This is a genomic window from Sediminicola luteus (assembly GCF_002514735.1).
Taxonomy (GTDB): Bacteria; Bacteroidota; Bacteroidia; order Flavobacteriales; family Flavobacteriaceae; genus HQA918.
In genome coordinates, this window is record NZ_KZ300476.1 from 866,076 (window position 1) to 981,418 (window position 115,343).

The window sequence follows — 115,343 nt, forward strand, 5'->3', positions numbered from 1 at the left end:
AGGGCTGTTTTTTAATGGTGTGCGAAAAGAAAAAGTACTTTTTGTTCGGAATCAAGGCATCGATAGGCACCTCTTTTACCCCGAGCAATACATCGCATTGATCCATGGCGTCTGCCACGGTAACACCGGCAGCACGATAATCTGCATCGGTATATACACGAATATCCGAAGGCTCAACGATAATCTCGGCTTCAGGAAATCGTTCTAATATGGCCTGACAGGCAGCTGGGGACAATACGACCCGACGATCTGGCGGGTTTTTTCTTTCTTTAATAACACCTAGCTTCATAAACTCACTTTTGGTATGAAATTTGTCGTAAAATAACCGGATTTGCGGGGGTGTGCAAACTTTTTAGTAACTTCGCAAGCCTTTTCTCCAAAACCCAGTTTTTGAGAAGGATTTTAACATTTTTCCTAATAGAAGGAAAACGTTCTGAAACATAATGGGGCCGACCGGTTTTGACAGCGAGACCAGTTGGAGTGTAAGCATGTCGAGCGTTGGGATGTTGCTCGTTAATCTGATGTTCCAAACCTTTAAATGGCGAAAATAATTACGCTCTTGCCGCTTAATCTGAATCATAGTAAGATAAGCCTCGTCTCTATAAGATAGAGAAGCGAGATGTTCCTGAACAGCCCTTGTTGACGGCGGTTCGTAAAGGAGCACCATAAAAGTCAACATAGAAACCGTAGGATCCCGATACGGTTTTAAAGCTTAATCGGGAATAAGGTTATGGTGGGCGGTCTTTGGTCAGCCATAGCTCGAAAACCAATCAGAGACTAAACATGTAGAAAGCCCTTTAGCTTCTTGTTTGGACGAGGGTTCGAATCCCTCCGGCTCCACCAAATAAAATCACCTTCGGGTGATTTTTTTGTTTACACCTCCTAGATTTAAGGTCATTGCGCAGGTCTACCAGACCTGTTCCTTTCCCTTAGTCTCCGACCTTACCAAATCTCCCTGAACCCTTGGCAAAGCGAATATCGCAAGGTCTAGGCTCAGCGTAACTTTTTGCTTTTCTTTGTACCTCTAAACCAATTCCTTTCTTGATGTCTAAATTCTTTCAGTTCTTTTTGTTAGGGTTGTTTTTTATGAATACCAATGGTTCTCTGGGTCAACACGAACCCCAAATAAATCTTCTAATCTTCTCTAAAACTGCTGGCTTTAGACACGAATCCATCGAAACTGGGGTAAAGGCCCTTCGTGAGCTTTGTTCTCAAAACGGCATCGAAGTTACACATACAGAAGACGCTAGGTGGTTTACCAAAAAACGATTAAAGAAGTTTGATGCGGTGCTCTTTTTAAGTACCAGTGGTGATGTGTTTAATAAAAAACGACAAAGGGCCTTTAAAAGGTTCATACACGGGGGCGGTGGTTTTATTGGGATACATGCCGCTAGTACCACCGAATACGATTGGCCCTGGTACGGTCAACTATTGGGAGCCTATTTTGATGGGCATCCCGAGGCACAAGATGCTGTGGTTCGGGTAACCGACCCCAGTCATTTGGCCACAACTCACCTACCAAAAAAATGGAAACGTTTTGATGAATGGTATAATTTCAGGTGGATAGACAAGAGTTTCCATACCCTTTTAACCGTAGACGAAAGCACGTATACAGGAGGAAAACATCAGAATAACCACCCCATAGCTTGGTGTAAGGAATTTAACGGAAGTAAAGTGTTTTATACTGCCTTGGGGCATACCAAGGAATCTTATACCGAAAAACAATTTTTAAAACACTTACTAGGCGGAATCAAATGGGTCATGGGTTTAGAAAATTTAAAACCAGACAACTAAATTAGATTTTTAGCGTAAACCATTTGCCCATAACACCTATTCCCCTAACTTTGAGGCCCTATTTACCGAATACGCTTGTGAGGCTTCCAATTATTATATTCATTTCTTTTCTTTCGCTTGTTACCGCGCAACAACCAAAAGACACTACCCTCCTACATTACCTTCGGTCTGCTTCTGCTAATGCCCTGGAAAACGGGAACGATTCCCTTTTCAAACAGCTTAATACTGAATACTATCAATTGGCCCGAATACATAAAGACACCCTCTGTATCGTGCGTTCATTTTTCCACGAAGCTATGTATCGACCCTATCCGGCCAATATGATATTTGCCGACAGCATTATTAACCTAACCAAGAATTTCTACAAGATAGATTTCCCTTCTTATGGTTATTACCTTAAGGGTCAATTATTCGAAGACAATGATGCCTTGGTACCGGCTCTAGACGCTTACAAAACCGCCTTGGATCTGGCCACCAAAAAGAAGGACAGTTTAGGTATTTTAGACGCCTTAGGAGGTATAGGCAGTATCAAACTAACCCTTGGACGCTTTAAAGAGGCTCAAGAATCGTTTCACAGGTCAAGAAATTACATAATCCAAAAAAAAGGCTCTTCGGCCGCATTACGGAGTAATTATAATTTAGCCAGGGCTTTTCTCCATGCCGGGGAATTGGACTCTGCCCGTTATTACGTTGATTTAGGCCTTTCCCATATCGATTTAGATAAAGAATATGCCGTAAAAAGTAAAGCCTATCATAAATTTTCGGCTTTTTACCCTAGTCTGGTCGGCTTAGATGCTTACGTGAAGTTCTATCAAAAGACAGCTATGGATGAGGTTAAAGATTCCTTAACCAAATTCCTTCCCATTTATGAAAACGAACCCATCTATTTGGGTTGGTCCCACTTTGTTTTGGGTGAAATAGCCTTGCTAGAGGGTAAACGAAAGCAGGCCCTGGATCATTTCTTAACCGTTGACCGATTGTTTGGCCCGGAAGATTGGCGTTTTTCAAAGCTTAAGGAAACCTATGCCGGACTCATTGAACTCAAAAAATCGGATAATGCCGCCCAATTGGCTTATATGGAAAAGTACATACGCTACGATTCCATTCGAAATTCCAAAATGCTCCGAATCGCCAATGAAGTTACCACAAACTACGACCTCCCGCATGTTGCCGATTTGAAAAAACGTATTGCCGAAAGCAACAATGACCTAACGCGTAAAAAAAGGCGTCACTTTTATATCGTATCGAGCATCTTGGTGGTAGCATTTGTCATCAGTCTGGTTTTTCACTTTCGGTATAGAAAGACCAAAAAACGCCTCGAACTTTTGCTGAATGAGGAACCGGTTCCGGCACCGATAAAGGTAGCTTCACAACCGAAAAAATCACATGCCCTGGACACCGAGCATTTGACCCACATATTAAACCGACTTAATGACTTTGAGAAAAGCGACCTCTTTCTCGACCCTACCTATAATATGCAAGACCTTTGCCAGTACATTGGTAGAAATGCCAATTGGACCAGTAAGGTAATCTCAGATTATAAAAATCCAGAAGGTTTTAGAGCGTACTTAAAAGACTTACGCATTTCTTATGCCATTGCCGATTTAAAACGGAACACCCCTAAACTGACCATTGCCGGTATGGCGTCTTCCTATGGATTTGGATCGGCCAATACCTTCTCTAAGAGTTTTAAGGAACGTACCCAGGTTACCCTTTCCAGTTTTTTGGCGGCCTTGCCGGAAAAAGCGAGCGCCTAACCTCACTTTCTACTACTGTTTTTAGGGCAGGCTTCCCTTTTTTAGACCACCGACCTAGCCTCGTCGCCTTTAAAAACCACGAAAACAACACTTAACGCAACTAACTGATTACGTAACTGTTGCAGGCTTTTATAAGTCAAAAAAATCCTTCCATTCATGAACCATGGCATGAAAAGGTTTTATAAAATGGGGAACCCCCGTACTTTTATAATGCAAAGAGGTACGTGTTATAATTTTTGCTTTTCCACCTGTCTAAATAATTAAATGATTTTGCTCAAATCTACAGGGAAAGCACATGAATTAGTATTCGCGATAACCAACCTACCAACAACCTTCACCAACGGGCCAAGGATTATCTCCTTGGCTTTTTTGTTTTCTAAACCCGCTATACCAGAAGAAAGAATTACTGCCGATCTAGTATAGCTTCACTTGTTTTGGACTTATGTAGCTCTTTCAAAAAAGTGATCAACCCTTTAATTTGGCATAACTCTTTTTATAATCCATGGGTCGCATGCCCACTATGGTTTTAAACTGTTTATTAAAATTCGACAAGGCATTAAAACCACATTCATAACTGATCTGTACCACATTTAATTCATCTTCCAACAATAATCTCTTGGCATGGCCGATCCTTGTCTCATTAACAAATCGGGTAAAGGTTTTATTGGCCCGAGGCTTAAAATACCTAGAAAAAGTACTGGGCGACATATTCAAGGTATCGGCTATTTCATCGGCACTGATCTTTTTCCTGAAATTCACGGCTACATAATCGTGGATTAACCTCATTTTTTCGGAATCGCCTCCCTTAAAATTGTTGCGATATTCCATTCCGGCCAATAATTCATACTCATTACTTTCAGACATTAATTCCAAAAGTTGCCATAAACGTATCATTCTTTTAAACCCAACCTCCCCCTCGAAACCCAATAATAGGGACTTGATCTTTTCCCGTGTTTGCCCAAAAAAGGAAATTCCACGTTCCGATTTTCCCAAAAGCCGCTCCATTTTAGGGAACTTTTCAGGGAGTCCGATAATCCCATCAACGATATCTTCACTGAAATACAGTACCAAACCCCTTGTATTGTTAGCTTCTTGAGTTTCAAAACAGACTTCCTCACTACGCCATAAATGGGGTAGATTAGGTCCGGTAAACACTAGGTCTCCGGGCTCAAAAACTTGTACATGATCTCCGATATAACGCATTCCCCTCCCCTTTAAAATCATAGAGATTTGATATTCCGGGTGAAAATGCCACCGCGGATTAAAATAAGGTCGGAGCGCATCCTGATAGACGATTACTTCTTTGGAAGTAAGTGCGGTTTCAATATTAGGCCTACCCATATTTTACAACAATTGTTAGATTCAGGGATAATAAAAGCAAAAAAGAGTAGCAATACAAAGAAAAAGTGGAGGAAATCCGTCTTTCCCTACTTTACTTTTATCCTATATATAAAAAATAGTATCCTATGAAAATCGGGATGAACATGCTTTTGTGGACTGACCATGTTACGGAAACCCACTATCCCATAATAGAAAAATTAAAGGAAATTGGATACCACGGTATCGAAATACCCCTAGGCCAAGGCGATTTACGGCATTACCATAAACTGGGTAACGAAATTGCACAATTAGACCTCGAAGTAACTGCGGTTACCTCTATACATGCCAACACCAATATAGCCAGTCCGGATAAGAAAATAAGACAGGCTGGCCTAGACCAATTGCGCTGGGCTATGGATATGGGGGCGGCACTTGGGGTAAAGACCATTTGCGGACCATTCCATTCGGCCTTTGCCCATTTTAGCCAAAAACCCCCAGCGCAGGCCGAACGCCAATGGAGCGCCGAATATCTACATTTAGCGGGCGGTTATGCTTCGGAAAATGGCATTACACTGGCCGTAGAGGCTTTAAACAGGTTTGAGTGCTACCTCTATAACACCATGGGTGATCTTAAGATGTTATTAGATCAAGTGGCCCATCCGAATGTTGGGGCTATTTACGATAGCCACCATGCCCATATCGAAGAAAAAAATCACGAAGGGGCCCTAAACACCATAGCCACCCACCTTAAGCATGTACATATTAGCGAAAGTGACCGGGGCACCCCAGGTAACGGACAAGTGCACTGGCATTCTGTTTTTAACACCTTACAAGATATGGGTTACGACGGTTGGCTTACCATAGAGGCCTTTAGCCGTTCGGCCCCAGAATTTGCGAACGCCATTAACGTTTGGCGCGATTTTTCACCCGCGGAGGAGATTATTACCCAAGGGTTCGATTTTATTAAAAAGAATTGGATAAATAGGAAACCTTAATCTATGGAAGCCTTTGCAGATTCTAACGGTATCAAAATCTTTTACAAAACCATAGGAAATGGCGACCCCTTGGTACTGATTATGGGGTTTGGTGCCGATGGTACAGCCTGGGAAAAGCACCTGGATATGTATGCGAAACACTTCCGTTGTTTGGTTATCGATAACAGAGGGGTAGGCCGTTCAGATCAGCCCGCGGGCCCATATTCTACCCAAAGCATGGCCACAGATGTCATCGCCGTAATGGATCATGCCCAAGTGGCCAAGGCCAAGGTGGTTGGCATATCTATGGGAGGGGCCATTGCCCAAGAATTGGCCTTGAACTATCCCAATCGTGTTAGCGGCATGGTTCTGGTTAGTACATGGCCCTATTTTAATAAGTATACGACAGCTGTGTATAACAACCTTAAAAACTTACGAAAAACCAGCCGACCCGAAGATTTTATGGCTCTTTTACAACTCTGGATTTTCGCCCCGCCGTACTACCAAACCCAACAAGACCAGTTACAAGCCGGCCAACAAATGGCCAAAGACCATCCCAATCCGCAATCACAAGAGGGGTTCAATGGTCAACTCGATGCCTGTAGCTCCCATAATACGGTATCCCGATTAGGCGCTATTAACATCCCAACACTAATTACGGTGGGTGCCCTCGATATCTTCACCCCGCCGGGTTATTCCGAAACTTTACATAAGGCTATACCCAATTCCCAGCTTGACATATATCCGGATGCTGGGCACGTACATCACTGGGAAAGCCTAGACCGATTTAACCAATCAACCACCGAATTTCTACTAAACCATTGATTATGGCATCGATTCAATTAGCATGCGAAACCTATACCTGGCAAATGCCTGGTGAGACTTATAAAGGCAAACTGGATCATATTATGGGCGTCATGAAAAAAGCCGGATTTACCGGAATTGAAGCTGAAACCAGCTTCTTTGGGCCTTTGGCAGACCCCATACTCATGCAAGAAATGTTGGACAAACATCAATTAGAGCTTACCGCGCTTTGCCATGTTGAAGACTGGCGACACACTCAGGAAACCGATGCCGAAAAAGCGAATGCCGATTCTTGGATCGAGTTCTTAGCCCATTTTCCAGATACCATGTACCTATTGGTGCAAATGCCGGGTAAAGACCGAAATCAGCTGGGTGAAAGACAAACGAATCTTTTGAACTGTATAAACCATATTGCCCAACGGGCCACGGACAAGGGTATAAGCTGTTCTTACCACCCCAATTCTCCCCAGGGTTCCATCTTTCGAACCACATCGGATTATAAAATCCTTTTAAATGGACTCAACCCCAGAACCATTGGCTATACCCCCGATGTTGGCCATATTGCCAAAGGGGGTATGGATCCCTTGGAAACCATTAAAAAATATAGGGAAACCATTAATCTCGTACATTATAAAGATATGTTCGCCAATGGCGAATGGGCCCCGACCGGGGAGGGTATAATCGATTTCAAGGGCATTACAAATTACTTGAAAGCCACTGAATACACTGGCTGGATCGTTATGGAAGATGAATGTGATAGGGCCATAACCAATCCCGACGGACTCACACTTACCGATGGAGATTACATTAGAAATCATATCGTAAACCTAATTTCTTAAACCGAACGCTATGGAAACCTTTGTACTTGGCCTTGATTTTGGTTCCGATTCCGCGCGTTGCGCGCTTGTAAATGCTGGGAATGGCCATATTCATAATGAGGCCGTGGCCCTTTATCCGAGATGGAGCCAAGGCCTTTATTGCGATCCGGCCAGCAATCGTTTTAGGCAACATCCGCAAGATTATCTCGATGCCTTGGAAGAAGTGGTTCAAAATACCTTGTCTGGGGTTGCCGAAGATATTGTTTCAAAAATTGTCGGCATGGCAATAGATACCACAGGCTCTACCATTGTTGCGGTTGACCGTTCGGGTACTCCTTTGGGTTTACTTCCGGAGTTTTCAGAAAACCCAAATGCACTATTCGTACTATGGAAAGACCATACCGCCCTCAAGGAGGCCGAAGAAATCACCCATACCAGTAAACAATGGCATACCGATTATACCCAATATGTAGGGGGTACCTATTCAGCGGAATGGTTTTGGGCCAAAATATTGCATATCTGTCGGGTAGATGCCTTGGTAAAAGAAGAAGCCCATAGCTGGGTAGAACATTGCGATTGGTTACCCTTTTTACTTACCGGGGGCACCAATTTACACGAAATGAAACGAAGTCGTTGTGCCGCAGGCCACAAGGCCCTTTGGCACAAGGACTATGGAGGGCTTCCCGATGTTGATTTTTTGAATGCCGTGGACCCCATTTTAGGGCCCTTTCGAAAAAACCTATACGAACACACCTATACGGCCGACCAACCGGCCGGAACCCTTTGTACTTCTTGGGCCCAAAAACTGGGGTTGCCCCAAAACATCACGGTCAACGTAGGCACATTCGATGCCCATGCGGGTGCCGTAGGCGGTGAAATAAAGCCGCATTTTTTAAGCAAAGTCATCGGTACTTCTACGTGCGATATGCTTGTTACACCCTTACCTAGGGGGCAGGAACAAACTATAGCCGGAATCTGTGGGCAGGTGAACGGTTCCATTCTTCCAGACATGTTAGGATTAGAGGCGGGCCAATCGGCCTTTGGCGATGTATTCGCTTGGTTTCAAAGATTACTCAGTTGGCCCATTAACGATGTATTTCCCGATACCGAAGATGCCGATTCAAACGATTTGAGACCTTTTGTCGACCGGATACTGCCCGACTTATCAAAGGCAGCCGCTAAAATTCCAGATACTGATTTCCAACTTACGGCATTAGATTGGTTTAATGGCAGGCGCACTCCCTTTTCAAACCAAAACCTGAAGGCCAGCATTTCCGGACTTTCATTAGGAAGTGATGCCCCCCAGGTTTTTAAGGCCCTGGTCGAGGCCAATTGTTTTGGGGCCAAAAAAATCGTGGACCAGTTCAACGATCAAGGGGTAACCATTGCCGGCATTATCGCCTTAGGCGGGGTCGCCCAAAAATCGCCTTTTGTCATGCAGACCATGGCCAATATACTTGAAAGACCCATTCATGTAGCCAAAGCCAAAGAAACCTGTGCCTTAGGGGCTGCGATGCTAGCGGCTACCGGAGCTGGTGTGTACGCTACTGTTTCAGAGGCCATGCAAGCTATGGGCCACGGCTATGAGGTGACCTATCAGCCAAACATAAAGACCAAAAATCTTTACCATAATCGCTACCAAAAATATTGCAGGTTGGGTGCCTTTATTGAACTTCAAGAGGAAAAAAGCGAAATAAGACCCGTAGACCCCTATGGAGAACTAAGGCAAGAGGCTTACGATTGTAATATGAGATTACCGGAATTAGGGTTAGTGTTATTCACTTTCGGTAATGCCAGTGTTGCGGATCGGGAATTGGGGGTTTTCGCCATTAAACCAAGTGGGGTACCCTATACCAATCTCAAACCATCGGATATGGTTATAGTCGATTTTGATGGTAATATCGTAGATGGTGCCTTAAGACCCTCATCAGACACCAAAACCCACGCCGTACTTTACAAACATTGGAAAGAGGTTGGGGGTATCGTACACACCCACTCTACCTACGCTACGGCTTGGGCCCAGACGGGATTGGACATCCCAATTTATGGCACCACCCATGCCGATCATATGACCGTGAACATTCCGTGCGCCCCAGTAATGGATGCCGAAATGATCAGCGGTGATTATGAATTTGAAACAGGGCACCAAATATTAAAAGCATTCGCCACTAAAAACCTGTCCCCAAAAGAGGTTGAAATGTGTTTAATTGCCAACCATGCCCCTTTTTGTTGGGGACCCACGGGCGATAAAGCCGTATATAATAGTGGGGTATGTGAAGAATTGGCCAAAATGGCCTTTTTAACAAAACAAATCCGTCCGAATGCCCCTATGTTACCGGATGCTTTAAAAAGAAAACACTTTGAAAGAAAACATGGAACCCATGCCTATTACGGACAACAATAATACGCTCACAAACCCAAGGAACAATTATCCGAAACTCCATAACGCTGCTTGGCCCGGAATGGTAGGAAAAGGCCCAGACACCGAAGCCTGTATCCCACTGGAAACCATGGTGCAACTTACGGCAAACGCCCAAGTTAACGGCATTGGTTTCGATGGGATGGACATTACCCTTCACCTCCCCCATTTTGATATCGATGGTGGCCCCGAAGCCTTGAATCGATTGGTAGACTTGTTCCAATCGCACGAATTGGCCATTGGGAGTTTGGTAGCACCTATCTGGAAAGAAACCGGTGGAGGTTCGGCCATGGGTACGACCAAAGAACGGCAACGCTTTTTAGACCAGGTAGAAAAAACCTGTGCCCTTGGCCAAGCCCTACGGGAAAGTGGTTTACGTCCCTATGGGGTAGTACGTATAGATTCGGCCGACAACCCAGCGAATTGGAATACCGATCCCGTAACCCATACACGGCTAATTGCCGACACCTTTAGAAAAGCGGCCCAAATAGGTGCCCAATATGGCGAACGCATTGCCGCCGAAGGCGAAATCTGTTGGGCCGGGATGCACGGTTGGAAGACCATGACCCATTTACTGGAGCTCATTGACCACCCCAACATCGGTTTCCAAGCCGATATGGCCCATACCCTTCTCTATCTCCTGGGATACAACAAAGATGACGAACGCATACTACCCAAAAATTTCGATTGGAACGACCGGGCCACCTTGGAAAAAGGACTTCAATCGGTTTCCGCCGCCCTAAGGCCCTATACCATCGATTTTCATGTGGCCCAAAACGACGGTACTGTATTTGGGGCCGGCTCCCACGACAAGACCGGGAAGCATTGCCTGGCCACAGACCCGAATGGCAAATTAAACATTACCACAGATGCCGGGTACTGGTTACGCGACTCAAATGGTAAACTGACCAAAAATTTTAAACATATCTGTTGGGATGGTTGTATGTTCCCAAACGAGACCCTACTGCAACCACAAACCTGGAACGATATCTTGGCAGCAATGCTACAGGTTCGCGAACAGCATGGATGGGTTGAAACGACCTAAGCAATTCCATCAATTCCCATATTCCTTTTACCCTAAAGCCAAAAAATCAAAATTAGAGATGAAAGACCAATATAATCGCCGCGATTTCATGAACCGATTGGCCGGCTTGAGCCCAATACTGCTCTATGGCACCACCGGATTTTCCCAAAAACCCAAACCAATTTCCTTCGGTAAGGCAGTTGTTGAAAAAATAGAGCTGTATCGGTACGATGTTAATTTGGCCCGACATTTCAGCTTCGGGGTCTGGAAAAACAGACAGGTGGCTTTTATCAGAATAATTTCCTCAGGGAAAAGCGGTTGGGGCGAGATGAATGCGGGAATCAATAAGCCTGGGCTAAATCTTGAAGATTGGGGACAATTCTTACGCCCATTATTAGGAAAGAGCATTGACGATGCTTTTAATATGGTTTCTTCACACCTCCATGCAAAAACTTGGAACTGGGGCAAATGTGAATTTGTAGAAATGGCCTTGTACGATTTGTTGGGTAAACTGGAAAACCGTCCCGCACTAGATCTTCTTGGATTAACCGGAAACCAAGCCGTTCACGGGCTTTTCCCAATATTGGAAGAAGACCCTGACAAGGTGGCCAAGGCCGCTCAAAAAGCACGGGATTCCAACTATAAGTCCCATGTAAAATTAAAGATCTTCGGGAATTCAAAATCCGATGGGGAATTGATCCAAACCGCCCGCGAGGTATTGGGTGATCAAACCTATATTGTTTGTGACCCAAACGAAGGCTATAAAAATTGGGACACCCTGACTGATTTGGCCCAAGACTTAAAATATCTAGGAAGTTGTGGTATGAATGGCTGTGAAGACCCAGCCAAACTGACTCTTGAACAATGGATCGACCTACAGAAGATGGTCGACCCCATTACCATAATCCCAGATGTGATTCTAAGGCCTGCCCATACCGCCTTGGAAATGGCCAAACCCGGAATGGGTAATGCCTATAACCTGCATCCGGCGACCATGGGCAACTTTAAAAGCATGGTACAATTGGCTTCTAAAATAAAATCATGGGGGCACCAACTCATGATCGGCGATGCCAGCTTAATAGGGCCAGGTTGCTCCATATGGCAACAATTGGCCATAGGTATGGGCGCCTCCTGGGTAGAAGCCATAGAAAAACCCATTGAATCGGACCGTTACTTACCCTGTATCGCTTCTAAAGCCACCTTTAAGGATGCTTCCGGAAAGCACCAAATGAAACGCCAGGCCGGTTTTGGTGTGGAATTGGACATTCCAACTTTAAAGGAAGTAGTATCACAACATCATGTCATCTAGGTTAACCTTTACATATTTTACTATTATTGCTCCTAACCTGCTGTTGAAACATAAAAAAGGGCAGCCGAAACATCGACCACCCTTTTAATTTTATATAAAAGTCCTACCTCTTGAACTTATGGTTTTACCACCTCAGTATCCATAGGCACGGCAACCTTGACCAAATTGGTCTCCAAGGATTCCAGAAATAATTCGTCGGCCAAAAACTGCCAGCTAAAATCACGACTTTGATTGGCCAAGTGATGATGCCCATCTTGATCCAAAATATAATCGTCTGGCTTGTTTAGCTTTCGGGTCTGGGCGTAGACTTTTTCGAACTGGGCACGTAGTTCTTTAAACTCTTGTCGTTTATCCAACAAAGATTTTTTAAGTACATTTTTCTTCTCCACCTCCTGCTCTAGGTCATAGGCCTCCATGGTCAACAACAAATCTAAGGTAAAGCCAGTAACTTGGTATACTTGCTCGTACACCTCTAGGTTATACGAATTACGAACTGCCGTTTGCCTTAGGGCTGCCAGCGATACGCCCAACGAATCATGGACTTGTTTCAAGGATTTGGCCCTAGCCAGGCGTTCCGCCTCAGATTCGGCCCAACTACCATCTCCGGTAGGTAGTTCGATCAGTCGTGATTTCGGGTCGTCGGAATGACTGATGTAGTTTCTGGAATTTCCTACCAATAGGGCATTTTTCCAGAATGCTACCGGAGCTTCCAAGGCGTCGATAAAGGCGTATTCATCGGCAGCGGCCACATTTCCGTACTGCCTATGCCTAAAAGCTTTTTTCAAGGCGTCTTTATCCCGTTTTTCGCCAGACCAAGCGTATTCCGAAAAACCAAGGATGCCCCGCATATAGAGCTCAAAATGGGGCGAATCGTCGTCCCAAAGGGTGAGTAAGAGTCCGTCTAAACCACTTTCTATAGACGATACGGCAAAATTGCGTATGTTGTTCCAATTACTTTCTTCTTGTGGCATCATCACCCATCGGGTCTGTCCGGCGGTAGCCCCCATTACCGGCAGGTCTTTGCTTCGGAACCAATCCATGGCCTTTTGGTTGCCCACGGCTTCCGAAGCACTATAGTTCCAGCGCATATAAATGCAATTCTTCGGAAACTTATCTAAAAAGGCCAACAATTTATGCTCGTTTTCGGCCCAAATGGAATCTACCTGGGTCTCGGTGAGTTCTTTATTGAACATGGCATTGTACACCCCAGCTTGTTTTAAGGGCATATCGTCCCAAAAAATGGGGGTACGATTATGGGATTCGGCAAAGGCACTCACCTTGGATAGCCAATCTAATTGCAACTCCAAAGCCGATTTACCACTGTTTCTGCCCGTGGTATGCACCTCATCACCTCCAACATGTAAATACTTCCCATGGGGAAAGGCCTCCATGGCATCGAGATAAAGGTCGAATTGTACTTTATAGGTTTCCGGATTTAATGGATTATAGGCCCAGTCGCTTTCCGGATCGTCGCGCAGAACTTTGTAGGTATCGTGTTTTAATACAAAGGAAGAGTGTCCGAGCCCCTGTACCAACGGACTGATCTCTATAAAACGATCCTTGGCATAATCGCTTATCTTACGCCATTCTTCTATAGACAAGGCATCGGCCGAACCTACACGGGCCTGCCTAACATACTTCAATTTATCTTCAATCTCAATGATAATACCATTGATTTTCTGAGTAGCCAACTTGTCGATTAAATCGTAGTAGTATTCGGTAGTTTCTAGATGATGTTTTACATCGAGTTGGATGGCACGGTAGGCCAAAGCCGGAAAATCGGAAATACTACAAATGGGGAGGTTTACCCCTTGATCTTGGGCGTCTATGACCAATTGCTCCAAACTGCGGAAGGCATAGAACAAACCAGCCGTATCTTTTCCCTTGATGGTTATGCGATCTTCGGTAATATCGAGGGTATAGCCTTGGGCAGGAAGATCCAAACTTTCATCTACCCCGTACTGGATCGGGGCACCGGAACCTGAACCTGCCCTCAGGGCAGTTAGGGATTTCCCCAAAATCGGTAATTCGGCTCCATCGGCGCTATAAGCCTCCGTTAGCGCATCGGATTCCAAATCACTGACCCCGGTTACGGCAAACTGTTGCGGTAAGGGCAAGAGGTTAAAATCGCCCATTTCTTTTGGGGCCTCTGTACAGGAAAATAGTATCAAGGTCAATACAAGACCTAATACGGTAGTTGCTTTTTGCATGGATTCGTTCGGTTTTCCTTAAAAATAACCAATATCGGTTCCAATTCGCTACAACAGAAAATTTAATACCAATTCTTTTCCTAATTGGAATATTTCTGACGGAAAACGAAAAGAAACCCCTTTTTTATTATTGGAAATATAACGCGGGGGAATAGGTTAGTCCAGATTCATTTTCAGGTCTAAAAACAATCAGCGTAACTTTTGAGCTTGTTTTTGTAACCGGATGCTTTCAGCTACAATAGTCCCAAGGATAATGGCCCCACCGATCCATGTGCCCGTTCGCGGGAATTCCTTTAATAATAGCATACCTATCAAAATACCGAACAGGGGTTGGGTACAACTTAAAATACTTACCGTAGTGGTAGAGAAATGCCTAAAACTATACAGAAACAAAGTATGTCCCAAGGCTGTGGTAATCAGCCCTAGTGCCAAAAGCGAGGGTATAAATTCGGTTATACTCTTTAGCTCCAAAGTAAAAAAGAACGGAATGGCCAAGACAGATGCCACCACCAATTGGTATAGCATTATCACAGATCCATTATAAGACCCGATACGCGATTTCACGATAATATTCCGTAGCGCATATACCAAGGCAGAGAACAGCCCCAACAATATGGCTATAAAGTAATCGCTCTCTAAACTAAACTCGGGTACGATAAAGTAAAGCCCCACCAAGACCATGGCCCCTAAAAGCAAGTGAAACTTTGAGAAGGCCGTTTTTAATACCATAGGTTCCAATAAAGCGGTAAGCACCGGATAGGTAAACAAGGTAAGCATACCTATGGCCACATTAGATTTTTGCAAGGCATAGAAATAAGTGATCCAATGCAACCACATAAGAAAGCCACTGAACAACACCATAGCCTTATCTGCTTTGGCCACTTTGAGCTTAAAGCCTTTTATCCAACAAAACAACAAAAGGGCTACGGCGGCAATGCATGCCCGCATACCAATGGTAAGCGGGGTGGGCACATCGATATAACGCCCAAAAAACCCGGAGGTACTTACAAAAATCATGGCCAGATTGACCTGTAGAATATTTTTGAGCATATCAAATTTCCCGTGTTTGAACGGGCAAAACTATAGGTATTGGCCGGATTTGAAGTACAAATACCGAATTAATCCAAAAGATTTACCAGATGCGCAACCAGGGCATCGGCAAATTGCGGATCATTGATATGGGCTTGATACTCGGTTACCTTTACCGTATCGGCAGCCGTGGTCTTAATGGCGGTAAAGAGCGCGGCATCGTATTCCGGAGCGTAAAAAATATCGCCAGCCTTATCTATTTGTGAAATGCCTTCCAAAGGGATTACGATTTCGGCCTTTCCTTTGTAGGCCGCTACTTTCTGTACCAGAATTTCACCTAATTCCGTATTCTCGGCCGCATGGGTTCGCATTAGGGTTACATCGGGTGCCCAACTGTATAACTGCCTATCTTTATAAGGCTCGGGCACGGAATGTAAGTGGGCAAAATTGACCATATCCAAACACCCCGGAACTACTACCTGGGGCAGGCCCATTTCCCCCGCGGCGGTCAACCTATCTGGGCCGGCATCGCAAATGCCCCCACAAAGGTTATCTGCCAGTTCGGTAGTAGTAACATCTAACACGGCATCGAAACAGCCTTCACGGATCAAAGCCTCCATAGTGGCCCCGCCGATACCCGTGGCGTGAAAGGCCATAACCTCATAACCTTTCTCTTGCAGTTTTTCGGTACAACGGTCTACACAGGCCGTGGTATTGCCGAACATACTTATGGCGATACGTTTACGATCGTTGGCCAGCATGTCGCCACTCACCCTTGCCATGGCCGAAATACTGGCTGCGGCTTGTTTGATAAGCACCTTACTTATGCCGTTTAAACCTGCTACATCTACTACCGAGGGCATTAAAACGATATCCTTAACCCCCATTTGCTCGGTAAGATCTTTGGCCGCTAATGTACTCATACAGAGTTTAGGAATGCCAAAAGGAATTTCCTGAAGGGCACGAAGGGTCATATAGGTACCGCCACCACCGCCCATACCAATGGCTCCGGCCACCAGATTTTGAGTTACCAGTTCTTTTAAAAGGGCGGCCGCACCATCGCCCATAACCCCAACGGCCTTACCTCGATCGTTAGATTCCCTTAGAGCTTCTATTGCCATGCCTCCGGCCTGGGCTACAGCTGTATTATCAAAATCTACGGGAAAATCAGGTTGGGATGGCATAACCCCAATATCCATAGTGCTTACCGCTACCCCATTCTCGGTAAGGCAATCGTATAGATAAGAAAACACTTCACCTTTCGTATCAAAGGCGCCCAACATGACCACTTTCTTTTGCATAGCCACGAATTAAATATTAAAATCGAATACCACTACGCGTTCCAATTTCGGAACCACCAAAGCCTTTACTTCTTCATGGATCGGGTGAGGTAAATAGGCCTCACGAGCTTCTGGACTTTCAAAATCCATGATAAAACCGTGGGTATAGCCATCGTTTAATCCCTCGGTACTATCGTAGGGACCATATTCCATATTCAACAATCCGGGAATCTTTCCTACCATGGCTTTCATGGTAACAAAGCAAAGGGTAATCTCCTCTTCAGTCACCCCTTCTTTAAACTGGAACATGCCATAATGTTTTGTCATCTCAATATCTTTTAGTCTGTACTATATTACTTTAAGGTCTTTATATAGGCCAATAAATCGGCTACTTGGGTATCGGAATAATTTTCCAGCAGACCTTTAGGCATAAAGGAACGGCCACCCAAATAGCCTTTTTCCTTAATATCGGCCTCAGGTACGAAAACGGTACTGCCTCCCATAAAGGCAATGGTAACCCCTTTGCCATCGCGTTTAGACAAGTAACCCTCTACCGTACCCCCGTCTTTTTTGGTTACACGATATAAGGCATAACTACCTTCCATGGCCGCATCCGGGTCCAATAAAGCGGTAAGTAAGGCCTCGTTTTCCCTGTGGGCCGAACCATCTAAGGCCGGAGCAATCTGTTGTCCTGCGTTACCCACACTATGACAGGCCAAACATACTTGGAACAACGGCTTACCCGCTTCAGGGTCCCCTCCGCCTTTTTCGGCTATGGCCATAAAGTGATCGAGTTTTTGTTGAAACTGGGCCTTTTCGGCCTCCATGGCCTGTTTTACCCCTTCATAAATCGCCTGTGTCTGGGCATTTTCGGGATCGTTCTTTTGCATACGCTCGGCACTGGAGATATCAAAAGCATCCAAGCCCAATGTTTTAGCGCTATATAGTTCGCGTAAAAGCTGACCACCTTCTTTCGAGCCTGACAATACCCTAACGAACTTTTGCGATTGGGCCAAATCGGCATTGGACAAGAGGGATCTTGCCAAAGTGTTTGATTTGCCCGTATCGGTCTTTACCAAATACGATAGGGCCAACTGGCGCATACCCATACCTAGGTCGGAATCAGAGGCCAGGGCCGTAAATATATCGGCATTGCTTTTGCCTTCCATGGCCAGGGCTGCCATGATAAGCTTTAGGGTAGCCTCGTCGCCACGTTTTTTATCAACCAGGTTTCGAATGGTCTTTTGCACCCCGGGTATCTGCATTTTTGTGGTCGCCGACAAACCTAAATCGGTATCGAAACCACTCTCGCTTGTTATCAGGCTTTTTACCAAGGGCGACAATATACGCGAAAGCTCGGGCGATTGCACCTCTTGTTGCCTGGCCAAGGCCATACTCACATAGGCTTCCGCTTTTTCGGTGTTTCCAATAACCGGTTTCATGGCTTGGTAAACTTTAGGGTCCTGTAACATAGAGGCAATCAAAACAAAGGTCGATTCGTCCAATTCAGCTGGGGTATTGGCCTTCCAAAGGGCTAAAAACTGCCTTTCTTTTTCGGGCGATGTCAAAGCCTGGCCCGCCCATATAAGATTGCCTCCCTTATGCCCCGAAACTTTGTCAGATTCCATATAGGCCAATAATTCTTTAGGGAAAGATTCTAGGGCCTTTCGGGCCAAGAAGCGCTCGAACCTTCTTTCGTAGGCACCTCCCATTTCGTTCCCATCCAAAACCGGCTTGCAGGCATCGATCAAAATGCCCAAAGCCTGTTCGTTAATACTACCCGATTCCGCTAGGGTACGAAGCACTTGGGCACGTACCATAGGGCTCTTATCTTGGGCCAAAGGAGCTATGGTAGCCACTATGGTATCAAAATCCAGCATAAAGGAATTCATGGCCCTAACGGCTTCGCGCCTCAAATTATGATCTTGGGCCTGTAGTAAACTATTTAGGGCAGCTTCCGAGTAGTCCCCTATTCCTTCTATAGACCAAAGGGCGGCAATTTTGGTAGGTGTATCGCTGGAAGTATCTTGAATCAATGCCTCCAATTCCTTCTTCAGCGTCTGTGTTTCGGCCTTGGGTCTATCGGAGATTTGATGCCAGGCTGCCCGTTTTTGCCATAAGGATGGTGATTTTAAATGTTGTACCAGTTCAGCCGTAGGCACTTCATACATATTAGGCACCTCGCGTTTTTTGGCCCCGGTATAGCGTACACGGAAGATACGTCCATGTGCTTTATCCCTATCCGGATGGGTAGTGGGCAATTCGTTATGTGAGATTATCTTATTGTACCAATCGAGTATATACAGGCATCCGTCTGGGCCAAATTCCATATTTACTGGACGGAACCAATCGTCTTGACTGGTTAAAAAATCGGGTAAATGCTCGGTGGTCAGCGAACCATCCTCGTTACGAACGATCTTAACTGCATTTACACTACTGGTAATCGCATTGGCCAAAAATGCCACATTACGGTACGCTTCCGGAAAAGAACCCGAGGTATCGCCCATAAAAGCCAAACCCGAAATACCGGTACCTCCCACCCTAAAATCGTGCAATTTGGGCAACCAAGGTTGGTAGTCGCGAAAACGTTCGTTTCCGATGCCCGGAAATCCGCTCTGCGATTCCATAGGATTAATGGAATACCCCAAATCGTTGGCCTCGGTGCCATACCATTCGCCTGTATTCAGTAGGGAATACCCCCAAATATTGTTAAGCCCCGAATTTACCAATTCTATTTTGGCACCATCTAAAGAGAAACGGGCATTTTTACTAAAATCGATACGTACAGAATCACCACTGATCAAAGAATGCACCGCACCTTTGTTCAAAGCGCCATGACTAAAGTTCACCCAATTGCCCGGGGCACGGATCAATAAATGGGCCATGGTATGGGTATCGGTTATACCAAAACCAGTGAATAAACGGGTTCGTTTATCGGCCTTTCCGTCATTATCGGAATCGTCCAAAAAGAACAACTCGGAACCTTGGGCCACGTAAGCACCACTTTTATAGGGTAGTATACTTTGTGGAATCGCCAAACCGTTGGCCCAAACCTTGGATTTCACCTTGCTATTACCATAAAAATCAGAGAGTACCACGATTTTATCCGTTCCCTTGGTTTTGCCTTCGTACAGGTCAAAATTCTTCCTAAACGAAGGATTCTGCCTTTGGGCTTTGGGGTTGTTCATCAATTTCAACAACTCGTGCCATTTAATATCGGCCACCGGATCCATAGGGTACATTTCGGCCGTTTGGGTCCATAACCTTCCTGCATCGTCAAAGGTCATGTCAATCGGATTGACCACCCCATCTTCTTCACTGGCCACCAGTTCTACCACGAAGCCTTCGGGTACGGAAAAGGTTGCCAACTGCTCCTTGGGACTTAATGCGGCGGTACGAAACGAATGGGTACGTCTTTCTGCCGCAACTTCCTGATTCTTTTCAAAAGCCTCTTTTAGGCCCTTATCCTTGCCACCACAGCCTATAACCAATACTACTAGCGAGGCCATGATGCCCCATTTCATTTTCTTGTTCAACATAAAAATCCCTTCTGGTTTTTTTGGTTTATAATGGGGTAATCTCCACATGTTTGAATTCAATTTTCGCCTTGCCCCCACTGTGTAGTTGCAATCCGAAAACCCCAGCTGCCGGAATGGCGGCATTGGTCTCTTCGTACTCACAGGTCAAGACTCCGTTTATGTACAAGCGATGGCGGTTGCCCTCACATCTGATGATATAGCTGTTCCAGCCCTCTTCCTTCAATAATTTAGAGGCAATTTCAAGGGAGCCACTTACTAACTTGCCCCGGCGATGTTCGTCGTATATATCGCCCCAATAGCCTTTACCTATATCGGCCTGGTACCCTATAATATTACCGTGTTCGATTTGGGAACGGTATTGGATACCGCTATTGATAAGCCCGGTCTTGTGATCCCCACTGATACGGAACAAACAACGGAATTCAAAATCGGCATACTTTTCTTTGGTCACCAAATAGGTGTTCACAGGTATTTTTCGTTCGCCATCGCCTCCGGTGATTACACCATCTACCACCTTCCAAAACTTGATGTTTTCAGTTTTAACGGTTTCCCAACCACTCAAGTCGGTACCATTGAACAATACTTCTTTTTGAGCTTCCTGGGCCCTACTATTTATACTGATGCAGAGCGTTATGAACAAATACACGCTAAATTGGATTCGCTTCCCCATAGATTCTTGTTTTTTTCCATTTAAAAAAGGTATAGCACGCCTTCCCTTTTTTACATTCGCAAATTAGTTTCAATTCTAGGCGGCATCTACCTGCCTTTTGATAATATCCGATACTTTTTTTGCTTGACCGATCAACGATTGGCCCAAAACTGTAAATATTCATTATTTTACGACCATGAAACTACAGTTACTGAACCGCACCAGCCCCGAACATGTTTCTTTTACGGTAAGCGACACCATTTACAATAGCTCTATCGGCATCTGGCACTACCATGCAGAATTTGAGGTAATCGCCTTTTTGAGTAACAGTGGCACCCGTTTTGTGGGCGACAGTATCGGTAAATGGGTGTCTGGCGATGTTTTTCTTTTAGGCAAAAACCTGCCCCATATGTGGCTGGAAGATGAAAGCACCAAAACCTTAGAGCCCCAAGAAGAAGAAAGATCGGAAACCGTGGCCGTACATTTTCTCAAAGAGTTTATGGGACCTGAATTTTTCGAAAAACCTGAACTTAGGCCTATAGACCAGTTAATGAAATTGGCCATGCGAGGCATCCGATTTCCTCAAGTACCGGAACATGTACTAAAAAAAATAAAGGCGATGGTGCATAACGACCCCTTACATCGATTGCTTGGTCTTTTGGAGGCACTGCAAGAGCTTTCGAAACTAAAGGAGTTAGAGGTATTATCGAGTCCGGGTTATGTGAATCCATCCCATACCAATCGAGATAGTAGGTTGCGCAAAATCAATGAGTTCGTATTCGCCAACTTTAAAAATGACATCAGCGCCCAAGATGTGGCCCAACATATAGGTATGAATGCTTCGGCTTTTAGCCGCTACTTTACCCGAATACATAAAAAAACATTTACAAGCTTCTTGAACGAAATCCGGATAGGCTATGCCTGTAAACAGTTGCAGGAAGCGGAAATCAATATCTCGGCCATTGCCTACGGATCAGGGTTTAATAATCTGTCGAATTTCAATAAACAATTCAAGAATATAACCGGTACGGCACCCAGTAAGTATGCTAAATTATATACCGATAACCACATAAGCTATCGAATTGGGCAAAAATAACACCGCATATAGCACGAACTAAGGTAGTATACGGCCGCGGCTTGGTTTAGTTTTGTGAACATGTTATAGAACATTAGCAGGAAGATAAATGACCGACCCTTTTGCATTTAACACCAAGTACCCCTCTATTCCCCATTTGAGGGAAAAAGCGAAAAGCCGCATCCCGAAATTCGCCTTCGATTATTTGGATGGCGGCTGTAACGAAGGGGTCAATCTGAAACGGAATACCGAAATAATAAGGCAAACCCTTTTACACCCTAATTACCTTTCCGAATTCGCTGGAACTTCTTTAAAAACGGAACTTTTCGGCCATGTTTACGACGCCCCTTTTGGCATTGCACCCATTGGTTTACAGGGACTTATATGGCCTAATGCACCACAAATTTTGGCCAAACTGGCCCACAAGGCCAACATTCCCTTTATTCTGAGTACAGTTAGTACCGAAAACATGGAGACCATTGCCCAATTGACCGAGGGACGGGCCTGGTTTCAACTCTACCACCCGGCCAAGGCGGCCCTGCGCAACGATCTTATCGATCGGGCCAAGGCCATAGGTTGCCCGGTATTGGTATTACTTTGTGATGTACCTAGTTTTGGCATTCGCCATATGGAAATAAAAAATGGGCTGGCCCTTCCGCCCAGAATATCGGCCCGTAATATTTGGCAAATACTCCAAAAACCCAAATGGGCCTGGGCCACGCTGAAACAGGGGAGCCCCAGTTTTAAAAACCTAACGCCCTATATGCCCAAAAACCAATCGTTGAAGCAATTAGGCCGCTTTATGGACCAAACCTTCGACGGTCGATTGGATAGGGATAAAATTGCCGCTATACGTGATATGTGGCCTGGAAAGTTGGTTTTAAAGGGGGTGGCTACTAAAAGCGATGCCGAAATGGCAATTGAACTGGGTATAGACGGACTCTTGGTCTCTAACCATGGGGGGCGTCAATTGGATGCCGCAGAGGCTACCGTAGAGTCTTTGGATAGGATCCTGACAGATTTTAAGGGCAAAATTCCCCTTATGATGGATAGCGGTATACGGAGTGGGGCCGACATAGGACGTACCATGGCCCATGGCGCCGATTTTACATTTTTGGGCCGCTCGTTTATGTATGCCGTTGCGGCCTTGGGTCGTAATGGAGGGGATCAAGCTTACGCAATTTTATCACAAGAGTTGAAACAACTTATGACTCAAGTTGGTTGTTCGAAACCTGCCGAGTTACCAAAATTCTGTAATCCAAAACAATAAATAACTACAACAAAATCCGATAACAAATCGAGGCATTACTTTTACTCAGAAAAGTTTGTTAAGGCTATAGAACCTACCCTCTTTAACCTATCAAATCTAACATGGGTAGGTCATAAAATGGAACAACTAACCTAAGTATAACCCGATGTTACCAGCGATTACACCAGTTATAACGACTCATCGAATCTTAGCAATCAGTTTAAGCATAGTATAGGCACCCCCCAAGTAAATATGCCAAACTATATTCACAAAACCACTTGAGAACCTTTTAATAAACCGTTTGGTTGGGCACAGCTTCTATTTTATACGTTCAAAATAGGGTAAGCGTTCTAGAGGCACCTGTACCGTTATGGTACGGCCTCCCCTATAGGTTTTGCCCAAATCCGATTTCCATCTGCCCTTGGGTAACACCACGGTACGGGTGCCTTCGCCTTTTTCGAGAAGGGGGGCCACCAATACCTTGTCCCCCAACATAAATTGATCGTTTACCCTAGCGAACCCCTGATTCGGAAAATCGAACTCCATGGGCCTTACGATGGGTGCCCCGGTTTTGGCTGCTTTTTTGGCCAATGCTAGAATGTAATCGGTAAAGCCTTCCCTTATGTTAACCGCTTCTTTAACGGCGTTAAAGTGCTTTTGCCCCAAAATACGCCAGGGGGCCACGGAAAATTGCATCATGGGCATTAGGGCATGTACTTGGGTAGATCGCACGACTAAGTCTTCATCCATAACCGCACCTTCCAAAAAAGATGTATACTGGCCTCCTCCGATCATATCCGGACAACTAAAAGGGTAGCCCATTAGTCCGGTTAAGGTCATATGCGGTATCAACTTTTGAAGATCGCGCCAATCGTGGTTTTTATCGTGCAGGCGTTGTACCAAGGCTTGTCCGCCCATTTTCCAGGTAGCCCTATATTCATTAAAAGGATAGTTAAGCCCAATCTGGGCAAAACGCTCCGAATGTCCATTGGGCCCTATGTCTTTATCCGATACCAAATCAACATAAAAACGGGCATCACCGGCATCTAATTTAAAACCATCTACCCCATATTCCTTGGTTAAACGGTCTAATTCGCCAGTAAACCAAGCCTCACCCGATGCAGCCGTCAAATCGACCAAAGCGCTATACCCATTCCACCATTTAACCATGGCCGGTTGCCCATTTTTGTCGCGCATAAAACCACCTTTTGGGGCCAGGGCCCTAAATTCGTCGGAGTCGGCACTAACAAACGGACATACCCATAGCATTACCTTAAAACCCATTTGATGCAACTCGGCCATCATGGCCTTGGGGTCGGGGAATTTACCCGGATGGAAGTTCCATTTCCCATAATCTTCCTGCCAGGTGTCATCGATCATTATAATTCCGGGAGGTAAGCCGTTTTCAATAATCCCACGGGCATAGGCCAAAACATCGGCCTGGTTTTGGTTATAGGTCAATTCGATCCACGTATTGTACTGCGGTATAGAGAAAAAAGCTTCCGGTGGCATTTGGCCCGAAGGCGGAAAATAATTGGCACTCGCATATTCAAAAGCCTCTTTAAGGGTAGTACCGGCTTTTTTATGATCAATGGTGGCATAGGCCTTATCTACCTTTACCATGCCTTCGGCATACTCAAATCGGTAGGGCTCTTCCGACCAGATAACATCGCCGGTATTTGAAAGTATCAAGGGCTGTAACTGATTGCGCCAAACCTTTCCGTACAAATCGGCAGAATATCCCGGATTCAATGGCATTTTGTGCCCTTCTCGGATAATACCCGCCCACAATTCGGCCCCATCTTTAAGTGAAACCATCTTTTCCAAGTTTTGTGCCTTAGCCGAAAAAGCCAATATGCACGCCATCCCAAAACAACATAAACTCCTCAATACCATATATATAAATTTAAAATAACTGGTTTTACGGTCCAAACCGAAACCAAAATTTCCGCATGAAAGTAGTGGGTTTTCCTGTTACAACCATACTGGTAGGGTCTGGTAGGTTTTTAAGATTGGATTGTCAAAAGAAACGGTAAAACCGAAATGTTTCACCTTACTAGGCCCTTAGACTATCGCTAACCTTTTTTTCAGAAGAGACCCCTACATTTCGAAAACCCAAATCTAATATGGCTTATTTTATTTTTTTTATAAATTGCAGGCAGCAGATGCATCAAATTGGTAATTGCGTCACCTATAAATGCCCACAAAAATAGAACATATAGCCCCGAAATTGCCCAAGGAAGTTTATGAGAACATCCGAAAAGGCGATACCCGTGCTTTTACCCTATTGGTGGCCGAATACGAACAATGGGCCTACAATTTTATACTGCAATTGGTAAAATTGCCCCATGAGGCCGAAGAGCTATCCCAAGCCTTGTTCATTAAATTATGGGAAAACCGGACGAAATACGACACCGATCGCGCTTTTGAACCCTATATGTTTCGTATTGCCAGAAACCTTGTCGTAGACCATCTTCGTAAAAAAGCCAGAAGAAGCGCCCACAGGCAAGAAATTTGGCTAGGAATGCAAAAATTACACAACCCCACCGAAGACGATCTGAAACTACAGGAATACCGCACCATTCTCTCCGAAATCTTGGATAGCCTACCCGAACAGAAAAAACGCATTTTCTTACTTTCTAGGGAAGAAGGTAAAAGTAACCAAGAAATTGCCTCGCTATTGGGCATTACCCCTAAAACGGTTAAAAACCATCTTTGGAAAACGCTACAAACCATTAAAACGGATTTGGCCCCACATATTTCCGACTTAACCCTGCCCGCCCTACTCCTTTATTTTCTAGGGAGTTAAACCAAACCAACCGGTAAATTTTGTTTTTTTTCAAATTGATTTGGGACTTTGACCCCAATGGCCCGTATACATAATAGATAACGCGAAATACACAAACTTTCATTCCATTTTCATGAAGGCACCAAATGATTTAAAGCAACTTTTCCTAAAGTACTTGGAGAATGACATGACTCAGGAGGAATTCGATGCCTTTATGGATCTCATCAATGAACGCCCCGAAGGATTGGCGCAACTAATCGACTCCCATGGGATAGACCCCACCGAACTGGGAAAAAGAAAAGATTTTCAACAAAGACCATCACCCGAATTTTCGAATCGCTTGCTCGAAACCATTGCTACCCCTAAAAGGAACCCAAAGGCCATGTGGCGCCCTTATTTTGCCATTGCCGCTACCCTAATCGTTTTGGTAGCCATAGGGCTAGGCCTTTTTATGGCCCCGGAAGCCAATACCGTGAATACGCAAGAGGTTGTAGCAGGTAAAAACGAACCAGGTAAAGAAAACATCGTTCTTAAACAGGCCGATTCCCAATTAAAATTGGTAGCGGAAAACGGAACACTTCAAATTTTCGATGCCAATGGCAAGGTGAGTGGTCAACAAACGGGGAATACCCTTAGTTACACCCAAGAAATGGGAGCCCCCGAAGAAAAACTGGCCTTTAATGAACTTACCGTACCTTATGGTAAAACTTTTGACCTTCAACTTTCTGATGGCAGTCATGTAAAACTGAATGCGGGTACTACCCTTAAATATCCCATTCGATTTTTAAAAGACCACCCTAGACAGGTATACCTTGAGGGGGAGGCTTATTTTGAAGTGGCCCACGATCCAAAACATCCGTTTACGGTTCATGTAAACGACAAAGAGGTTCGTGTACTGGGTACGGCCTTCAATGTATCTAATTTTGCCGAAGATGGTACAACCAACACCGTCTTGGTGTCTGGATCGGTAGCCTTGAGCAATACCGATGCCACTGGGCCCGACACTTTATTAAAACCTGGTCAAAAAGGGGCCTGGCACCATGTAGACCAAGCATTAGTCGTAGAAGCCGTTGACATTGATCTGTATACCGCATGGACCAAAAATCAAATGATCTTAAAAAAGACCGCCTTTGGGGCCATTCGTAAAAAATTGGAACGAAAGCATAACGTAACCATAGAAAACCGTTATGGCCTGTTAGACGTACAGGTGTATACCGTGACCTTTGGCGACGAGAGCATAGAAGAGATCTTGGAGGCCTTTATGGAGGATATACCTTTTGACTATCAGCGTAACGAAAACCATATTATAATAACAGCAACAACTCAACAAAACACTTTGCCTATGTAAGACCACCTCAAATGAACACCTAAAGATCAGACATAAAAAATACCGGCAAATGTTGGCGCATTTAACCGGTATGGTCGTGATCTTAACCAATTGAACGTTAAATCACAGAATCACAACAAAAGTATGAAAAAATCAAACTCGCTAGGGGTACCGAGCGGATCGGTTTCCTTGGTATTTAGTTTAAAAATGAAGCTGACCGCCATTCTTTTACTGGTATCTCTACTACAGATCCATGCGAACACCTATTCGCAAGACACCAAGGTAAGCCTAGACCTTAAGGAAGTACCTATTGAAACGGTTTTCAAGAATATGGAAACCCAAACCGGATTTAAGTTCCTGTACAACCACGACAAGGTCAATACCGACCGCACCGTAAGTGTAGTGGCCAAAGATGAAGCCATTGCCCAAGTTTTGGAACGTATTTTTAATGGAACCGATGTTTATTTTAAGTTCAAGCGTAACTTGATTATCTTAAAAAAAGGAAAGGTTAAAAAGGCACCCCTGCCTCAATTGGCCCAAGAAACAATCAATGCCAACGGTACCGTTCTCGACGAAAACGGCTTGCCCATGGCCGGGGCCTCTGTGGTAGAACAAGGCAGCTCTAATGGAACCTCAACCGATTTTGACGGTAAGTTTTCACTTCAAGTTACCCGAGGTGCCACCCTTACGGTTTCTTATATCGGGTACACCCCAAAAACAGTTACGGCTAGCAACGAAAGTCCGCTAAGCATTCAGTTGCAGGTAGATGCAAGCAACCTAGAAGAAGTAGTTTTGGTAGGCTACGGTTCGCAGCGGGCCAAAGATGTAACCGGTGCAGTTAAAGTATTGGACGACTCCGAATTTAACCAAGGAGTAGTGAATTCTCCTGGGCAATTACTACAAGGAAAGGTTTCTGGGGTAAACATCACCTCCGGTACCGGTGAGCCTGGTAGTGCCATAGATATTAACATACGTGGGGTAAACTCTATAGGATCGGGCAGTAACCCACTTTTCGTTATCGATGGGGTTCCTGTAGAAGGTGCCTCTGCCGGGGTTAACGGTCTGGGTGGTATCGGTACCACCAGGGCCAAAAGTCCATTAAATTTCCTAAACCCGGCCGACATTGCCAATATTACCATCTTAAAAGATGCCTCTGCCACGGCCATTTATGGTACCCGTGGTGCGAATGGGGTGGTATTGATCGAAACCAAAAAAGGAAAATCGGGTAAAGGTAGTTTTAGTTACGATACCTATTTAGGGGTATCTAGTGTAGCCCGTAAGATCGATGTATTGGATGCCGAGGCCTACAAAAGGGAAACCGCCCGTTTGGCCCCTATTGTAGGAAGGGATCCTGCCAGTTATATAGACCCAGCCAATGCAAATACCGATTGGCAAGACGAAATATATAGAACCGCCATTACCCAGAACCACAGCATCTCTTTTTCAGGTGGCGGCGAAGTGTCACGATTCAGTGCCTCTATGAGTTATTTGGAGCAGGAAGGATTGATTAAGAACACAGGGCAGGATAAATTTACGGGTAGATTGAATGCCGAAACCCGACTGTTGGACGACCGCTTAAAACTCAGGGGCTCTATAGCCATTGCCAGTATTGAAGACGAAAGCCAGGCCACAGGTGGTGGAGCATCTGCCAACGGTAATTTGCTTACTTCAACCCTGAGGGCCAACCCAACAGCCGCCCCTTACGATAGTGAAGGCAATTTAAACGCCAAAGCTGGTTCTCCCGACAATCCGGTTTCGTATTTCGAGCTGTATCGCGACAGGGCCGAATCAAAAACCCTTTTGGCCAACACCAATGCCACTTATACGATATTGGAAGGTTTGGAATATAAATTGAATTTAGCCTATGAAAATTCCGATGTTGATCGCGTAGTACGTTTGTACCCGAACTCCGATATTGGGGGCGATATAGACGAAGGTGGTGTAAACTCCAACTCCTCGGAAATTTCGAGCTTCTTGGTAGAAAACTATCTTTCGTACCAGCGCATCATCAATGCCTTTGACCTAAACCTGCTCTTGGGGCACTCGTACCAAGAGTTCAATAACAAGGGTACCTTTATCGGCCGTTCTGGTTTCAATACACGCGAAATAGACCCCATTTTTAATATTGGGATAGCCGAACGTACCGATTTTGTCGGCTCGTTTACCAACGAACGTAAACTTCAATCCTTCTTCGGTAGGGTAAATCTTGGTTATAAAGACAAATACCTTTTAACCGCCTCACTGCGTGCCGATGGTTCTTCGGTCTTTGGGGAAAACAATCGTTACGGCTATTTCCCATCGGCCGCATTAGGCTGGCGTATCAGCGAAGAAGAATTTATGGCCAACAATGGCGTATTTAGCAACTTAAAACTTCGTTTGGGTTGGGGACAGACCGGTAACCAGGCCGTACCGGTTAAGGTTACCCAAGGGTCTTTTACCTCTAGTGAAGGTAATGGGTATGCCTTTGAGGGTACTACCGTTGTCAATGGTATTACCGTGGCCCGTACACCCAACCCCGACCTAAAGTGGGAGGTAACCACTCAATCGAACATAGGTTTGGACTGGGCTATTCTCGACGGACGTATAAACGGTACCTTCGATTACTTTAACAAAACCACTACCGATCTCTTTTTAGAAGTAGCCGCGCCGGCACCTACCGTGGTAAGTACTATTTTTGTGAATGCCGATACCGAGATCGTTAACCAAGGTATAGAATTCGCCGTTTCGGCCAATTTGGTCCAGAGCGAAGACTTTAGTTTAGATGTATCTGCCAACGCTTCCTTTATTGATAATGAGGTGAAAAATCTAGATACCGACATTCTGGTAGGTGGTATTTCGGCCCCGGGTGCCTCTGGTGAGACCAGTAGTATTTACCGCAGTGGTTACCCTGCCGCCTCTTTCTATATGAAGCGTTTCGAAGGTTTTGATGCCGATGGTTTCGAGATCTTAAGTGAAGAGAACGAAATCGTGGGCGATCCACTGCCCGAGGCCATCTATGGTTTCGACATCAGTGCCATGTATAAGCAATTCGACTTGGGCCTTAATTTCAATGGTGTAAGCGGAGTAGATATTTTCAATAATACCGCCCGCGCCTATTCCAATGCCTCGTCTTTGGCCCAGAACGGAAACAACATCTTTACCCACTATCTAGATGCTGCCGAAAACCCGACACGGGCCGTGGTAACCTCTTCTAGATATATTGAAAGTGGCGATTTTTTCAGGTTGAACAATGCCACCCTTGGCTATAGGTTCAATACCGATAATTTGAACTGGCTCAGTGGCCTGCGTATGTACGTAACCGGACAAAACCTATTCGTTATCACCGATTATTCGGGATACGATCCAGAGGTAAACACGGCCGGAAACAATGTATATGGAGTCGATTATGCCGCTTACCCCAAGGCTCGCACCTTTTTATTGGGACTAAACGTATCATTCTAAACCTGAAAAAGAAAAACGATGAAAAAATCATATCTAATCGGATTGTTCACCTTTTTGGGAATAGTCTCGTGTAATATTGAAGAAGAAATATTGGATGAAGCCTTGGGTAAGGAACTTATAGACAATGCCCAAGTAGAGAACTTGATCGCTCCGGCCTATAACCAATTACGCGATGTTTACGGTCATAGGGCCTTATTCGCCCTACAAGATTATTCGTCGGATAATGCCATGCTGCCTACCCGCCAAAACGACTGGTTCGATGGGGGCACTTTCCAAGAATTGCATCGCCACGATTGGACCGCTACACACGCCTATGTGCGCGATACCTGGAACCATCTGATGTCAGGTATTGGTAATGCTACCCAGGCCCTTACCTTGGTAGACCCTGACAGCAGGGAGCATGCCGAAATGTTGGGCTTACTCGCATTTTATATGGCAACCACCCTTGATCTTTACGACCAAGTACCGTATAGGGGAATTACCGATATCGACTTCAATGCGCCTTCAACCATATTGAAAGGTGAAGCGGCCTTTACCGAAATCATCAGTATCCTAGATCAGGCCATGCCCAAACTAGGAAGTGGTAAAGACGGGGTTCGTTTCAATCAAGATGCCGCTAAGGCCCTTAAGGCCCGTATGTACCTTAACCGTGGTGTGTACCAGAACCGTTATGGGAGCGCCACTTTTGATAGTGCCGACATGCAAGAGGTTATTACGCTATGTAGCGAACTGATTGGTTCGGGTAACTACGCTTTGGAAAGCGAAGATTACTTTAAACTTTTTGATCCTGACAACGAAGGGAACAGTGAAATTATCTTCGCCGTTAAAAACGAACTTACCTCACCCAGTTTAGGCGGGGCCAGTGTAACCCGTAACTCTACCAACGGTATGTCCAGGGGTTATTTTTTAACTCCTAGCCGTGGTATCCGTGGTTCTGATGCCGGTTGTACCCTACCAGAATTCCTTGATACTTTCGATGCCGAAAACGATCCCAGGTTCGCCAAGCGTTTTTACCCGGCCGAAGAAGGCGCTATTCCGCTAGAGGAATACATAATCAGTCGTGGTTTTCAAGAAGGCCAGCAATACGGGGCCAAAATCGTTGACGGTGCCTTTTCCTATAATGCCGATGGCCTTTTGGAAATTACCGCCCTACGCAGTACCCGTGACCAATCTTTGGCCAACCACACCCGCGATGTAAACTTGATCGCCGTGAACCAATCTACCGGGGTTCGTGTGATCAAGTGGGGCATCGATACCCGTAACGACAACCGAAACGACACTGCGGTAGACATCCCAATTTTCCGACTGGCCGATATTTACTTAATGCGTGCCGAGGCCGAGGCCCGTAACGGGGGTTCTGCCTTAAACGATGTCAATGCCGTTCGTACCGCCCGTGGTGGTGCCGATTTTGCCTTGGCCGCTGCAGACCTTAGCGATGTGTATAACGAAAGGGGCTTTGAGTTCTATTGGGAGTACCACCGTAGAACGGATCAGATCCGTTTTGGCAAATGGGAAGACTCTTGGACCGACAAAACCTCCAGCGATACCAATTACAGGATTTACCCGATACCACCGGCTTCGGTAGCCGTTACCCCAGGTTTGGAACAAAACCCAGGATATTAACTCAAGTGAATTAGTTTTAATAATTATCAAGACCGAGGCCGCCCATTGGGACGGCCTCGCTTTTTTTACCATATTCTGATTCCATTATCTAAAATCAAACACCAGCTCCATTTGTAAACGCCCCCCGAAAAAGTTGGCCGATCGAAATTGGTTCAGTTGTGACTGCGGACCCAATTCTTCCGTTTTATGAAACTTGGTACCTATAGGGGCTATACCTTGCAAAAAGGATAGGTCGGCATCTGGAAAAGCGGCTTGGGCCTGGCGGGCGTCTTCGGGTTGTCCAGGGGTAAACAGGCCCAAGAACACATCGTCGGTCTTCGCATACACGCTAAAATCGGTTTGATTCTTGGTCTGTAAACGCATCCAATACAGATTGGCATGATAGCCTTTAAATTCGGGGTATTCCCAACCGGAATGACCAGTTTGGGTCTGGTTATATGTTTTATCCCAAATACCAAATTGGGTGCCTTGCATACGGTTTTTCCAAACACGTTGCGGACCTTCACCCATATAACGTAACCCCTTAACCTCCTCTTCAGGAAAACGGAATCCAATACCGGCATAGGGGGTATGCTTGGCCGGCTGATAGGCCACCTTAAGGTGTAATCTGCCTTCGGTATCTAAGCGCCATTCAAAACTATCGCCACTCTTTTCCATTAGGGTGGTTAATTTCCAATGCCCCTCAGCATCTATCCCATAGGTAACCGACTCGGGCTTTTGTTCGGTACTTACGAAAATGGGGCCTTCTGCCAAAGGGATGGTTTTCCCGTTTCGTTTTACCCTTTGAAGTCGCCCATTGGTACGATTAAAACCATAAACCATTTCCCCAGTCGTAACCCTGATTAAATTCCCTTCAATATTTTCTTGTATTGGGGTTGTGCCGCCCGGCTTTATAAATTGAGACCAAGTGGCTTCCGCCTTGTTCACGGGAAAGCTATAAGTAACTATCGTTTGCCCTGTTTTATCCATCACATCAATTTTCAAGAGGTGGTTTTCTTCCCAATTTTGGGGCAGGTCGAGCTCTAACCATCCTATATCTCCTGGGGGCAATGCCTTTTGTTGGTGTGCTTCGGTCACTTGTGCCTCCTGACCTTGGGCATCAAAACGTTTCCAGCTGATTTTAAAATCAACGGTACTCAAATCGGTAAAATGGAAGCGGTTCTCTACCCTAAACCGTCCATCGAAACCTGAGGTCAGGTAGCGATGCTGTAGCTGCACAGGACTCCATATTTTTCTGATGGTATAGAAACTGGCTTCTTTTTCTAGGTACGGACCCAAAATACCATCGGGCGCGTGGTTGCCATCGAGATCAATCTCACCGTTTCTATCGGTACGGGCTATACCCTCATCGGCAAATACCCAGAGAAATGCTCCCATACCTAGCGGATGATCGTAAATTCGTTTCCAATAATCTTCCAGACCGGCCCCGTGACCCCCGTCATAAAGACCATGGAGAAGCTCGGTAGGCATGAAGAGTTTGCGTTTGGCGTAATTGTCCAAGGCTAAGTAACCGTAGTCGGTATAGTGTATGGTGTTGGTCTTTCTAAAACTTTCCCACGGGTGCAATACTTCCCTTTTTTGGATATCGAGGGTTGCGAAATCGTCATCGATGATGGGATTCCAACCGCCTTCGTTCCCATTGTCCCAAAACAAAATAGAAGGGTGGTTTACATCGCGTTGCACCACCTCTTTTACCAAGCGTTTGGCCGTAGCATCGTCGTAAGCGGGCCGTTGCCAACCGGTGAGTTCATCGAGTACGAAGAGACCCAAGGAATCACAGACCTCTAAAAAATGCTTATCTGGTGGATAATGGGACATGCGTACCGCGTTCATATTCATTTCTTTCATCAACTTCACGGCCTGAATACTCAAGGCCTTGGAAGAAGTACGCCCAAAATCTGGATGAAAGGTGTGCCTGTTGACCCCCTTCAATTTCACCTTAGCCCCATTTACATAGAGTCCGTCGCTCTCGCGTAAGTCCACCGTTCTAAATCCAAAGCGTTCCGTTTTTTCATGGAGTAATTTGCCTTCATCTTTGAGTTTTACGGTAACCGTATACAAATGCGGTGTTTCGGATGTCCATGATTTAATATGATAGACTCGGGAACTGATACGAACCGAATCGGAAACTATTTTACCTTGATTGGTATGTACTTGGTTGCCTTCGAGGTCGTGGATTATTAGATTATAGCTATCCGCTTTTTTGAATCGATTCAATAGCATATCGGCCTTAAACGCTCCATTTGCTTGTGCATCTATGGCCAAACGGGAAATATGTTCCTTGGGGCTAACCGCTATATACACCGGACGGAAAATACCACCGAAAATCCAGAAGTCGGCTTTACGTTCGGCTATGTTTATGGACTGGTTTTCCGACATCTTTGTAACTGTAACCTCCAATTGATTCGGTTGGCCAATTTTTAGAAAACGCCCAATATCGTAACTGAATTCATAAAATCCGCCTTGGTGTACTTCCCCAACTTGTTTGCCATTTATTTTGACCCGGGTATCGGTCATGGCCCCTTCAAAAACCAAACGCACCGATTTATCTTTCCAATCTTGTGGTGCCTCGAAGGAGGTTTTATACACCCCCGTTTCCTGAACGCGATCTTGCATGGGATAATGTCCGTAGCGGTATTCGCCATACCCTTGCTGCTCCCAACAAGAAGGCACCTCTATCGTAGACCATACGCCACTTTTTCGGCCCGAAGAAATCTTAAAATCCCAGGTTTTGGTATCGTTGGCCCCGGTACCGGAGAGGTATACGATTTGGGTTTGTTGGGCATGGCTTCCTGCTAAACCCAAAAGAGTTAACACAAGTAATAAAGGAATTCGCATGGATATGAAGTTTGGATTCCATGCTAAAATACGTATTTCTGCGTAAATACTACACAGTAATCATCAAAGGAAGTTACTGAAACTTATACTTGCGATCCATGGCATAACGCAGTAATTCACCTTTACCGGAAAAGCCCAATTTACGGGCCATGTTTTTCCTATGGGTATCTACCGTACTTTTACCGATACTGAGTTCTGCCGAAATCCCTTGGGAAGAAAACCCTTGGCCAATAAGTTCCAAAATTTGCTTTTCCCGGGTAGACAAAACCGACTCCTTGCCCTTTTCCACCACATCGGGCACTGCTATCTCTTTATCAAAATACTCTCCGCCTTTGGCCACGGTTCTTATGGCCTCCTTAACGGTTTCCATGGGGGAATTCTTTAGCACATATCCAGTGGCCCCCGCTTCGAACATTCCCCCAACGGCCTCCGATTCGTCGAACATGGTAAAAGCCACCACTTTAATGCGTTTCGATATTCCTTTGATTTTATGCGTGGCATCTATACCATCCATTATGGGCATACGGATATCGGAAAGTACCACATCGGGCCGTAGTTCGTCTACCATAGCCACCAAAGCCTTGCCATCGTTCACGTGGCCTACCACCTCTATGTCGCGTTCGTGCTCCAAATAAGAGACTATTCCATCTATTAGGGCTTGGTGGTCTTCCGCAATTACAAGTCGTATCATAGGGGGATTTCAATAATGATGGTACTTCCTTTACTTACAATACTATCGATAATATACGTGCCGCCCAAAATTTTCCACTAATAATGAGGCCCCATACCGGTATCGGGCAACTTTTACAAATTATTAGACCGGTATATCGATAATTATTGATGTACCTTGTCCGATGATGCTGTCTACCGTAAAGCTCCCATCTAAAAATTCCACCCTTTTTTCAATACTATGTAGTCCCATACCATCATTGGTATTTGATACTTTATGTATATCGAAGCCCTTGCCGTTATCTTCAATGATAATGTTCAACATATCGTCATGTTGGGTAAGGTGGATGCTACTTTTATCTGCCTCTGCATGTTTGATCATATTGGCCAATAGTTCTTGAATGATCCTAAAGACGGTTAATTCCAAGGAGTTTTCCATGCGTTCTTCCATACCAAAAGCATTGACCTCGATCTCCAAGGCATTGGTACCCGAAATCATCTGGGCCAATTTCTCTACCGCTGGCACCAAACCTTGACTGCCGATTACCCCAGAGTTTTTGGCATGGGCAATGCCCCTTATTTTGGTATAGGCCTGATCCAAAAGTTCTTTGGCCTTGAACAGAGCGGGATCGCCTTCGGCCTTAATATTGCCAAAGTAGAGTTTGACCGTAGCCATTAGGCTGCCCAGATCATCGTGTAGTTCATTGGCCACCCGTTGGCGCTCTTTTTCCTGGCCTTCGATCATGGCATCGATACTCACCAATTCCTGTTCACGTAACAGATTCTCTACCCGTTGGGTCTCGATTTGCACCTGTTGTTCGGAGAGTTTTTTCTTTTTGGAGATATTGTTCACCACAAAATAGGCCAAGGTTGATCCCAATACAAAGATGATGGCTCCAATTAGGGCCATGAGACGTTTTTCTTTTTTCTCTTGGGCAATATCTACTTTAAGTTCATCATTCTCTTTTTGCTTTAATTTGTTTTCATATTTCGCCTCTAGATCTTTTAAAAGATTGGTCTTGTTGTGCCGCTCTTTTACATCTTCTATATCTTTAGCAATCATAAGATTTGCAAACCCATTCTTATAATCACCGTTAATGGAATCAATAAGTGACTGATAATAGTATCTGTAGTGTTTATATGCCCTTTCTAATTTGTTTTTTGCAGGGGTATCGAATTCACTAAGCAAACGCTCCGCTTCAACAAAATCCCCGTTGTAGTATAAATGCCTAGTAAGACCAATAACACTAACCTTGGTTGGGGTCGAAGCATACCCTTCCGGAATCTTACGGTATTCGTCTAAGGCTCTGCTCCCAAAAACAATAGCTTTCTCGTTATTATTTTTTACATGATAATAAGCCGCTAACAAATAGAATATCCTACCATTATAAAAATGATACGGGCTATGCTCCGCAAAATCGAGCAAATCGGCTTCGATAGCCTTGTTCCATCTATCTAGATTGGATACTAGGTATTGAAACCCAAAAATTTGCTTGTAGTATTGTAAATGTATCTGTTCCAAGGCATCATACGCATGGGCCTCAAACAAATCCAAATAGGGTTTAACAGCTTGGCCAGTGAGCAAATAAAAATGTCTGCTTTGATTCAATATTCTTTTTAAAGCCTCACATATCATTTGGGAGTCATCTATTGACAAAGCTAACTCCAGGGCTTTACTGTACGATTCCCGTGCTTCTATATTCTTATCATCGAAGGTGTAAAAAAGATAATCGCCTTGATTAAGATAAAACAAAAATTTACTGAAATCCGTATCGGTTTCCTTATAAACGGCCGTGAATTCTAGATTTTGGGTTTCGAACTGTCTTAAAAAATCCAATTGCCAAGACACCATTCGTTTTTCAAAAGGTGTTAAGGCTTCAAAACTCTGGGGGGAAATATTAAATTCGAATTTGCGTAAATGGTCAACGACCACCGTACTTTGTCCGAAGCCCAAGAGACTCCACAGAAAGCATATAAGTACCGTTTTATTTTGCATTAAGGAATATCACATTGAGAAAATACGGGTTGGCATATGGTGGTCCTATTTTTTTGCTCCCCAAAGTTTTCAAAAGATTGCGGACTATCCGGATCTATACCGGCTCCGAAGAGATCTTTACGTTCAACATGCCCGCCATTCAATAAATCGCGCAACAACATTTCGCCCTGTTGGGTAATATAAACCTCATCGCCATCCCTTTTCATAAAAATTGGATCCACGAACAAAGACTTGTTGATATGGTCTCCATCAAAAATGCGGGAAATGGCATTGGTCACCGGTAAAAAGAACGGTTGGGTCATAATAACATCGCCTTGCTGTAATACCACCCGATCCATGGTTCGGTAATTACGGATTACGTTTTCGGTGTTCAAGGCCTGCAAACCAATATTTAATTTATATTTTTTACGATTGGGGTATCGGGGATCTATATCGGGATCGTTCGCCTCTATCTGCATATCGTTGAGTTCGGCAAATTGCGTAAAGCCCAAAGTAACCTCGCCCTCATAATTTTGAATATATAACTGAACGCGATCTACCTCAAAACCTTCCTTCACTTTTTTTCCCAAGAACTTGGCATAAATTAAAAAGAGGGTACCATAATGCTTATGGGCATAAATAGGTTGCCAATCGGCAATTTGGGCCTTGTCTTCCGGATTTTTAGGATCCATCCCTTCAAAGGTGTTAAAGGCTTGGATCTTTTCATCGAGTTTTAGGGTGTACTTTAAATTTTCATGCATAGTGACGGGATTTTAAATGAATAATGGTATGGTTTTAACATCGGCCGCCCCTAGGCAGACCGGCGATTGTTTTCGATTGTTCTTAAATCCTTCATCCAACGCCTGCTGCAACTCGTCTAAGGTACAACCCTTAACGTTATCCAACAAGTGTAACAGGGTATGGGTAAAGGCTCCATAAAGTATGCCCTCATGAATTCGGGTGCTCGATTTCTGTTCTGCGGTACAACTGGCCAATAGTATTTCATTGTTCAGTTCTTGCCCAAGACCGAATGCACCGGCATAACAACAGTCTAAGACCCAAACCAAGGTGGGTCGCTGTTGCCCCCAGTTCTCAAGGATCAGTGCGTCCAATTCCGATTTGAACACCACCCCATCGCTACAACGAACCCCCATTTTAACAGGTTCACCTGATTGTTGAAACAGCCCACCATGACCCGAAAATACTATATAGGCCGTTTCCATTTTTTCCCATTCGGACATCCATAGGGTAAAAGCCTTTAGAAAATCTTCTTTTTCCAAACCCGTAGTTGGCGTTAAACAGTTAATACGGGAAGGATTGATCTCTAATCGTGATTCAAAATAACCCTTCCAGCGCTGGGCATCGTTAATGGCCGAATGTAATGCACCTGCATTTTTATAGCGATCTATACCTACGACGAACACATTTTTCCTTGGCCCTCTCTTCATACTGCAATTTTGAAAAAAATACCATGCCAGAACATCCCCATTAATGGGTATTTTTAATGGTTTTTATGCTATACGTAGTCACTTTTATACAAAACTTGGGGTCAGACCAAACGTAAATTGGGTAAGCGATAGGGTTCCAATTTCGGGTCAAACGGATCTAATTCGGTAACCAAGATATCCAAGGTATGTATATCACAGACCTTGTAGCGGTTAAAGGTGCCCAATTTCTCCGAAATACTCAACGAGACTACCTTATGGGCCGCTTGGATCATGGCCCTTTTCATTTGGGCCACTTCCCAATCTACCTCGGTAATACCCTTGGCATGATCCACATAACCCGTACCTAAAAAACAAATATCGACCCGTATATCGGAGAGCATATTTATAGAGCTACCCCCCGTGGCCAATTGGGCATCCGGTGACATCTTTCCCCCGATAAAATAAACTTCATAATTATAGGCCTCATTACCTAACAACTCTACCGCCATAGGCAGGCTGGGCGTAAAAAACTTTAAATCAAGATCCGAAGGCAGATGCCGAGCCAGTTCTAAATTGGTAGATCCACCACTAATAAGTACCACATCGCCAGGAGTAAGCAATTCGATGCCCTTTTTCGCTATAATTGATTTTTGATCATGGCCATAGATCTCCCGGCTACGGTCTGCATAAATGGTAAAGCCTTTAGAAACCGCACCACCATGTACTTTGACCAATTTATCTTGGGCGTGTAGCTCTTTTACATCGCGTCTTACGGTATCTATGGAAACCTCGAGCATCACGGCCAAATCGGTAAGTAATACCCGATTGTGCACATGTACCTCATTTAAAATTATCTCTTGTCTCTTTCGCTTATTCACCTCTATTTCTTTTTCCCTTCGCCACCCTCGAAGATATATTCCATTTTATTGAACCCTTTTAGACATTTTCAATTTAAGCGAAAATGTCAAAATGAGTTCATAAACTAATTACAAAAAATAAATGGGATTATCAAGGATATCCGACCGGATTACTAGGAATTGATGCCTTTACCCCAAACGTTGGCCTTTCTTGTGGGTATTATGCCTCCATTTGGGCGAACCTATACGCTGGGAACCATAAATACCGCTATGCCCAGAGCTTAAGTAAGCCATAACACAGGCCAAACCGGTATACACTATACTCTCTGCCCCAAACAACTCTACCCCCATAATCAAACAGGCCAAAGGGGTATTGGTAGCCCCAGCAAAAACAGCCACAAATCCCATACCGGCCAAGAGTCCCACCGGAAGCGGCACCAACCAAACCATAGCACTACCCAAGGTGGCCCCGATAAAGAACAACGGGGTTACCTCGCCACCTTTAAAACCGGCACCTAATGTAAATGAGGTTAATAGGATTTTTATAAGAAAATCGGCTTGACCCATGGGCTGTTCAAAAGATGCTACAATGGTAGGAATACCCAAACCAATGAACTTGGTAGTACCCATCAGATATACTATCAACGCGATTATGGCTCCTCCTATAAAAGGTCGCATGGGCGGATAACCCACGTATTTTTTAAACAAGTTTCCCCAAAAATGCGTGGCTTTGGAAAACAAACGGGCCGTAAGACCAAATACCACTCCTAAGACCAATGTCCAGAAAACACCTTGTAAATCTATATGCGGAACTTCCGATATATGATAATGGGTATGGGCAATAGGCCAAAGATCGGCCACATAATTGGCTACTATCGAGGCCATAAAAGCAGGAAGCAATGCTTCGTAACGCATGCGCCCTATGATTAACACCTCTAACGCAAAAACGGCACCAGTAACAGGGGTACCGAACAATGAAGCAAAACCGGCCCCTACCCCCATGGCCAAAAGTATCTTTCGATCAAGTGATCTTAACCCAAACCAACTACTGAACTGATCAGCAATGGCACCACCCATTTGTACCGCGGTACCTTCCCGACCGGCCGACCCACCAAATAAATGGGTAGCAACCGTTCCTATGAACACCAATGGGGCCATTTTGAGGGGAATAATCTTTTGTGGTTCCAAGGCTTCTTCAATAATCTGATTATTCCCCTTAACCACATCGGCGCCATAATAATGGTACAGTAAACCTACCACTATTCCCGCCACCGGTAGTGCCCAAATGATTACGGTATGGGCTTCCCTATAATCGGTAGCCCATTCGAGAGCCAATAAAAGCCAAGCCGATGCCGAGCCGGCCAACGCCCCAACGACCAACGACAAAAGCACCCATTGCAGTAGTAAGAGGCCTCTATGTTTAATCAAGTCTAAAAATACTTGTGGTTTTTCCATACGCCTAGTCCATACTTAAAGTCTGTTCCCTAGACGTCATCATCCCAATGTTGGGCGGTTCAAGGCAGACATCATTGCCAAAATTCAATGTGCCGCCAAATATACGTATTTCAAAGTAGCTTACAACCCAAGGGTTATATTACCCATGGCTCCGGAAGATGTTATTTTTTTGTTTTTTCGGCAGCCAAGAACCTACAAACAGCCCCTGCCAAAACAGCCCCTGCTATTGGGGCAACCCAAAACAACCACAACTGGGATAGTGCCCAATCGCCAACGAACAAAGCCTGACTTGTACTACGGGCCGGATTTACCGAGGTATTAGTGATTGGGATACTTATTAAATGGATTAAAGTCAGTGCCAATCCGATTACAAGCCCGCTCATTACTTTGGGGGCTTTCTCATGGGTGGCCCCTAGGATGATCAAAACAAAGCCGAACGTGAGCACGATTTCGGCAACTAAGGCGGCAGTAAGATCATAGCCCCCGGGAGAATGGGCACCATAGCCATTCGCGGCAAAACTGCCCATTTCGAAATTCCCATGACCCGAGGCGATAATATAAATTAGTGTTGCCCCTAAAATGGCCCCAAGTAATTGGGATATGATATAGGGTACCACCTCTTTCAGGGGAAACCTTCGGCCTACCCATAGCCCTATGGTTACCGCAGGATTCAGATGGCAGCCCGATATATGGCCTATCGCGTAGGCCATGGTCAATACCGTTAAACCAAAGGCCAATGATACGCCTAAAAAACCTATTCCTAATTCTGGGAAGGCTGCAGCGAAAACCGCACTACCGCAACCACCAAATACCAGCCAAAAAGTACCAATAAATTCTGCAAGAAATTTTTTCATAACCTGGGTATAGTTTCATTTAAATGATTAGCCCGATAGAGCTACATTGACCCAATGTACTAAAAACTAACATACAGGCCCAAGCGCAATCAAAAAAACACGTCATTTATATGACACTTCAGGCAGAAAAAGGACACATAAATATCAAAAACCGGTTATACCGATCTCGGATTCTTGAAAAGTATAAAGTAGTCGTTCTATAGGATCAAGGAGTATGTCGTATCCTTTATTAGGTAGTACCTTCAAGATGGTTTCTTCCCCAGTATCTTTATGTATTTGAATAAGATGAAGGGTCTCTTTATCCTTTGGGGTAAGCATCTGTATATAATCGCGATGGCCTTGACTTTTCTTATACCTTAGAAACACATTCTCAAGATAGGAGCCCACCTCAATGCTATTGATATCGGTCAATTCATCTAAACTGGCCTGATAAGAACGGTAAGATCCGTAGACACTTGAAATACCCGTAGTTAAAAACCCCAAGTCGTTTGATAGAAAGACCTCTCGGACCCCGCTACCCACTTGGTCCATAACAAAACCCAAAGTAGCCTTATAACTATCGTACCCCCTTTTGGCCCAATAGAAAGACTGCGACCAAAAAGAAGGGTTTCCATAAGCTTTATATACTTTATGGAACCTTGGCTCGCCCGTATGTGACATACCCATATATTGGCCATTGGCCTGAAGGAAATATCCCTTATCACGAATCTCAAGCTCAGGTATTGCTTTGCCTAGGTTCAACGAATCTACCGCAATGGGGGTTTGTCCCATTTTTTCTGAAATAAGAAAAAAAGCTCCATTCGAATATACCGGATACTGCTTACGAGCCTTATCGTCCCAAAACCTGAAATACTGTAACTCCAATTTTAGGTTACGTGAAATAAAATCGGTTTTATTAAGCACTAAATCTTCCTTCCATACTTTTTCGCCGGTTTTTAAAGACACCCGATTCGAAAATGAAGGAGTAAGATATAAAACGGCCTCTCCCTCAACAATGAATCGCAAGGGATTTTCACGGGCCGAATACGCAATCTTCACCGGGTCTTTCCAAACCTTTTCCCCTTGGGCGTCAATTAGCAGCATTAGGTTTTCCTGTACTACCAAATACTGGTCTTGAATGGGAATAATCTTTCGGATCATAGGCAAAGGGATTTGGGTTTCCCAAGCCGTTTCCCCTGTTTTGGAATCTAACACCGTAAAACTCCGTTTGGTTATGGCTACCAAACCTTCTTTTTGTAAAGTGAGTTCGGTTATATTTCCTTTTACCTTGACCGTATCTTGCCAAATGGGCTTCATGCTATTTGATGCATACCCCATGACCCTGGTTTCCTCATCCAGCTTTTTTAACTTAAAGTCTTTGCCATACACATAAAGTATCTTCATACTTGGATCTAACCGACAATCGTAAACTTCGTTTTGTTCGGCAAGTATCGTCCCATCTGTAGCTGCAAACTGTATGAGCTTCTTTTGTTTTAGCCAAAACACGTTACCGTAATGGTCTACCAACAATTCCTCTTTCTGTAGTAAAGAACCTTTCAGGTTTTTATAAAACCCGGTATCGTCTAAAAAGGTTTCCCAAATTTTTTCTCCAGTAAATTTATATATGCCGATTGCCGGTTTTCCGTTTTTAATACCATCGACCAAAATGGCTTTTCTTTTGGCCAAAATCTTGGTTTGGAACACGGCCTTATAACCCAACAACTTGGAGTTGAACAATACCTCCCCCCGGGTAATATCTACGATCAAACGCTCTTTACCCTTAGCCTTAACGGTCTGACTTAATATTTGGCTATCGAAGAAAGGTTTTTTGTCGAAAATAACAAATGGGGTCAGCGGAATTTCGCGCATACCCTTAAAGTCGGCTTTGGCTAAACTACTATCTGTCCACGCCAAAGCTTGGGTATGCGGCGATATGGCCCCAACGTAATGATTGGTGCGGAATAAAAGCATTCCGGTTGAACGGTGCAGTGATTTCTGTTTCACCTTAGAAGAAACAGACACATCTTCTTGACCCAAAACGAGTGTTTGGGCCACAAGAAAAACCATCAAAAGGAAAAATCGAATACGCATAGGACTCCATTCAAACCAGCGGTACAGGAAAACGTATTTCAACCTCATAAGCCATCCTACAAGTCATAGGATGTCTAACCATTCAACCTAAAAAGAAATATTATTCCTCTTTTTTACCGCTATTCATCAAAATAAGCAAGGCGGCTACCAAAGCCACACAAACGGCAGCAAATACCCCAATCATAATCACGCCATTGCCCCAGTTTACCAAAGGAACTAATTCTTGAAACATAACACAATATTTAATAGGGCTAAATTAGACCTAGCCCTGAGTTTAAAACATGATAATTATCAGACGGATTTCCCAAAATACACCAGTATAGACCAAAGCACTTCCGCTTTACTAGCTAAACCTTACGACACCTGTCAAGTATCAACGTTTGCCCCGATTTTGAAAAGCCACTTTTTTGGCCATGACCGAACGTTCGGTACTGCCTTCGTAATAGGTTACCGCATCTAACAATCGGGCGAACAAATGGTCGCTTCCCAATTGGTCGATCAAACCACTACTGAACAACACATCACGTGTAGGGCCTATAGCTCCTGAGATATACAGTGTAATCTCTTTTTCCGAAAGTTGCTCTATAAGTTTCCCTAAGGCCTTGGCTCCCGTCGCATCTATATAGTTAATCGCCTCTGCATTTAAAATAAGGGTCTCCGTTTGCGGGTTCGTCTCTAGTTTCTCTTGAACGGCTTTTTTAAAATAACCCACATTGGCATAGTATAATTGGGCATCCAGCCTCAGAATCAAAAGACCTTCTCGTGGGGCCACGGCATCTTTAAAACGATCTACGTTCCTAAAGTAATCGGTGCCCCGAATCTGCGCCAATTGGGCAATATGGGGCCGCGAACTGCGATATACCATCAATATCAAGGAAACCACTACCCCGGCCAAAATACCTTCCGGAATACCTACGAACAAGGTAAAGCCACAAGTTAATAACCAAACCAAACTTTCGTCTTTATGTTGTTTCCAGAGGGTGAAGGCATAATCGATATCCAATAAACCATACACAGAGACCATGATAATAGCCGCCAACACGGCATTGGGCAAATTATAAAACAGTGGCGTAAGGAATAGCAGCGTCAATGCCACCAAGACCACGGCCACCACCGAAGCCAAAGGCGTACGTGCCCCCGCATCGTAACTAATGGCAGAACGCGAAAAACTTCCGGTAACCGGATAAGCTTGAAAAAACGAACCCAACATATTGGCTGATCCCAATGCGATAAATTCTTGGTTCGGACGTACGGTCTCTTCCCCTGATTTCTCTTCCAAGGCCTTGCCTATGGAAATGGCTTCCAAACACCCCACAAAAGCCAAGGTTAGGGCAATAGGCAATAGATCACTTATTACCGCCCATTCGAAATTGGGCATATTAAAGCCAGGAAGCCCTTTTGGCACCTCACCCACCACATGCACCCCATAGGCCTCCAAACCTCCTAAAGTTACGGCCAAAATACCCATAACCACCACTATTAAATGGGCCGGGACCTTGGGTAACCATTTCTTAAAAGCCAAGAGTATTAAAATGGCCCCAATACCCAAAACGAGATCCCAGAGGGTGAGTTGGGACAACTTCGGAAATATATGCCCCCAAATGGTATGCAATTGGTTGCCCCCGAGTACGGGCAAACCCAACAAATGTTTTACCTGACTGCTAATTATAATGAGTCCGGCCGCGGTTGTAAAGCCACTGATTACTGGTCTCGACAAAAAATTTACCAAAAACCCGAGGCGGAAGACCCCTAATATCATTTGAATGGCCCCAACCAAAAAACAGAGTAGGACCACCAGGCTTAAATAGGCTTCAATCGAACTGATGGACATAACACCCAAACCAGCGGCTACCAAAAGAGAGTCCATGGCCACGGGGCCAACACCTAACTGCCTTGACGTACCCAAAAAAGCATAGATAAGCACCGGTAAAAGGGCCGCATATAAACCATATACTGGGGGGAGGCCTGCCACCATGGCATAGGCCATACCTTGTGGTACCAAAAGCACGCCAACGGTTAGCCCACCCAAGGCATCTTGACCTAACCATTTTTTAGGATAGGTAGGCAACCATTCGGTTATGGGGAAAAATCGCTTCACGCTAATACACTGATTTTTACTTCAAAACTTTCTTCGCTGGGCCCGAGCTCCTGAAACCCTTTATGCAGTTCGTTATTTTCAACGGCATAGGGGTAAAAGCTAATAGGTTCTATACAGATCATATTGGGTACTTCGGTCCATAGCATAAACGCGCCGAAACCGTGGGTCTCGATCTTTACCGATTTTTGGTCGTGCAGTACCAAAGTATCACAATCTAGAATCGGGAGGGCCTTGGCCCCGGCTTCCATGACTTCCTGTAGGGAAACACGTGTAGTACCTGCCTCAATATAGGCATTCGCATTTTGTAGTTTAAACGCCGGATGGTACCCCAGCATATAGGGCATATCGTTTTCCCCCGATACGGTAAAGGTTACGCTTAAACCGTTATCCGTAAGGTCAAATGCCTTGGAAAAGGTAAAGTCATAAGGCCATGAGACTTTTTCCAAGGTCGATTTTTCTGGATACTTGCTATTTGGAATCGAGGTATTGGCCAGGTATTCTTTTTGAAATATCGCTTGGCGCTCTGTTTGTTCCTTTAGGGTATAATCCATTTCTCGAAGTAGTCCATGTTGGTCTTGCGGAGCCTTCCCTTTTGGAGTAGTTACCGAAAACCCGGCTGCGGCGGTCGGGCCTATAATAGGGAACATTTCGGTATCGGAATTTCGCCAACCCGGACTGCCTTTTTGATGGATCAATTCGTGACCTTGGACCTGAAAGGAAACCAATTCCCCTGAGTCGATAACGGCCGAAGTTTGGCCTTGCTGTAATCGAACCATATTATTTATGGATTAGTCGGTATAGCATAACGGCCGTACGCTGGGTAAGTGCCTCTATGGTATTCAGATTTACGGTCTCTTCTGGTGTATGTGCCCCTGTGCCCATGGTACCTAAGCCATCGAGACAATCTACATATTCGGCTACGAAAGAGGTATCGGCCGCTCCTCGTTTACCGGGATCATAAGCCAAAACCTCACCCTGCCCTAAATCTAAACTAACTTGGTTCAATAGATCCAATAGGGCATGGTTGCCCTCGGTTGGGCCCATGGCCGGATAACTATCAGTAAAGCTTATCTCTGCCGTGGTCCCGGGCAGATTCTCGGCCACTATAGCACGCATTTTTTCACGTGCCTTTTCTTTTTGTTCTTCCGAGATAAAACGTAGTCCCCCTTTTACCAGGGCCGTTTGGGCTACTACATTGGTTTTACCAAAAGCGGTTCCCCCACTTTTCAAGGGGTCGTATTCGGTAAAGGTTCCGCCCAGTAAAACCCCAGGGTTAAAAGTTAGGAACTCTTCACCACGGACCTCATCATAGAAACGGTGCAAGATGCGCGACATTTCAAAAACGGCACCGGCACCTACCCTTTCGTTAAAAATGGCCGAAGAATGGGCACGGGTCCCCTTGGTCTCTACCGCCCAACCCGAAGAACCTCGGCGGGCTACGGTGGCATAGTTAAAGCCTGTAGAGGTTTCGTACCCCAAAGCGATATCGGAACGTTTGGCCGCCTCAATCAGATGTTTCCGGCTAATATCCAATGGTTTCCCGGCACTCTCTTCGTCGCCAGTAAAGGCTACTATGACCTTAGCATCTTTAAGCAAACCATTATCGTGCAGGGCTTTAAGCGCATATAGAATAATCACATTGCCCCCTTTCATATCGTTCCCGCCCGGCGCATGGGCGATACTATCGTTGACCATGGTAAACTCCTGAAACGGACTGTTTTCCTCAAAAACGGTATCGAGATGCCCAATCAACAATAGTTTCTTACCTTTTTTTCCTCTGGTTTCAGCGAATAAATGTCCGGCCCGGTTCATTTCGGCCGGCATATCGTACCATGAGGTTTCCATGCCCAAAGCCTCGAACTCTTTGGAAAAGACCTCCCCAACGGTTTTCACCCCCCTAAGGTTCAGGGTACCGCTATTTATGTTCACCACCTTCTTCAGAAAGTCGATGGCCTCCCCTTTTTGGGTAGTTACGGTCTTGATGATTTTCTTTTCGGTACGGGAAAGTTTTTGGGCGCTTAGGATATTTAACACACCTAATGCCAGCCCCAAAAGCAAGAGTTTTTGCATTTTGATCGGTTTTACTGCCCTAAAATACAGTTTTACGAACGAAACTCTGTTCCCTAGGTTACATTAGACCTTTCCGTGGGTTGGATTGTTTATGGTTTGAAGGGTTACGAATTTGCCATGAGATCAAAAGTCACATATAGGCTTAGTACTACTTACTTTGTACTTCTTACTTGGTAAGGATTTGAAGGGTTTATAGTTTATCGTTCATGGTTATTCGGTGAGTTGCCACTCCAACAATGAACTCTGAACAATGAACATTTTTAAACAGACACGAATTACACGAATATTCACGAATTTTTTCTCCGTACCTGGTACCTCCCACTTCATACTTGGAAAGGTTTTAAGAGTTTATGCTTTATTCAGCGGGCTGGATTAAATCCCATTGGTTGCCATAGAGATCCTTAAAAACGGCCACGGTACCGTAGGGTTGTACCTCAGGATGCCTAACGATTGTTACCTTATGGGTCAATAGGTTTTGGTAATCGCGCTGAAAATCGTCGGTATAGAGAAATAAAAATACGCGTCCTCCGGTCTGATTCCCAATCCTGCTTTCTTGCTCAGAAGAAGAAGCTTGTGCCAACAACAATGATGCCCCATGGGTGCCTTTGGGCCGTACCACCACCCAACGCTTATCTTCTTGGGGTAAATCTTCCAAAAGTTCAAAGCCTAGCTTATTGACATAAAAATCGATGGCCTCGTCATAATCGGCCACCACCAAACTGATCAGTCCAATATTCCTTTCCATATGGTTTTTTGGTTTGCTATTTATAGTTCATGGTATTTTCGGTGAGTTCCCATTCCAACAATGAACAATTTTTAACGGACACGAATTTCACGAACATTCACGAATTTTTACTTTGTACCTCGTACTTCCAACCTCGTATTTAGAAAGTTTTGAAGGGTTTATGGTTTATTCGGTGAGTTCCCATACCAACAATGAACTCTGAACAATGAACAATTTTTAACGGACACGAATTTCACGAATGTTCACGAATTTTCACTTTGTACTTCGTACCACCTACATCGTACTTGGAATGGTTTGAAGGGTTCATAGTTTATTCGGTGATTTCCTTTACCAACAATGAACAACGAACACTGAACAATAAACAATCAAACAGCCATCGGGATTAATCGATATACCCCATTTTACGCATCCAGTCGTCGTTGAACATCTTGCCCACGTAGCGGCTGCCATGATCATGGAACAAGACCACTACCACATCGTCTTTGGTAAACTGTTCCTTTAACTGTAACAGCCCTTTTACCGCCGCACCGGCCGAGTTACCCAAGAACATACCCTCTTCCTTGGCCAAACGTTGGGTGTATACCGCCGCATCTTTATCGGTGACCTTGGTAAAGCCGTCAATTAGACTGAAATCCACATTTTTGGGTAAAATATCTTCCCCAATACCTTCAGTGACATATGGATAGATCTCATTGTCATCGAAAATTCCGGTTTCGTGGTATTTTTTAAATACGGAACCATAAGTATCTATGCCCCAAACCTTAATATCGGGGTTTTGCTCTTTCAAATATTTGGCGACGCCAGAAACGGTACCGCCGGTGCCCACGCCCACCACGAAATGGGTAATCTTACCATCGGTCTGTTCCCAAATCTCTGGGCCTGTACTCAAATAATGCGCCTTGGCGTTAGACGGATTATCGTACTGGTTTACATACCAACCACCTTCGGTCTCCTCGGCCAAACGGCGGGCGGTGGAATAGTAGCTTCTGGGGTCGTCGGGAGCCACATCGGTTGGGCATACGTACACTTCGCTACCCATGGCTTTTAATACATCTACTTTTTCCTTTGACTGTTTGTCACTGATCACGCAGATCATCTTATACCCCTTGATTACCGCGGCCAGGGCCAGTCCCATACCCGTATTGCCCGAGGTACCTTCGATAATGGTACCTCCGGGTTTTAATAGTCCCGCTGCCTCGGCATCTTCTACCATTTGTAAAGCCATCCGGTCTTTTACCGAGTTCCCCGGATTAAAGGTTTCGTATTTGGCCAAGACCAAACAGGGTAAATCGGCCACCAAACGGTTCATCTTTACCATGGGAGTATTCCCAATGGTCCCTAAAATATTATCAACATAATCCATGTTACTCAAATTTAATGGCCTTTACAGGCTTGATCTTGGTAATAATGAAGGAGGGAATCAACATCATGGCGGTACATAAAACCAAAACCCCCACATTGAGCAATACCCAAGTGGTTGGATCGATGGCCACCGGAATATAGGTCATATAGTAATCCTTGGCATTGGGAAACTTTACCCAGCGGAACCAATGCTGGCCCAAAATAGCCAACAGACCGATAAGGTTGCCCCAAAACAATCCCACTCCGATCAAATAGGCCGCATTATACAAGAAAACCTTACGGATGCTCCAATCGGGAGACCCCATGGCCTTTAGAATACCGATCATGGGCGTACGTTCCAAAATCAACACCAATAGGGCCGTTATCATATTGATTCCGGCCACGATGATCATGATTCCGATAATGATGGCAACATTAAAATCAAAGAGTCCGATCCATTCGAAAAGTTTGGCATACCGGTCTTTTATGGTCCTGCTATCCAAAGTGGATACGGTGGCCCCGTACACTTCATTACCTTTCTGATGCAATTGATCAAAATCTTCTATGAATACCTCAAAACTGCCCACCTCATCCTTTTTCCATTTGTTCATGCGCTGTATATGACGGATATCGCAAAAGAGGTATTGCGCATCGAACTCCTCGAATCCGGAATCGTAGATACCCACGACCTCAAAATTCCGTTGGTTCGGGGTTTTCGATGGGTCTCCTTCCTTTAAAAAGAATGAAAAGAATTTATCGCCCACTTTCAATTCTAATTTATTGGCCAGAATACGCGATATAATTACCTCATCGTTAAGATTGGCATCGAGTTTGGGCAAACGCCCTGCTACCATAAACTCCGAAAAGGCAGACCAATCGTAATCAGTACCCACGCCCTTGGCCAAGATTGCCTCGAAAGTCTCCTCGGTACGAATAATTCCACTCTTGGTGGCCACGGCCTGTATGTGGGTTATGCCCGAAACCTCATTGAATTCAGGATAAAAAAACTGATCTGTGGAAACCGGCACCAACGATTCGTTACTGACATTGGTATCGTAGTTAAAAATCTGGATATGGCCATTGAACACGGCTACTTTTTCCCGTATCTTTTGTTTAAGCCCCAAGGTAGTTGCCAAAGCCACCAACATCATGATCAAACCCAGGGCCACGGCCGTAATGGCGATTTTTATAATAGGGGCCGAAATACTACTTTTATACTCCTTACCCCGAATAAGCCGTTTGGCAATAAATAATTCTAAGTTCAAACCATGACCAATTTGTACATCGTCAAAAATACGTTATTAATATGGGTTATGCTCCTAGTCGGATGCGGAAACACCCCAAAGAAGGACGGTCCGAAACCTCTGGCAGAACAAATTCGTGAAGCGCAAGGCCTTCCCATACGCACCGGTGCCGACCAAACCGATAGTTATTTGTGGTTGTTGAAAGACAAAAAAGTGGCCTTAGTGGGCAACCCTACATCGGTGATACAGAATAAACAGGGCGGGTATACGCATTTGGTAGACTCGCTGCTATCACATGGGGTGGCCCTACAAAAGGTATTTGCCCCGGAACACGGATTTAGGGGCGAGGCGGATGCAGGTGAAAGTGTGGCCGACAGCAAGGACACCAAAACCGGTTTACCCATAATCTCGCTTCATGGCAAAAACAGAAAACCGCCCCAAGCCGCTTTGGAAGGTATAGAGCTCGTGGTTTTCGACATCCAAGATGTGGGGGTGCGCTTCTATACCTATATCGCCACCTTACAACTGACCATGGAGGCCTGTGCCGAAAAAGGCATCCCCATTCTGGTCTTGGATCGGCCCAACCCCAACGCTTCGTATGTAGATGGGCCCACAATGGAGGATGAGCATCAAGGTTTTTTGGGGATGACCCCCATTCCTTTGGTGTATGGAATGACCATTGGGGAATATGCCCAAATGATAAATGGGGAAGGCTGGTTAGAAAACGGCCGGGAAGCCGAACTCACCGTGGTTCCCCTAAAACATTACGACCACTCTAGAAACTATTCGCTACCCATAAAACCCTCACCCAACCTACCGAACGACCAAGCCGTAGGGCTTTACCCTAGTTTAGGCCTTTTTGAGGGTACTACCGCCAATGCCGGGCGGGGTACGGCATTTCAGTTTCAACGCTATGGTGCCTCCTTTTTAGATAGTACCCAATATGATTTGCGATATACCCCAAAACCCATGCCCGGGGCCAAATACCCTAAAGAGGAAGGCAAGACTTGTTTTGGTAAAGATCTAGCTCAGGTCGAGATTCCGCAGCAGGTAGACTTACAATGGTTGATCGACGCCTATACCCATAGTTCCGATAAGGAAAAATTCTTTTTAACCAGCGGGTTTACCAAACACGCGGGTAATGAGACTTTGCAACAACAAATAATCGACGGGATGTCTGCCCAAGAAATCAGAGCCACTTGGCAAGACGATATAGTTACTTTTCGGAAGGTTAGGGCTAAGTATTTACTATACGAATAGCCTCTTTTAAATTGATTATTTGGGTATTAACTATCCCCCTATCACCATTATATTTCAGACCCAGGCCCTTTATATTTTTCAAAAGGAATTTTAAGCATCCGGCCCAAACCGTAGTGGTTTTCGCGTTCCATATGAGTATCTACGCCGTATTTTAGATCGGCGTTGGGCAGACTCATATAGGTACCGAATAGGCGGTCCCAAATCGAAAAGATATTCCCGTAATTACTATCGGTATAGGGCAATTGGTAGTGGTGGTGCACCTTGTGCATATCGGGCGATACGATCACATAGCTCAAAGCGGTATCCAAGCCCTTGGGCAAGGCAAAATTGGCATGGTTAAACTGCGATAATACCACCGATAGTGATTGGTACAACATAATCAAGGCCACAGGGGCACCCACAATAAAAGTAGCCAGGGCCGTAAAAGCAAAACGTATGATACTCTCACCCGGATGGTGGCGATTGGCCGTGGTGGTATCGATCTCTTGATCGGTATGGTGTACCAAATGAAATCCCCACAATACTTTGGTCTTATGCTCTACCAAATGGGCGGTATAGGCCCCGATAAGATCCATAAGCATAAGCCCCACCAATAGATCGGCCCAAAGGGGCATATCTAACCACTGCAAGACCCCGAAATGGTTGACTTGGGTCCAGTCGGAAGTTTTCAACAACAAAAACGCCAAGGGAAAATTCACCAAAATGGTGGTCAACGTAAAGAAAAAATTGATCCCCGCATGCCGCCATTTTTTATACCCAAAACGAAACATGGGGATTATGGATTCCACAATCCAGAAAAAGGCGATACCGCCCACCAAAATCAAACTGCGGTGCAGGGTGGGAATGGTCTCAAAATAGTTGTAAATAGCTTCCATGCCACCAATATAACCGATCGGTAACACTTTATCAAATAATGGTTTTCACTCACCTTCGAACACCCAAGCCCAAACGATGCTTCATGGCCTCAACGATATTAAAGGCGGCCGGACAAATAGCGACGTTCTTTTGGGTAAGGTTCGCGATTTGATGGAATTTTTTACGATCGGTATGCGGGTATTCGCGACAGGCCTTGGGACGTACCTCATAAATCATACAATAGTTCTGCGCATCTAAAAAGGTACAGGGCACCGATTGCAATACATAATCGTTTTCATCATCCAAACGCAGATAGGTGTCGATAAAGGGCTGGGGCTTCATCTTAAAATGCTTCGCGATACGGGTAATATCGGCTTGGGTAAACAGCGGACCGGTGGTCTTACAGCAATTGGCACACTCCAGACAATCGGTACGTTCAAACTCGGCCTCGTGTAGTTCCTGCATCACATAATCGAGGTTTTTTGGGGGCCTTTTCTTCAGCTTCTTAAAAAATTGCTGGTTTTCTTTTTTCTTCTCCCGCGCCCGTTGGGGCAAATCGTCCAAAGCCTTCATGGGGCAAAGATATTCAATAAAGCAATGTAGCAATGTACCGATAAATCAATGTACCAATTTGAAAATTTGATGATTTGATGATTTGAAAATGGGTCGGAAAGTACAGTTAGAAGGTTGAAGTACGAGGTTGGAGGTACGAAGTAATTGAATTATGGATATTATCAAACCACAAACCCTACAACTACTGCGCCATTCGTGCCATTCGTGAAATTCGTGTCATTCTGTATTGTTCGTTGTTCAGTGTTCATTGTTGGAATAGGGAGTCACCGAATAACCATGAACCCTTCAATTCTTTTCAAGTACGAAGAGGAAAGTACGAGGTACGAAGTGAATCGTGTGACTTCAAAGAAACCCTATACCATAAACTATGAACCCTTGAAACCATAAACCCTTCAAACCATGAACTGCGACATGGCAAGCATATCAATTTAATGATGGGATATAAAAATACCTTAGCTTCGCAGCTATGGAACATGCCGATGTTTTGGGCTTAGCCCTTATGGATTATTTGGAGAATGGGTTTTCGGAAGATATACGGACCACCTCTTCCTTGGAAGAAACAGATGTACTCCCCCTGGCCCACCTTTTTAGAGGGTATGCCGCTATGCCCGAACTCGAGCAAAAGGCCCTCCAACAATGTACGGGATCTGTATTGGATATAGGCTGCGGGGCGGGAAGCCATAGTCTATGGTTACAAGAGCAAGGGTTAAAGGTTACGGCCATCGATATTTCGCCGGGAGCCATACACTGTGCCAAACAAAGAGGTGTCAACAACGTCATCGTTTCCGATTTTCTAGACCATCAGGGTAGCTATGACACCCTTTTATTACTCATGAACGGTATCGGGCTTGCGGGCGCTTTAGCAGGTTTGGGCCCTATGTTGCATAAACTAAAGTCACTGCTGGCCCCGGGCGGACAGATTCTTGTAGACTCAAGCGATATTATTTATATGTTCGAAGACGAAAAGGGCGAATATTGGGTAGACCCGAACGGATATTATGGTGAAGTGCAATTTCAAATGCATTATAAAAAGTTCTCAAGCCCACGATTCCCATGGCTGTATGTTGATTACAACACCCTAACCAGGGCTTGTTTGGCACATGGTTTGCAATGTGAGATGATAGCTGAAGGCGCACATTACGACTATTTGGCCAGAATACACACGATTAACCCCTAATAAACGTTAGTCTAAAAACCGTTCCTATGAAATTTTCCCCGAAGATTTTCTTGTACGCTGCAATCGCCTTGGGATTTATGGCAGCCTGTTCTAGTGACGATGGTGGTAACGAAACTCCAACCGTTAGTAAAACCGCAAATTTACAGGGAACCGGGGATTCGGCCCGCGACATTCTATCCAATGAAGATTTTGACCGTTTGCTCATACAAATTGCCCATTCGGCCAATACCAAGCCTACGGCAACGACCATTAACAACTTTTCGGCCTTTTTACGCAAGCATACGTTTAAATCGAATATCGATATCGAGTATTTGCAAATAACACCGCCCAGCTCAAATGCCCTGGCCCTATCTGATATTACGGATCTTGAAAAAGAACATAGAACGGCTTATAACAACGGAAAGACCTTGGCCATCTATATCTATTTTGCCAATGCCCCTTCGGAAGATGACGACGAAGACGAAGGCACCTTTACCTTAGGCGCCGTTTATAGAAACACCTCTATGGTCATCTACCAAAATACCTTACAGAAATTTGATGCCGCCTCGGCCAGCTTGTCGATAACCGATTTAGAGACCGCCACCCTAAACCATGAATTTGGCCATTTGTTGGGCTTGGTCGACCTCGGCACGCCAGAGGTAGAGCCCCATGAAGACAATGAGGCCGATAACCACTGCAATGTGGAAGGTTGCCTAATGCGGGCCGAATTGCGTTTCGGTAACGCCATGGCCAAGATGCTTACTTCTCGTATGGGTAAAGGTAAACCGGTTATCCCGGAATTGGATGCCGCCTGCCAAGCCGATTTACGCGCCAATGGAGGCAGATAAGCACCTAAACAAAGGGACTTATTGTAAATTGGCCTCTATACTGGCCCGCAGCTCTTTTTCCCTCATACCGATTGAAGTAAACAATATCTTCCCGTCAGAATCGATTAAAAAATAAGTAGGGGCCGCTTGTACCCCATACGCTTTGGAAACTTCTTTACCTTGCACCAAGGTCTTTACCTCTACCCCCTTTTCTGCCTCATATTTTTTGAGCATCTCATTGGGTTTATCCGTCATTTCTATACCAAATACCGTTAAACCCCTGTTGGCATAGTCTTTCTGAATGGCATTCAGTACCGGAATGGCCAAAACACAGCCCTGACAATAGGGAAACCAAAACTCAAGTAAGGTCAATGGGGCTTTTGGATTCGGAAAAACCACCGTATTCCCCTCAAGATCTTGTAACTCCCACGGTGTTGCCATGGCCCCAACCTTTGATTTCATTTTGTTTCGCATACGTTGACTGTATTCCTTACCGGACAAGCGCATAAAATCTTTTGGCATATAATCCATTTGCCAATACTTGGGATCAAAAGTGGGGTTCAGGTCATAATCCGAAAAAAAGGCTCCATCTATATCTTGTCCGTCATTGCGAATATTCCCAAAAAAGTGTGGCAAATTGGAATCGGGCTCAATAAGCAAAGTATACTTGAACTTGATTTGATTGGGTTCGCTTACCGGACTGACCTTAATTCCCATATCTATGTATTTATCGATTAACACCATCGAGATTTGGGGATACTTTTTTCCGTGAAGGAGGATATCTTGTTCTTGAGTGATTTTCACCTCGGCATCGGCCATAAGTCTGGGTACTAATTTGCGTATCGAATAAAAAGAGGGGTTAAAGAAAATGGAACTGCTTACCCGCCTAGCATCAGGTGTATTGTCATAAATGACCAAGCTTTGTTCATTGGCCGCCATAAACTCTATTTTTCCATTAAAAACCTGATCACCATGTTCTTGATTGACAAACCTATATTTTGCCCCAATTAGGGTATCGGTGCTGGTAAAATCGAAATATGCGGCGGCCGTATAGTTTAAATCTTGCCCGTTGGCCCTATTGATTATTATTCGCTCCGTATTATAGGATACCTGGGCTACGCCTTCCATTTTATCTAGAAGTTTTTTCAATTTCTCCTGTCGGTTTTGGGCCGTTACACTCAAAGAAAAAAACAATAACAGACAGGCACTAGATCGTAAGAATCGCATAGGAATTGGTGTTGGATTAGGTTGATTTTCAATGAAATTATACGGTTTTTACAAACCCTAAATCATTAGCTGTCGAATTTATATAAAATTTAACAAGCTAAAGCCTTAGAAATACATTACAACCTGAAAAAAGGAACGGATTATTTCGAATCCGTTTTTAAGGAATATTCAAATACTTATGGGTCTGGAGCGATACCTTCCATTTGGGGTGGGCCATAACATAGTCTACGATCATAGGCACCACCTTGTCACGTACACTCCACTCGGGTTGCAGGTATAAGATACAGTCTTTTCCCACCAAGGCGGCCTGTTCTTCGGCAAACTTAAGATCGTGTTTGTTATAGACGATGATCTTTAACTCTTGGGCCGCGGTATGGGCCGCCGGAACAGGTAGTTTATTCTTTTTGGGCGATAGGCAGAACCAATCCCACTGACCGGAAACGGTATAGGCTCCCGAGGTCTCTATATGGGTTTTCATACCCTTGGCCTTTAGGGCTTGGGTCAAGGGGCCCATATCCCAGGTTAGGGGCTCGCCCCCGGTAATCACAATGGTATCGGAATATTTAGCAGCATTTTCCACAATCACATCAATGGCCGTTGGCGGATGCTTTTCGGCATCCCAGCTTTCTTTTACATCGCACCAATGGCAACCCACATCGCAGCCCCCTACCCGTATAAAATAGGCTGCGGTTCCTTTATAGTATCCCTCGCCCTGTATGGTATAGAACTCTTCCATCAAAGGCAACATTAGGCCTTTGTCCACTAAATCCATGGTCTGCTTTTCCAACATGCGACAAAGATAGGGGTTTGGGAGGTCAAATGTCGAAACTCGAAAATATATAGTTAGTGGTCGGTGCTCGAGATCAAAGTCACCTAGGGTAGTGAGTTCAACCTTTAATCGTTAACTACACTACCGGTATTCGTAAACTTAAATCTGTCCTATAATACTCTCATCCGACAAAAATTCTAGATGCAATCCGTAACTTTAGGGGCCGTTAAGCGAAACACTATGTACGCCATTGTCGATATTGAAACTACCGGGTTCGGAGGAGTGGATAATAAAATCACCGAAATCTCCATCTTTGTGCACAACGGTCAAACCATAGTGGATGAGTTTACCACCTTGGTTGACCCCGAAGTACGCATTAACCCCAGGGTGGCGGCTCTCACCGGTATTTCGGACGATATGGTTCGTACGGCGCCTAAATTCTACGAAATCGCCAAAAAAGTGGTCGAACTTACCCAAGACCGCATCTTCGTGGCCCATAACGTAAATTTCGATTACAACATTATCAAGGCCGAACTCGAGGCCTTGGGGGGCGATTTTTCCCGTAAAAAACTTTGTACGGTGCGCCTGTCTCGAAAACTGATTCCCGGTATGCGTTCCTATAGCCTGGGTAACCTATGCAGTACCTTGGGCATTCCCATTCACGCCCGACACCGCGCCAAAGGCGATGCCGAAGCCACGGTGATCTTACTCGAAAAATTATTGCACTTAGATGAAACTGGGGTTTTCGAATCTTTTTTAAACCCGCGTTCGCGCGAGGCTACCTTACCGCCACTTCTGCCCAAATCGGTCATCGATGGCCTGCCCGAAGTACCCGGGGTATATTATTTTAAAGATGCCAGCGGCGATACTATTTATGTGGGCAAGGCCAAAGACATTAAACAGCGGGTGCTGAGCCATTTGTACAGTAAATTCAAAAAAGAGGTGAACCTGTGCCAAGCCACCGCTAATATCACTTTTACCAGAACCGGGAACGAACTCACCGCCCTATTGTTGGAATCGGACGAGATCAAACGGATCTACCCCAAATTCAATCGGGCCCAAAAACGGCAAACCGCCAATTACGGACTCGACACCTACCAAGACCGGCAGGGTATTACCCATATCGTATACGGTAAAATGTCGGGACTAAAACAACCCTTTATGCGGTTTTACAGTCCCACTGAATGCCGTAATTTTTTAGAAAAATTCTGCGACGAATACGAACTTTGCCCACGCTATTGCAGCCTTCAGGCCATTTCGGGCGGCTGTTTCCATTACCAACTCAAAAAATGCCGTGGCGTTTGCCGCGATAAAGAATCGGTAACGACATACAACCAAAGGGTTACCGAGGCCATAGCCAGTTTTAGGCACCAAGATTCGTACCTGATCACCGAAACCGGCCGAACCCCTGACGAGCAGGCCCTGATTCTAGTACGCCAAGGTATTTATCAGGGTTTTGGCTTTGCCCCTATCCACAGCAAATCCTTGGATTACGACGCCATAATCGAACCCAAGGCCGACAACCCCGACATTCAACGTATTCTAAGGGCATATCTTAAAAAACAACCCGAAAAGGCCCAAATCGTTGCCCTACCGCCCAAGGTAAGTAAGACCATTTCATTGTTTCCCGATTTGTTTTAGGGCGTGTCCCCTGCCAGGCAGGGTACCAGGCTCTCCGCGCTACATGGTAGCCAGCTGCCCCCGATAACCATCGGGGCCCTCACGCAAAATCAAGACTAGCGATCGCCTTTATAAGCGACCACCTCGATCTCTATACGGGCATTGCGGGCCAGACCTTTGGCCGCAAAAGTGGTACGGGCCGGTTTTTTGGTAAAATGCTGGGTATAAACCCCATTAAAAGTCGAGAAATCGTCCATATCGGCCAAAACCACCATACATTTCACTACATCGTCCAAACCTAGGCCATGTTGCTTCAAAACAGCCTTTATATTGGCTATGGTCTGCTCGGTTTCGGCAACAATACCGCCCTTTATTAAAGTACGGGTACCGTGATCCATTCCGATTTGTCCGGCCAAAAAAAGAAACCCACCCGCCTCTACCGCATCGGAAAACGGGGCATTCTGTTTTTTGGCTTCGTGCGAAGGGTGAAAAACGATATCGGACTGGGCCCGACCCATGGGCGCCATTAGGAGTATAAAAAAGAAAAGAATTATCGAATTTTTCATTTCAAGGCTATTGTTCATCCCGAGCTCGATCGGTCTGTAGGTTTTCCCTAAAATTAGCCTATTTTTATCCCAAATACAACCACATGGGAAATACCGAACAATTCTTTGACCATATCACCGAAGGCTACCAGACCAAAGGCGACCATATTGTTATGGGGGCCGCTATGTTAGATGGTGAGGCCTTGACCGATGCCTTTGTAAAAGTGCCCTTAAAAACCTTAAACCGCCACGGACTCATTGCCGGGGCCACCGGTACCGGTAAAACCAAAACCTTACAAGTTTTGGCCGAAAACCTATCGGAGCAAGGTATACCGGTTATGCTTATGGACCTTAAAGGCGATTTAAGTGGTTTGGCCCAACCCAGTCCGGGCCACCCCAAGATCGATGAGCGCCATGCCAAAATCGGCCTGCCGTTTACGGCCAAAGGTTTTCCGGTGGAGATACTGAGCCTATCGGAACAAGATGGGGTTCGTCTTAGGGCGACCGTATCGGAATTTGGCCCGGTACTGTTGTCCCGTATTTTGGATCTTACCGAAACCCAATCGGGTATTGTGGCAGTCGTATTCAAATATTGTGATGACAACAAATTGCCGCTATTAGACCTCAAGGACTTTAAAAAGGTATTGCAATATGCCACCGGGGCCGGAAAAAAGGAGTTTACCGAAGCCTATGGGCGTATCTCTACCAGTTCTACCGGGGCCATTCTGCGTAAGATCGTAGAATTGGAACAGCAAGGGGCCGAAGAATATTTCGGCGAAAAGTCTTTTGATGTGGAAGATTTGGTGCGTTTAGATGAGAATGGAAGGGGCTTTATCAACATCCTTCGCTTGACCGATATACAAGACCGCCCCAAATTGTTCTCTACCTTTATGCTCAGCCTCTTGGCCGAAATATATAGTACGTTTCCCGAGCAAGGCGATAGCGATAGGCCTGAACTGATCTTGTTTATAGACGAGGCCCATTTGATCTTTAAAAATGCCTCGAAAGCCCTGTTAGAACAAATTGAAAGTATCGTAAAACTGATACGATCTAAAGGTATCGGACTCTATTTCGTAACCCAAAACCCTACCGATGTGCCCGATGCCGTTTTAGGCCAATTGGGACTCAAGGTACAACACGCCCTAAGGGCCTTTACGGCCAAAGACCGAAAGGCCATTAAGTTAACGGCCGAAAACTATCCAGAATCCGATTTTTACGATACGGCCGAGGTACTTACCTCCTTAGGTATAGGAGAAGCCTTGGTTTCCGCCCTAGATGAAAAAGGACGGCCGACACCATTGGCGGCAACTTTGCTTCGTGCCCCCATGAGCCGCATGGATGTGCTTACAAAAAAAGAGCTGGATCAACTTATCGATGCTTCCGATTTGGTACCACGTTATAGCAAGGTGGAAGACCGTGAAAGTGCCTACGAGATCTTAAACGATAAAATAGCCAAAGCAGAGGCCGAAGCCGAAAAGGAAAAAGCCAAACCCCGAAGCACACGATCGAGTTCTCGAAGTCGTAGTACCCGACAAGACCCCATAATCAAAGTGTTGACCTCGGCCACCTTTATCAGAGGGGTATTCGGTATTCTTAAAAAGGTGATGCGCTAAGTTATCCTTAAACTAAAAACAAAAGTTAATTCAGGCCCTAATCTGCCCGAGTTCTGTATATTTGGGCCTTTATTTGAAACCATATTTCATCTCCATGAAATCAAAGTATTTGTGTTTGGGGCTTTTTGTAGCCTTGCTTTCTTACCAGTGTGAAACCGTAGACGAACGCTTTTTGGTGGGTGCCGACCATGTGGGGCCCTTGGCCAAAAACAGTGCTATGGAGCAGTTAGAGACCTTGTTTTCACAAGATTCCGTCGTGCGCGATTCGGTACAGAGCATTTTAGGCGGTGCCCTAACCAAGGTTTCCGTTTTTGAAAAAGGAGGTAGTCCTCTTTTAAAATTCAGACCCTCTGCAGATAGTGTACAGACTGTGGCCCATGTACAAATATTAGACCCCCGCTACCTTACCGATAAAGGGGTGGGCCTTCACAGTACCTTTAAACAGATCCGCGATAACTACGAGATTAAAAAAGTGGTGACCAGTTTAGGTAATGTTGTGGTGTTTTTAAAAGATAGTCCGGTTTATTTTACCATAGACAAGAACGAATTACCAGACAACCTACGGTATACCAACAAACCAGTTGAAGCCGTACAGATTCCGGACGATGCCCAGCTGAAATTTATGATGGTAGGCTGGGAATAAACAAATTCCATGGCGAAATTCCAGTTACAAAGAACGCCTTTTCTCGTGCCGACTACCGACGGTAAAACCATTGCCGAACATTTCGGTCTGGCTTCCAATGGACAAGCCCAATTGAGCTTAGCCCATATGAAAGCCCCGGCAGGGTGGAGCGAACCAGCCCAATGCCCCGAATTCGACGAGTACACCTTTATCATATCGGGTAAAAAACAATTCGAAATCGAAGGCGAGGTCGTGGTACTTTCTGCCGGAGAATCGATTAAAATTGATAAAGGCACCCGAGTACGTTATTCCAACCCATTTTCTGAAAACTGCGAATATCTCTCTATTTGTACCCCGGCATTCAGCCCAGACCAGGTACACCGAGAAACGGAATGAACCGCATGAAAAAACTGTACGCAAAATACCTGCCCAAAATCATAGGCAACTATTTTAACACCTTGGCCCTTATATCGCCAAGAAAAGCCGCCATGGCCGCCGTTAAGGTCTTTAGCACACCCAGAAAGGGAAGGGTGCAAGAGGCACAGGCCGATTATTTGGAAAAAGCCAAATATCAAGTTTTCGAAACCCAAGGCCACCAGCTACAAGCCTATGAATGGCAAGGTAAGGGCCCTAAAGTGTTGTTGCTGCACGGCTGGGAAAGCAATAGCTTTAGGTGGCGAAACCTTATAGCCGAGTTACAGCAGAAAAACTACCATATTTTAGCCATAGATGCCCCGGCACACGGGCATTCTTCAGGGGCTACCCTTAATGTACCCCTCTATGCCGCCTGTGCCCATGACATTATTGATCAGGAAAAACCGGACTTTGTAATTGGGCACTCCATGGGAGGTATGTCTACCCTCTATTACCAGTACAAATACCAAAACCAGGGGTTAAAAAAGATCGTATCGTTGGGTTCGCCTTCCGAATTAAAGGAGATTATGGCCCATTACCAGGGTATGTTGGGCTTTAACCAAAGGGTATTACGGGCCCAAGACGATTATTTTTTGGAACGCTTCGGCTTTCGGATTAATGACTTCTCTACTACCGAATTTTCCAAGGATATCACATTACCCTGTTTATTGGTACATGATGAAGATGATCAAATTGCGCCCTTTCACAGCGCCGAACGTATGATGGCGAACTTACCCAATGGCCAATTGATCCGAACCAAGGGCTTGGGCCATTCGTTACATCAAAAGGAAGTGAACCAACAAATCGTGGCCTATTTGAACAGTTAGCCGTATTTTTGCTGCGGAACCACCCGGATGCGAATCCTATTTTATGTTATTAGAATATGCTCCTAAAAGGCTGCGGTGGTATGCCTTGCTTACGATTTTTATCCCCAGTATCGGCCTCATCTTACTTGGCAGTTGTAAATCCGAGAAAAAACCGGAATACGAACCCTTGAAAAACCCTTGGGAAATTGCCGTACCCCATCAAGAAATTCCGAAAGGCCTGGGGTCTTTAAGTGCTCAACAATGTGGTAGCTGTCATCAAGAACACTATGCCGAATGGCAACAATCTACCCATGCCAACGCCTGGACCGACCTGCAGTTCCAAGCCGAACTGAAAAAAGATTCGAGTCCGTTTATGTGCATCAATTGCCATATACCGCTTCAAAACCAGCAAGAGTATATAATCAAAGGGCTGGTAGATGGCGACATTTACCAACCGGTAAAGGAAAAGAACCCGCATTTCGATAAGGCCTTGCAACAAGAGGGCATTAACTGCGCCAGTTGCCATGTGCGCAATAACGTGGTCGTAGGCCCAACGGGCACAGCCATGGCTCCCCATAAAACCGTAAAAGACACCCAACACCTTTCTGAAAAACTATGTATCGGATGCCATAACGCTACGGCCGTGGTAACCCCTACCCTGGCCTGCTCTTTTGAAACCGGCGACGAATGGAAGGCCGGCCCATTCCATGGTAAAAAGAACTGTATCGATTGCCATATGGAAGAAAAACATCGTCCCGTTGTACCGGGTTATGCAGCCCGTAAAAGTAGGTTCCATGGTTTTCCGGGTTCGGGCATCCCGAAATTGGACACCCTTAAAACCACAGGGCTGGAAGGGTTGGACCTATATCCCGGAAGTCTTCCCCAAATACTATCGAAATCAGATAGTCTAAAGTATAATTTTGCCGTGCGTAATGCCCATGCCGGACATAAAGTACCTACGGGCGATCCAGAAAGGTTTTTCTTGTTCGAACTTCATATCCACGACAAAAAAGACAGTGTGGTCTATTCCCAAACCGAACGTATCGGGGAGCATTGGCAGTGGTACCCTACGGTTAAAAAACTATCGGACAACAACCTATTGCCCGGCGAAAAAAGGGAGTTTAGTTTCGGTACCCAAATCAAAGAAGTTGGAAAGTACCAACTCCGTTTTAAGGTAACCAAACATCGCTTAAACCAAAAAAACGCCGATTATAATAAGTTGCCTGCTAGTTATCCTTTGTTTAAAACCCTATTGGATACGGTGTACCGCTTTCGGGTGGGCCATTGATTCCCATTGGTAAAAGGTTTACATTGTAATGCTAAAAACCTTTACCATGTCGACCACCCTATCCCCTTTCCATTTGGCCATTCCGGTGCATAATTTGGCCGAGTGCCGTACGTTTTATGGGAATATCTTAGGTCTTGAAGAAGGACGGAGTTCGGAACATTGGGTGGACTTTGATTTTTATGGCCATCAATTGGTGATCCATTATAAACCAAAAACCGATGCCAAACTGCACACCAATGCCGTAGATGGAAAAAATGTTCCGGTGCCCCATTTTGGTATCGTACTACCCTGGGACGATTTCCATAATCTGGCAAAAACATTGGAAGTAAAACAACTTGAATTCGTGATTGCCCCATATATACGATTTTCCGGACAAGTAGGCGAACAGGCTACCATGTTCTTTTTAGACCCGGCCGGAAATGCGTTAGAATTCAAGGCCTTTAAGGATCCCGACCAACTTTTTGCCCACTAAACTGCCCGAGGGCATTCACACTAGGCATCTGAAGGAAACAAGAATACTATCTCGAGCTAAACCTGTCTCCTTTTTGGCAGGCAGACCCCGAGCCCTATTAAACCTTTTTGGCGGTCCCAAATAGAAACGGAAACCTAGCGGTAGGCTTTGTAAAGCACCAAAAGGTTATCGGCCCGGTTGGTAACGTTTAGGGTAAAACCATCGGCATTAAAGCTGGTTAGACTGGCCGCAGTTAACCCTAGGTTATCGCCATTCTGATTACTATATCGTACACCAATACAACGTGAAGTAGAAGAGTATCGCGAGATATCGTTAATGGAGTTGCCGCTACCCCCGATATACATGGCCAATTGGGTTATTCCACCACCATTATTACGGGCAAAACCCTCCATGGTGCCAAAGGCATTGGCAATACCCCGGTCATTATTTGCTACTTGGTTATCGGCATTGATTCCCGTGGTCTCTACATTGGCATGGGCCGTAAAACTTACCTGTGACGGGCGGAACGGAATTCCCGTAATAGTTCTGTTTCCTGTGGCATTGATAATAAAATACCCCATATACACTGTAGAAACCGCTGAATTGGGCAAGTATACCCCGCCATCGGCCCCGGCGGTTACGGCATTATTGGCGTCGGTACTGATTAACTCAATTTGTTGTTGCACCCCGTCGCTATCACTAAAATTGAGTGCGCCGGTAGTATTGTCTTGGGCCAATTGGGTAATCCCTCCCAACTTTCTCAGATTTCCGTTGGTACGACCAATATATAGTTCATTAGTATCAGTGGTAAGATATAGATCCCCTTCAGTAGCCGCTATAGTCGCCACCTGGGCAGAACTGATCATGTTTTGACCAAACACCATCGAAACACTACAGCTTAGGACCAATACGACTAGCCATAGGTTTTTTCTTCTACAAAACCTTCTCATAAAGCAATACACATAGGATGTTATTAAAACCTTTGTAAAACAACTTTATTGCATAAAAACAATGAATTAGTGCAGTTAAGACAATTCCCATACAAGAAGCAGCTGTGTTTTAACGTTATAGGTTTACCCAAATCCCCAAAAAAGATGACTACACTTTACAAGACATCGCTAGCACTGCTGTTTTTAGGCCTTTTGGCCTGCACCAATGATGAAGGTGAAGAACGCGATCTGGATGTGGTGAAACCCAACGACCCGGATTCCGCCTTATTGGAACAAACCCCAGATACGACACGGACTTGGTATAGCGAGTAAGTTTTATTCTATTCAGCGCAACAGCGTATAGTATGATTCCGATATAACCGGGAAACCTACACCTCTTTAAATTCTACGGGACAGGCCGACACGATTCCTAAAAAAGGAATTGGATCCAATCAGATTTTAACCGTCGCCTAAATTGCGGAACAGGGTTCTCTTTCTTTGCCCTAGTCAGGTTAGGGATAGCAGCGGCATACTTTTTCAGGGAAAAAGATATAGCGTATAGCCCGGCACTACGCCATAGCGTAGGGCAACCCCCAAAAACTTGTTAGGGATAGTAGTTTATCCCAAAGCCGCTTAATTACCAGCGAAACGGTGACGCTCGCGGGCCAAGAGGGTGTTCTTTAACAACATGGCAATAGTCATAGGCCCTACACCACCTGGCACCGGGGTAATGAAAGAAGCTTTTTTGCTTACGTCTTCAAAATCTACGTCGCCACAGATCCTATAACCGCGTTCGCGACTCTCGTCGGGTACCCGGGTAATACCCACATCGATAATGACCACACCGTCTTTGACCATATCGGCCTTTACGAAATTGGGAACCCCAAGGGCGGAAATGATGATATCGGCCTCCGCCGTAATCTCGGCCAGGTTCTTGGTATGGCTATGGGTAAGGGTTACGGTAGAATTGCCGGGCCAGCCTTTGCGACCCATTAATATACTCATGGGCCTACCAACGATATGGCTACGACCGATCACGACCGTATGCTTGCCTTGGGTGTCTACCTTATAACGTTCCAACAGCTCCAAGATACCGAATGGTGTGGCGGGAATAAAAGTACTCATATCCAAGGCCATTTTACCAAAGTTGGTGGGATGGAAACCGTCTACATCTTTATCAGGGTGCACGGCCATAAGCACTTTTTGCGAATTGATCTGCGGGGGTAAGGGCAATTGGATAATAAACCCGTCGATGGCATCGTCTTCGTTGAGCTCGTGAATCTTTTTCAACAACTCGGTCTCAGAAGTAGTACCGGGAAGCCGTACCATGGTCGATTCGAAGCCTACGCGTTCACAGGCTTTTACCTTACTGCCCACATAGGTAAGGCTGGCCCCATCGTTACCCACGATTACCGCGGCTAAATGTGGCACTTTTTCACCATTGGCCTTCATCTTGGCCACCGCGACCGCTATCTCGTCCTTGATCTGGTTCGATACTTTTCTCCCGTCTAATAATTCCATTTTCGGTAGGTTTATTTGGTTGTATTCTATTTGGTTTAGCGCATGCCTTTCATGCCGCCCATCATCTGCATCATTTTTCGGCCTCCGCCACCTTGCATCATCTTCATCATCTTGCTCATTTGGTCGAACTGTTTCAATAACTGGTTCACCTCTTGTACCGAACGACCGCTACCTTTGGCGATACGTTTCTTTCTACTGGCATTGAGCATAGATGGGGTACTGCGTTCGTCTGGGGTCATGGAGTGTATAATAGCCTCTACATGTTTAAAGGCATCGTCGTCGATATCGAGGCCTTTTAAGGCTTTGCCCGCCCCAGGGATCATACCCATAAGGTCTTTTAAGTTCCCCATTTTTTTGATCTGTTGGATTTGGTTGAGGAAATCGTCGAAACCGAATTTATTCTTGGCAATCTTACGTTGTAGCTTACGGGCCTCTTCTTCATCGAACTGTTCTTGGGCCCTTTCTACCAAAGACACCACATCTCCCATACCTAGGATACGGTCGGCCATACGCGCCGGGTGGAAAACATCGATGGCTTCCATTTTTTCGCCCGTACCAATGAATTTGATGGGTTTGTTTACCACCGACTTGATCGAAATGGCGGCACCACCACGGGTATCACCATCGAGTTTGGTAAGGATAACCCCGTCAAAGTTCAAGATATCGTTAAAGGCCTTGGCGGTATTCACGGCATCTTGTCCGGTCATGGAATCGACCACGAAGAGGGTTTCTTCCGGCTTGATGGCCTTATGGATGTTAGCAATCTCGTCCATCATCTGTTCGTCTACCGCCAAACGACCCGCGGTATCGATAATGACCACATTGTTGCCCTCTGCCTTGGCTTGGGCAATACCAGCTTTGGCGATGGCTACGGGATCGTTATTACCCCGGTCGCTATATACGGGTACTTGGATCTGGTCGCCGACCACATGCAACTGATCGATCGCCGCCGGACGGTATACGTCACAGGCTACCAACAGGGGTTTCTTGCCTTTTTTGTTCTTTAAAAAATTGGCCAGTTTACCCGAGAAGGTGGTTTTACCGGAACCTTGCAGACCCGACATTAAAATCACCGAAGGGCTACCGCCTAGGTTTATGCCTTCGGCCTCACCGCCCATAAGTTCGGTAAGCTCGTCTTTAACGATCTTTACCATGAGCTGACCGGGCTGTAAGGTGGTCAATACATTCTGCCCGATAGCCTTTTCCCTTACCCTTTTGGTAAAATCTTTGGCAATCTTAAAGTTGACATCGGCATCGAGTAGGGCGCGCCTGACCTCTTTCATGGTCTCGGCCACGTTCACCTCGTTTATTTTCCCATGGCCCTTGAGTACGTGTAAGGCCTTGTCGAGCTTGTCACTTAAATTATCGAACATCTGCTATCTATTTTAAAGATTGCAAAGGTAATAATCTCTAGTTAGAATATAGGTAACTAATCAGAGCCCCAAATTTTGGCTACGAAATGGTTTTTTACGCTCTGTTTTTGTTATTTTTTTCTTACGTAGCGGTGCTATGCTTTGAAAAAAATTACTTCAACAGAACCCAAAATCCTAATTTCTCGCTTCAAAACCTGCGACACTGATTAGTTACGAATATAGCTCATGGATAATAGAGGATAGAAAATAGAGGATAGACTTTGGATCGTGGAATCGGGAATTTTAATTGTTTTTCATATTTGCCCCCTTTTGGGGGTTAGGGGGCTGAAAAAGAAAAGGTGGCCCTGAACCGGCCACCTTTTCACCCAAAACTTGAACCTAAATTAATATTTGATTCGACTTAATTATTCTTGTGTTTTATTGTATCTGCTCAAAAGTGAGGTAGTCTTTACCTTGGTCACCGTTGTAGTGCTTTAGCTTAAGAGTCCCATCTTTTACCTCGTATACTTGGTAATCGTTGGCCAACGGATACATATTGCTGGTATTGGCAAAAGAAATGATCATCTCAAGTCCGCCTTCGGCATTGCGATAGAATACCCAACGACCGGTATCGATCGGATCTTCGTTCTGTGTTACCGCCAATTCCCCACCATACTTAAACTGAAAGGTAAGATCGGCATACATTTCGGTACCCGGGTCTTCATTTTCCTCGAACAGGGTAATTTTCCATAGTGAATCGTCTAAAAGGGCCTTGATCTCGGCAACGTCTTCGTCGTTGGCATCGTCGTCACAATTACGTTCCAACTTAAGTTCGTAGGCATATTCCTCGATTTGGAATTTCATACGCTCTTCTTCCATATGCGACAGCAACCACTCAAAGTTCAATTCGGGCTCATCTTCGAAGCTAATGGCCAACACACGTTGGTCTTTATCGTTGCTTGTCAACTCCCACTCACCTTCTTTCTCGAAGTCCAGCCTATCGGTAAGGATCGCTACATTATCGGCCTGGAACTCTATGTGCAGCCCTAACAAACGGTTTACTTCCATGTTGTTGTGCTTCACATCTTTGATGATCCAGTGGCACTCGGCCATAATTTCCCGAAGGGTCTCTGGGGAAGGTATAATGGGGGCACAGTGCTTTTTCATAACAATTCGATTCCCATCGTCTCCGTATAGCTTGATTTTCCCTTCTTCAAGCTCATATACCTTCCAATCCAGAGTAAAATCGACCAAAGTATCGAACTCTAAATTGATCATAGCTCCCGCATCGGTCATACGGGTAGACCAAGTTCCATTCAATACATTCCCTTCTCGGTCATGCACGACAACTTCCCCTTCAGGTTTAAACTTCATTCTATATGCCTCATATTGTGGCGTATTATCTTGATTGTTCCGCTTTACCTCCAACACTTTCCAGGAGCAGGTCATCAACAACTCATCTAAATCGACATCTTCGAAATCGTCGTCGTTGTGATCGTTATCATCATCTTCATCACAAGCTTCCTTGGCTGCCTCTAAGGCATGGGCCAATTCGGCGTTCGAATTCACCACTACCTCACTACCATCGTAAAGGGTTAGGTTAATGGGAAACTCGAAGCCCACAAGATTACCAACCTCCAAGCCTGCAAAGAACCGGCGCAACTCCTTATCGTGGTTCACGGTAACCGTACCGGTCTGAACCTCATTGATATCAAAAGTATACAGCTTAATCGGGTATACGAAATCTATACATTCTACATCGTCGTCATCCCCGCCTTCAACACAGGCTTTGGCATGCTCATACAATTCTTCTTTGTTGTTGATTACGACCTCTGTATAATCGGAAAGGGTAATGGTAAGTGGAAAAATCAACTCCATCAATTCCTTTTTCCCATCCAATTTATCTAAAAGCTCTTCGATCAACTCAAGATCTTCCATATCATCGACCGTAACATCCAATCCGTTTACATTTACGGTGTACGGAAATTTAAGGGCGATACAACTGGCCTCGTCAATAATATTGTCATACGACCCATCTTTGGCCGTGGTTCCCATGATGAGATTGGCCGTTGGCGAGGTGGCTGCGAAGCTATCGGCTTCTTGTTGGGCCAACTCTACCTCTTCGAACTCATCTTGACATGAGGTAAACAATAGTGCCACACCCAGTAGGAAGGCCGGTACTATTTTGGTTATTGAATTTTTCATAACGATTTGGTTTTTTTCTTTTTCGATTATGGAACAACCCACTTTTATTTTACCCTACCCAAAATTTCGATTTTTTTAGAATATCTTTGGGAAAGCCCCTAAACACAAGGTCTTAATGGATAATGTTTGTGAAGAAAAAGTCTACAGCCAACTGTTTGAACAGCACGCTAAGACGGTTTTCAATTTTATCTTTTATAAATATGGTAACGAAGAAAAAGCAAATGATGCCGTACAGGAAGCATTCGTAAAACTCTGGGAAAACTGTGCCAAGGTACCACCAACCAAAGCGAAGTCGTATGTATATACCATAGCCAATAATCTATACCTTAATGTAATCAAAGCAGAAAAGATCCGCCTGAAATACAAGGAGAACGCCGAACAAAAGGTTTCTCATGAGTCGCCCGAGTATTTGATGGAGGAAGATCAGTTCCGGCAAAAATTGCAACAGGCCCTCGACGGACTATCAGAAGCCCACCGAACCACCTTTTTATTAAATAGGATAGACGGAAAAAAATATGCCGAGATCGCCGAGATGGAAGGGGTAAGCGTTAAGGCGATTGAAAAACGTATGAGCCAGGCCTTAAAGTTCCTAAGGGAGCGCATCGATGGGATTTAGGATTGACTATTGTTTGTTGTTTGTTGTTTGTTGTTTGTTGTTTATTGTTTATTGAATAACAGAAATTTATGAATAGGTCTCTCCATACATCGTACTTCGTACTTTGTACTTTGGACTTTGTACTTTGGACTTTCGACTTTCGACATGGGACAAAAATAAAAAGTAGGGTTTTTTAAAACCCGATTGTTATATACACGTAAAGACGCCTAAAATGAATGAGGATCTGTTACATAAATGGCTCAATAACGAGTTGAACGATACCGAAAGGCAGGCTTTTGTAAAGTCGGACGCCTTTGCGGCCTATGGTAAGATCGCCAAGGAAGCCTCCGCCTTACGGGGAGCCGAATTCGACGCCGATACCGCCTTTGCAGCTATCAAGGCTAAAAGGCATGCCACTAACCCAGGTAAGGTAGTGCGTATGCCCGCCTTGGGCACCCTACTTAAGATTGCCGCCGTATTGGTGGTGGCCCTGGGCACCTTTTTCTATTTGAACAACGGAGACGACACCTATAGTACCGACTTGGCCGAAACCCTCGAAGTACGCCTGCCCGATACTTCGGAAGTGCGCTTAAACGCCGGTTCGGAATTGGCCTATGATGCTAAAAATTGGGCTAATGTCCGTGAGTTGAAACTTTCTGGCGAGGCCTATTTTAAGGTTGCAAAAGGAAAAAAATTCACCGTTCATACCCAAGCGGGTGCAGTTAGCGTTTTGGGTACCCAATTCAACGTAAGGGAACGTAACGGCCATTTTGAAGTGGTCTGCTACGAAGGCTTGGTACAGGTAGACCATAAAGGCGAACAGATCAAACTATCGGCCGGTCAAGGTTTTAGAGCCCTGGTTGGTGATGCCAGTGTTGCGCTGACACAAACGGAAAGCGGTCCGTCTTGGATCCAAAAAGAGAGTAGTTTCGAAAGTTGGCCGTTGGCCCAGGTCTTGGCCGAGCTAGAACGCCAATATGATATTAGCGTAGCAACGGAAAATGTAGATCCCCAGGCCCGTTTTAGCGGTAGCTTTACCCATACCGACCTCGATCTGGCCCTAAAGAGTATTGCTGCCCCATTCAATTTAACATATACCCAATCGCAAGGAAAAGTTCGCTTGTATGCCCAAAGCAACCCCTAAGGCCCGCATCCTACTCGGATGTTTATTACTGCTTTTAGGGATACAGAGTTTTGGACAGGCCACCGATAACGTAACCCTACGCGCTTTGCTGGAACAACTAGAATCCCGGCACGATATCCGCTTTTCCTATGCTAACCAAGATGTAGACCAGATCTTTCTTCCCCCAATCAGTGAAAACAGTCCATTGACCGGCGCACTAAACCACATCAATTTGTATACTGGTTTAAAGGTGCAAAAAATAAACAGCCGTTATTACAGCCTTGTACTCCCCACTGCCTTAAACATTTGTGGTTTTGTACTCGATAACTTTGGAAAAAACACGGTTTCTGGGGCCACGATAGAAGTTCTGGGAACCGAAACCAAACTGATTACCGATGCCCAGGGCAAGTTCGAATTGCAAAATGTGGCCCGGGGCACCCAACTGCTCATTCGATTTTTAGGGTTTAAAAGACAAGTGGTGACAGCGGAGGAGCTCGACGCCCAAAAGGGATGTCAACGTATTATGCTTGCCAAAAAATACCATAAACTAGACGAGGTTATACTATATGAGTTCCTAACTACGGGTTTACGTAAGAAAACCGATGGTAGTATTGAAATGGATACCGAGGAATTCGGTTTGCTCCCCGGACTTATAGAACCCGATATTTTACAAACGGCCCAGGCCCTACCCGGAATTCGCAGTATTGACGAAAGTGTATCGAATTTAAATGTCCGCGGGGGTACAAATGACCAAAACCTTATCCTTTGGGAGGGCATAAAAATGTATCAATCGGGGCATTTTTTCGGACTCATTTCGGCCTTTAACCCCTATTTGACGGACCATGTGGTACTTACCAAAAATGGTACCTCGGCACGTTATGGCGATGGGGTAAGCAGTCTGATCTCTTTAAAGACCCGCAACCATTTGGTGGATCGGTTTACAGGTGGCGCCGGTATAAACCTGATCAATGGGGATGTTTTTGGTCAAGTGCCTTTGCGACAAAACATGGACCTTCAGTTTTCGGCCCGTCGTTCTTTTAACGATTTCGTAAACAGCCCCACTTATAACAGCTTTGTGGAAAAAACCTTTCAGGATACCGATGTGCGTATCGCCGGATTGCCCCGGGAAATTGAACGCAGATCGAACGAAGATTTCCACTTTTACGATTTTAGCCTAAAATATCTGTGGGACTTAAACGACAGTCATAAATTCAGGCTCAGTTTTATCAATATGCAAAACGAATTGTCGTATGAAGAAACAGACGCCAGCGATGTACTGACCAATGAAAGCTCCCTGAAGCAAGGCAACATTTCTGTTGGAGGCCAATGGAGCAGTACTTGGTTTAATGGGTTACAGACCCGTTTGGAAGGCTATTACACCCGATATGAAATGCTATCGAACAGTGATAAGGTTCAAGACAATCAATTACTGGCACAGAAAAACACGGTTGAAGAAGCGGCCCTAACCTTTAGTACCGAATATGCCTTTACCGAGCAGCTGCGGTGGGTTAACGGGTATCAGTTCGTAGAATCGGGGGTGGGTAATTTTACCAATGTTAGCCTTCCTCCATTTAAAAGTGATATTAAGGAAGTGGTTCGTAGCCATTCGGTATTTTCTGAAATGGCCTATAGCTCACCGAACGAAAAACTTCATGCTCGATTGGGCGCCCGCTTGAACTATATCCAAAGTCCAGATAATTTGGTTAGCGCCAATGGTTTTGACACCTTTATCCCCGAGCCCCGGTTAAACCTCAGCTACAAACTGAACGACTATTGGGCCGTACAGCTTTTGGGGGAATTCAAAAGCCAGACCACCAATCAGGTAATTGATTTAAAACAAAACTTTTTGGGTATAGAAAAACGGCGTTGGGTTCTCTCAGATAACGATTCGCTGCCCATTTCCAAAAGCAGACAGCTCTCATCTGGCATAAGCTATGATTCTAAAAGCCTGTATATGGGCCTTACCGGTTTTTGGAAAAAGGTTAAAGGGATCAGCACCAACACCCAAGGCTTTCAAAACCCGGGGCAATTTAACGGGGAGGTGGGCGAATATACCGTAAAGGGTGCCGAATTTTTGATCAACAAAAAAGGGGCGCGCTATTCTACCTGGTTGAGTTACACCTTTAACCAAAATGATTATTACTTCGAGGATTTGGACCCATCAACCTTTCCGAACAACCAAGATATACGGCATAGCGTGAACCTGGCCGCCACCTATAACCTAAATGGATGGCAAATAGGTGCCGGACTTAACTACCATTCGGGCCGACCTTATACCCAACCCGATTCCGACGACCCCATAAACAGTACTATATTCCCCTCCCAAATTAATTACAACAGTCCTAACAGTAGTCGTTTGGACGATTATATAAGGGCTGATGCTTCGGTGGTGTACAAGTTAAACCTCAGTGCTCGTGTCAAAGCATCGGCCGGTGCCTCGGTACTGAACCTGTTCAACAAAACCAATATTCTGAACACCTACTACCGCCTAAACCAAGACAACCAAACCGTTGAGACCATTAGACAAGGCTCACTAGGCTTTACCCCTAACTTTAGTTTTCGGGTATACTTCTAAGTACGTAATGCGAATCAAGGGTCAATGTAATCTATTGAAAACCAAATGCAATATCTCAGTGTAACTCTGCGTATTCTCGGCGTTCCTCTGTGTAACTTGAACCTTATGTGTTGTTACACAGAGTTTCACAGAGTAGCCCAGAGGACCACAGAGAGTTCAACTCTTGATTTACGTTCGTAACAAAAAGTAATGATTTAAGGCTCAATTTCAAGGGCTTCAAGGATTTTATCAAACACTTGATTATTCCTGCACACCCCTTTAAAATGTTCGGCCCCGGGCCCATAGGCAAAAATAGGCACCATAATACCGGTATGGTCGTGGGTGGTAAAATCGCCTTGAATATACCCCTGTTCCATGTGCCCTTGGGGTAGACTAAATCCACCGGTCTCATGATCGGCCGTAACTATTACCAAAGTTTCATTATTCCCATCTGCAAATCGAAGTGCCTGGGCTATACAAGCATCGAAATCGAGTACTTCAGTAACAATTCCTTGGGTGTGGTTGGCATGCCCAAAAGAATCGACCATACCGTTTTCCATGAGCATGAAGAAAGGTTTCTTTTTGGACTTCAGATATCTGAGCGCCCCTTCCATTAGTTCTGGCATTAGATTTCCACGCCCGTCCATTTTCGCGGGCAATGCACCCTCGGCCAAAAACAGACCCAATCGACCTGCCTGACCCTTTTGGGATACCTCCGATACCGATGCGGCCCATTCAAAACCATTTTCTTCCAGACGTTCCAATTGTTTTGCAGAGAAATTGGCTTTGCCCGCCCCTGCAAATAGGGTAAACGGATTTTCAACAAACTGTTTGGCCATAGTTTCTTCTTCCCCACGATCAACCACATGGGCATAAAAGGCCCCCGGCGTGGCTCCGGTAAGGGCATCGGTGGTAATCAAAGCGGTATGCCATCCTTTTTGCGATAACAATTGGGGCAGATTTCCCAGTGGTTTACCGTTTGGCCCAACCCCAATGGCCCTATTATTGGTACGCACCCCTGTGGCGTAGGCCGTGGCACCGGCGGCGCTATCGGTAGTAAAATCGTCTGTGGCTTGGGTCTGTACAAATCCAATGTCAGTCAGTTGGGTAAGGCTTAATTGACCTCCATTCGACAAGGTGGCCGCACTAATTTGGGCCAGTCCCATACCATCGCCTATCATTAAAATGACATTTTTAGGTCGCTTCCCTGTCTGTATATAATCATACGAAGGTCGGTACACTTCCTTCTTTTTGGTTAGTTGTGATTCGCAATCTTCCAGACCATCGAAAAACATACGCACTCGCTGCGGATGGTCGGTATTAATATAATCGACCCCGAGGTCATACAGTTTTTTCCAAGCCGTTTTACTATCTGGGGTAGCCCACAAGCGCACAGGCTTTTCAAAAGATTTAGCCTTGGCTATAAAGGCGGTAACCCGTTCCAAATCTTTGTGGGTAAAACGACCTTTTCCATTCCATCGCGACAACCGATAAAAGCCCGTACTGATCATGGCTATTTTTTGCCAAGCCGCAGAGGGTACATTATCCATATTTTGGCAATCGAATTGGATGTAGTCTGGGTATTGGCCATAATCGGCCGGTTTGGGTCTTTTACCAGAAATAACAACCCGCACCCCATCCGGGTTGTTAGGCCATAAAAAAACCAAGTAAGGTTGTAAGGCGGCATCAATGGCCTTCAAAGTGGTATAGGCCTCGGTTTTCGAATCGATCATTAATTGAAACCCTAAACGCTCGGTACCATAGCGCGCCGCAATGGTTTCTAAAGGCGCTAAATAATCTGTAGCCAAAGTACGGGCCGTGCTGATCGTTTCTTCTTCGTGCGCCACATACAATTGCCTATTCTTTAAAAACACATCTACTTCAATAGAGGCCGCTTTGGCCGAAAAGGCGTTCCAGAATGGGGTTTCTTGCTGATAATCGTTATGGGAATGGATCTTTACCTCGGGCGATTGGGCCATCAATCCCTTAGAAAGGAATAAAAAACTACAAAGAATCAGGTTTCGGAACATGGGTTTGGATTTTGGCGCAACCTATAAAAAATAAAAGCCCTATACATTACCCTAGGGTTAACATAGTTCGATAAACTCGTGTTTTAGCATGGTTTTTAAAATGGCGTACATTTTCGGGAATTCCTTGTTAAAGAAACCCGGGGTTTCCACATAATTCTCAACCGATACGGCAAAAAACTCATGGATATTAGACTCGCCATAGGCCCTAAAATATTCGGTACGTCTCATTTTCTCTCGAAAATCAGGGTTTGCAAAACGCAATTGGATGGCCCTTAGTCCTACGGTAAACCGCCTACTTTCATAAGAACGGCCCCGCAACATGGAAAAAACCAAAGCATGGGCCAACTCGTGATAGGCCAGGTTTTTGTTATCAAAGCCATCAGCAAAACCTTCCAACAGTTTTTTACGGGAAAGCACCAAGGTCTTCAGTTTTGGGTTGAATTCGCCATAATGCCGCTTTTGGTTCGACTTGGAAAAATAACTGTCCGGATAGACCACAATACGTTTCACCGAAGGGTACCAGTACCGATCTAACCCCCAACTCAGCGAAACGGCCGTGGCGCCGATCAACAACTCAATAACCTCGGTATTGGCCATCTTTCCTTGAAACCGGATACGTTTCCGGTTTAAAAAACGCACCAAACGCTCCTGAAATCGTTTTTGATCTTTCTCGTTAAGGCTCTGGTAAAACGGGAACGAACCCTTTAAAAAATCGATATGGGCGGCACGTAAGGGGTACTTTCGCTTCCTAAATCCTATAAAACCTTCGCTTAGGCGGATAAAAAAACTAAGCAATAACACCCCAAATAAAACGAGTCCGGTTATAATCACGGTTTCCATATCCATCCCATAGCGATTTACAAAACGGCATTAGGCCAAGGCACTGGTTTCCCCGTAGCCTTAACTACAGGCATTTGCGCCTTAACGGACTTAAGATATTCAGTAAGTTGATCAGCTAATTCTAAGGATTTATGCGGTTTTTCTAGCGCTAGATTACGAGTCTCGCCTATATCATCTTTAAGATTGAAAAGTTCCAAGTGTTGGTCTTCGTGAAAATAAATCAACTTCCAATCGCCTTTTCGGATCGCACTATAGGCTCCTATACCCGGGCCTGTTCCGCCCCATTTATTGGGGAAATGCCAATACAACTTACGTTCATAGTCCATTCGCTGCCCCCTAAACAAGGGCGTAAAACTTTTCCCATCGAGGGTTTGGGGTGTTGCCGCAATTGATACACCGGCCACTGCCAAAAGGGTCGGATAAAAATCTTCTATGATCAAGGGTTGATCCGTTGTCGTGCCCGCCTTGATTACGGCAGGCCAGTGGGCCAACATGGGTTCGCGAATACCACCTTCATAAATAGAACCTTTACCACTGGCCAACGGTTTGTTATGGGTATGCTTTTCACCACCCCTGGCAACGGCACTTAAACCACCATTGTCGGACATAAAAAGAACTAGGGTGTTTTCATCAATCTGTTTTTCTTCCAAGAAGTCGAGCAGATCGCCCAAGCTTTTATCCATAGCTTCTACCATAGAGGCATATTTGGCCTCAATGGTATCGAGACCCTTTTCCAAATACTTTTGATAGAACCTTCGATCTTGCATTATAGGCGTATGCACCCCGTAATGGGCCATATGTAAGTAAAAGGGACTGTCTTTTTTTAAGGCATCCTCCAGGGCTATTTTGGCCTCTAGGGTCAACGCCTCCGTAAGATTGGTCTCGGTACCATGGTATGTATCCAGACCTGGTACGGCCCAAACCTTTCGTTTAGGATTGCCGTTTCCATAATTATCCTCACCCAAATAACTTCCAGGTGCCCCGGCGGCATGCCCGGCTATATTAACCTGAAAACCCAATTTTAGTGGATCTTCGCCCGGTGTACCTATGGCACCGAAATGGGCCTTACCACAATGAATGGTGGTATAACCGGCCTCGGCCAAGCGTTTGGGCAAAGGCTCCGCTTTTACGGAATTAGGTACACCTTCCACGGAAACCCCGTTCACGTTCCAAAACGGGATATCCAAGGTTTTATGGTTAGTTTCCATAGGTTTTATCTCATTGGCATGTAAGGTCCAGTTGGTAACCCGGTGCCTAGCGGCGTTCATTCCCGTTAGATAACTGACCCGGCTCGGGCTGCATACGGCCGTGGCATAGGCTTGGGTAAACTTGAGTCCCGATTGGGCCATACGCTCCATATTCGGGGTATGATATCTTTTGTTCAAGGAGGTCTTGCTAGTAAAAAAGGGTACGGAAGTATCTTGCCAGCCCAAATCATCGACCAAAAAAACAATAATATTAGGGCGTTCTGGTTGCTGCTGTGCCTGTGAAGATAATGGCATGGCCAAAGCACTACATACTAAAAGAAGTAATAATCGCATGGTTTGTTGTGGTTTGCCCTAAAGATAGTTTAAAAGGGAATGGCCCTTATAGGTTTTAGATAAAATAGGGCCCATAGCCATAGTATCTTAGTTTGGTTCATCCCCTTTTATCCCCCCGGGGGGATGGTCATATCCAACACCGAAAACCTAAACCATTTATTTATAAATTCCCCCTCTGGGGGTTAGGGGGCTCCTACATACGCTCTGGCACCTCAATCCCTAGAAGGGCAAAGGCATCTTTGATGACCAAACCTACTTTTTCGGCCAATTGCACCCGGAAAACCTTTACTTTCTCCTGGGTCTCACCCAAGATGGAGACATTCTGATAGAAAGAGTTGAATTCCTTAACCAAATCGTAGGTATAATTGGCGATCAAGGCCGGACTGTATTGCTCGGCGGCCATTTGTAATACCTCAGGAAACTGCTCGATCTGTTTGATCAACTCTTTTTCCTTGGCATGGAAACCTTCGGGTAAATCGGTCAAGGCAATGGTTTGGGTATAATCGAAATCGGCTTTTCGCAAAATAGACTGGATCCGTGCGTAGGTATACTGTATAAACGGCCCGGTATTGCCTTGAAAATCGACGGATTCCTCCGGATTGAACAGAATGCGTTTTTTGGGATCAACCTTTAATATGTAATATTTTAAGGCCCCTAATCCAATGGTTTTGTAGAGTTCCTTTTTCTCGGCTTCGGAATAGGCATCCAATTTGCCCAGTTCTTCGGAGATCTTTTCGGCCGTTTCGGCCATTTGCACCACTAGGTCGTCAGCATCTACCACGGTACCCTCCCTACTCTTCATTTTTCCGGAAGGCAGGTCTACCATACCATAACTTAAATGGTACAATCGTTGGGCCCAATCGAAGCCTAATTTTTTTAGGATTAAAAACAACACCTTAAAGTGGTAATCTTGTTCGTTACCAACAGTATAGACCATTCCGGTAATATCGGGATAATCGGTTACCCGTTGAATGGCCGTACCGATATCTTGTGTCATATACACAGCGGTACCATCGGCACGTAATACGATTTTTTCATCGAGGCCTTCGTCGGTCAGGTCGCACCAAACCGAACCATCTTCTTTTTTAAAGAATACGCCTTTTTCCAGACCTGTGTTCACAAAATCCTTACCCAACAAATAGGTATTACTCTCATAATACAGGCAATCAAAATCTACCCCTAGGTTTTTATAGGTAATATCGAATCCGTCATAAACCCACTTGTTCATGGTTTCCCAAAGCTGGACTACCCCGGAATCGCCCGCTTCCCATTTTCTAAGCATTTCTTGGGCTTCCAACAGTATGGGGGCTTCTTTTTTAGCCTTTTCGATTTCCATACCCCCGGCTACCAAAGTCTCTATCTCCGCTTTATAGGCCTTATCAAAGGCTACATAGTAGTTCCCTACCAACTTATCGCCTTTAAGCCCTGTGGATTCAGGGGTTTCGCCCTTGCCAAAACGTTGCCAGGCCAACATGGATTTACAGATATGTATGCCCCGATCGTTTATGATCTGGGTTTTATAGACTTTGTTACCGGCCGCTTTTAAAATCTCGGCTACCGAATACCCCAAGAGGTTGTTCCGGATATGGCCTAAATGTAAAGGCTTATTGGTATTTGGGGAGGAATACTCCACCATTAAAGTTTGATCTGTTGGTTCTTTTTCGTAGCCAAACTGGGCCTGGCTACGGGCCCCATTGAAAAAAGAAAGGTAGTAGGCCTCAGAGACCACCAAGTTTAAAAATCCTTTGACGACATTATAACCGGAAACCTCATCGACATTTTCGGTCAAATACGCCCCGATCTGCTCCCCAATCTGTACCGGATTTCCCTTAATATGGCGCAACATTGGAAATACGACAACCGTTATATCGCCTTCGAAATCTTTACGTGTGGCCTGAAATTCTACCGAAGGCAAGGCTACTTCGAAAAGGGTATTTACCGCTTGTTTTACTTGTGCTTCCAAAAGTTGTTGCAAATCCATCATTTCCCTATTTACGGCAGCAAAACTAAGCATTTTCCTATGTTAAATTTTCACTTACTCCCGGTATTTTATGATTTTATAAAAATTAATTTCGTTGTTTTGTTATAACCATTAACACGACCAACATGCTGTACAATACTTCTTTTTCAGAAGCGTACGGTACACAACGGATAGATCGGGAGATTGGCCCAGCTATCCCCTTGGACCAACGCTTTACACTCGGCGAATCGATTTCGTCTCCCTTAAAAATAGTGAGTTGCTGTGTCCGGTTTCAAAACCTGATGCTCTTCAATACTTCTAAAAAATGCCATCTAGAAATGCGGCCCCAAGGTATCTTGGTCCATTTTCAAAGTATGCAGATGTGCATGGTTTGGTGTATTCCCTTTTACAAACTCAAAATTACCCGGGCCCAATATGGTGTCTATACCCTTAGGGCCAATGGCAGGTATATTTCCATCCATGTAGAAAAAGAAGATGCCGAGGCCTACCTAAAACGACTTTTGGAACGCAAGGCCGACAGTACTACTTCTTTTTGGGGATAGATTTTCGAAAAACGGATTGTGTAACTTTGGGGGCATCCTAAAAAGTTAGACCTATCAAAAAAAGGAACTACAACCCTTTACTTTGGGGAGCGACCTTAACGCTAATTGTTTTTGTGGTTACAGCCTTCGCAGCTCCCGAAACCACTTATGCGACCATTGAACATATCTCGCTGGGGGTTCGCAATTATTTTGGCCATGCCTATCTATACTTAGGCCTGGGCTCTGTGCTTTTCCTTTTGGTTTTGGCGCTATCCCCTCTTGGTAAAAAGCGTTTGGGCAGCACCAACGATAGGCCCGAACATTCGTTTTGGTCTTGGATTGCCATGCTTTATAGTGCCGGAATGGGCGCGGGAATCTTGCTCAGGGCCGTTCAAGAGCCCGTGTATATGTACCAAAACCCACCTTTTGAAGCCCGAACGGATGCCCAAACCCTCGCACTCGAATTCACCTTTTATCAATGGGGCATTACAGCTTGGGCCTTTTACGGCCTTTTCGCTTTGGTAATCGGCTATGTACTTTTCATAGATAAGGCCCCGGTTAGGTTGAGTGAAAGCCTTGCTTTGGGTACCCGCAATCCTTGGTTTAAAAATGGCATCGACATTCTAACTATACTCACAACCATTTTTGGTCTTATTGCTGCCGTGGGTTTGGGTGCGGCCCAAATTTCGGGCGGGCTCGAGCACCTTTACCAAACCGAATTACCTTCAGGGTTTATGATGGGCAGTACCACCGTATTGGTCGTATTGGCCTTTATTTCGGCCTGGCAGGGCCTGGAAAAGGGGATAAAACTTATTTCTAAAATCAATATCATATTGACACTTGGCATTTGGGTCTATGTGTTTTTCAACACCGCTATGTCCCAAACCCTTTCCCATTTTCTTACTGCCACGCTGCATTATCTAATCGATTTTATCCCCATGAGCCTGGCTTGGGACAGTTTTAATCCCGGAATCGATTTTCTAACCGACTGGACCTTTTATTATTGGGCATTTTGGTTGGCATGGGCCCCATTTACCGGCATCTTTATTGCTCGCATATCTAGGGGCCGTACCCTAAGGCAATTGCTTCTAGGTGTGCTTTTGGTGCCCTCGATCGGTACTTTTGTTTGGTTTAGCACCTTTGGCGGCCATGCTTTTGAACTTATCGAATCTTGGGGCACCTATTCTGGGGAGTTCGATAATGTATTCAATTCCATTTTCGTTTTCTTCGAGCATTTACCCGCCTCAAGTTTTCTCAATATAATCACCCTTATCGTTTTGGTTGGTTTTTTGGTAACCTCACTCGATTCTGCCATTTTCGTCTTGAGTATGTTTAGTGACGGCGGAAAATTAGTACCTCAAAAAAAACATCGCTTGTTTTGGGCCATGATCATTTGGGTGGCCACTTTGGCGCTTTTAGGCTTAAGCGAGGTACGGCCGGAAGGCAATGTATTGGTGTCTGTTCAAAAAATATTGATCATTACTTCATTGCCCTTTGCCTTTTTGATGATTCCTATGGGTTATATTTTTGTAAAACGCCTCCGAAAAAAGTAAGTTCGCGACCATGTCATCATCCCAAGACATTAATCAATTGCTATTGTTTGCCATAAGCCTAATCGGGCCGGTATTGGCCATTTTTCTGGGGATTTATCTACTGGCCAACCCTAAAAACCGTTCGAAACGGATCATAGCCCTAGCTGGTTTCAGTTTATCCTTAGCGGCAACCCTATTGAGCTGGATTTTTTGGACCCCCTGGTTGTTTTGTATCACCATCTTTTTAGCGGCCCTATTTTGGATGGCCTTTCTATATGGCGAAACCCTACCTAAAAAAATGAACCGCTCGTTTTGGGCCATAGCATTCAGTATGTTCACCTTAACGTTGCTAGCCTTTAAAAAAACGCCCACGGCAGCTACATTGGGCGCCAGTATTTTCTATTTGGCGGTCATGCTTTTAACCACTATTTATAAAACGAACTGGCAAAAAGCCTTAAAAAAGAACCTGGCAGACTGGATGTTTCAATTAGGGATCGCCCAAATTTTACTCGTCTTGTACCTTATACTGTCTTTACTGGGTATCCTCACTTTTTCGGACGGGGCCGCTTTGTTATTCTCTGCCTTGGTCTTCTTTTTTGGTGGATGGGGAATTATTCACGCCAACATCATTAACGAGTTAAAACCCAAATACCAAAACAGGGCCATTTCCATTTCCAAAATCGATAAGGGCTGGCATAACCTGGAGGATGCCATGCAACAACAAAAACTATATACCGATACCGAACTTAATGTAGAAAAAGTAGGGAAACATATCGGCATTAGTGCAAAAGAAGTCTCGCAAATCATCAACCAAAAAACGACCCAAAACTATACGCACTATATTAACGGTTATAGGGTAGATCTGGCCAAACGATTACTTACCGACCCGGCCTACCAACAGCTTAAAATCGCGGCTATCGCCTATGACTGTGGTTTTAACAGTACCTCGGCCTTTAATGCGGCCTTTAAAAAGGCAACCGGTACCAGCCCTTCGGCCTATAGGAACAAAATGAGGCACGATATGCCCTGAATCAGACTAAAATTTGCCAAACCAATACGAACTATTAAGGTTGGGTGTCTTGTTCTCCCCTAGGAAGGTTAACGATATTAATCGGCACGAATCCCTATTCATATTTTCGTTTTAAAATGCGCTTCGACTGCCTGCCTGTCGGCAGACACGGCGCTCAGCGTGACAATGTTACACCACTATTTGAACAACTAACAGATATTAATACGCTATCCATTACCTTCAGGTTTCTTCATTTTAGTAGCGGAGCGTTCTCAAGGTTAACCATCGGACACTTATCATCTATTACAAACCGTCATCAATCCATCTTGGAAATCCATCAAAAATGGACTCCTATTATAGGTGCAAATCATACGAATGTCTTCAAACTAACCAACCTTTTCTTTCTCCAGTCCGTTCCGCATAAAACATTTTCAAATTTCCCAATCACCAAATTGACACCTTGAATATTTGTTTGCCCGATTCCGGAATCTGGACAGTTTCCTATAGATTTCCTTTCATTTTTGACGGCAAAACATCGTTATGCTTATAGGGTTCCTACTCCTTTTCCAACTATTTTACTTTTTATCCACTTGGAAACTTTACACCCTGTCCGGAAGGAAAATTTGGGAAGCGGCTATTCCCGTATATTCCCTTTTGGTTTTGCTGCGCCTTATCCGAAGACCTTGGTGGTGGCTCATCCTTTTGGTATTACCCGTAGTAAACCTACTGATGATTCCGGCCGTATGGATCGAAACCCTGCGTAGTTTTGGCAAAACTTCACGGACCGATGCCCTGATCTGCCTTTTAAGTCTCGGAGGCTATATCGCTTATCTAAATTATTTCGGAAAAGACCTGACCCATAGGCCCGAGCGAGACCCAAACCCCAAAAGTGCCTTGGGCGATTGGGTCAGCTCTTTGGTATTTGCCATCGTATTGGCCAGTTTGGTACACACCTATTTTATGCAGCCTTATGTAATACCCACTTCTTCTTTGGAAAAAACCTTATTGGTGGGTGATTTCGTTTTGGTGAGTAAATTCCATTTTGGTGCACGGGCCCCAATGACCCCCTTGGCCCTGCCCATGATGCACGATACCATACCACTACTAAAAATACGTTCTTATTTAAACCAACCCCAACTCCCCTATTTTCGCTTACCCGGTCTTCAACAGATAAAAAAGAACGATATCATCGTGTACAATTGGCCTGCGGATACGGTGCAACAATTCTTTACCCATACCGACCGTATCATTAAAAAACCGGTCGACAAAAAATCAAATTACGTAAAACGTTGTGTGGCAACCCCTGGCGACACTTTAGAGATCAAGAACGGTTATGTATACATTAATGGTCGCCCATTACAACTCTCGGACAGGGCCAAACCCCAATATGCTTATTTGGCCAAAACCCGTAGAAGCTTTGGTCCAAAGGAACTGTATCGTAAATATGGCATTACAGACCGTTACTATCCGTTACGGAACAACGGTATTTACTTTCCGGGCCTCACCGAAGTCATGGTCGCAAAAATGAAAAAAGACCCAGACATCCTTTCCCTGGAAAAGAAACTAGAACCAGCGGGGGAATTTGATCCGGGTACTTTTCCCCATCACGAAAACTTTGCCTGGAATGGTGATAATTTTGGCCCTTTGGTCATACCTAAAAAAGGGACGACCATTCGGCTAACAAAATCCAACTTGCCCCTCTATAAACGACTGATTACCGTTTACGAAGGCAAGACCCTTGCACAAAAAGAAGGGGAAATCTTGATCAACGACCAACCCGCCGACAGCTACACCTTTTCCCAAAATTATTATTGGGGTATGGGAGACAACCGTCATAATTCGGAAGACTCGCGAAGTTGGGGGTTTATTCCCCACGACCATATCGTTGGTAAACCCGTGTTCATTTGGTTCAGTTTCGATACCCACGCTCAAAACTTGTTCGAAAAAATACGCTGGAAACGCCTGTTTACCACCGTAGGCGGATCAGGAAAGCCCGTCTCTTATTTGTGGTGGTTTATAGGGTTATTGGCCGCAATCCGGCTAGGTCAACACCTCTGGAAAGGTCGAAAAACCACTATGCCTTAGGCAAAAACACCTCCGCCATCATGCAACGGGCCGAACCACCACCACAGGTTTCAATAGTATCTAGAGGACTATGGAGTAAAGGATTGTGTTTTTCCAAGGTTTTGATCTGATCGGGACGTAAACTGGTATAGGCGGCCGTACTCATGACCAAATACCGGCGGTCTCCCATGCCTCTCACTTGTAGCATATTGCCGGCAAAAGCATGCATCTGGGCTTCGGATATGGCTATTACCTCCTTACCCGTCTCTTTCAATTGTTTTAAAACCACTTTGCGTTCCTTTTTATCGTCTATACTCTCCAGACAGATTACCGCAAAGGTTTCGGCTACACATAGCATAACATTGCTATGGTAAATTGGTAAGCGTTGATTCCCTACGGTCTGATTGGCCGTAAACAAAATAGGGTCGTACTCGAAATCTTCACAGAATTCGATAAACAAATCTTCATGGGCACGATCCGAAAGGGCGCAATAGGCCTTTCGATGTACCCGGTCCAATACCATGCTTCCGGTACCTTCTAAAAACAACCCTTCTTCTTCGGCCTCGGTATAATCTACAATATCGGAAATAACGAAACCTTTGGCTTCTAGCATTTCGAGTATATCTTCCCTTCGTTCTGCCCTTCTGTTCTGGGCGAACATAGGGTACACCCCTACCGTACCGTCTGCATGGAACGAAATCCAATTGTTCGGAAAAATACTATCCGGGGTATCGGGTACTTGTGTGTCTTCAACTACCAACACTTGAACTCCGTGCTCGCGAAGCCGTTTTACCAAGGCATCGAATTCGGTCTGGGCCATGGCATTTATATCGCCATGTGGACCATCTTGCTGAAAATAATTGTTTACAGCCGTCTGGGTATTCTTTTTAAAGGCCACCGGCCTTACCATGAGTATGGTATTCGTGGTTTGGGACGCCATGGGTTATAGGTTTTTCTTTAAGGTATCGGTAACGGCATCCAACACCTCAAAAGCGGTTTCAGCCATTTTATTCCCTTTTAAATCCAAAAGAGGGTTTACTTCTACCAATTCTAGGCAGGCTACCTTACCCGTATTTAAAAATCCATTAATGATTTGAATGACCTCATACTGATCGAAACCTTTGGGAACGGGGGTACCGGTTCCATAGGAAATCATATCGCAATCCATACTATCTACATCAAAGGAGATATAGATCATATCGCAAGCCGAAAGTTTTTCGATAGCTTCGGCCAAACAAGTCTCCAGGCCACGGTAACGCATTTCTGCTACCGTATAATTCTTGATGCCTTGCTTCTCCATTTGCCTATCTTCAGGCTCTTCTGTATCTCGTACCCCAAAATACACCAAATGATTATGGGCTACTTTTTGACCGTCTACCCCGATATTTTTCATCTGCTCCCAGAGGTCTACAGTCGTCGCGCTTACTTCATTGATCTGAAAGTCGAGATTATCGTCTGCCAAGGCAGCCGCCAAGGGCATACCATGAATATTGCCAGAAGGCGAGGTATAGGGGGAGTGTATATCGGCATGGGCGTCGATCCATACCACACCCAAGGTTTTATCGGGATGGGCCGCCTTTATACCACTAATGGTACCTAATGCAGAGGAATGATCTCCAGAAATAACCAGTGGGAAATTAGCATCGGCTATATTCGATTTTACATGCGTAGCCACTCGGGTACACTGTTGCAATACAAAGTCGATACGCTTTGCGAAGGAGTTCTTAACCTTATCGTATATACTCTCGTTCGCGGTTTCAACATCTTCGAAAGGATACTGATCAAAATAGGAATTGTTTTGGTTAATGGCCGCTATTTCAATAGCATCTATACCCATATCAGACCCACGGGTACCGGCTCCGATATCCGACCTGTTTTTTATGATTTTGATGGTTTTCATATTCAAATCTGCTTCTTGATCAAGAATGTTTTAATAATGCTGCCGCAAATTTAAGAAAGTGCCGATAGAGTGACTAGCAATTCCGGGATTTGTGGTTGGTTTTTCTAGTACAGCAAACTGTTCTTTTAGGATAAGTGGAGTACTAAGCCCCCTCTACTGAGGGAGAGGGGGTTGGGGATGAGGGGTTTTTCATGAACCGAACTAAATGCTATTAACTACGGGCTATTAATAAAAAAAAACCGCCCCTGTTTGCACAAGGACGGTTTGTTATGCTTTTAAAAGCTTCTTTTATCTTTTATCCAAGTCTACAAAGGCGCGGTGGTTTTCACCAACATATACCTGTCTTGGCCTTCCGATAGGCTCTCCGTTTACACGCATTTCCTTCCATTGGGCAATCCAACCGGGTAAACGGCCCAAGGCGAACATTACCGTGAACATCTCTACCGGAATACCCATGGCCCTATAGATGATTCCAGAATAGAAATCAACGTTAGGATATAACTTACGATCTACAAAATACTGATCTTCTAATGCCTCTTTCTCCAATCCTTTGGCAATATCGAGAATAGGATCGTCAACCCCTAGGTCTCCCAACACTTCGTCAGCTGCCTTTTTAATGATACGGGCGCGTGGATCGAAGTTCTTATACACACGGTGTCCGAAGCCCATTAAACGGAATGGATCGCTCTTATCTTTGGCCTTGGCCATATATTTTTTGGTATCGCCACCATCGGCAGCAATAGCCTCTAACATTTCCAATACCGCCTGGTTGGCACCACCATGCAATGGCCCCCAAAGGGCAGAGATACCAGCAGATAAAGAAGCGAACAGACCTGCGTGCGACGATCCTACGATACGTACCGTAGAGGTAGAACAGTTTTGCTCGTGATCGGCGTGTAGGATCAATAACTTATCCAACGCATCGATGATAATCTGGTTCTTCTGATATTCTTTGTTCGGCTTTTTGAACATCATTTTATAGATATTCTCTACATAGCCTAAATTATCATCGCCATAATCTAAAGGCAGTCCTTTCTTCTTACGCATGGTCCAGGCCACCAAAACGGGGAACTTGGCCAAAATACGTACAATGGCATGGTACATTTCGTCTTCAGAGGAAACATTTACCGAAGAGGGGTTAAAAGCGATCAAAGCGGAAGTCAATGAAGACAATACCCCCATTGGGTGTGCCGACTTTGGAAAACCATCCAAAATCTTTTTCATTTCCTCATCTACATGCGACTCGGCCTTAATATCGTTATGGAATTTTTCTAATTGATCGGTATTAGGCAATTCGCCAAAAATCAACAAATAGGCCACTTCCAAAAAATCGGCTTTTTCGGCCAAATCTTCAATAGAATACCCTCTATAACGCAACACGCCTTTTTCACCATCTAAAAAGGTAATGGCACTTTTACACGACCCTGTATTTTTATATCCGGGATCAATGGTAATGATACCACTTTGACCACGAAGGGCTTTGATATCAACGGCCAATTCCTTTTCGGTGCCCTCAATTACGGGCAACTCATACTTTTCTCCTTTATATTCTAAAAACGCGCTGTCTGACATTATATCGTTTTACTGTTAATTTTTGCACGGTAAATTTACGAAAATGGTTAATTCTTAACAATTGGGAAGTCGCCAATTATAGGTTTCTTAACAGAAGTAGGCCGTGTTGTGTCCACCCATTAACATATTCTCCGTTTTCGGCACCTAATTTATGAATATGACAACGGCCATCCCATGACATCGATCAGGTTCAAGAAAAAAGGGATGCCCTTTTACGGACACCCCTTTTTCTCAGTACAACAATTAAGCATCTTACTTAGTTTCTAAAAAGTAATCATACGACTAATTCTGCCACAGTATCAATAGTATTAAACTACTTAGTCCTTAATTGACTTCGACTGCCTGCCTGTCGGCAGACACGGCGCTCAGCCTGACATCTCAACAAAGCCATTACTTTTAAAGAAACTTCAATATTATTTTACCTTAAAGGCATTTTCTTTCGGGTAATACGCTACTTGGCCCAATTCTTCCTCTATACGAAGCAATTGGTTGTATTTGGCCATACGATCGGATCTTGAAGCCGAACCGGTCTTGATCTGCCCAGTATTCAAAGCCACGGCCAAATCGGCTATGGTGTTGTCTTCGGTCTCCCCGGAACGGTGCGACATTACGGAAGTATAACCAGCATTCTTGGCCATGTTTACGGCCGCGATCGTTTCGGTCAAGGTACCGATCTGGTTTACTTTGATCAAAATGGAATTGGCTATACCGTTCTCGATACCACGTGACAAACGCTCTACATTGGTTACGAATAAATCGTCGCCTACCAGCTGAACTTTGTCTCCCACTTTATCGGTCAAGGCTTTCCAGCCGTCCCAATCGTTTTCATCCATACCATCTTCGATAGAGATAATCGGGTATTTACCGCAAAGCTCGGCCAAATACTGGGCCTGCTCCTCTGAGGTACGAACGGCTCCTTTTTCCCCTTCGAACTTGGTATAGTCATATTTCCCGTCTACATAGAATTCGGCAGCGGCACAATCTAAAGCGATCATTACCTCTTCACCAAATTTATAACCGGCGTTACCTACGGCTTTTGCAATGGTATCCAAGGCATCTTCGGTACCATCCAAGGTGGGGGCAAAACCACCTTCATCGCCCACAGCGGTACTTAAACCACGGCTATGCAATACTTTTTTCAAGTGATGGAAAATCTCAGTTCCCATTTGCATGGCATGGGTAAAACTTTCGGCCTTAACCGGCATAACCATAAACTCTTGGAAAGCGATCGGCGCATCGGAATGCGAGCCCCCGTTAATAATGTTCATCATAGGAACCGGAAGGGTGTTGGCACTAACCCCGCCCACATAACGGTATAAAGGCATGCCCAACTCATTGGCTGCTGCCTTGGCTACGGCCAAAGAAACCCCCAAAATGGCATTGGCACCCAAGTTTCCTTTATTGGAAGTACCGTCTAATTCGATCATTAATTGATCGATAGCATTCTGCTCAAAAACCGAAACACCTACCACCGCCTCGGCAATGGTCGTATTTACATTCTCAACGGCCTTTAATACGGCCTTACCCATATAGGTATCGCTACCGTCGCGTAATTCTACGGCCTCGTGTTCGCCGGTTGAAGCGCCGGATGGAACGGCCGCCCTACCCAATACACCGCTATCGGTAACAACATCTACTTCTACGGTCGGGTTACCCCTGGAGTCCAAAATCTGTCGTGCATGCACGCTGAGGATTATACTCATGTCTTCGGTTTTTTAGAATTCTTAAAGTTCTTCACAAAGATAAAAAGAAAAGGGGGCTAGACCCTTGGATCTGCCCCCAATATGACAACCTTTTACAGGTTTTTTTCAACTATAACGATATAGCACTTGAATAGAAATTCAACTCCTCTTTAAGCACTAGCTGTTCCCCTCCTTTAGGCGTTCGAAATATTCGTCGAACAAGTAACGGGAATCGTGTGGTCCCGGACTTGCCTCGGGATGGTATTGGACCGAGAAAACGGGTTTGTCTTTCATCTTAAGTCCGGCAACTGTATTGTCATTCAAATGCAAGTGGGTAATCTCTAGGGCTTCGTTGGCTTCGGCAGCCTCCCTATTCACGGCAAACCCATGGTTCTGCGAGGTTATCTCACCCTTGCCCGTTGCCAGGTTTTTAACCGGATGGTTGATACCTCTGTGACCGTTGTGCATTTTATAGGTAGTAACCCCATTAGCCAAGGCCAATACCTGATGGCCCAAGCAAATTCCGAATACCGGTTTGTTAGATCCTATCATTTTTTGGGCAGCGGCGATAGCATCGGTCAACGGTTCTGGATCCCCAGGTCCGTTCGAAATAAAATATCCATGGGGCTCCCAGGCAGCCATATCTGCAAAATCGGCATTGTAAGGAAACACCTTGATATAGGCACCACGATCGGCCAAGTTCTTTAAGATATTGCGTTTAATCCCAATATCAAGGGCCGCTACTTTAAATGTGGCGTTTTCATCCCCAAAGAAATAAGGCTCGGTGGTAGACACTTTAGAGGCCAGCTCCAAGCCTTCCATACTCGGTACTTGGGCCAATTCGGCCTTAAGACCGTCTACATCGCCTACGCGGGTCGAGATTACCGCATTCATGGCCCCATGCTCCCTAATATAGGCCACCAAGGCCCGTGTATCTACATCGGAAATAGCAAATAATTTGTGGGCCTTTAAAAAATCCTCTAAACTTTCGGCATTGGGCCTTGAGAACTCATAACTGAAGTTACGACAGATCAAGCCCGAGATTTTTATTCCTTCGGATTCTACCTCTTCGGCCATAGCGCCATAGTTACCAATATGGGCATTGGTGGTAACCATAAGCTGACCAAAATAAGACGGATCGGTAAAGATCTCTTGGTAACCGGTCATTCCGGTATTGAAACATACTTCGCCAAAGGCGGTCCCTTCTTGATTTCCTACTGCCTTACCATGGAAGATGGTTCCGTCTTCCAACAAGATCAAGGCGTCTTTTTTCGTTTGATATTTCACAGATATTTAGTTTTGTGACAGGCCTATCACCCAACCCACCTAAAAATGGATCTCTTTCCGCCTATCAAGTCCCCTAAAAAAGGGTTTATATAAATTCGATTCCCTTTCGTTTACAAAATTAGTATATAAAAAAAAGGATAGACTTAAAAGCCTATCCTTTTTATTTACATCTTATCAAAACATCTTATTCTTCTGAATCATCGTTTTGAACAGGCGCTGCAGCCACTGGGGCCTCAGCGTTAGATTTCTTTCTTCTTCCCCTACGGGTCGTCTTCTTGGCAGGCTTATCGGCATTGTAGGTTTCATTGAAATCTACCAATTCGATCAAGGCCATATCGGCGTTATCTCCCAATCGGTTACCCAATTTAATGATTCGGGTATACCCTCCTGGGCGATCTCCTACCTTATCGGCTACCTCACCGAACAATTCGGTTACGGCATACTTGTTACGCAAGTATTTGAAGGCGATGCGTCGGTTGTGACTACCTTTTTCGGTAGTTTCGTTATTGGCGGCTTTAGATCGTGTGATCAAAGGCTCTACAAACTGCTTTAAGGCTTTGGCCTTGGCTACAGTAGTATTGATCCTTTTGTGTTCGATCAGGGAGCATGCCATATTGGCCAACATTGCTTTTCTGTGGGCCGTTTTTCTTCCTAAATGGTTTACTTTTTTACCGTGTCTCATTTTTCTTTCCTAGTAATTATTATGGAATGATGTGAAGGACATGCTCAATTAGTCCTTGTCCAATTTATATTTAGATAGATCCATACCAAAGTTCAAACCTTTGTTGATCACTAGCTCTTCCAACTCGGTCAACGACTTCTTACCGAAGTTCCTGAACTTCATCAAATCGTTTTTATTGAAAGAAACCAAATCTCCAAGGGTCTCTACCTCGGCAGCCTTTAAACAGTTAAGGGCACGTACCGAAAGATCCATATCTACCAACTTGGTCTTAAGCAATTGCCTCATGTGCAACGACTCTTCATCGTAGGTCTCGGTCTGGGCGATCTCATCGGCCTCTAGGGTGATGCGCTCATCGGAGAACAACATAAAGTGGTGGATCAAAACTTTGGCCGCTTCGGTCAAAGCTTCTTTCGGATGGATGGAACCGTCGGATTGGATCTCAAAAACCAATTTTTCGTAATCGGTCTTTTGTTCTACCCTAAAGTTCTCAATGCTGTACTTAACGTTCTTAATAGGCGTAAAGATGGAATCGATAGCGATGGTACCGATCGGGGCTCCTGATTTTTTGTTTTCCTCAGCGGAAACATAACCACGGCCTTTTTCGATAACCAACTCCATATTTATGGCCACCTTTGGATCCATATTACAGATAACCATGTCAGGGTTCAATACCTGATAGCTAGAGATGAATTTTTGGAAATCGCCAGCAGTAAGCTGTTCTTTTCCAGAGATGGAAATGGAAACGGTCTCGGTATCCACATCCTCGATCTGCTGCTTAAAGCGCACTTGCTTCAAGTTTAGGATCATCTCGGTTACATCTTCCACTACCCCAGGTATTACGGAGAACTCATGCTCTACCTTATCGATCCTGACAGAAGTTATGGCAAAACCTTCCAAAGATGAAAGCAAGACTCTTCTTAATGCGTTACCAACGGTCAATCCGTATCCGGGTTCCAAAGGACGAAATTCGAATTTCCCCTCGAAATCGGTAGAATCGATCATTATAACTTTATCGGGTTTCTGAAAATTTAATAATGCCATAATGGAATCTGTATTGTTATTATTTAGAGTAAAGCTCGACGATCAACTGCTCCTTGATATTCTCAGGAATCTGTAGCCTTTCGGGAACGGCAACGAAAGTACCTTCCTTTTTCTCACTATTCCAGGTCAACCATTCGTAAACATTGCTATTGTTAGCCAATGAATCGTCGATTACCTGAAGTGATTTGGATTTTTCCCTAACTCCTACTACATCGCCGGCCTTAAGGCTGTAAGATGGAATGTTTACCAACTCACCGTTCACCGTAATGTGACGGTGACCTACCAATTGCCTGGCTCCCCTACGTGTTGGGGATATGCCCATACGGAAAACAACGTTATCCAAACGGGACTCACAAAGTTGTAACAACACCTCACCGGTAACACCTTTGCTACGGTTGGCCTTGTCGAAAAGATTGCGGAATTGACGCTCAAGGATACCGTAGGTATACTTGGCCTTTTGCTTCTCCATTAACTGGATAGCGTATTCGGATTTTTTACCACGACGACGGTTGTTACCGTGCTGCCCTGGAGGATAATTTCTTTTCTCGAAAGATTTGTCATCCCCGAAAATAGCCTCTCCGAACTTACGGGCTATCTTCGTTTTTGGTCCTCTGTATCTTGCCATTTTATAAAACTTAAGGGATATCGATTATGAATTAAGGCTTGTCCTTCGATAATCTTACAATATCCCAGATTGAAAATAATTTTAAACGTAATTATACCCTTCTGCGCTTAGGTGGGCGACAACCATTGTGCGGTAGTGGGGTAACATCGATGATCTCGGTTACCTCGATACCAGAGTTGTGAATGGTACGGATAGCAGACTCGCGCCCGTTACCTGGTCCTTTAACATACACCTTTACTTTGCGCAAACCGGCCTCGTGGGCTACTTTGGCACAATCTTCGGCAGCTACCTGGGCAGCATAGGGGGTGTTCTTTTTAGAACCCCTAAATCCTTGCTTACCGGCAGATGACCAAGAGATTACATCTCCCTTTTTATTGGTAAGGGAAATGATGATGTTGTTAAAGGAAGCGGTTACGTGGGCCTCACCCACTGACTCCACAACAACTTTGCGTTTTTTGGTCGTCTTTGTATTTGACTTCGCCATAATCCTCCTTAGTTATTATTTAGTAGCCTTCTTCTTGTTGGCAACTGTTTTACGCTTTCCTTTACGGGTCCTAGAGTTGTTCTTGGTACGCTGACCCCTTAACGGAAGTCCAGAACGGTGACGGATGCCACGGTAACAACCGATATCCATCAAACGCTTAATGTTCAATTGGTTCTCTGAACGCAATTCACCTTCGATGGTATAACTGGATACCGCATCACGGATACGACCGATCTCATCGTCGTTCCAATCAGACACTTTAGTATCTTCATTTACTTGGGCAGTTGCCAAAATCTCTTGGGCCCTGCTCTTTCCGATACCAAAAATATAGGTAAGGGCAATAACGCCTCTTTTTTGTTTTGGTATATCAACACCTGCAATTCTTGCCATAATTACCCTTGTCTTTGTTTAAATCTAGGATTCTTTTTATTGATTACGTACAATCGGCCTTTGCGTCGTACTATCTTGCAATCGGCACTTCTTTTCTTTAATGATGCTCTTACTTTCATCTTAAACCTTAATATCTGTATGTGATTCTAGCTTTGGTAAGATCGTACGGACTCATTTCCAGCTTTACCTTATCACCAGGTAATAACTTAATGTAGTGCATACGCATTTTACCAGAAATATGGGCGGTTACCACGTGACCGTTCTCCAACTCTACCCTGAACATGGCGTTGGAAAGGGCCTCTATGATGCTCCCATCTTGTTCTATTGCAGCTTGCTTAGCCATAATTATGCTACTTTTCTGTTTTTACCGGTCTTCATAAGTCCGTCGTAATGTCTATTCAACAAGTAACTGTTTACCTGCTGTACCGTATCTATCGCCACACCAACCATAATCAAAAGGGAGGTTCCCCCATAGAAAATAGCCCAGTTTGGCTGCACATCCATCAGTTTTACTACCACTGCGGGCAACACGGCCAACAGGGCTAGGAAAATTGAGCCCGGCAAGGTAATCAAAGACATGATCTTATCCAAGTAATCAGCCGTTTCCTTTCCTGGACGAATACCCGGAATAAAACCACCACTACGTTTTAAGTCGTCTGACATCTTGCTGGTAGGTACCGTAATGGCCGTATAGAAGTAGGTAAAGATGATGATCAACAAGGCGAACAAGATGTTGTAGGCCAAACCGAAAATATCTTGAAACTGAACTTCCATCCACTGCCCTACGGCGGTATCGTTAAAGGTTCGTCCCAATAAACCTGGGGCAAACATAATAGCCTGGGCAAAGATAATTGGCATTACCCCAGAGGCATTTAACTTTAACGGAATGTACTGACGGGTTCCCATGATGCTCTTTTCGTAATCCCCGGTAGCGGTCCTACGGGCATATTGCACCGGAATCTGACGTGTAGCCATTACCAACAACACACTCGCCAAGATTACCAAGAACCAAACGATTACTTCGATCAACATGAACATGACACCACCGGTATTGTTGGCGGTACGTGAGATCCATTCTTGAACAAAAGATTGTGGCATGGTAGCGATAATACCTACCATAATCAACAAAGAGATACCGTTACCGATACCCTTGTCGGTGATTTTCTCACCCAACCACATGGCAAAAATGGTTCCGGTTACCAAAATGATTACGGATGGAATGATAAAATCAAGTCCTTTCCCCAATACAAAAGCGGAATCCGGCACCCCAAGTGCTCCCAAACCATAAAGATAGGCTGGCGCCTGTACGATACAGATAGCAATGGTCAACCAACGGGTTATTTGATTAATGGTCTTACGCCCACTCTCGCCTTCCTTTTGCAACTTCTGCAAATACGGAATAGCAATTCCCATAAGTTGCACCACAATGGAAGCAGAGATATAAGGCATGATTCCCAAAGCAAAAACCGAAGCGTTGGCAAAAGCCCCTCCGGTAAATGCATTCAAAATCCCTAAGATACCGTTACCGGTATTGTCGGCGAGTTGGGCCAATTGGGCCGTATCTATACCAGGTAGCACGATTTGCGTACCGAAGCGGTATACCAACAATAGGCCAAGGGTAACCAAAATTCTACCCTTGAGCTCTTCTATCTTCCAAATATTGGCTAACGTATCTAAAAATTTCTTCATAGTTTGTTTGGCTTATAAAAATATCGCCTTACCTCCGGCAGCCTCAATGGCAGCTTTGGCAGAAGCGGTAAATTTATGTACGGTTATTTCTAAGCTGGCTTTAAGCTCTCCATCGCCCAAAATTTTGACCAAGTCGTTCTTCCCGGCCAAACGGTTGGCGATCAAAGTTTCCAAAGTTACGGAATCTTTGATTTTTCCGCTATCTACCAACTCTTGTAATTTACCTAGGTTGATCCCGGTATATTCTTTACGGTTGATATTCTTAAAACCAAACTTGGGTACACGACGCTGTAAAGGCATTTGACCTCCCTCGAAACCAAGTTTCTTAGAGTAACCAGAACGCGATTTGGCACCTTTGTGACCACGGGTAGCCGTACCACCTTTTCCAGAGCCTTGCCCCCTACCAACAACTTTTCCGCTATTCTTAACGGATCCTTCGGCGGGTTTTAGATTATTTAATTCCATTACACTATAGTGTTTAAGCTTCCTCAGTGGAAACCAAGTGTTTAACTTTATCTATCATTCCAAGGATATTGGCAGTATCTTCATGCTCTACTACCTGACCAATCCTTTTTAAGCCCAAAGCCTCCAAAGTACGTTTTTGACGCTCCGTACGCTTAATGGCGCTTTTAACTTGAGTAACTTTAATCTTAGCCATCGTCTGTTGTTTATCCGTTAAATACTTTATCCAAGGAAACACCTCTTTCTACAGCTACACTCTTAGCATCCCTTAATTGCAAAAGGGCATCGAAAGTAGCTTTTACCACATTGTGTGGGTTGGATGACCCTTGAGACTTAGAAAGTACATCGTGTACCCCTACAGCCTCCAATACCGCCCTAACGGCACCACCGGCGATAACCCCGGTACCGTGTGAAGCAGGCTGGATGTATACGCGGGCACCACCAAACTTACCTTTTTGCTCGTGTGGCAAAGTACCTTTGTTCAATGGAATCCTTACCAAGTTTTTCTTGGCATCTTCAACAGCCTTGGCGATGGCAGTGGCAACTTCTTTAGATTTACCCAAACCGTGACCTACAACACCGTTCTCGTCCCCTACTACAACAATAGCAGAGAATCCGAAGGCACGACCACCTTTGGTTACCTTGGTTACCCTTTGTACACCGACCAAACGATCTTTAAGTTCCAAGCCTCCAGGCTTGACCGTCTCAACATTTTTATAATTCTGGTACATAATCTTTTAGAATTTAAGTCCGGCCTCCCTAGCGCCTTCAGCTAATGATTTGATTCTTCCGTGGTATAGATACCCACCCCTATCGAAAGCAACAGCCTCGATACCGGCAGCCTTAGCCTTTTCGGCTACGGCCTTACCTACTTGGGCAGCAATCTCACTCTTGGTTCCTTTAGCCTCTATATCGCGAGACGAAGCAGCAGCCAAGGTCTTACCTTCATTATCATCTATAATCTGCGCATAGATCTCCTTGTTACTTCTGAATACAGACAACCTAGGACGTGCACTGGTACCGAAAGAGACCTTTCTAATCCTCCTTCTGATACGATTTCTTCTTTCACTTCTGGATAATGCCATAATACTATCTTATTATGCGGATTTACCGGCTTTTCTTCTAATTTCCTCTCCAACGAACTTGATACCTTTTCCTTTGTAAGGCTCAGGCTTACGGAACCCACGGATCTTAGCGGCTACCTGCCCAACCAATTGCTTGTCGTGCGAAGTAAGCTTTACCAAAGGATTCTTACCTTTTTCGGATACGGTCTCGATCTTCACCTCTGGCGCTATGTCCATTACGATGTTGTGCGAGAACCCAAGGGCTAGATCCAGTTTCTGACCTTGGTTGCTGGCACGGTAACCTACACCTACCAACTCCAATTCCTTGGTAAATCCTTGTGATACACCAGTAATCATATTGTTCAACAAAGCGCGATAAAGACCGTGCTTGGCCTTATGCTCTTTTGAGTCGGAAGGACGAGATACGGCAACTTGCCCGTCTTCAACCTTAATATCTACCCCAGCGAACTCCTGGGTTAGCTCTCCCAATTTACCTTTTACGGTAACCGTATTGTCGGCAACGGAAACCGTTACCCCATCCGGTACGCTAATTGGATTGTTACCTATTCTAGACATTTCTTCGTTTTCTTTATATTAATAAACGTAACACAACACCTCACCGCCTACGTTCTCTTTGCGGGCTTGCTTATCGGTCATTACCCCGTGCGAGGTACTAACGATAGCGATACCCAAACCGTTCAATACACGTGGCATTTCACCAGAAGAGGCATATTTCCTCAAACCTGGCTTACTCACACGCTGTATCTTTTTGATAACGGGCTCTTTGGTGGCTGGGTTATACTTAAGGGCGATCTTGATCTTACCTTGTACATCTTCGTCCATGAATTTGTAGCTAAGGATGTATCCTTGATCGAACAAAATTTTGGTCATTTCCTTCTTCACGTTAGAAGCCGGAATCTCTACTACCTTATGTCCAGCACGGCTGGCATTTCGGATTCTTGTCAAATAATCTGCTATAACATCTGTTACCATCTCTCTTATCCCTTAAATTACCAACTTGCCTTTTTAACACCAGGAATCAAACCTTTATTGGCCATCTCACGGAACATAACCCTAGAGATACCGAAGGTTCTCATATAACCTTTTGGCCTTCCGGTAAGTTTGCAACGGTTGTGCATACGTACTGGCGAAGCGTTTTTAGGCAATTTCTGTAAAGCTTCGTAGTCACCAGCTTCTTTCAAAGCTTTTCTTTTGGCGGCATACTTGGCCACTGTTTTAGCCCTTTTAACCTCACGGGCCTTCATAGATTCTTTAGCCATCCTTAGTTCTTTTTAAAGGGAAGTCCCATTTCAGTTAATAATGATTTTGCTTCCTTATCGGTACCGGCAGAGGTTACGAAAGTAATATCCATACCGCTGATACGATTGATCTTATCGATATTGATCTCTGGGAAAATGATCTGTTCGGTTACCCCTAGATTGTAGTTTCCGCGACCATCGAAACCAGTGGCTTTGATACCTTGGAAATCACGCACCCTTGGTAGGGCCGAAGTGATCAAACGATCTAGGAATTCGTACATACGCTCTCCCCTTAGGGTTACCATGGCACCGATAGGCATACCTTTACGTAATTTAAAGGAAGCCACGTCTTTTTTAGACAATCTGGCAATGGCCTTTTGACCTGTAATGGTAGTAAGCTCTTCTACGGCATGGTCGATCAATTTCTTGTCGGCCACGGCAGCACCTACACCTTTACTTACCACGATCTTCTCTAATTTAGGTACCTGCATGACGTTCTTATACCCGAACTCATCTTGAAGCGCTTTCATTACGCGCTCCTTATACTCTTGTTTTAATCTTGGAACGTAACCCATAATTAAATAACTTCTTTAGATTTTTTGGCTACCCTTACTTTCTTCCCGTCTTGGATCTCGTACCCAACACGGGTAGTCTCACCTTTACCGGTCAATAAAGAAAGGTTAGAGATATGGATCGGGGCCTCTTTCTTTACAATACCACCTTGTGGATTGCTGGCACTCGGCTTCTCGTGTTTAGACACCATATTGGCACCTTCTACGATAGCTTTGTTCTTCTCCTTATCTACCTTAAGGACTTTACCTTCGGTTCCTTTGTGGTCGCCTGCGATGATCCTTACAGTATCTCCGGTCTTGATTTTCAACTTTACCATCTCTTCAATATATTAAAGCACCTCAGGGGCCAATGAAACGATTTTCATAAACTGTTTGTCCCTAAGCTCACGGGCAACGGGTCCGAATACACGGGTTCCCCTCATCTCGCCAGTTGGGTTCAACAACACACAAGCGTTATCATCGAAACGGATGTATGAACCATCGGGTCTTCTTACCTCTTTCTTGGTACGTACTACCACGGCAGTGGAAACAGATCCCTTTTTAACGGTACCGTTAGGGGTAGCGTCTTTTACGGTTACTACGATCTTGTCGCCTACAGAGGCATATCTTCTCTTGGTACCCCCTAGGACACGGATGGTCAAAACCTCCTTGGCCCCAGTGTTATCGGCAACTTTTAGTCTAGATTCCTGCTGTAACATAATTATTTAGCTCTTTCAATGATTTCTACTAACCTCCAACACTTGGTCTTACTCAACGGACGGGTCTCCATGATCTTTACCGTATCGCCAATGTTGCAATCGTTCTTTTCGTCGTGCGCCACATATTTCTTGGTCTTTAACACGAACTTTCCGTACATAGGGTGCTTTACACGCTTCACTTCGGAAACAACAATGGATTTCTCCATTTTGTTACTGGTAACTACACCTATTCTCTCTTTGCGTAAGTTTCTTTTTTCCATAAAGCAGAACCGATTATTGTAATTCCCTTTTAGTTAGTTCCGTGGCCAAACGGGCAACGGTCTTTTTGATTTTTACGATCTGCATCGGATTTTCGAGCGGGGTCACGGTATGTGCCATTTTCAAATCCGAATGTTGCTTCTTATATTCAGCTAATTTGTCTTTGAGCTCCTCAACGGACAAATCTTTTACTTCTGATTGTTTCATTGTTCTTGCTATCTCTTAATTAAGCTGAATAATCCCTTGCTACTATAAACTTGGTCTTAACCGGCAATTTCTGCGCGGCTAGCCTTAAGGCTTCTTTGGCCACATCATAAGGTACACCGGAGATCTCGAACATGATCCTTCCTGGTTTAACGGCGGCTACCCAATATTCAGGGGCACCCTTACCTTTACCCATACGTACCTCAAGAGGCTTCTTGGTAATAGGCTTGTCCGGGAAGATCTTGATCCACATCTGCCCTTCCCTTTTCATGTAACGGGTCGCGGCGATACGCGCGGCCTCGATCTGGCGGGAAGTGATAAAGTGGCTATCCAATGACTTTATACCAAACATACCGTTGGAGAGTTGGTGACCCCTTCCGGAGTTTCCTTTCATTCTCCCCTTCTGTGCCTTACGGAATTTGGTTCTTTTCGGTTGTAACATTTTCTTTTCTCTTTACTAATTACTTCCTACGGCGTCCTTTTCTGTCGTCGTTCTTACCTCCTTTAGACTGCCCTTTGGACATACCTACCAATGGAGAAAGCTCGCGCTTACCGTAAACTTCACCTTTCATGATCCAAACCTTGATTCCCAACCTACCGTAAGTAGTGTGGGCCTCATGTAGGGCATAGTCGATATCGGCCCTAAAGGTCGATAACGGGATCCTTCCGTCTTTATATGCTTCGGAACGTGCCATTTCAGCCCCGTTCAAACGGCCACTGATTTGGATTTTGATTCCTTCGGCATTCATTCTCATTGCCGCAGCGATGGCCATTTTAATAGCCCTACGGTACGAAATCCTTCCTTCAATCTGGCGGGCTACACTGGCAGCTACCAAATTGGCATCCAATTCAGGACGCTTGATTTCGTAAATATTGATCTGCACCTCTTTGTTGGTGATCTTCTTAAGCTCTTCCTTAAGTTTATCAACCTCCTGGCCACCTTTACCGATAATAATACCCGGACGGGCCGTAGTAATGGTAATGGTGATCAATTTTAAGGTACGCTCAATGATCACACGCGAAACACTGGCCTTGGCCAAACGGGCGTGAACGTACTTTCTGATCTTGTCGTCTTCGGCCAATTTATCGCCGTAGTCGTTTCCACCATACCAGTTGGATTCCCATCCTCTGATGATTCCTAACCTATTTCCTATAGGGTTTGTCTTCTGTCCCATACTGTTATGATCTAGCTTTGTACTTTAGTTTTTGCAGCGACTACCATGGTAACATGATTGGAACGCTTACGGATCCTGTGGGCCCTTCCTTGAGGAGCCGGACGCAAACGCTTTAACATGGTACCACCATCTACGCGAATCTCACTTACTACCAATTCAGCCTCTTCGATATCGGCATCTTCGTTCTTGGCTTGCCAGTTTGCGATGGCAGACAATAACAATTTCTCCAACCTACGAGCGGCCTCCTTTTGACTAAAACGTAAGATTGCCAAGGCTTTCTCTACCTCTACGCCACGAACCAAATCGGCCACCAAACGCATCTTACGAGGCGAAGTAGGACAATTGTTCAACTTAGCGAAGGCTTTGGTCTTTCTCTCGGCCTTTAATCTATCGGCCATTTGTTTTTTGCGAACTCCCATAGCTTAACTTACCTTTTTTTGTTTTTAGCCCCAGCATGACCCCTAAAAGAACGGGTCGGTGAGAACTCTCCCAATTTATGACCCACCATGTTCTCGGTAACATATACCGGTACGAACTGGCGCCCATTGTGTACGGCTATGGTCTGACCTACGAAATCTGGAGTGATCATAGAGGCGCGAGACCAGGTCTTGATAACCGTCTTCTTATTGGATTCTATATTCTGTTGTACCTTCTTCTCCAAGCTGAAGTGAACGTACGGTCCTTTTTTTAACGAACGTGCCATTTAACTACGTTTTATTTCTTTCTACGTTCTATGATATACCTATTACTATCCTTGGTCTTGGAACGAGTCCTATAACCTTTGGCAGGAATACCTTTTCTAGATCTTGGGTGACCTCCGGAAGCTCTTCCTTCACCACCACCCATTGGGTGATCTACAGGGTTCATAACCACAGGACGGGTTCTTGGCCTACGGCCCAACCAACGACTTCTACCAGCCTTACCAGACACCAACAACTGGTGATCTGAGTTAGACACGGCACCAATGGTAGCCACACAGTTGGCCAAAACCAAACGGGTTTCACCAGAAGGCAACTTAATAGTCACGAACTTTCCATCTTTCGCCATCAATTGGGCAAAAGTACCGGCACTACGAGCCATAACGGCTCCTTGACCGGGACGCAGCTCTATACAAGAGATTACGGTACCCAACGGAATATTGGCCAATGGCATAGCGTTCCCAATCTCTGGGGCCACATTGTCACCGGACATTACTTCTTGACCTACGGTCAAACCGTTTTGGGCAATAATGTATCTCTTTTCGTTATCGGTATACTTTACCAAAGCGATAAAGGCCGAACGGTTCGGATCGTACTGAATCGACTCAACAGTACCAGCAACACCTTGCTTGTCACGTTTGAAATCGATTACACGATACCTTCTCTTATGACCACCACCTTTATAGCGCATGGTCATTTTTCCTTGACTGTTTCTACCTCCGGACTTTTTTAACGGAGCAAGCAAGCTTTTCTCCGGCTTATCGGTAGTAATCGCGTCAAATCCGTTTACTACCCTAAAACGCTGACCGGGGGTGATGGGTTTTAATTTCCTAACTGACATCCCTAATCTTATAAATTACTGTACAAATCAATAATATCTCCCTCTACGACGTCTACTATGGCTTTTTTATAAGCACTGGTCTTACCATGCTGTACCCCGGTTTTGGTATAACGGGTCTTACGCTTGGGACCATAGTTCATAGTACGCACTTTCTTAACAGCAACACCATACGCGGCTTCTACAGCTTCTTTGATCTGGATTTTATTGGCACCCATATCAACCACAAAACCATAACGGTTGTACAACTCGCTCTCAGCGGTCATTTTTTCTGTTATAATCGGTTTAATCAACACACCCATGGTACTGTTACTTGTTTAAGTTCGACTCAATTCCTTCTACCGCAGCTTCAGTAAGTACGATAGTGTTGGCGTTAACGATCTTATAGGTACTCAATTCAGAATTGGTAACCACTTCTGAACCTCTATAATTACGTGACGACAAATACACATTTTTATTCAAGCCACCCAATACAACCAGAGACTTCTTATCTGCCAAACCTAAAGATTTAAGCACATCGGCGTAAGCCTTGGTTTTTGGGGTTTCGAATGAAAAATCTTCAACAACCACGATAGCGTTATCTTTCCCTTTTTGGCTTAAAGCCGATTTACGGGCCAAACGCTTTTGGCTCTTGTTCAATTTCTGATTGTAATCCCTAGGGGTTGGACCGAAAATACGACCACCTCCACGGAAAACAGGAGACTTGATACTACCAGCCCTTGCGGTACCGGTTCCTTTTTGCTTTTTGATCTTACGGGTACTACCTACGATCTCAGCTCTTTCTTTAGACTTGTGGGTTCCTTGACGCTGATGGGCCAAGTACTGTTTCACGTCCAAATAGATAGCATGGTTGCTAGGCTCTATACCGAACACACCATCTGAAAGCTCAACAGTCCTTCCAGTCTCTTTTCCCTGAATATCTAAAACAGCTACTTTCATTACTTCAAAATGGTTACGTAAGCATTCTTGTGACCAGGAATAGCTCCTTTAACAACGATAAGGTTCTTTTCAGGAACCACTTTATACACCCTTAGGTTTTGAACGGTAACTTGCTCACCACCCATTCTTCCGGCCATTTTCATTCCTTTGAACACACGTGCAGGATAAGATGCCGCACCAATGGAACCGGGAGCCCTTAACCTGTTATGCTGACCGTGGGTAGCCTGACCTACACCACCGAAACCATGGCGCTTAACCACACCCTGGAAACCTTTACCCTTAGATACACCTTGCACGTCGACGAACTCGCCTTCCATGAAAAGATCTACCCCAATGGTATCACCTAATTTATACTCGCCTCCAAAATCACGGAATTCAACGACTTGCTTCTTAGGCGCGGTCCCAGCTTTTTTGTAGTGACCTGCTTCGGCCTTACTGGTGCGCTTTTCTGCCTTGTCATCGAAACCTAACTGAAGGGCACTATACCCGTCAACCTCTTCGGTTCTGACTTGGGTAACGACACATGGACCTGCCTCAATGACGGTACAAGGGATATTTTTCCCGTTCTCGTCAAAAATGCTGGTCATGCCGATTTTTCTTCCAATTAACCCAGACATAATTATATAATAGTTTTAAAAAATTCTTTCGGTTTATAAAAAAGGGGCCAAAAGCAGATTTGACCCCGTTTTTGTTCTTTCCGTTTTTCCCTTGCACACGGCTCGGGACATGTTAAATCGACCTAATTAGGCCGAAATCGGCTGCAAATATACAACCAAAAGTTTAATTACGAAACTTAAACTTTGATCTCTACCTCTACACCAGAAGGCAACTCCAATTTCATCAAGGCATCGATGGTCTTGGAAGAAGAGCTATAGATATCCAAAAGACGCTTGTACGAGCTCAATTGGAACTGCTCCCTAGACTTCTTGTTTACGTGCGGTGAACGCAAAACCGTAAAGATCTTCTTGTGTGTTGGTAACGGGATAGGCCCAGTAATAACAGCACCTGTGGTCTTAACGGTCTTTACGATTTTCTCAGCAGACTTATCCACCAAGTTATGATCGTAAGACTTAAGTTTTATTCTGATTTTCTGACTCATTTTTCTACAATTTTAAGCTTCGACACCTTTAGCAGCTTTGATCACCTCTTCGGAAATATTCGAAGGCGTCTCGGCATAATGTGAGAATTCCATGGTAGAGGTAGCTCTACCGGAAGAAAGGGTACGCAACGAAGTAACGTATCCGAACATCTCAGATAGCGGCACATTGGCCTTAACTACCTTAGAACCGGAACGGTCACCCATATCGTTCACCTGACCGCGACGACGGTTAAGATCACCTACGATATCACCCATGTTTTCTTCTGGGGTCAACACTTCCAACTTCATGATTGGCTCCATGATCACAGCCTTGGCAGCTTTGGCAGCAGCTTTAAAACCAAGCTTGGCAGCCAATTCGAAAGACAACTGATCCGAATCCACATCGTGATAAGAACCATCACTCAAGGTAACCTTCATAGAATCTACCTCGTAACCGGCCAAAGGTCCATTAGCCATAGCCATTTTGAATCCTTTTTCAACAGACGGCACAAATTCTTTAGGAATATTACCACCTTTGATCACAGACTCAAACTGCAAGCCTTGAACACCTTCATCGGCAGGCTCAAGGGTAAATACGATATCGGCAAATTTACCACGACCACCTGACTGCTTCTTGTACACCTCCCTGTGATCGGCTTTTTGCGTAATAGCTTCTTTGTACTCTACCTGAGGCTGACCCTGGTTTACATCTACCTTGAACTCACGCTTCAAACGATCCACGATAATATCCAAGTGAAGCTCACCCATACCAGAAATAATGGTTTGACCAGAAGCCTCATCGGTCTTCACCTGGAAGGTTGGATCCTCTTCGGCCAACTTACCAAGGGCAATACCCAATTTATCTACATCAGCCTTGGTCTTTGGCTCTACCGCGATACCGATAACGGGATCAGGGAAGTCCATAGATTCCAAAACGATCGGATGCTTCTCATCACAAAGGGTATCCCCTGTTTTGATCTGCTTAAACCCAACCGCAGCACCAATATCACCTGCCTCAATATAATCTAAGGCATTTTGCTTATTGGAGTGCATCTGATAGATACGTGAGATACGTTCTTTTTTACCGGAACGCGCGTTCAACACATACGAACCAGCATCCAATCGACCTGAGTAGGCACGGAAGAAAGCCAAACGACCAACGAAAGGATCGGTAGCGATCTTAAAAGCCAAGGCAGCAAAAGGCTCCTTAACATCCGGCTTACGGGAAGTCTCTTCTTCAGTATTAGGATCAGTTCCTATGATAGCATCCTTATCTAAAGGAGAAGGCAAATACCTACAAACGGCATCTAACAAGAACTGAACCCCTTTATTCTTAAAAGAAGAACCACATACCATAGGAATGATACTCATATCCATAACGGCAGCACGAAGTGCAGCATGGATCTCATCCTCGGTAATAGAGTTCTCATCTTCAAAGAACTTCTCCATTAGGTTTTCGTCATATTCAGCAACAGCCTCGATAAGCATGGCGCGGTATTCACTTACCTCGTCTTGCATCTCGGCCGGAATATCGATAACATCGAAAGTAGCACCGAAATTCTCATCGTGCCATACAATAGCACGATTCTTTACCAAATCTACAATACCCCTAAAATCGGCCTCATCACCGATAGGCAAAACAATTGGCACGGCATTGGAACCCAACATCTCTTTAACCTGCTTACACACGTTCAAGAAGTTAGAACCCTGACGGTCCATTTTGTTTACAAAGCCCATACGAGGCACTTTGTAGTTATCGGCCAAACGCCAGTTGGTCTCAGACTGTGGCTCAACACCATCTACGGCACTGAACAAGAAAACCAACCCGTCCAATACACGTAATGAACGGTTTACCTCAACAGTAAAATCTACGTGACCGGGAGTATCGATAATATTAAAATGGTATCCTTTTGCATCGGCAGTAGGCTGACCATTCTCAGAAGGGAACTGCCAAGTACAGGTAGTAGCGGCCGAAGTAATGGTAATACCACGCTCCTGCTCTTGCTCCATCCAGTCCATGGTAGCGGCACCATCGTGCACCTCCCCAATTTTGTGACTTACACCGGTATAGAAAAGAATCCTTTCAGTGGTAGTGGTCTTTCCGGCATCGATATGCGCGGCGATCCCAATATTTCTCGTGTATTTTAAATCTCTTGCCATTTTGTATGTTAGAATCTAAAGTGTGAGAATGCTTTATTGGCCTCGGCCATTTTATGGGTATCGACCCGCTTCTTAACCGCGGCACCTTCTTCTTTGGCAGCCGCTAGAATCTCTGAAGCTAATTTTTGGGCCATAGATTTCTCATTACGTTTTCGGGCGTAAGAGATAAGCCACTTCATAGCGGTAGATATTTTACGGTCGGGACGAATCTGCATAGGAATCTGGAAGGTAGCCCCTCCAACCCTTCTACTTCGCACCTCTACATGCGGCATTACATTGGAAAGCGCGTCTTTCCATAACTCTAATGCTGACTTTTCTTCGTCGTTCTTTTTTTCTTCAACGATATCGATCGCATCGTAGAACACTTTAAAGGCAACGGATTTCTTTCCGTCCCACATCATCATGTTTACGAATCTGGTTACCAATTGGTCGTTAAACCTTGGATCTGGCAACAATGGCCTTTTCTTTGCCTGTCTTTTCCTCATTGCTTTACTTTAAAAAGTTAATGATTACTTCTTGGGTCTTTTGGCACCGTACTTCGAGCGACGCTGCGTACGCCCGGCAACACCGGCCGTATCTAACGCACCCCTTACAATGTGATACCTGACACCAGGCAAATCTTTCACTCTTCCGCCTCGTACCAATACTATCGAGTGCTCTTGGAGATTGTGCCCCTCTCCTGGGATGTAGGCGTTAACTTCCTTACCGTTTGTTAACCTAACCCTAGCCACTTTACGCATGGCAGAGTTTGGTTTCTTAGGCGTGGTCGTATACACCCTTGTACACACCCCTCTTCGTTGAGGACAAGAATCCAAAGCAGCCGATTTACTCTTCTTGGTAATTTTGGCCCTTCCTTTTCTTACTAATTGTGAAATAGTTGGCATATATAATATATATAAGGTATAATTTTAATGAATACCCCCGTTTTTGGGCTGGCAAATGTAGTGATAATTCACAATAAATCAAATAGCTGCGTATTTATTTTAAACAGTACACCTATATTCCACAACAACTACCACAAATATCCCAAACCTGGCGGCAAAACCCAGCCCTTCAAAAGAAATTATTCACAAGCAGTCATTGTGCATTTATTAACGAAACAGCTATCGTATGTTACCAAACCCTAAAGTCTGTCTTAAAATTTTATTAAATATATTTTGGTGTTTTAGGATGAAATTAAGATTTTAGCGCCTAGCTAATTCAAATAATTTAAACATGAGAACAAAACTAAGAGGAATCTTAACGCTCCTCGTAGCGTTGGTTGTGCATATTTCTTTTGCACAAGAAAAGACGATTTCCGGTACGGTTACGGACCAAGATGGTCTCCCTCTCCCAGGTGTAAACATCGTGGTAGAAGGAACTACTTCGGGTACCCAGACGGATTTCGATGGAAACTACTCCATCTCTGCCAGTTCTGGACAATCACTTCTTTTTACCTATATAGGTCAAAAAGATGTACGCCAAACTGTTGGAGCTTCGAGCACAATTAATGTACAAATGGAAACCGATGCCCAGAACCTGGAAGAGGTGGTTGTTACCGCCCAAGGTATTAAAAGGGAGAAAAAGGCATTAGGTTATGCAGTATCTTCAGTTGGTTCTGAAGATTTGGAGCAAAAAGCCGATGCAGATGTTGCAAGGGTACTTTCTGGTAAAGCTGCCGGTGTTAACATTACTGCCGCTGGTGGTATGTCCGGTTCTGCTACCAACGTAGTTATCCGTGGACTTAGTTCCTTTAGTGGTAGCAACCAGGCCCTTTTTGTGGTTGATGGTGTACCCTTTAGTAGCGACACAAACGATGGTGGAACGAATGGTGATGGCGGTAACTTTATTACTGGTAACACTGGTTCTTCGCGTTTCTTGGATTTAGACCCTAACAACATTGAGAAAATTGAGGTATTGAAAGGTTTGGCCGCTGCCACTCTTTATGGTTCACAAGGTCGTAACGGTGTTATCTTGGTAACTACCAAGGCCGGTTCCGGAAAAAGCGGAACCAAGAAAACCGAAATTACCGTAAGCCAGTCTTATTTCGTAAACGAGTTTGCCTCTTTACCTGATTACCAAGACAAGTACGGTAACGGTTTTGACCAATCTTTCGGATGGTTCTTCTCTAACTGGGGACCTAGCTTCGAAGAAGGTGGTGTTGCCGGATGGGGACGTCAGCCTGCTATCGATGAGAACGGTACCTTAGCCCACCCTTACTCTACTACAAGAATCCAAAAAACCAAAGACGGTTTCCCTGAGCTACAAGATGCTCGCTACGACTGGAAGCCTTATGAGTCTTTGGAAGAATACTTTAAGCCAGGTGGTGTTTCTAGCACCAACATTAACATTAACGGTGGCACCTCAGACGGTAACACCAACTACAATGTTAACTTCGGTTATTTAGACGATGACAGTTTCGTTCCTGGAAACTCGGTAAACCGTACCAACCTTTCTGTTGGTGGTCGTTCAAAATTGAGCAATAAATTTACCGTACAGGCCGCTATGAACTTTAGCCGCACCGACTATAAGACACCTCCTGTTGCCCTATCTCGTGGTAACGGTACACAAGGTCTTTCTTTATTCGGTAACGTATTCTTTACCCCTCGTAGTGTTGACTTAATGGGGCTACCTTTCGAAAACCCAATCGACGGATCTTCTGTTTATTATCGTAATGGTAACGACATCATCAACCCACGTTGGACCGAGAAAAATGTTACTTACCGTCAGTTGACCAACCGTGTTTACTGGAATGCTTCCTTAAACTACGAGATCAACGAAAACCTTAGTGCCACTTACCGTGCAGGTATGGATTTCTATAACGAAAGAAACGAAAACGGCTCTAACAAAGGTGGTGTAGAATTTGATCAGGCTATCTTCGGTTTCTACGAAACTTACGACAACAATAACACGATTTGGGATCACTACATTGCCATTAACGGTAACTACGATCTTAGTGAAAAAATTGGTATGACCTTTAACGCTGGTGGTACAAGTCGTTCTGACTTCTTTGACCAACAAGGTGTTCGTTCTGATGGACAGATTGTATTCGGCGTAAAACGTCACTTTAACTATGAGAATCAAAATGCAATCCAGTTCTCAAGAAGAAGGAATATCGTAGGTCTTTTGGGCCAAGTTACCTTTGACTACGACAATATGTTGTTCTTAACCGCTTCTACCCGTACTGACTGGGTATCTAACCTTACAAGCGAGAACAACAGTTTGACTTACCCAAGTGCCAGTTTGTCTTTTATCCCTACTGCCGCTTTCGAAGGTCTTCGTAGCCAAAATGGTATCAACTTCTTAAAACTTCGTGCCGGTATCGGTACTTCGGCCAACTTCCCTACCGGTTATCCTACTGTAGGTTTCGTTGAGCAAAACACACGTGTTGGACAAGTAGCCAACCCTGTTACCACGCACCAGATTGCTAGTTTTAAAGCAAACGAAGATTTAAAGCCTGAGCTTCTTACTGAATACGAAGTTGGTTTCGAATCTAAATTGCTGGACAATAGGGTTTCTTTAGACTTCACTTACTTTAACAGAACTACTACCGATTTGATCGTTACCCAGCCATTGGCTCCTTCTACAGGATTCACCTCTACGCAAAGTAACGTTGGTGAGATTCAAGGAGATGGTATTGAAATCGACTTGGGCGTGGACTGGTTCCGTAACCCAGAAGGATTTAGCTGGAATACCCGTGCTAACTTCTCTACCTACAACCCAGAGGTTACCAAACAAGATGAAGATATAATCATCTATGCCGGTTCTACCGCCTTGTTTATCGGCGCTAACGCCGCCATCGAAGGCCAGCCTCTTGGAGCTATCGTTGGTACCGCCTTCGAAAGAGATGAAAATGGAGTGCCATACGTTAACGAATCTGGTAACTACATTTCCGTTGAAGTTGACCGTGACGGTAACACGCCTGTTGTTGGTGATCCTAACCCAGATTTCGTATCTAACTTTATCAACTCTATGTCTTACAAGAACTGGAACCTTGGTTTCCAAATCAACTGGACCAAAGGAGGTGATATGGTATCTAACACAACTGCAGCTCTTTTAGGTAGGGGTCTTATCAAGGAAACTGAAGATCGTGAAAACACTTTCATCCTTCCTGGTACCCGTAAAGCAACAGGACAGCCTAACGATATTCAGATCAACAACTCTACGTACTACTTCAGTAACTTGTTGTTCGGTCCGCTTGAAGCCAAGGTATATGACGCTTCTGTAGTTCGTTTGAACGAGATTTCATTAGGCTATACTTTCCCAGCCAAGATGTTGGAAAACACACCATTTGGTTCTTTGAGCATTACTGCCCAAGGTTTCAATATGTGGTACGATGCTTATAACACTCCTGACGGTGCCAACTTCGATCCTAACGTACAGGGTGCCGGTGTAGGTAACTCGCAAGGTTTCGACAACTTGAACGGACCTAGTGGTAGAAGATATGGTCTAAGTGTAAAGGCAACTTTTTAATTAGCAGAACGTAAAATCTATAAGATATTATGAAAAAGATTTTTAATTATATCATAGCAGTTGTCTTACTAGGAGGGGTTTACACTTCCTGTGAAACAACCGACTTGGATCTACGTGTCAGCCCAAACGAGCTGTCCTTAGATCAATCTGACCCTAACCTTTTGTTGAACAGCATTCAGTTGGCCTATGTATCCAACATGAACCGTTTCAACGATTTGGGCGCGGGTGCTACACGTGTT

At 44.8% G+C, this 115,343-nt stretch carries 109 protein-coding genes, 1 other RNA gene, 1 pseudogene and 1 riboswitch (2 of these 112 cut by a window edge); of the genes and pseudogenes, 36 read left to right on the forward strand and 75 right to left on the reverse strand.

Annotation, left to right across the window (positions count from 1 at the left end; genetic code table 11):
• On the reverse strand, positions 1–289 hold the start of the coding sequence (locus tag B7P33_RS03550) for an NAD(P)-dependent oxidoreductase (protein ID WP_097440559.1). It extends 917 nt beyond the left edge of the window; 289 of the gene's 1,206 nt are visible here — the first part of the coding sequence; it begins with the start codon at positions 287–289; its stop codon lies beyond the left edge, outside the window.
• A 156-nt stretch (positions 290–445) separates the two neighbouring features.
• On the opposite strand from B7P33_RS03550, the gene ssrA reads away from it, so the two are divergent.
• From ssrA to B7P33_RS03565, 3 genes are all read left to right on the forward strand, one after another.
• Positions 446–843, forward strand: a transfer-messenger RNA (tmRNA) gene (gene ssrA / locus B7P33_RS03555).
• 201 nt (positions 844–1,044) lie between these two features.
• The gene (locus B7P33_RS03560) at positions 1,045–1,794 is read left to right on the forward strand and encodes a ThuA domain-containing protein (protein WP_097440560.1); all 750 of its coding nucleotides are present in this window, start codon (positions 1,045–1,047) and stop codon (positions 1,792–1,794) included.
• A 77-nt stretch (positions 1,795–1,871) separates the two neighbouring features.
• Positions 1,872–3,551 carry an AraC family transcriptional regulator gene (locus B7P33_RS03565; RefSeq protein ID WP_097440561.1) on the forward strand — a complete coding sequence of 560 codons (1,680 nt, stop codon included), beginning with the start codon at positions 1,872–1,874 and terminating at the stop codon, positions 3,549–3,551.
• 465 nt (positions 3,552–4,016) lie between these two features.
• Here the strand turns inward: B7P33_RS03565 and B7P33_RS03570 are convergent, their stop codons facing one another.
• Entirely contained in the window at positions 4,017–4,892 is an 876-nt protein-coding gene (locus B7P33_RS03570; protein WP_097440562.1) for an AraC family transcriptional regulator, read from the reverse strand.
• 143 nt (positions 4,893–5,035) lie between these two features.
• On the opposite strand from B7P33_RS03570, the gene B7P33_RS03575 reads away from it, so the two are divergent.
• The 7 genes and pseudogenes from B7P33_RS03575 to B7P33_RS03600 all read left to right on the forward strand — a co-directional run bounded on the left by B7P33_RS03575 (position 5,036) and on the right by B7P33_RS03600 (position 12,219).
• Positions 5,036–5,866, forward strand: coding sequence for a sugar phosphate isomerase/epimerase family protein (locus tag B7P33_RS03575; RefSeq protein ID WP_245871627.1), 831 nt, complete (start codon positions 5,036–5,038; stop codon positions 5,864–5,866).
• A gap of 3 nt (positions 5,867–5,869) precedes the next feature.
• Positions 5,870–6,670, forward strand: a complete 801-nt coding sequence (locus B7P33_RS03580) for an alpha/beta fold hydrolase (protein WP_097440564.1) — start codon at positions 5,870–5,872, stop codon at positions 6,668–6,670.
• 2 nt (positions 6,671–6,672) lie between these two features.
• Positions 6,673–7,488, forward strand: coding sequence for a sugar phosphate isomerase/epimerase family protein (locus tag B7P33_RS03585; protein ID WP_097440565.1), 816 nt, complete (start codon positions 6,673–6,675; stop codon positions 7,486–7,488).
• 10 nt (positions 7,489–7,498) lie between these two features.
• Positions 7,499–9,142 (forward strand): annotated as a pseudogene (locus B7P33_RS03590) (ribulokinase); the annotation flags it as partial.
• Positions 9,143–9,160: 18 nt separating this feature from the next.
• A complete protein-coding gene (gene araD / locus B7P33_RS19310; RefSeq protein ID WP_394341518.1) occupies positions 9,161–9,871 on the forward strand; it encodes an L-ribulose-5-phosphate 4-epimerase AraD in 711 nt (236 codons plus the stop codon).
• Complete coding sequence (locus B7P33_RS03595; RefSeq protein ID WP_097440567.1) at positions 9,849–10,931, forward strand: sugar phosphate isomerase/epimerase family protein; 1,083 nt, start codon at positions 9,849–9,851, stop codon at positions 10,929–10,931. Before araD ends, B7P33_RS03595 begins: the two co-directional genes overlap by 23 nt.
• Before the next feature lie 58 nt (positions 10,932–10,989).
• Positions 10,990–12,219, forward strand: coding sequence for a mandelate racemase/muconate lactonizing enzyme family protein (locus B7P33_RS03600; protein ID WP_172435842.1), 1,230 nt, complete (start codon positions 10,990–10,992; stop codon positions 12,217–12,219).
• 116 nt (positions 12,220–12,335) lie between these two features.
• Here the strand turns inward: B7P33_RS03600 and B7P33_RS03605 are convergent, their stop codons facing one another.
• The 6 genes from B7P33_RS03605 to B7P33_RS03630 form a co-directional block, all read right to left on the reverse strand.
• Positions 12,336–14,429, reverse strand: coding sequence for a family 20 glycosylhydrolase (locus B7P33_RS03605; protein ID WP_097440569.1), 2,094 nt, complete (start codon positions 14,427–14,429; stop codon positions 12,336–12,338).
• A 189-nt stretch (positions 14,430–14,618) separates the two neighbouring features.
• Positions 14,619–15,479, reverse strand: coding sequence for a DMT family transporter (locus B7P33_RS03610; RefSeq protein WP_245871629.1), 861 nt, complete (start codon positions 15,477–15,479; stop codon positions 14,619–14,621).
• 68 nt (positions 15,480–15,547) lie between these two features.
• Positions 15,548–16,759, reverse strand: coding sequence for a Tm-1-like ATP-binding domain-containing protein (locus tag B7P33_RS03615; RefSeq protein ID WP_097440570.1), 1,212 nt, complete (start codon positions 16,757–16,759; stop codon positions 15,548–15,550).
• Positions 16,760–16,768: 9 nt separating this feature from the next.
• On the reverse strand, positions 16,769–17,065 hold the full coding sequence (locus B7P33_RS03620) for a Dabb family protein (protein WP_097440571.1): 297 nt from the start codon (positions 17,063–17,065) through the stop codon (positions 16,769–16,771).
• 26 nt (positions 17,066–17,091) lie between these two features.
• Positions 17,092–20,247 carry a PVC-type heme-binding CxxCH protein gene (locus tag B7P33_RS03625; protein WP_216359348.1) on the reverse strand — a complete coding sequence of 1,052 codons (3,156 nt, stop codon included), beginning with the start codon at positions 20,245–20,247 and terminating at the stop codon, positions 17,092–17,094.
• Between the two features lie 55 nt (positions 20,248–20,302).
• Complete coding sequence (locus tag B7P33_RS03630) at positions 20,303–20,947, reverse strand: 3-keto-disaccharide hydrolase (RefSeq protein ID WP_097440573.1); 645 nt, start codon at positions 20,945–20,947, stop codon at positions 20,303–20,305.
• A gap of 175 nt (positions 20,948–21,122) precedes the next feature.
• Here B7P33_RS03630 and B7P33_RS03635 point away from each other — a divergent pair, with 175 nt between their 5' ends.
• Both B7P33_RS03635 and B7P33_RS03640 read left to right on the forward strand, forming a co-directional pair.
• Complete coding sequence (locus B7P33_RS03635) at positions 21,123–22,022, forward strand: AraC family transcriptional regulator (protein WP_097440574.1); 900 nt, start codon at positions 21,123–21,125, stop codon at positions 22,020–22,022.
• A gap of 88 nt (positions 22,023–22,110) precedes the next feature.
• The gene (locus B7P33_RS03640) at positions 22,111–23,271 is read left to right on the forward strand and encodes an alpha-hydroxy acid oxidase (protein ID WP_097440575.1); all 1,161 of its coding nucleotides are present in this window, start codon (positions 22,111–22,113) and stop codon (positions 23,269–23,271) included.
• A gap of 297 nt (positions 23,272–23,568) precedes the next feature.
• Here B7P33_RS03640 and B7P33_RS03645 read toward each other — a convergent pair whose 3' ends face one another.
• On the reverse strand, positions 23,569–25,068 hold the full coding sequence (locus B7P33_RS03645; protein WP_216359349.1) for a glycoside hydrolase family 31 protein: 1,500 nt from the start codon (positions 25,066–25,068) through the stop codon (positions 23,569–23,571).
• 379 nt (positions 25,069–25,447) lie between these two features.
• Here B7P33_RS03645 and B7P33_RS03650 point away from each other — a divergent pair, with 379 nt between their 5' ends.
• From B7P33_RS03650 to B7P33_RS03665, 4 genes are all read left to right on the forward strand, one after another.
• Complete coding sequence (locus B7P33_RS03650) at positions 25,448–26,059, forward strand: RNA polymerase sigma factor (protein ID WP_097440576.1); 612 nt, start codon at positions 25,448–25,450, stop codon at positions 26,057–26,059.
• A 112-nt stretch (positions 26,060–26,171) separates the two neighbouring features.
• Positions 26,172–27,386 carry a FecR family protein gene (locus B7P33_RS03655; protein ID WP_097440577.1) on the forward strand — a complete coding sequence of 405 codons (1,215 nt, stop codon included), beginning with the start codon at positions 26,172–26,174 and terminating at the stop codon, positions 27,384–27,386.
• Between the two features lie 123 nt (positions 27,387–27,509).
• Complete coding sequence (locus B7P33_RS03660) at positions 27,510–30,806, forward strand: TonB-dependent receptor (protein WP_097440578.1); 3,297 nt, start codon at positions 27,510–27,512, stop codon at positions 30,804–30,806.
• Positions 30,807–30,824: 18 nt separating this feature from the next.
• Positions 30,825–32,429 (forward strand): RagB/SusD family nutrient uptake outer membrane protein, encoded by a 1,605-nt coding sequence (locus B7P33_RS03665; protein ID WP_097440579.1) that lies wholly within the window; start codon positions 30,825–30,827, stop codon positions 32,427–32,429.
• An 84-nt stretch (positions 32,430–32,513) separates the two neighbouring features.
• Here the strand turns inward: B7P33_RS03665 and B7P33_RS03670 are convergent, their stop codons facing one another.
• From B7P33_RS03670 to B7P33_RS03740, 16 genes are all read right to left on the reverse strand, one after another.
• Positions 32,514–35,267, reverse strand: a complete 2,754-nt coding sequence (locus tag B7P33_RS03670) for a glycoside hydrolase family 2 protein (protein WP_097440580.1) — start codon at positions 35,265–35,267, stop codon at positions 32,514–32,516.
• Between the two features lie 73 nt (positions 35,268–35,340).
• Positions 35,341–35,958 (reverse strand): response regulator, encoded by a 618-nt coding sequence (locus B7P33_RS03675; RefSeq protein WP_097440581.1) that lies wholly within the window; start codon positions 35,956–35,958, stop codon positions 35,341–35,343.
• Positions 35,959–36,081: 123 nt separating this feature from the next.
• Entirely contained in the window at positions 36,082–37,932 is a 1,851-nt protein-coding gene (locus B7P33_RS03680) for a sensor histidine kinase (RefSeq protein ID WP_097440582.1), read from the reverse strand.
• Positions 37,932–38,672: a hypothetical protein gene (locus B7P33_RS03685; protein ID WP_097440583.1), complete on the reverse strand. Its 741-nt coding sequence runs from the start codon at positions 38,670–38,672 to the stop codon at positions 37,932–37,934. Before B7P33_RS03685 ends, B7P33_RS03680 begins: the two co-directional genes overlap by 1 nt.
• Positions 38,673–38,684: 12 nt before the next feature.
• On the reverse strand, positions 38,685–39,359 hold the full coding sequence (locus B7P33_RS03690; protein WP_097440584.1) for a caspase family protein: 675 nt from the start codon (positions 39,357–39,359) through the stop codon (positions 38,685–38,687).
• Between the two features lie 101 nt (positions 39,360–39,460).
• A complete protein-coding gene (locus B7P33_RS03695; protein ID WP_097440585.1) occupies positions 39,461–40,216 on the reverse strand; it encodes a DeoR/GlpR family DNA-binding transcription regulator in 756 nt (251 codons plus the stop codon).
• Positions 40,217–40,384: 168 nt separating this feature from the next.
• A complete protein-coding gene (locus tag B7P33_RS03700) occupies positions 40,385–41,650 on the reverse strand; it encodes a voltage-gated chloride channel family protein (protein WP_097440586.1) in 1,266 nt (421 codons plus the stop codon).
• 23 nt (positions 41,651–41,673) lie between these two features.
• Positions 41,674–41,738, reverse strand: a riboswitch (Fluoride riboswitch).
• Between the two features lie 73 nt (positions 41,739–41,811).
• The gene (gene aqpZ, locus B7P33_RS03705; RefSeq protein ID WP_097440587.1) at positions 41,812–42,504 is read right to left on the reverse strand and encodes an aquaporin Z; all 693 of its coding nucleotides are present in this window, start codon (positions 42,502–42,504) and stop codon (positions 41,812–41,814) included.
• Positions 42,505–42,648: 144 nt separating this feature from the next.
• Positions 42,649–44,574, reverse strand: coding sequence for an outer membrane protein assembly factor BamB family protein (locus tag B7P33_RS03710; protein WP_172435844.1), 1,926 nt, complete (start codon positions 44,572–44,574; stop codon positions 42,649–42,651).
• A gap of 100 nt (positions 44,575–44,674) precedes the next feature.
• Positions 44,675–44,806: a hypothetical protein gene (locus B7P33_RS19725; RefSeq protein ID WP_262508016.1), complete on the reverse strand. Its 132-nt coding sequence runs from the start codon at positions 44,804–44,806 to the stop codon at positions 44,675–44,677.
• Positions 44,807–44,947: 141 nt separating this feature from the next.
• On the reverse strand, positions 44,948–46,672 hold the full coding sequence (locus tag B7P33_RS03715) for a SulP family inorganic anion transporter (RefSeq protein ID WP_097440589.1): 1,725 nt from the start codon (positions 46,670–46,672) through the stop codon (positions 44,948–44,950).
• Complete coding sequence (locus tag B7P33_RS03720) at positions 46,669–47,448, reverse strand: aldose 1-epimerase (RefSeq protein WP_097440590.1); 780 nt, start codon at positions 47,446–47,448, stop codon at positions 46,669–46,671. The genes B7P33_RS03715 and B7P33_RS03720 overlap by 4 nt, the downstream gene beginning before the upstream one ends.
• Before the next feature lies 1 nt (position 47,449).
• Positions 47,450–48,742 (reverse strand): M20/M25/M40 family metallo-hydrolase, encoded by a 1,293-nt coding sequence (locus B7P33_RS03725; RefSeq protein WP_097440591.1) that lies wholly within the window; start codon positions 48,740–48,742, stop codon positions 47,450–47,452.
• 355 nt (positions 48,743–49,097) lie between these two features.
• Entirely contained in the window at positions 49,098–49,487 is a 390-nt protein-coding gene (locus B7P33_RS03730) for a VOC family protein (RefSeq protein WP_097440592.1), read from the reverse strand.
• A 382-nt stretch (positions 49,488–49,869) separates the two neighbouring features.
• The gene (locus B7P33_RS03735; protein WP_097440593.1) at positions 49,870–50,850 is read right to left on the reverse strand and encodes a PLP-dependent cysteine synthase family protein; all 981 of its coding nucleotides are present in this window, start codon (positions 50,848–50,850) and stop codon (positions 49,870–49,872) included.
• 1 nt (position 50,851) lies between these two features.
• Complete coding sequence (locus B7P33_RS03740) at positions 50,852–52,093, reverse strand: ABC transporter permease (protein WP_097440594.1); 1,242 nt, start codon at positions 52,091–52,093, stop codon at positions 50,852–50,854.
• Positions 52,094–52,141: 48 nt separating this feature from the next.
• Between B7P33_RS03740 and B7P33_RS03745 the strand changes: the two genes are divergently transcribed.
• Entirely contained in the window at positions 52,142–53,332 is a 1,191-nt protein-coding gene (locus B7P33_RS03745; protein WP_245871630.1) for an exo-beta-N-acetylmuramidase NamZ family protein, read from the forward strand.
• Positions 53,333–53,379: 47 nt separating this feature from the next.
• Here the strand turns inward: B7P33_RS03745 and B7P33_RS03750 are convergent, their stop codons facing one another.
• Together B7P33_RS03750 and B7P33_RS03755 are read right to left on the reverse strand one after the other, a co-directional pair.
• A complete protein-coding gene (locus tag B7P33_RS03750) occupies positions 53,380–54,207 on the reverse strand; it encodes a sterol desaturase family protein (RefSeq protein ID WP_097440596.1) in 828 nt (275 codons plus the stop codon).
• A gap of 49 nt (positions 54,208–54,256) precedes the next feature.
• On the reverse strand, positions 54,257–54,760 hold the full coding sequence (locus B7P33_RS03755; protein WP_097440597.1) for a YkgJ family cysteine cluster protein: 504 nt from the start codon (positions 54,758–54,760) through the stop codon (positions 54,257–54,259).
• Between the two features lie 466 nt (positions 54,761–55,226).
• Between B7P33_RS03755 and B7P33_RS03760 the strand changes: the two genes are divergently transcribed.
• Together B7P33_RS03760 and B7P33_RS03765 are read left to right on the forward strand one after the other, a co-directional pair.
• Positions 55,227–55,937 carry a class I SAM-dependent methyltransferase gene (locus B7P33_RS03760; RefSeq protein ID WP_097440598.1) on the forward strand — a complete coding sequence of 237 codons (711 nt, stop codon included), beginning with the start codon at positions 55,227–55,229 and terminating at the stop codon, positions 55,935–55,937.
• Positions 55,938–55,963: 26 nt separating this feature from the next.
• A complete protein-coding gene (locus B7P33_RS03765; RefSeq protein WP_097440599.1) occupies positions 55,964–56,764 on the forward strand; it encodes a hypothetical protein in 801 nt (266 codons plus the stop codon).
• Positions 56,765–56,782: 18 nt separating this feature from the next.
• On the opposite strand, the gene B7P33_RS03770 is transcribed toward B7P33_RS03765, so the two are convergent.
• Positions 56,783–57,970 carry a TlpA family protein disulfide reductase gene (locus B7P33_RS03770; RefSeq protein ID WP_097440600.1) on the reverse strand — a complete coding sequence of 396 codons (1,188 nt, stop codon included), beginning with the start codon at positions 57,968–57,970 and terminating at the stop codon, positions 56,783–56,785.
• Positions 57,971–58,127: 157 nt separating this feature from the next.
• Entirely contained in the window at positions 58,128–58,760 is a 633-nt protein-coding gene (locus tag B7P33_RS03775; RefSeq protein WP_097440601.1) for a 7-carboxy-7-deazaguanine synthase QueE, read from the reverse strand.
• Between the two features lie 180 nt (positions 58,761–58,940).
• On the opposite strand from B7P33_RS03775, the gene B7P33_RS03780 reads away from it, so the two are divergent.
• Positions 58,941–60,380, forward strand: a complete 1,440-nt coding sequence (locus tag B7P33_RS03780; protein ID WP_245871632.1) for a 3'-5' exonuclease family protein — start codon at positions 58,941–58,943, stop codon at positions 60,378–60,380.
• A gap of 95 nt (positions 60,381–60,475) precedes the next feature.
• On the opposite strand, the gene B7P33_RS03785 is transcribed toward B7P33_RS03780, so the two are convergent.
• Positions 60,476–60,925, reverse strand: coding sequence for a Rid family detoxifying hydrolase (locus tag B7P33_RS03785; RefSeq protein ID WP_097440787.1), 450 nt, complete (start codon positions 60,923–60,925; stop codon positions 60,476–60,478).
• A gap of 83 nt (positions 60,926–61,008) precedes the next feature.
• Here B7P33_RS03785 and B7P33_RS03790 point away from each other — a divergent pair, with 83 nt between their 5' ends.
• The 6 genes from B7P33_RS03790 (at position 61,009) to B7P33_RS03815 (ending at position 66,119) form a co-directional block, all read left to right on the forward strand.
• Positions 61,009–62,517, forward strand: coding sequence for a helicase HerA-like domain-containing protein (locus tag B7P33_RS03790; protein ID WP_097440603.1), 1,509 nt, complete (start codon positions 61,009–61,011; stop codon positions 62,515–62,517).
• Positions 62,518–62,611: 94 nt separating this feature from the next.
• Positions 62,612–63,160, forward strand: a complete 549-nt coding sequence (locus B7P33_RS03795; protein WP_097440604.1) for a hypothetical protein — start codon at positions 62,612–62,614, stop codon at positions 63,158–63,160.
• Positions 63,161–63,169: 9 nt separating this feature from the next.
• Positions 63,170–63,535 carry a cupin domain-containing protein gene (locus B7P33_RS03800; protein WP_097440605.1) on the forward strand — a complete coding sequence of 122 codons (366 nt, stop codon included), beginning with the start codon at positions 63,170–63,172 and terminating at the stop codon, positions 63,533–63,535.
• A 5-nt stretch (positions 63,536–63,540) separates the two neighbouring features.
• A complete protein-coding gene (locus B7P33_RS03805; RefSeq protein WP_097440788.1) occupies positions 63,541–64,380 on the forward strand; it encodes an alpha/beta fold hydrolase in 840 nt (279 codons plus the stop codon).
• A gap of 43 nt (positions 64,381–64,423) precedes the next feature.
• Entirely contained in the window at positions 64,424–65,647 is a 1,224-nt protein-coding gene (locus tag B7P33_RS03810; protein WP_097440606.1) for a multiheme c-type cytochrome, read from the forward strand.
• Positions 65,648–65,693: 46 nt separating this feature from the next.
• Positions 65,694–66,119 (forward strand): VOC family protein, encoded by a 426-nt coding sequence (locus B7P33_RS03815; RefSeq protein WP_097440789.1) that lies wholly within the window; start codon positions 65,694–65,696, stop codon positions 66,117–66,119.
• 134 nt (positions 66,120–66,253) lie between these two features.
• Here B7P33_RS03815 and B7P33_RS03820 read toward each other — a convergent pair whose 3' ends face one another.
• On the reverse strand, positions 66,254–66,964 hold the full coding sequence (locus tag B7P33_RS03820) for a hypothetical protein (RefSeq protein ID WP_141402383.1): 711 nt from the start codon (positions 66,962–66,964) through the stop codon (positions 66,254–66,256).
• A gap of 228 nt (positions 66,965–67,192) precedes the next feature.
• On the opposite strand from B7P33_RS03820, the gene B7P33_RS19315 reads away from it, so the two are divergent.
• A complete protein-coding gene (locus B7P33_RS19315) occupies positions 67,193–67,360 on the forward strand; it encodes a hypothetical protein (RefSeq protein WP_172435845.1) in 168 nt (55 codons plus the stop codon).
• Between the two features lie 300 nt (positions 67,361–67,660).
• Here B7P33_RS19315 and B7P33_RS03825 read toward each other — a convergent pair whose 3' ends face one another.
• From B7P33_RS03825 to B7P33_RS03835, 3 genes are all read right to left on the reverse strand, one after another.
• A complete protein-coding gene (locus B7P33_RS03825) occupies positions 67,661–68,548 on the reverse strand; it encodes a bifunctional 5,10-methylenetetrahydrofolate dehydrogenase/5,10-methenyltetrahydrofolate cyclohydrolase (protein ID WP_097440608.1) in 888 nt (295 codons plus the stop codon).
• Positions 68,549–68,583: 35 nt separating this feature from the next.
• Positions 68,584–69,921 carry a signal recognition particle protein gene (ffh, locus tag B7P33_RS03830; RefSeq protein ID WP_097440609.1) on the reverse strand — a complete coding sequence of 446 codons (1,338 nt, stop codon included), beginning with the start codon at positions 69,919–69,921 and terminating at the stop codon, positions 68,584–68,586.
• A 417-nt stretch (positions 69,922–70,338) separates the two neighbouring features.
• Entirely contained in the window at positions 70,339–72,105 is a 1,767-nt protein-coding gene (locus B7P33_RS03835) for a hypothetical protein (RefSeq protein ID WP_245871634.1), read from the reverse strand.
• Between the two features lie 115 nt (positions 72,106–72,220).
• Here B7P33_RS03835 and B7P33_RS03840 point away from each other — a divergent pair, with 115 nt between their 5' ends.
• The 3 genes from B7P33_RS03840 to B7P33_RS03850 all read left to right on the forward strand — a co-directional run bounded on the left by B7P33_RS03840 (position 72,221) and on the right by B7P33_RS03850 (position 76,398).
• A complete protein-coding gene (locus tag B7P33_RS03840) occupies positions 72,221–72,721 on the forward strand; it encodes an RNA polymerase sigma factor (RefSeq protein WP_097440610.1) in 501 nt (166 codons plus the stop codon).
• 211 nt (positions 72,722–72,932) lie between these two features.
• Positions 72,933–73,844 carry a FecR family protein gene (locus B7P33_RS03845; RefSeq protein WP_097440611.1) on the forward strand — a complete coding sequence of 304 codons (912 nt, stop codon included), beginning with the start codon at positions 72,933–72,935 and terminating at the stop codon, positions 73,842–73,844.
• The gene (locus B7P33_RS03850) at positions 73,825–76,398 is read left to right on the forward strand and encodes a TonB-dependent receptor (RefSeq protein ID WP_097440612.1); all 2,574 of its coding nucleotides are present in this window, start codon (positions 73,825–73,827) and stop codon (positions 76,396–76,398) included. Before B7P33_RS03845 ends, B7P33_RS03850 begins: the two co-directional genes overlap by 20 nt.
• Positions 76,399–76,592: 194 nt before the next feature.
• Here B7P33_RS03850 and B7P33_RS03855 read toward each other — a convergent pair whose 3' ends face one another.
• From B7P33_RS03855 to argS, 4 genes are all read right to left on the reverse strand, one after another.
• Positions 76,593–78,407 (reverse strand): alkaline phosphatase, encoded by a 1,815-nt coding sequence (locus B7P33_RS03855; RefSeq protein ID WP_097440613.1) that lies wholly within the window; start codon positions 78,405–78,407, stop codon positions 76,593–76,595.
• Between the two features lie 57 nt (positions 78,408–78,464).
• Positions 78,465–79,247: a zinc-dependent peptidase gene (locus tag B7P33_RS03860; protein ID WP_172435846.1), complete on the reverse strand. Its 783-nt coding sequence runs from the start codon at positions 79,245–79,247 to the stop codon at positions 78,465–78,467.
• A 17-nt stretch (positions 79,248–79,264) separates the two neighbouring features.
• Positions 79,265–80,788 (reverse strand): sulfatase, encoded by a 1,524-nt coding sequence (locus B7P33_RS03865; RefSeq protein ID WP_097440615.1) that lies wholly within the window; start codon positions 80,786–80,788, stop codon positions 79,265–79,267.
• A gap of 193 nt (positions 80,789–80,981) precedes the next feature.
• A complete protein-coding gene (gene argS, locus B7P33_RS03870; protein ID WP_097440791.1) occupies positions 80,982–82,769 on the reverse strand; it encodes an arginine--tRNA ligase in 1,788 nt (595 codons plus the stop codon).
• A gap of 125 nt (positions 82,770–82,894) precedes the next feature.
• On the opposite strand from argS, the gene B7P33_RS19220 reads away from it, so the two are divergent.
• From B7P33_RS19220 to lepB, 4 genes are all read left to right on the forward strand, one after another.
• Complete coding sequence (locus B7P33_RS19220; protein WP_141402384.1) at positions 82,895–83,311, forward strand: hypothetical protein; 417 nt, start codon at positions 82,895–82,897, stop codon at positions 83,309–83,311.
• A gap of 53 nt (positions 83,312–83,364) precedes the next feature.
• Entirely contained in the window at positions 83,365–84,843 is a 1,479-nt protein-coding gene (locus B7P33_RS03875) for a BCCT family transporter (RefSeq protein ID WP_097440616.1), read from the forward strand.
• Between the two features lie 10 nt (positions 84,844–84,853).
• Positions 84,854–85,852, forward strand: a complete 999-nt coding sequence (locus B7P33_RS03880) for a helix-turn-helix domain-containing protein (RefSeq protein ID WP_097440617.1) — start codon at positions 84,854–84,856, stop codon at positions 85,850–85,852.
• Positions 85,853–86,371: 519 nt separating this feature from the next.
• Complete coding sequence (gene lepB, locus B7P33_RS03885; protein ID WP_097440618.1) at positions 86,372–87,916, forward strand: signal peptidase I; 1,545 nt, start codon at positions 86,372–86,374, stop codon at positions 87,914–87,916.
• Here the strand turns inward: lepB and ctlX are convergent.
• From ctlX to rpsL, 37 genes are all read right to left on the reverse strand, one after another.
• Positions 87,906–88,835 carry a citrulline utilization hydrolase CtlX gene (ctlX, locus tag B7P33_RS03890; protein WP_097440619.1) on the reverse strand — a complete coding sequence of 310 codons (930 nt, stop codon included), beginning with the start codon at positions 88,833–88,835 and terminating at the stop codon, positions 87,906–87,908. The two genes, lepB and ctlX, sit on opposite strands and share 11 nt — an antisense overlap.
• Positions 88,836–88,838: 3 nt before the next feature.
• A complete protein-coding gene (locus B7P33_RS03895) occupies positions 88,839–89,795 on the reverse strand; it encodes an arginase (protein ID WP_097440620.1) in 957 nt (318 codons plus the stop codon).
• Positions 89,796–90,083: 288 nt separating this feature from the next.
• On the reverse strand, positions 90,084–91,367 hold the full coding sequence (locus B7P33_RS03900) for a citrate synthase (RefSeq protein WP_097440621.1): 1,284 nt from the start codon (positions 91,365–91,367) through the stop codon (positions 90,084–90,086).
• 413 nt (positions 91,368–91,780) lie between these two features.
• A complete protein-coding gene (gene eno / locus B7P33_RS03905) occupies positions 91,781–93,070 on the reverse strand; it encodes a phosphopyruvate hydratase (protein WP_097440622.1) in 1,290 nt (429 codons plus the stop codon).
• A gap of 156 nt (positions 93,071–93,226) precedes the next feature.
• Positions 93,227–94,336 carry a glutamine-hydrolyzing carbamoyl-phosphate synthase small subunit gene (carA, locus tag B7P33_RS03910; protein ID WP_097440623.1) on the reverse strand — a complete coding sequence of 370 codons (1,110 nt, stop codon included), beginning with the start codon at positions 94,334–94,336 and terminating at the stop codon, positions 93,227–93,229.
• A 184-nt stretch (positions 94,337–94,520) separates the two neighbouring features.
• Positions 94,521–95,018, reverse strand: coding sequence for a 50S ribosomal protein L17 (gene rplQ, locus B7P33_RS03915; RefSeq protein WP_097440624.1), 498 nt, complete (start codon positions 95,016–95,018; stop codon positions 94,521–94,523).
• Positions 95,019–95,066: 48 nt separating this feature from the next.
• The gene (locus B7P33_RS03920; RefSeq protein ID WP_097440625.1) at positions 95,067–96,059 is read right to left on the reverse strand and encodes a DNA-directed RNA polymerase subunit alpha; all 993 of its coding nucleotides are present in this window, start codon (positions 96,057–96,059) and stop codon (positions 95,067–95,069) included.
• Positions 96,060–96,078: 19 nt separating this feature from the next.
• The gene (rpsD, locus tag B7P33_RS03925) at positions 96,079–96,684 is read right to left on the reverse strand and encodes a 30S ribosomal protein S4 (RefSeq protein ID WP_097440626.1); all 606 of its coding nucleotides are present in this window, start codon (positions 96,682–96,684) and stop codon (positions 96,079–96,081) included.
• 91 nt (positions 96,685–96,775) lie between these two features.
• Positions 96,776–97,168, reverse strand: a complete 393-nt coding sequence (gene rpsK / locus B7P33_RS03930; protein ID WP_097440627.1) for a 30S ribosomal protein S11 — start codon at positions 97,166–97,168, stop codon at positions 96,776–96,778.
• 15 nt (positions 97,169–97,183) lie between these two features.
• Positions 97,184–97,558, reverse strand: coding sequence for a 30S ribosomal protein S13 (gene rpsM / locus B7P33_RS03935; protein WP_097440628.1), 375 nt, complete (start codon positions 97,556–97,558; stop codon positions 97,184–97,186).
• Between the two features lie 2 nt (positions 97,559–97,560).
• Complete coding sequence (gene ykgO / locus B7P33_RS03940; protein ID WP_010181906.1) at positions 97,561–97,677, reverse strand: type B 50S ribosomal protein L36; 117 nt, start codon at positions 97,675–97,677, stop codon at positions 97,561–97,563.
• A gap of 8 nt (positions 97,678–97,685) precedes the next feature.
• Entirely contained in the window at positions 97,686–97,901 is a 216-nt protein-coding gene (gene infA, locus B7P33_RS03945) for a translation initiation factor IF-1 (protein WP_013305172.1), read from the reverse strand.
• Positions 97,902–97,903: 2 nt separating this feature from the next.
• Positions 97,904–99,247: a preprotein translocase subunit SecY gene (secY, locus tag B7P33_RS03950; RefSeq protein WP_097440629.1), complete on the reverse strand. Its 1,344-nt coding sequence runs from the start codon at positions 99,245–99,247 to the stop codon at positions 97,904–97,906.
• Between the two features lie 12 nt (positions 99,248–99,259).
• Positions 99,260–99,712 carry a 50S ribosomal protein L15 gene (gene rplO, locus B7P33_RS03955; protein WP_097440630.1) on the reverse strand — a complete coding sequence of 151 codons (453 nt, stop codon included), beginning with the start codon at positions 99,710–99,712 and terminating at the stop codon, positions 99,260–99,262.
• 13 nt (positions 99,713–99,725) lie between these two features.
• Complete coding sequence (rpmD, locus tag B7P33_RS03960) at positions 99,726–99,905, reverse strand: 50S ribosomal protein L30 (protein ID WP_097440631.1); 180 nt, start codon at positions 99,903–99,905, stop codon at positions 99,726–99,728.
• A gap of 10 nt (positions 99,906–99,915) precedes the next feature.
• Positions 99,916–100,440 carry a 30S ribosomal protein S5 gene (gene rpsE, locus B7P33_RS03965; protein ID WP_097440632.1) on the reverse strand — a complete coding sequence of 175 codons (525 nt, stop codon included), beginning with the start codon at positions 100,438–100,440 and terminating at the stop codon, positions 99,916–99,918.
• A gap of 6 nt (positions 100,441–100,446) precedes the next feature.
• A complete protein-coding gene (gene rplR / locus B7P33_RS03970) occupies positions 100,447–100,794 on the reverse strand; it encodes a 50S ribosomal protein L18 (RefSeq protein WP_097440633.1) in 348 nt (115 codons plus the stop codon).
• 12 nt (positions 100,795–100,806) lie between these two features.
• Positions 100,807–101,349, reverse strand: coding sequence for a 50S ribosomal protein L6 (gene rplF, locus B7P33_RS03975; protein WP_097440634.1), 543 nt, complete (start codon positions 101,347–101,349; stop codon positions 100,807–100,809).
• Between the two features lie 18 nt (positions 101,350–101,367).
• Entirely contained in the window at positions 101,368–101,766 is a 399-nt protein-coding gene (gene rpsH / locus B7P33_RS03980; protein ID WP_097440635.1) for a 30S ribosomal protein S8, read from the reverse strand.
• A gap of 17 nt (positions 101,767–101,783) precedes the next feature.
• Positions 101,784–102,053, reverse strand: coding sequence for a 30S ribosomal protein S14 (gene rpsN / locus B7P33_RS03985; protein ID WP_097440636.1), 270 nt, complete (start codon positions 102,051–102,053; stop codon positions 101,784–101,786).
• Between the two features lie 2 nt (positions 102,054–102,055).
• Positions 102,056–102,607 (reverse strand): 50S ribosomal protein L5, encoded by a 552-nt coding sequence (rplE, locus tag B7P33_RS03990; protein ID WP_097440637.1) that lies wholly within the window; start codon positions 102,605–102,607, stop codon positions 102,056–102,058.
• A gap of 2 nt (positions 102,608–102,609) precedes the next feature.
• Positions 102,610–102,921: a 50S ribosomal protein L24 gene (rplX, locus tag B7P33_RS03995; protein ID WP_097440638.1), complete on the reverse strand. Its 312-nt coding sequence runs from the start codon at positions 102,919–102,921 to the stop codon at positions 102,610–102,612.
• A 12-nt stretch (positions 102,922–102,933) separates the two neighbouring features.
• On the reverse strand, positions 102,934–103,302 hold the full coding sequence (gene rplN / locus B7P33_RS04000) for a 50S ribosomal protein L14 (protein WP_097440639.1): 369 nt from the start codon (positions 103,300–103,302) through the stop codon (positions 102,934–102,936).
• A gap of 2 nt (positions 103,303–103,304) precedes the next feature.
• Positions 103,305–103,562, reverse strand: a complete 258-nt coding sequence (gene rpsQ, locus B7P33_RS04005; RefSeq protein WP_008239535.1) for a 30S ribosomal protein S17 — start codon at positions 103,560–103,562, stop codon at positions 103,305–103,307.
• A gap of 13 nt (positions 103,563–103,575) precedes the next feature.
• A complete protein-coding gene (gene rpmC, locus B7P33_RS04010) occupies positions 103,576–103,767 on the reverse strand; it encodes a 50S ribosomal protein L29 (protein ID WP_097440640.1) in 192 nt (63 codons plus the stop codon).
• Positions 103,768–103,786: 19 nt separating this feature from the next.
• Positions 103,787–104,206 (reverse strand): 50S ribosomal protein L16, encoded by a 420-nt coding sequence (rplP, locus tag B7P33_RS04015; protein WP_097440641.1) that lies wholly within the window; start codon positions 104,204–104,206, stop codon positions 103,787–103,789.
• Between the two features lie 19 nt (positions 104,207–104,225).
• Positions 104,226–104,939 carry a 30S ribosomal protein S3 gene (gene rpsC / locus B7P33_RS04020; protein WP_097440642.1) on the reverse strand — a complete coding sequence of 238 codons (714 nt, stop codon included), beginning with the start codon at positions 104,937–104,939 and terminating at the stop codon, positions 104,226–104,228.
• An 11-nt stretch (positions 104,940–104,950) separates the two neighbouring features.
• Positions 104,951–105,358, reverse strand: a complete 408-nt coding sequence (gene rplV, locus B7P33_RS04025; RefSeq protein ID WP_097440643.1) for a 50S ribosomal protein L22 — start codon at positions 105,356–105,358, stop codon at positions 104,951–104,953.
• A gap of 8 nt (positions 105,359–105,366) precedes the next feature.
• Positions 105,367–105,642, reverse strand: coding sequence for a 30S ribosomal protein S19 (gene rpsS, locus B7P33_RS04030; protein WP_097440644.1), 276 nt, complete (start codon positions 105,640–105,642; stop codon positions 105,367–105,369).
• An 11-nt stretch (positions 105,643–105,653) separates the two neighbouring features.
• Positions 105,654–106,478: a 50S ribosomal protein L2 gene (gene rplB, locus B7P33_RS04035; protein WP_097440645.1), complete on the reverse strand. Its 825-nt coding sequence runs from the start codon at positions 106,476–106,478 to the stop codon at positions 105,654–105,656.
• 8 nt (positions 106,479–106,486) lie between these two features.
• On the reverse strand, positions 106,487–106,777 hold the full coding sequence (rplW, locus tag B7P33_RS04040; protein ID WP_097440646.1) for a 50S ribosomal protein L23: 291 nt from the start codon (positions 106,775–106,777) through the stop codon (positions 106,487–106,489).
• A 7-nt stretch (positions 106,778–106,784) separates the two neighbouring features.
• Positions 106,785–107,414: a 50S ribosomal protein L4 gene (rplD, locus tag B7P33_RS04045; RefSeq protein WP_097440647.1), complete on the reverse strand. Its 630-nt coding sequence runs from the start codon at positions 107,412–107,414 to the stop codon at positions 106,785–106,787.
• Complete coding sequence (gene rplC, locus B7P33_RS04050) at positions 107,414–108,031, reverse strand: 50S ribosomal protein L3 (protein WP_097440648.1); 618 nt, start codon at positions 108,029–108,031, stop codon at positions 107,414–107,416. Before rplC ends, rplD begins: the two co-directional genes overlap by 1 nt.
• A 176-nt stretch (positions 108,032–108,207) precedes the next feature.
• Complete coding sequence (gene rpsJ, locus B7P33_RS04055) at positions 108,208–108,513, reverse strand: 30S ribosomal protein S10 (protein ID WP_013621711.1); 306 nt, start codon at positions 108,511–108,513, stop codon at positions 108,208–108,210.
• A 12-nt stretch (positions 108,514–108,525) separates the two neighbouring features.
• A complete protein-coding gene (fusA, locus tag B7P33_RS04060) occupies positions 108,526–110,652 on the reverse strand; it encodes an elongation factor G (protein ID WP_097440649.1) in 2,127 nt (708 codons plus the stop codon).
• A gap of 8 nt (positions 110,653–110,660) precedes the next feature.
• Complete coding sequence (gene rpsG / locus B7P33_RS04065; protein WP_097440650.1) at positions 110,661–111,137, reverse strand: 30S ribosomal protein S7; 477 nt, start codon at positions 111,135–111,137, stop codon at positions 110,661–110,663.
• 24 nt (positions 111,138–111,161) lie between these two features.
• The gene (gene rpsL, locus B7P33_RS04070) at positions 111,162–111,536 is read right to left on the reverse strand and encodes a 30S ribosomal protein S12 (protein ID WP_006795815.1); all 375 of its coding nucleotides are present in this window, start codon (positions 111,534–111,536) and stop codon (positions 111,162–111,164) included.
• Between the two features lie 331 nt (positions 111,537–111,867).
• On the opposite strand from rpsL, the gene B7P33_RS04075 reads away from it, so the two are divergent.
• Both B7P33_RS04075 and B7P33_RS04080 read left to right on the forward strand, forming a co-directional pair.
• Complete coding sequence (locus B7P33_RS04075; protein WP_097440651.1) at positions 111,868–115,104, forward strand: SusC/RagA family TonB-linked outer membrane protein; 3,237 nt, start codon at positions 111,868–111,870, stop codon at positions 115,102–115,104.
• 104 nt (positions 115,105–115,208) lie between these two features.
• Positions 115,209–115,343, forward strand: the beginning of a protein-coding gene (locus B7P33_RS04080; protein ID WP_245871638.1) for a SusD/RagB family nutrient-binding outer membrane lipoprotein. It continues 1,479 nt past the right edge of the window; the window shows 135 of its 1,614 coding nt (coding positions 1–135); its start codon is at positions 115,209–115,211; its stop codon lies off the right edge, out of view.

Bases quoted from the DNA above. Each gene is read 5' to 3' on its own strand.
- B7P33_RS03560 (WP_097440560.1), top strand. From the start codon at position 1,045: ATGTCTAAATTCTTTCAGTTCTTTTTGTTAGGGTTGTTTTTTATGAAT.
- B7P33_RS03570 (WP_097440562.1), bottom strand. From the start codon at position 4,892: ATGGGTAGGCCTAATATTGAAACCGCACTTACTTCCAAAGAAGTAATC.
- B7P33_RS03575 (WP_245871627.1), top strand. From the start codon at position 5,036: ATGCTTTTGTGGACTGACCATGTTACGGAAACCCACTATCCCATAATA.
- B7P33_RS03580 (WP_097440564.1), top strand. From the start codon at position 5,870: ATGGAAGCCTTTGCAGATTCTAACGGTATCAAAATCTTTTACAAAACC.
- B7P33_RS03585 (WP_097440565.1), top strand. From the start codon at position 6,673: ATGGCATCGATTCAATTAGCATGCGAAACCTATACCTGGCAAATGCCT.
- B7P33_RS03595 (WP_097440567.1), top strand. From the start codon at position 9,849: ATGCCTATTACGGACAACAATAATACGCTCACAAACCCAAGGAACAAT.
- B7P33_RS03600 (WP_172435842.1), top strand. From the start codon at position 10,990: ATGAAAGACCAATATAATCGCCGCGATTTCATGAACCGATTGGCCGGC.
- B7P33_RS03605 (WP_097440569.1), bottom strand. From the start codon at position 14,429: ATGCAAAAAGCAACTACCGTATTAGGTCTTGTATTGACCTTGATACTA.
- B7P33_RS03610 (WP_245871629.1), bottom strand. From the start codon at position 15,479: ATGCTCAAAAATATTCTACAGGTCAATCTGGCCATGATTTTTGTAAGT.
- B7P33_RS03615 (WP_097440570.1), bottom strand. From the start codon at position 16,759: ATGCAAAAGAAAGTGGTCATGTTGGGCGCCTTTGATACGAAAGGTGAA.
- B7P33_RS03620 (WP_097440571.1), bottom strand. From the start codon at position 17,065: ATGACAAAACATTATGGCATGTTCCAGTTTAAAGAAGGGGTGACTGAA.
- B7P33_RS03625 (WP_216359348.1), bottom strand. From the start codon at position 20,247: ATGGCCTCGCTAGTAGTATTGGTTATAGGCTGTGGTGGCAAGGATAAG.
- B7P33_RS03630 (WP_097440573.1), bottom strand. From the start codon at position 20,947: ATGGGGAAGCGAATCCAATTTAGCGTGTATTTGTTCATAACGCTCTGC.
- B7P33_RS03635 (WP_097440574.1), top strand. From the start codon at position 21,123: ATGAAACTACAGTTACTGAACCGCACCAGCCCCGAACATGTTTCTTTT.
- B7P33_RS03640 (WP_097440575.1), top strand. From the start codon at position 22,111: ATGACCGACCCTTTTGCATTTAACACCAAGTACCCCTCTATTCCCCAT.
- B7P33_RS03645 (WP_216359349.1), bottom strand. From the start codon at position 25,068: ATGGTTTCACTTAAAGATGGGGCCGAATTGTGGGCGGGTATTATCCGA.
- B7P33_RS03650 (WP_097440576.1), top strand. From the start codon at position 25,448: ATGCCCACAAAAATAGAACATATAGCCCCGAAATTGCCCAAGGAAGTT.
- B7P33_RS03655 (WP_097440577.1), top strand. From the start codon at position 26,172: ATGAAGGCACCAAATGATTTAAAGCAACTTTTCCTAAAGTACTTGGAG.
- B7P33_RS03660 (WP_097440578.1), top strand. From the start codon at position 27,510: ATGAAAAAATCAAACTCGCTAGGGGTACCGAGCGGATCGGTTTCCTTG.
- B7P33_RS03665 (WP_097440579.1), top strand. From the start codon at position 30,825: ATGAAAAAATCATATCTAATCGGATTGTTCACCTTTTTGGGAATAGTC.
- B7P33_RS03670 (WP_097440580.1), bottom strand. From the start codon at position 35,267: ATGCGAATTCCTTTATTACTTGTGTTAACTCTTTTGGGTTTAGCAGGA.
- B7P33_RS03675 (WP_097440581.1), bottom strand. From the start codon at position 35,958: ATGATACGACTTGTAATTGCGGAAGACCACCAAGCCCTAATAGATGGA.
- B7P33_RS03680 (WP_097440582.1), bottom strand. From the start codon at position 37,932: ATGCAAAATAAAACGGTACTTATATGCTTTCTGTGGAGTCTCTTGGGC.
- B7P33_RS03685 (WP_097440583.1), bottom strand. From the start codon at position 38,672: ATGCATGAAAATTTAAAGTACACCCTAAAACTCGATGAAAAGATCCAA.
- B7P33_RS03690 (WP_097440584.1), bottom strand. From the start codon at position 39,359: ATGAAGAGAGGGCCAAGGAAAAATGTGTTCGTCGTAGGTATAGATCGC.
- B7P33_RS03700 (WP_097440586.1), bottom strand. From the start codon at position 41,650: ATGGAAAAACCACAAGTATTTTTAGACTTGATTAAACATAGAGGCCTC.
- aqpZ (WP_097440587.1), bottom strand. From the start codon at position 42,504: ATGAAAAAATTTCTTGCAGAATTTATTGGTACTTTTTGGCTGGTATTT.
- B7P33_RS03710 (WP_172435844.1), bottom strand. From the start codon at position 44,574: ATGCGTATTCGATTTTTCCTTTTGATGGTTTTTCTTGTGGCCCAAACA.
- B7P33_RS19725 (WP_262508016.1), bottom strand. From the start codon at position 44,806: ATGTTTCAAGAATTAGTTCCTTTGGTAAACTGGGGCAATGGCGTGATT.
- B7P33_RS03720 (WP_097440590.1), bottom strand. From the start codon at position 47,448: ATGGTTCGATTACAGCAAGGCCAAACTTCGGCCGTTATCGACTCAGGG.
- B7P33_RS03725 (WP_097440591.1), bottom strand. From the start codon at position 48,742: ATGCAAAAACTCTTGCTTTTGGGGCTGGCATTAGGTGTGTTAAATATC.
- B7P33_RS03730 (WP_097440592.1), bottom strand. From the start codon at position 49,487: ATGGAAAGGAATATTGGACTGATCAGTTTGGTGGTGGCCGATTATGAC.
- B7P33_RS03735 (WP_097440593.1), bottom strand. From the start codon at position 50,850: ATGGATTATGTTGATAATATTTTAGGGACCATTGGGAATACTCCCATG.
- B7P33_RS03745 (WP_245871630.1), top strand. From the start codon at position 52,142: ATGCTCCTAGTCGGATGCGGAAACACCCCAAAGAAGGACGGTCCGAAA.
- B7P33_RS03750 (WP_097440596.1), bottom strand. From the start codon at position 54,207: ATGGAAGCTATTTACAACTATTTTGAGACCATTCCCACCCTGCACCGC.
- B7P33_RS03755 (WP_097440597.1), bottom strand. From the start codon at position 54,760: ATGAAGGCTTTGGACGATTTGCCCCAACGGGCGCGGGAGAAGAAAAAA.
- B7P33_RS03760 (WP_097440598.1), top strand. From the start codon at position 55,227: ATGGAACATGCCGATGTTTTGGGCTTAGCCCTTATGGATTATTTGGAG.
- B7P33_RS03765 (WP_097440599.1), top strand. From the start codon at position 55,964: ATGAAATTTTCCCCGAAGATTTTCTTGTACGCTGCAATCGCCTTGGGA.
- B7P33_RS03770 (WP_097440600.1), bottom strand. From the start codon at position 57,970: ATGCGATTCTTACGATCTAGTGCCTGTCTGTTATTGTTTTTTTCTTTG.
- B7P33_RS03775 (WP_097440601.1), bottom strand. From the start codon at position 58,760: ATGTTGGAAAAGCAGACCATGGATTTAGTGGACAAAGGCCTAATGTTG.
- B7P33_RS03780 (WP_245871632.1), top strand. From the start codon at position 58,941: ATGCAATCCGTAACTTTAGGGGCCGTTAAGCGAAACACTATGTACGCC.
- B7P33_RS03785 (WP_097440787.1), bottom strand. From the start codon at position 60,925: ATGAAAAATTCGATAATTCTTTTCTTTTTTATACTCCTAATGGCGCCC.
- B7P33_RS03790 (WP_097440603.1), top strand. From the start codon at position 61,009: ATGGGAAATACCGAACAATTCTTTGACCATATCACCGAAGGCTACCAG.
- B7P33_RS03795 (WP_097440604.1), top strand. From the start codon at position 62,612: ATGAAATCAAAGTATTTGTGTTTGGGGCTTTTTGTAGCCTTGCTTTCT.
- B7P33_RS03800 (WP_097440605.1), top strand. From the start codon at position 63,170: ATGGCGAAATTCCAGTTACAAAGAACGCCTTTTCTCGTGCCGACTACC.
- B7P33_RS03805 (WP_097440788.1), top strand. From the start codon at position 63,541: ATGAAAAAACTGTACGCAAAATACCTGCCCAAAATCATAGGCAACTAT.
- B7P33_RS03810 (WP_097440606.1), top strand. From the start codon at position 64,424: ATGTTATTAGAATATGCTCCTAAAAGGCTGCGGTGGTATGCCTTGCTT.
- B7P33_RS03815 (WP_097440789.1), top strand. From the start codon at position 65,694: ATGTCGACCACCCTATCCCCTTTCCATTTGGCCATTCCGGTGCATAAT.
- B7P33_RS03820 (WP_141402383.1), bottom strand. From the start codon at position 66,964: ATGATCAGTTCTGCCCAGGTGGCGACTATAGCGGCTACTGAAGGGGAT.
- B7P33_RS19315 (WP_172435845.1), top strand. From the start codon at position 67,193: ATGACTACACTTTACAAGACATCGCTAGCACTGCTGTTTTTAGGCCTT.
- B7P33_RS03825 (WP_097440608.1), bottom strand. From the start codon at position 68,548: ATGGAATTATTAGACGGGAGAAAAGTATCGAACCAGATCAAGGACGAG.
- ffh (WP_097440609.1), bottom strand. From the start codon at position 69,921: ATGTTCGATAATTTAAGTGACAAGCTCGACAAGGCCTTACACGTACTC.
- B7P33_RS03835 (WP_245871634.1), bottom strand. From the start codon at position 72,105: ATGAAAAATTCAATAACCAAAATAGTACCGGCCTTCCTACTGGGTGTG.
- B7P33_RS03840 (WP_097440610.1), top strand. From the start codon at position 72,221: ATGGATAATGTTTGTGAAGAAAAAGTCTACAGCCAACTGTTTGAACAG.
- B7P33_RS03845 (WP_097440611.1), top strand. From the start codon at position 72,933: ATGAATGAGGATCTGTTACATAAATGGCTCAATAACGAGTTGAACGAT.
- B7P33_RS03850 (WP_097440612.1), top strand. From the start codon at position 73,825: ATGCCCAAAGCAACCCCTAAGGCCCGCATCCTACTCGGATGTTTATTA.
- B7P33_RS03855 (WP_097440613.1), bottom strand. From the start codon at position 78,407: ATGTTCCGAAACCTGATTCTTTGTAGTTTTTTATTCCTTTCTAAGGGA.
- B7P33_RS03860 (WP_172435846.1), bottom strand. From the start codon at position 79,247: ATGGAAACCGTGATTATAACCGGACTCGTTTTATTTGGGGTGTTATTG.
- B7P33_RS03865 (WP_097440615.1), bottom strand. From the start codon at position 80,788: ATGCGATTATTACTTCTTTTAGTATGTAGTGCTTTGGCCATGCCATTA.
- argS (WP_097440791.1), bottom strand. From the start codon at position 82,769: ATGGATTTGCAACAACTTTTGGAAGCACAAGTAAAACAAGCGGTAAAT.
- B7P33_RS19220 (WP_141402384.1), top strand. From the start codon at position 82,895: ATGCTGTACAATACTTCTTTTTCAGAAGCGTACGGTACACAACGGATA.
- B7P33_RS03880 (WP_097440617.1), top strand. From the start codon at position 84,854: ATGTCATCATCCCAAGACATTAATCAATTGCTATTGTTTGCCATAAGC.
- lepB (WP_097440618.1), top strand. From the start codon at position 86,372: ATGCTTATAGGGTTCCTACTCCTTTTCCAACTATTTTACTTTTTATCC.
- ctlX (WP_097440619.1), bottom strand. From the start codon at position 88,835: ATGGCGTCCCAAACCACGAATACCATACTCATGGTAAGGCCGGTGGCC.
- B7P33_RS03895 (WP_097440620.1), bottom strand. From the start codon at position 89,795: ATGAAAACCATCAAAATCATAAAAAACAGGTCGGATATCGGAGCCGGT.
- B7P33_RS03900 (WP_097440621.1), bottom strand. From the start codon at position 91,367: ATGTCAGACAGCGCGTTTTTAGAATATAAAGGAGAAAAGTATGAGTTG.
- eno (WP_097440622.1), bottom strand. From the start codon at position 93,070: ATGAGTATAATCCTCAGCGTGCATGCACGACAGATTTTGGACTCCAGG.
- rplQ (WP_097440624.1), bottom strand. From the start codon at position 95,018: ATGAGACACGGTAAAAAAGTAAACCATTTAGGAAGAAAAACGGCCCAC.
- B7P33_RS03920 (WP_097440625.1), bottom strand. From the start codon at position 96,059: ATGGCATTATTAAATTTTCAGAAACCCGATAAAGTTATAATGATCGAT.
- rpsD (WP_097440626.1), bottom strand. From the start codon at position 96,684: ATGGCAAGATACAGAGGACCAAAAACGAAGATAGCCCGTAAGTTCGGA.
- rpsK (WP_097440627.1), bottom strand. From the start codon at position 97,168: ATGGCGAAGTCAAATACAAAGACGACCAAAAAACGCAAAGTTGTTGTG.
- rpsM (WP_097440628.1), bottom strand. From the start codon at position 97,558: ATGGCAAGAATTGCAGGTGTTGATATACCAAAACAAAAAAGAGGCGTT.
- ykgO (WP_010181906.1), bottom strand. From the start codon at position 97,677: ATGAAAGTAAGAGCATCATTAAAGAAAAGAAGTGCCGATTGCAAGATA.
- infA (WP_013305172.1), bottom strand. From the start codon at position 97,901: ATGGCTAAGCAAGCTGCAATAGAACAAGATGGGAGCATCATAGAGGCC.
- secY (WP_097440629.1), bottom strand. From the start codon at position 99,247: ATGAAGAAATTTTTAGATACGTTAGCCAATATTTGGAAGATAGAAGAG.
- rplO (WP_097440630.1), bottom strand. From the start codon at position 99,712: ATGGAATTAAATAATCTAAAACCCGCCGAAGGATCCGTTAAGAATAGC.
- rpmD (WP_097440631.1), bottom strand. From the start codon at position 99,905: ATGGCTAAGATTAAAGTTACTCAAGTTAAAAGCGCCATTAAGCGTACG.
- rpsE (WP_097440632.1), bottom strand. From the start codon at position 100,440: ATGTACCAGAATTATAAAAATGTTGAGACGGTCAAGCCTGGAGGCTTG.
- rplR (WP_097440633.1), bottom strand. From the start codon at position 100,794: ATGGCATTATCCAGAAGTGAAAGAAGAAATCGTATCAGAAGGAGGATT.
- rplF (WP_097440634.1), bottom strand. From the start codon at position 101,349: ATGTCTAGAATAGGTAACAATCCAATTAGCGTACCGGATGGGGTAACG.
- rpsH (WP_097440635.1), bottom strand. From the start codon at position 101,766: ATGGTAACAGATGTTATAGCAGATTATTTGACAAGAATCCGAAATGCC.
- rpsN (WP_097440636.1), bottom strand. From the start codon at position 102,053: ATGGCTAAAGAATCTATGAAGGCCCGTGAGGTTAAAAGGGCTAAAACA.
- rplE (WP_097440637.1), bottom strand. From the start codon at position 102,607: ATGGGTTACGTTCCAAGATTAAAACAAGAGTATAAGGAGCGCGTAATG.
- rplX (WP_097440638.1), bottom strand. From the start codon at position 102,921: ATGGTAAAGTTGAAAATCAAGACCGGAGATACTGTAAGGATCATCGCA.
- rplN (WP_097440639.1), bottom strand. From the start codon at position 103,302: ATGTTACAGCAGGAATCTAGACTAAAAGTTGCCGATAACACTGGGGCC.
- rpsQ (WP_008239535.1), bottom strand. From the start codon at position 103,562: ATGGAAAAAAGAAACTTACGCAAAGAGAGAATAGGTGTAGTTACCAGT.
- rpmC (WP_097440640.1), bottom strand. From the start codon at position 103,767: ATGAAACAATCAGAAGTAAAAGATTTGTCCGTTGAGGAGCTCAAAGAC.
- rplP (WP_097440641.1), bottom strand. From the start codon at position 104,206: ATGTTACAACCGAAAAGAACCAAATTCCGTAAGGCACAGAAGGGGAGA.
- rpsC (WP_097440642.1), bottom strand. From the start codon at position 104,939: ATGGGACAGAAGACAAACCCTATAGGAAATAGGTTAGGAATCATCAGA.
- rplV (WP_097440643.1), bottom strand. From the start codon at position 105,358: ATGGGAGTTCGCAAAAAACAAATGGCCGATAGATTAAAGGCCGAGAGA.
- rpsS (WP_097440644.1), bottom strand. From the start codon at position 105,642: ATGGCACGTTCGTTAAAAAAAGGACCGTACGTTCACTTCAGCTTGGAG.
- rplB (WP_097440645.1), bottom strand. From the start codon at position 106,478: ATGTCAGTTAGGAAATTAAAACCCATCACCCCCGGTCAGCGTTTTAGG.
- rplW (WP_097440646.1), bottom strand. From the start codon at position 106,777: ATGGGTGTGTTGATTAAACCGATTATAACAGAAAAAATGACCGCTGAG.
- rplD (WP_097440647.1), bottom strand. From the start codon at position 107,414: ATGAAAGTAGCTGTTTTAGATATTCAGGGAAAAGAGACTGGAAGGACT.
- rplC (WP_097440648.1), bottom strand. From the start codon at position 108,031: ATGTCTGGGTTAATTGGAAGAAAAATCGGCATGACCAGCATTTTTGAC.
- rpsJ (WP_013621711.1), bottom strand. From the start codon at position 108,513: ATGAGTCAGAAAATCAGAATAAAACTTAAGTCTTACGATCATAACTTG.
- fusA (WP_097440649.1), bottom strand. From the start codon at position 110,652: ATGGCAAGAGATTTAAAATACACGAGAAATATTGGGATCGCCGCGCAT.
- rpsG (WP_097440650.1), bottom strand. From the start codon at position 111,137: ATGAGGAAAAGACAGGCAAAGAAAAGGCCATTGTTGCCAGATCCAAGG.
- rpsL (WP_006795815.1), bottom strand. From the start codon at position 111,536: ATGCCAACTATTTCACAATTAGTAAGAAAAGGAAGGGCCAAAATTACC.
- B7P33_RS04075 (WP_097440651.1), top strand. From the start codon at position 111,868: ATGAGAACAAAACTAAGAGGAATCTTAACGCTCCTCGTAGCGTTGGTT.